The sequence below is a fragment of the Variovorax paradoxus genome, from assembly GCF_022009635.1.
Lineage (GTDB): Bacteria > Pseudomonadota > Gammaproteobacteria > Burkholderiales > Burkholderiaceae_C > Variovorax.
In genome coordinates, this window is the sequence record NZ_CP091716.1 from 2,019,547 (window position 1) to 2,131,073 (window position 111,527).

Here is a 111,527-nt window from a genome sequence, read left to right on the forward strand (position 1 = left end):
CCGTCCGCTTCGGGCGATGCCGATGCATCCGCCCGATCGGCCGCATCGTCTGCGGCCGGTGGCGGCGTGCGGGGCGATCGGCTGTAGAAAGCAGGCCTGCGCATCGGAGCACCTCCGGCAAAAATATCGCGTGAAGGAGTTCACAGTAGCACGCTTTCCGAGCCTGCGCATCCCTTCGGGCATCATGGCGCGATGGCTACCTTCATCGATACCCACTGCCACCTCGACGCGCACGAATTCGGTGCCGAGATGCCCGCCATACGCGCCCGCGCGGCCGGGCTGGGCGTGGCGATGTGCGTCATTCCGGCGGTGGGGGCCTTCAATTTCCAGACCGTGCGCGAGCTGGCCCACCGGCAGGGAGACGCCTACGCGCTGGGCATCCACCCGCTGTGCACCGGTGCGGCCGCCGACGCCGATCTCGAGGCGCTCGACGCCGAACTGAGCGCGCGGCGCGACGATCCCCGGCTGGTGGCGGTTGGCGAGATCGGGCTCGACTATTTCGTCGAAGGCCTCGATGCCGACCGGCAGGAGCGCTTCTTTCACACTCAGTTGCAACTGGCACGCAAGCACGGGTTACCCATACTCATCCACGTGCGGCGCTCGGTCGACAAGGTGCTCAAGCATCTGCGGCAAACCGCGGGCGGCAAGCCGTGGCTGGGCATTGCCCATGCGTTCAACGGCAGCGAGCAGCAGGCCGGCGCGTGCATCGCGCTCGGGCTGAAGCTGGGCTTCGGCGGCGCGGTGACCTTCGAGCGTGCGCTGCAGCTGCGGCGGCTGGCGGCGAGCCTGCCGATCGAATCGATCGTGATGGAGACGGATGCACCCGACATCCAGCCGCACTGGCTCTACCGCACCCAGGCCCAGCGCGACGCCGGCCAGCCGCAGGGCCGCAACGAGCCCGGCGAACTGCCGCGCATTGCCGAAGTGGTGGCCGGCCTGCGGGGCATCGGCATCGAGGAACTGGCCTTGGCCACCACGCGGAATGCGCTCGAAGTGCTGCCGCGGCTACAAAGTCTGATGGCCTTGTCGGAACGCGCGCCGCACCTCGCGTAGGCCAATGTCCCGACCTGCATTCGTGTGTGCAGAGGTTGCAGATTTGCTGTCATCCTCGGGGTTCGCTAGCTCGTTGCTAGACCAGTGGCAAGCAAGTCACTGCTAAAACTTCATCCAACAAGGAGCCTTTCATGACCACGTCTTTCATTCGCACCATGCCCGTCGTCCTCGCGCTGGCGCTCGCCTCCATCGGCGTGTCGGCCGTGGCTCAGACCGCGGCCCCGGCGACCGCCGAGCCGAGCACCACCGAAAAGGTGAAGGAAGCCGGCAAGGACGCCGTGAACGCCACCGAGCGCGGCGCGGAGAAGGCCTACGATGCCACCAAGCGCACGACCAAGAAGGCCGTGAACGCCACCGAAAACGGCACGAAGAAGGCATGGAACGCCACCAAGCGCACCACCAAGAAGGCCACCAACGCCACCAAGAATGCAGCCGCCAAGACCGGCGATGCCGTCGAGAACGCCGGCCACAAGACGGCCGACGGCATGCGTTCCACCGGCAAGGCCATCGGCGAGAAGATCCCCGGCACGGCCGAGAACGAAGCCGCCAAGAAGTAAGTACCGGCAAGTACCGGGCCTTCGGGCTCCGGCCCTCGCGAAAGAACCCGCTTCGGCGGGTTTTTTCATGGCCGCTCGCCGGCGGGGCGGTGGTGTGCTGGCAGTCAGGTGACGGCGCTATGTTGTCGAAGTCTGCTTCTCGTCGAAAAGGATGGAGAAGGATATGGCTCACTCCAGCGCCTCGCAAGTCGTACGGCAAATTCTCGAGGGGCCGGTCACTCGGCCGGCACTGCTGCGCTGGCGCCGCCAGCAGTTCTTTTCCGAGGCGGGTTTCGGCAACTACTTCGGCGTGTTCGCGGACTTTGCGCAGGCGCGCGACTGGCTGCCCGCCAGCCCGGAATTCGACCACGCGGCCCTGGCGGCCGAGTACGTGGATGTGCGCACGAAGCGCGTGTTTGCCTACGACTACCCGGTGATGTGGTGGCTGGAGCGCGCATTCAGGGACGGCGCCACCAAGGTGCTCGACCTCGGCGGCTCGGTGGGCGTGCACTTCTATGCCTATCGCCGCTATTTCCAGATGCCTCATGGCTTGTCATGGCGCGTCGTCGACGTGCCGGCCATCGCCGCCATCGGGCGGGACATGGCCGGCCAGGTCGGGTCCGATGCCGCGGCACTGAGTTTTTCCGACGACATGGAGCAGGCCCTGGGCGGTGGCGACGACATCTGGATCGCCGCAGGCTCGCTGCAGTACTTCGAAATTTCGCGTCCCGGCGACCTGCTGCGGCGAAGCCGGGTGCGGCCACGGCATATCCTGCTGAACAAGCTCCCGATCCATGACGGCGAGGACTACGTCACGGCGCAGAACATCGGCGCCGGCTGCTTCGCGCCGGTGCAGGTCTACAACCGGCAGCGCTTCGTGAAAGAGGTCGAGGCACTGGGCTACGCCTTGCGCGACCAGTGGCAGGTTCTCGAGCGCTCCTTGCACTTGCCGGGCTTTCCCGAGCGCTGCGTTCCGACCTTCAGCGGCATGTACTTCTCGCGCTGAGAAATCCCCTCGCATGCGGGCGGTGGCACGATACCGCCCATGAAGCTTTCCGTCGCACCCGATGCCGCCGACAGCGCCGTGCTCACCGGCCTGCAGCCCATCGTTTCGCCAAAGACCGTCGTACTCATCCTCGGCAGCTTCCCCGGGGTCAAGTCGCTCGAGCGGCAGCAGTACTATGCACACCCTCAAAACCAGTTCTGGAAGATCCTGCAAGCCGTGTGGCCCGACATTCCCCTTCCCTCGGGCGCCGACAGCTACGGGTCGCGCTGCCGGTGGCTGCTCGATCGCGGCCTGGGCGTGTGGGACGTGTATGCCTCTTGCGAGCGCGAAGGCAGTCTCGACTCCGCCATCCGCGCGCCGGTGGCGAACGACATCGCCGGACTGCATCTGCCCAAGCTCGCGGCCATCGCCCATAACGGCGGCGAGAGCTTCAAGCATGCACGCCACACGCGCACGCTCGGCGTGCCGGTCTACCAGCTGCCTTCCACCAGTCCCGCCAACGCGTCGTGGAGCTTCGAGCGCAAGCTCGCTGCCTGGCGCGAGGTCCTGGCCGCCCACAATCTAGTCGTCTGATGGCATCGAGCAAAACCCCCGTCTCTCTTCCCGAAGTCAATTTCTCCGACTGGGGCGATATCCGTTATCTGCACCTGGGCACCGAATGGGTCCAGGGCTCCATGAAGATCGACGCGCCCTTCGAGATCGAGCTCGAGTACGTGCAGCGCATGATGGCCTGGCTGCTGTTCGCCGACGGCAAGACCGTGGCCAGCCGCCACGCGATGCAACTGGGCCTCGGCGCGGCCACGCTCACCAAGTTCAGCCGCAAGATCCTGCGCATGCGCACCACCGCGATCGAGCTCAACCCGCAGGTGGTGTCGGCCTGCCGCGGCTGGTTCAAGCTGCCGGCCGACGACCCGAAGCTGCGCGTGGTGATCGCCGATGCCGCGGCCGAAATCCGCAAGCCCGAATGGCACGGCACGGTCGACGCGCTGCAGGTCGACCTGTACGACCACGAGGCCGCGGCGCCCGTGCTCGACAGCGAAGACTTCTATGCCGACTGCCGCGCGCTGCTCACCGATGACGGTTGCATGACCGTCAACCTTTTCGGCCGCTCGTCGAGCTACGAGCGCAGCCTCGAGAAGATCGCGAATGCCTTCGGCGAGGATGCCGTGTGGGCCTTCAAGCCGACGCGCGAAGGCAACACGGTGGTGCTTGCGCAGCGCACACCGAGCCGCCCGAAGCGCGAGGTGCTTGCCGAGCGCGCCCAAACGATCCAGACTCGATGGGGCTTGCCCGCGCCCAAATGGTTGCGGGTGTTCAAACCCCAGAACTCGACACTCACCCGAACCACCGGCTCATGAGCGCTGTACCCGCTGCTTCCGCCCCCGCCTCGCTGGCCGCGCGCCACGAAGGCCCGCTCGATCTGCGGCGCCTGATCGAATGGCTCGCCAGCGACGGCATGATCTCTCCGGTCGAAGCCAAGCGCACCATTGCGCGCTGCGCCCAGGCCGAGAGCCGGCAGGCACCGCTGGTGCGCCTGGCCAACGTGGCGATGACCCGCGAGAGCGACGGCAAGCCGCTCGACCTGGAAATGCTCACGCAGTGGCTCGCGGGCCGCGCGGGGCTCACTTACCTGCGCATCGATCCGCTCAAGGTCGACGTGGGCAAGGTGGCCGACACCATGAGCGCGGCTTACGCCGAGCGCCACAAGGTGCTGCCGGTGCAGGTGCTGCCCAACGAAGTGGTGGTGGCCACGGCCGAGCCCTTTCTCACCGACTGGATCGCCGAGGTCGAACGGCAGGCGCGCCGTTCGGTGCGGCGCGTGGTCGCCAACCCGGCCGACATCCAGCGCTACACGGCCGAGTTCTTCGCGCTCGCGAAGTCGGTGCGCGCCGCGCAGAAGGCCGGCGGCAATACCGGCGGCGCGAGCTTCGAACAACTGGTCGAGCTGGGCAAGAGCAACAAGCAGCTCGACGCCAACGACCAGAGCGTGGTGCAGGTGGTCGACTGGCTGTGGCAATACGCCTTCGACCAGCGCGCGAGCGACATCCACCTGGAGCCGCGCCGCGAGCAGGGCGTGATCCGCTTTCGCATCGACGGCATCCTGCATCCGGCCTACCAGATGCCGATGGGCGTGATGAACGCGATGGTCGCGCGCATCAAGCTGCTCGGCCGCATGGACGTGGTCGAGAAGCGCCGTCCGCTCGACGGCCGCATCAAGACCCGCAACATGCGCGGCGACGAAGTCGAAATGCGCCTGTCGACCCTGCCGACTGCCTTCGGCGAAAAGATGGTCATGCGGATCTTCGACCCCGACACCGCGGTGAAGGACCTCGACGCGCTGGGCTTCGCGCAGCATGACGCGCAGCGCTGGGAACAGCTCGTCACGCGGCCCAACGGCATCATCCTGGTGACCGGGCCCACGGGCTCGGGCAAGACCACCACGCTGTACTCCACGCTCAAGCGCGTGGCGACCGAAGAGGTCAACGTGAGCACGGTCGAAGACCCGATCGAAATGATCGAGCCGTCGTTCAACCAGACGCAGGTGCAGCCGCAGCTCGACTTCGGCTTCACCGAAGGGCTGCGCGCATTGATGCGGCAGGACCCGGACATCATCATGGTCGGCGAAATCCGCGACCTTGCCACCGCCGAGATGGCGGTGCAGGCCGCGCTCACCGGCCACCTGGTGTTCAGCACGCTGCACACCAACGACGCGCCGAGCGCCATCACGCGGCTGATGGAGCTGGGCGTGCCGTCGTACCTCATCAACGCGGTGATGCTGGGCGTGCTGGCGCAGCGGCTGGTGCGCACGCTGTGCCCGCACTGCAAGCAGCCCGACGACACCGTCACGCGCGAGAGCCTGGAAACCATCGTCAAGCCGTGGCAGATCACGGGCTCGGTGCGCGCTTACAAGCCGGTGGGCTGTGTCGACTGCCGCATGACCGGCTACATGGGCCGCATGGGGCTCTATGAACTGCTGAGCATCAGCGAGTCGTTCAAGACGCAGGTGACGAAGGAGCCCAACCTGGCGGGCCTGCGACGCCAGGCGGTGATCGACGGCATGCGTCCGCTGCGGCTGGCCGGCGCGCTGCGCGTGGCCGAAGGCGTGACCACCATCGAGGAAGTGCTGAGCGCCACGCCGCCGCTCGAATAAGCTATAGGGCCGCCCCCAAAGGACGGTCAAGGACCTTGAGGCCTTTCGGGTTATCCCTAGTCCTCCGGTTAGTGGAACCCACATCAGCCTGACCAGAGGCTGACTCCACAATCGCCTCCATCGAAAATGTTCGAGGAGATCGGTTGTGAAAATCAAAAGTCAGAAAGACTTTTTCTCGGGTCTGATGTTCACGGTTGTGGGTGTGGCGTTCGCATGGGGCGCCACCACTTACAGCGTGGGCAGCGGCGCCCGCATGGGTCCGGGTTATTTCCCGTTGATGCTGGGCATCCTCATGGCCCTCATCGGCCTGGGGATCATGTTCAGCGGGCTCACCGTTGAAACCAACGACGGCGAAAAGATCGGCAAGTGGGCCTGGAAGCAGGTGGTGTTCATCCTGGGCGCCAACCTCGCATTCGGCATCCTGCTCGGCGGCCTGCCGAGCATCGGCGTGCCGGCCATGGGCATGATCATCGCCATCTACGCGCTGGTGCTCATCTCGAGTCTCGCGGGCAACGAGTTCGACCTGAAGAAGGTGCTCGCTCTCGCGACTGTCCTGGCCGTGGGCAGCTACGTTGCATTCATCTGGGCGCTGAAGCTCCAGATCCAGGTCTGGCCGACCTTCATCACCGGCTGAGAAGAAAGCTGCTCACATCATGGAATTGGTTGAACACCTCTCGATGGGTTTTGGCGTTGCCTTTACCTTCACCAACCTGCTGTACTGCCTGGTCGGCTGTATTCTGGGCACGCTGATCGGCGTGCTCCCCGGCATCGGCCCGGTCGCGACCATCGCGATGCTGCTGCCCGCCACCTACGCGCTGCCGCCCGTGTCGGCACTGATCATGCTGGCCGGCATCTACTACGGCGCGCAGTACGGCGGCTCCACCACCGCGATTCTGGTGAACCTGCCTGGCGAATCCTCGTCGGTGGTGACCGTGATCGACGGCTACCAGATGGCGCGCAAGGGCCGTGCGGGCCCGGCACTCGCGGCAGCGGGCCTGGGCTCGTTCTTCGCGGGTTGCGTGGGTACGCTGATCCTGGCTGCTTTCGCACCGCCGCTCACCGAGCTGGCCTTCAAGTTCGGCCCGGCCGAGTACTTCTCGCTGATGATCCTGGGCCTGATCGGCGCCGTGGTGCTGGCTTCGGGCTCGCTGCTCAAGGCCATCGCGATGATCGTGCTGGGCCTGCTGCTCGGCCTGGTCGGCACCGACGTGAACTCGGGCGTGGCGCGCTACAGCTTCGACATTCCGGAGCTGACCGACGGCATCGGCTTCGTGGCCATCGCCATGGGCGTGTTCGGCTACGGTGAAATCATCGCCAACCTCTCGCGTCCGGACGACGAGCGCGAAGTGTTCACCGCCAAGGTCTCGGGCCTGTTCCCGACCAAGGAAGACTTCAAGCGCATGACGCCCGCCGTGCTGCGTGGCACCGCGCTGGGTTCGGCACTGGGCATCCTGCCCGGCGGCGGCGCACTGCTGGCGGCCTTCGCGGCCTACACCATCGAGAAGAAGACCAAGCTGAAGCCGGGCGAAGTGCCCTTCGGCAAGGGCAACATCCGCGGCGTGGCGGCTCCCGAGTCGGCCAACAACGCCGGTGCGCAGACCTCCTTCATCCCGCTGCTGACGCTGGGCATTCCGCCCAACGCCGTGATGGCGCTGATGGTGGGTGCGATGACCATCCACAACATCCAGCCCGGCCCGCAGGTGATGACCAGCAACCCGGAACTGTTCTGGGGCCTGATCGCCTCGATGTGGATCGGCAACGCGATGCTGATCATCCTGAACCTGCCGCTGATCGGCATGTGGATCAAGCTGCTGTCGGTGCCCTACAAGTACCTGTTCCCGGCCATCGTGCTGTTCTGCGCGATCGGCGTGTACTCGACCAACAACAACACCTTCGACGTGTGGATGGTGGGCATCTTCGGTCTGGTGGGCTACATGTTCTTCAAGCTCGGATGCGAACCCGCGCCGCTGCTGCTGGGCTTCATCCTGGGCCCGATGATGGAAGAGAACCTGCGCCGCTCGCTGCTGCTGTCGCGTGGCGACTGGAGCGTGTTCGTCACGCGTCCGCTGTCGGCGGGCCTGCTGGCCGCCGCCGCGCTGCTGCTGATCATCGTGCTGCTGCCCGCAGTCAAATCAAAGCGTGAAGAAGCCTTCGTCGAGGACTGATCCAGTCTCCGCGCTTCATTGAAATCGACGGCACCTTCGGGTGCCGTTTTTCATTGGCGGGCCGGTTCAGGCCTTCGCCGCCCGCGGCGGTTTCATGTGCTGCCGCGCCATCGCCAGGAAAGCCATCGCCGCCGGGCTCAGCGGATGCTTGGCCAGCCGTATGGCGACCACCGGGTATTCGAGCGTGGGCCGCGTCACGGCCACGGCGCGCAGGTTGGCCGGCATCAGCACTTCCACATAGCGCGGCGCCAGCGCCACGCCCGCGCCCGCCTGGATCAGTCCGAACGCGGTCGACAGCATCGACACGTGGTGCACCACATGGGGATAGACGTTGGCCGCGCTCGCGAGCTGGCGGCTCACGGCGCGCCAGACGTTGGCGTCGGGGTTGACGTGGATGAAGGGCAGCCCCTCCAGGTGGCGGGCCTCGACCGTGGCGTGTTGCGCCAGCGGATGGTCGTCGCGCACGAACAGCGCCATGCGTTCGGAGAACAGCGGCTCGGTCGCGAGTTCGGAATGCTTCTGACCGATGTCCGAGCCGAAGCCCAGGTCGGCCTCCTGCGAGAGGATGCGCGAGATCATCTGCTCGGCCGTGCTGTCGAGCAGGGTGGTCGCGAGCGTCGGGTGCTTCTGCGAGAAGCGGCCGAGCAGCGGCGGCAGCAGGGCACCGGCCGTGAGATGGCCCACCGCCAGCACGATGCGGCCTTCGCGCAGCTGCGACTGCGAGCGGCAGGCGCCCACGGATTCGTCGATCAGCCGCAGCGCGCGCACGGCGGTGTCGACCATCATCTGGCCCGCGTTGGTCATGCGGATGCGGCGCCCGCGCACCACCAGCGGCTGCGCCAGTTCTTCCTCCAGCCGCTTGATCAGGTGGCTGATGGCCGGCTGGGTGAGCTGAAGCGCCTCGGCCGCCAGGGTGAAGCTGCCTGTTTCGGCCACGGCCGTCAGCGCCCGCAACTGCTGCAGCGAAATCTCTTCAGCGGCGCCTCTTGTCATAAGCGTTACTCATAGTTGAATAAGCGAAATTATCTGGCTTGATGCACCGCTGCTGCATAGCATCCTTTTTTCTTCCACAGGCACAGAATTCCGCACATGAAACGCCTCCGCTTCCTCCAGGTGCTTGCCGTTGCGCTCGGCATGGCCGCGTCTTCCGCCGCCCTGGCCCAGGGCTATCCGAACAAGCCGATCCGCCTGATCGTGCCGTTCCCGGCGGCCGGTGCCACCGACCTGTTCGCGCGCACGCTGGGACAGAAGATGAGCGAGAAGCTCGGCACCACCCTGGTGGTCGACAACAAGCCCGGCGCCGGCGGCGCCATCGGCTCCGACCAGGCCGCCAAGGCCGCGCCCGACGGCTACACCATCCTGCTGGCCACCACCAGCACGCACTCCATCGGCCCGGCCATCAACAAGCTGCCCTACGACACGGTGCGCGACTTCACGCCCATCGCCCACGTGGGCGACGCGGCCAGCATCATGCTGGTGCCGGTGAACTCCCCGGCCAAGACGGTGCGCGAGTGGATCGACTACGCCAAGAAGAACCCCGGCAAGCTCAACTACGCATCGAGCGGCAACGGCACCATCGTGCAGCTCACGGCGGAACTGTTCAAGGCGCAGGCCGGCGTGTTCGTCACGCACATTCCCTACAAGGGCACGGCGCTGGCCATTCCCGACCTGATCAGCGGCAAGGTCGACGTGCTGTTCGACTCGCTGCCCACCGGCATGCCGCACGTGCGCGACGGCCGCCTGCGCGCGCTGGGTGTGACCTCGCTCAAGCGCAGCCCGCTGGCGCCCGAGCTGCCGCCCATTGCCGACACGCTGCCGGGCTACGAGTCGAACACCTGGTTCGGCTTCTACGGTCCGAAGAACCTGCCGGCGGACATCGTTGCGAAGATCAACAAGGCCGCGAACGACTCGCTGGCCGACCCCGAAGTGAAGGAAAAGCTCGCGCGCCTGGGCATCGAGCCCGCCGCGCCGGGCACGCCCGATCAGTTCGCAAAAATGGTGGCCATTGATGCCGCCAAGTGGAAAAAGATCGTCGTGGATCGCAAGATCACCAACGAATAAAGAAGAGAAAGAAGAGCACGCTCAAATGAACTTCGACTTCAACAACCCCTACCTCTCGACCCGCATCCCGATCTTCGCGCGCAACGTGGTGTCGACCTCGCACCCGCTGGCTTCGCAGGCCGGGCTGCGCATCCTGCAGCAGGGCGGCAATGCGGTCGACGCGGCCATCGCCACCGCGGCGGTGATGACGCTGGTCGAGCCTGTGAGCAACGGCCTGGGCAGCGACGCCTTCTGCATCCTGTGGGACGGCAAGGAGCTGCACGGCCTCAACGCCTCGGGCCCGGCGCCCAAGGCCTGGACGCCCGAATACTTCAAGGCCAAGTACGGCGCCGACGCCGCCACGCCGCCCATGCGCGGCATCGACTCGGTCACCGTGCCGGGCGCGGTGCGCGGCTGGGTGGCGCTGAGCGAGCGCTTCGGCAAGCTGCCCTTCGCCGACCTGCTGGCACCGGCCATCGACATCGCCGAGCGCGGCTACCTCGTGCCGCCGGTGGTCCAGGGCAAGTGGGCCGCCGCCACGCCGGTGCTGCAGTCGCAGCCGGGCTTCGCGCAGACCTTCCTGCCCTGGGGCCGTGCGCCCGAGGTGGGCGAGCTGTTCCGCTTCACGGCCGCCGCGCGCGCGCTCAAGGCCATCGCCCGCACCAAGGGCGAGGCCTACTACAGCGGGGAGATCGCCGAGGCGCTGGCCAAGTTCTCGGCCGAGCAGGGCGGCGCGCTCACGGTGGCCGATCTCTCGGCCTACCAGCCCGAGTGGGTCAAGCCCATCTCGCGCGACTATCGCGGCCACACGCTGCACGAGATTCCGCCGAACGGCCAGGGCATCGCCGCGCTGATCGCGCTGGGCATTCTCGAGAAGTTCGACATCGCCTCGCTGCCGGTCGATTCGGTGCAGTCGCAGCATCTGCAGATCGAGGCCATGAAGCTGGCCTTCGCCGACGTGTACCGCTACGTGTCGGAGCGCAAGACGATGGAAGTCACGACCGAGCAGATGCTCGACGACGCCTACCTCGCTTCTCGCGCGCGCCTCATCGACCCGAAGAAGGCGCAGGACTTCAAGGCCGGCAACCCGGTGAAGGGCGGCACCATCTACCTCACGGCCGCCGACGAGAGCGGCATGATGGTGAGCTTCATCCAGAGCAACTACATGGGCTTCGGCTCGGGCTGCGTGGAGCCGGAGTTCGGCATCAGCCTGCAGAACCGCGGCCACGGCTTCAGCCTGAAAGCCGAGAGCCCGAACGTGGTGGCGCCGGGCAAGCGCCCGTTCCACACCATCATCCCGGCCTTCCTCACCAAGGACGGCCAGCCGGTCATGAGCTTCGGCGTGATGGGCGGCAACATGCAACCGCAGGGCCACATGCAGACGCTGGTGCGCATGCTCGACTACAAGCAGGGCCCGCAGGTCGCCTGCGACGCGCCGCGCTGGCGCTTCAACGCGGGGCTGGAGATCAACGTCGAGGCCGCGATGAACGCCAACACCGTGCAGGGCCTGCGCGACCTGGGCCATCACCTGGACGTGATCAACGACTCGTACCAGGACTTCGGCGCCGGCCAGTTCATCTGGCGCGCGGGCGAGCCCTCGGTGGAAGGCTACGTGGCCGCGAGCGATCCGCGCCGCGACGGCGTGGCTGCCGGCTATTGAGCAAAAGCCAAGGGTTTGAGCTTGCCGCGATGATCGGGGGATGAACAAGACAGCCGCGACGGCCGGCATCCCCTCTCGACCCTCCCATGACGCCGCCAGGAAGGGCGTCGCAACCGGCCTGATCCTTGCCACGCTGGGCGCCATCGCGTTCAGCGGCAAGGCCATCATCGTCAAGCTCGCGTACCGCTACGGCGTGGACGCGGTGACGCTCATCATGCTGCGCATGCTGTTCGCGCTGCCGCTGTTCGCGGTCATGGCATGGTGGGCCGGGCGCGGCAAGCCGCCGCTCACCACGCGCGACTGGTTCGGCGTCGTCGGGCTCGGCTTCTCGGGCTACTACCTCGCGAGCTTTCTCGACTTCGCGGGGCTGGCGTACATCTCGGCCAGCTTCGAGCGGCTCATTCTTTATCTCAACCCGACGCTGGTGCTGTTCTTCGGCTGGCTGATGTACCGGCGCCGCCCGACGCGGCCGCAGGTGCTCGGCATGGTCGTGAGCTATGCCGGCGTGCTGCTGGTGTTCGGCCACGAACTGTGGAGCGGCGCCGGCGGCAAGGGTGGCGGCGCGGCGGCCTGGGGCGCGTTCCTGGTGTTCCTGAGCGCCGTGAGCTATGCGGGCTACCTCGTCTACAGCGGCGAGTTCGTCAAGCGGCTGGGTTCGCTGCGGCTCGTGGGCTTGGCGACCACCGTGGCCTGCGTGCTGTGCATCCTGCAGTTCGTGCTGACGCGGCCGATGAGCACGGCCTTCGCGCTCGCGCCCGAGGTCATCTGGCTGTCGGTGCTCAACGCCACGCTGTGCACCGCGGTGCCCGTCCTCATGGTGATGATGGCCATCGAGCGCATCGGGCCCGCCACGGCCGCGCAAACCGGCATGATCGGGCCGCTGTCGACCATCCTCATGGGGGTGGTGATACTCGGCGAGCCGTTCACGCCGTGGATCGCGGCCGGCACCGTGCTCGTCATCGCGGGCATTTTCGTTTTCACGCGCAAGGGGCGCTGAGCCCCTTGCCGGACTCACTGGAGAAACAAGACATGGATCTGGGTATTGCTGGAAAGACCGCGCTGGTGTGCGGCGCGAGCAAGGGGCTGGGCTACGGCTGCGCAGAGGCGCTGGTGCGCGAGGGCGTGAACGTGGTGATCGTGGCGCGCGGCGCCGAGGCGCTCGAAGCCGCCGCGAAGAAGCTGGCCGAGGCCGCTGGTGCTTCCGGCCCCTTCGTGAAGCACGTGGCCGCCGACATCACCACCGAAGCCGGTCGCGCCGCCGTGTTCGCGCTGGGCCATGACTTCGACATCGTCGTCACCAACGCCGGCGGCCCGCCGCCCGGCGACTTCCGCAACTGGGACCGCGAGGCCTGGATCAAGGCGGTGGATGCCAACATGCTCACGCCCATCGAGCTCATCAAGGCCACGGTGGACGGCATGGCCAAGCGCGGCTTCGGGCGCATCGTGAACATCACGTCGAGCTCGGTGAAGTCGCCGATCGACATCCTGGGCCTGTCCAACGGCGCGCGCAGCGGCCTGACCGGCTTCGTGGCCGGCGTGGCGCGCACGCCCATCGCGGCGCAGGGCGTGACCATCAACAACCTGCTGCCCGGCTCGTTCGACACCGATCGCCTCAAGGGCACGATGGCCGGCGCCGCGCAGAAGACGGGCCAGGACTTCGACGCCGTGTGGGAAGCCCGCAAGAAGAACATTCCGGCCAAGCGTTTCGGCACCCCGGCCGAGTTCGGCGCCATCTGCGCCTTCCTGTGCAGCATGCAGGCGGGCTACATGACGGGCCAGAACGTTCTCGCCGACGGCGGCGCCTATCCGGGAACCTATTGAGCAGGGGCGGCGCTTTCAGCGCCGCGACGACACCACGATCCCGCCCACGATCAGCACGAATGCCGCGCCGTGGTACCAGTGCGGCAGCTCGCGCAGGAACGCGGCCGAGAGCACGGCCGCGAACAGCGGCGTGAGGTTCATGAAGATGCTCGCGGCCTGCGGGCCCGCGCGCTGCACGCCGGTGCCCCAGCAGCGGTAGGCCAGCACCGCGGGGCCGATGCCGATGAACAGCATGGCGGCAAGGAGCGGCCAGCCCAGGTCGATGTGCGCGTCGGTCAGCGTCCATTCGCCGGCCGCCAGCGCGCCCGACCATCCGATGCCGAACACCAGCTGCGCCATCAGGAAGGCCGACCAGTCCTGCCGCACGTCCTTGGGCTCGTGCGTGCGCGCCAGCATCCAGCTGTAGAAGGCCCATGCGATGGAGCCGAGGATCATGTAGAGGTCGCCCGGCACCAGCCGCAGCGCCATCAGCTGCCGCCATTCGCCGCGGCTGAGCACCAGCAGCACGCCCGCCATCGACAGCAGCGCGCCGCCCACCTCCCGCGCGCTGATGCGTGCACCAAAGAACAGCGCGCCGGTCGCCAGCATCCACAGCGGCACGCTGGAGCCCACCAGCGTGACGTTGATCGGCGTGGAGGTCTGCAGCGCGAGGTACTGGAATGCGTTGTAGAGGCCGATGCCGAGCAGGCCCAGCAGCGCATAGCGCCGCCAGTGCGGCCACAGCGGGCTGCCGCGGCGCAGCACCGGCGCGGCCAGCGGCAGCACGATCAGGAACGCGATGACCCAGCGCACGAAGTTCAGCGTGAGCGGCGACACCAGCTCGCGCACCAGGCGCCCGACCACGGCGTTGCCGGCCCAGAGCAGCGGCGGCACCACGAGCAGGAAAACGGTCAGGGGCGTGAGGCGCTGCGGCTGTGTCTGCATGGGCGTCGACTCTAACGGCCGGCAATGCCCCGTGCTGTCGCGGAAAAGGCAAACATGGCAGGATGCGCCTCTTCTTTTTCCCAGCGCCTGGAGACAGCCATCATGAAGAGCAAAGCCGTTCGTATCGACCGCCCCGGCGGCCCTGAAGAACTGAAGATCGTCGAAGTCGATGTCGGCGAACCCGGCCCCGGCGAGATCCGCATCCGCCACAAGGCGGTGGGCCTGAACTTCATCGACACCTACCAGCGCAGCGGGCTCTACCCCTTCGCGATGCCGCTGCAACTCGGCATGGAAGCCTCGGGCATCGTCGAGGCGGTGGGCGAGGGCGTGACGCACCTGAAGGCGGGCGACCGCGCCGCCTACGCGAGCCCGCCGCCCGGCGCTTACTGCGAGCTGCGCGTGATGCCGGCCAAGTGCGTGTGCAAGCTGCCCGACGACATCTCCTTCGAGACCGGCGCGGCCATGATGCTCAAGGGCCTCACCACGCAGTACCTGCTGAAGAAGACGCTGCCGGCCGAAGGCCTGCAGGCCGGCGACTTCATCCTGTTCCACGCGGCCGCGGGCGGCGTGGGCCTCATTGCCTGCCAGTGGGCCAAGGCGCTGGGCCTGCAGCTCATCGGCACCGCCGGCAGCGACGCCAAGTGCAAGCTGGCGCTGGCGCATGGCGCGGCGCACGCCATCAACTACAGCACCGAGAACTTCGCGGCGCGGGTGAAGGAAATCACCGGCGGCAAGGGCGTGAAGGTGGTGTACGACTCGGTGGGCAAGGACACCTTCGAAGGCTCGATCGACTGCCTGCGGCCCTTCGGCCTGCTGGCGGTGTTCGGCAACGGCTCGGGCCCGGTGCCGCCGGTGAACCTGGGCACGCTCGCGTCGAAGGGTTCGCTGTACGTGACGCGTCCCACGCTCTTTACCCACATGTCCACGCGCGAGAGCACGCAGGCCATGGCCGACGACCTGTTCGCGGTGGTGCAGAGCGGCGCGGTGAAGATCCCGATCGACCAGCGCTATGCCCTGGACGACGTGCAGCAGGCGCACCGTGATCTGGAAGCGCGCAAGACCACCGGCTGCACGATCCTCACGCTCTGACGCGGCAAACAAAAAGGGAGGGCAAGGCCAGCCTTGTCCTACCCGCGCAGGGGTGTCATGCCTTCGACTTGTGACTGGCGCACTTTGTAGCCTTGGCTCAAAGCTCAGAGGCAAAGCCGTCATGCACACCGTTCGCACCTACATCGTCGAAGACAACCCCACCATCCGAGAGAACCTGGTGGGCACACTGCGCGAGGTCGCGCGGGTAGACCCCATCGGCCAAGCCGAATCGGAGGCCGAGGGCATGCACTGGCTCACGCGCAACCCATCGCAGTGGGACTTGGCCATCATTGACCTGTTCCTGAAGGACGGCACCGGCTTCCGCGTGCTGGAAGCCTGCCGCGACCGGCATCCGATGCAGAAGATGGTGGTGCTGAGCAACTACGCCACGCCCGAGATGCGCCGAAAGTGCGCATTGCTGGGCGCCGACGCGGTGTTCGACAAGGCCACCGAGGTCGAAGACCTGATCGACTTCTGCGTGCGCCAGCGGCAGGCGCGCTTCAATCAGCCGGCTTCGTCGCCGGGGCGGGCGCCGCTGACGCACTGAGCGCGGCGGTTTCTCGCACGATGCCCCACACCCGCTCCGCGAGCGGCGACAGCGCCCGGTTGCGCCGGCGAATCAGCATGATCGCGCGCTGAACACGCGGCGCCAGGGGGCGCACCACCAGTTGCGGCAAGCCCTCAGGCGGCAGCGAAAGCTCCGGCATCACGCTGATGCCGATGCCCGCCTCGACCATGCGGAACACGGTGGTGGGGTGGCCGAGTTGTTGCTTCACTTCGCAATGCGCGCCGTGGCGCTCCAGCGCCTGGTCGATCAGCCGGCGGCTGCCCGAGGCGTGGTCGAGCAGCACCAGCGATTCGCCGTCGAGCGCAGCCCAGCGCACCGACGCCTTCCGCGCGAGCCGGTGCGCGGGGGGCACCACCAGCACGAAGGGGTCGTCGAGGATCGCCTCGCAATGCAGGTCGTCGGCTTCCGAGGGCTCGATCACCACGCCGAAGTCCACCTCGCCGCTGCGCACGCTGTCCAGCACGTCCTGCTGGATGCGGTCGAGCAGCAGAAACTGGATGCCCGGGGCCTGCACCGCGCAACTGGCAATGCAGCCGGGCATCAGGTTGGCCGAGAGCGTGGGGCTGCTCGCCACCCGCACCTTGCCGCCGCGCGCGCTGGCAAGGCCGGCCACGTCCTGCAGGGTCTGGTCGAGGTCGTCGAGCACGCGGTCGAGCCGGGCCGCGAGCGACTGGCCGGCTTCCGTCAACACCACCTCGCGGGTGGTGCGGTCGAGCAGCTTCAGGCCGAGCTGCGACTCCAGTTCCGAAATCGAACGGCTGACGGCCGGCTGGCTCAGGCCGACCTGGTCGCCGGCACGGCTGAAATTGCGCCCCTCGGCCACCGAGCGGAAGACGCGGAGCTGACGAAGCGTGATATTCATGCGCTCGAATCATATATCCATCAGATAAATCCATTTCTCTTTTGAATCGCATCGGCGTCCAATGCGTTCCATGGCCCGTTCACGCTTCCTCCCCGACAACTTCACGCTCGCGCTCGTCACGGTCGTGACCATCGCCAGCCTGCTGCCCGCCAGCGGGCGCGTCGCCCATTTCTTCGAAGGCCTGACCACGGTCGCCATCGGACTGCTGTTCTTCCTGCACGGCGCCAAGCTGTCGCGCGAGGCGATCATGGCGGGCATCACCCATTGGCGGCTGCACCTGCTGGTGTTCGCGAGCACCTTCGTCCTGTTCCCGGTGCTGGGCCTGGCGCTCAAGCCGGTGCTGTCGCCGCTGGTCACGCCCGATCTCTACATCGGCGTGCTGTTCCTGTGCGTGTTGCCCGCCACGGTGCAGTCGGCCATCGCCTTCACCGCGATGGCCCGGGGCAACATGCCGGCCGCCATCTGCAGCGCCTCGGCTTCCACGCTGCTGGGGGTGTTCGTCACGCCGGTGCTGGTGAATCTGGTGGTGCTGCCGCACAACGGCGGCGCGACTTCGTCCTTCGATTCGATCGGCCGCATCCTGCTGCAGCTGATGGTGCCGTTCCTGGCCGGCCACCTGCTGCGCCCGGTCATCGGCAAGTGGGTGCAGAAGCGCGCGGCGGTCCTCAAGTTCGTGGACCAGGGTTCGATCCTGCTGGTGGTCTACACCGCGTTCAGCGCGGCGGTGATCGAGGGGCTCTGGAAGCAGATTCCCATGAGCGCGCTGCTGGGCCTGCTGCTGGTGTGCGCAGTGCTGCTGGCCCTGGCGCTCACGCTCACGACGCTGATTGCGCGAAAGCTCGGCTTCGACACGGCCGACGAGATCACCATCGTCTTCTGCGGTTCCAAGAAGAGCCTCGCGAGCGGCATCCCGATGGCGAAGGTGCTGTTCGCATCGCACGCCGTGGGAGCCATCGTGCTGCCGCTGATGCTGTTCCACCAGATGCAGCTGATGGTGTGCGCGGTGCTGGCGCAGCGCTATGCGCGGCGCGGGCAGGACGCGGCCCCGGCATTGAAGGCCGCCGCGCAGAAGTAGTCTTTTCTCCCGGCGGAGGCCGTCAGCTCTCCGCCTGGCTTAGCTGGGGTTCCTTCAACCGGCTGGGCGCCAGCGCCCCGGCCGATTCCAGGATCGGATACGCGATCGAGCAGATGTGCGAGTTGATCCGCTTCAGGTCGCTGATCAGGTCGATGTGCAGCGAGCTGGTCTCGATGCTCAGCGTGGTCCGGTCGGACAGGCGGTCCAGGTGGGTGGTGGCGTAGGCGCGCTCCAGGTCTCGGAAGCGCACTTTTTCTTCCAGCAGCTTCTGCGCGTCCCGCACGTTGCCGTTCAGGAACACGCTCATGCTCAGCCGCAGGTTGGCGATCAGCCGCCCGTGCAGCTCCACGATCTCGGCCATGCCGGCTTCCGAGAAGTTGCGCTGCGGCTTGATCTTCTTGTCCTCGATGTCGATGATCACGCGCTCGATGATGTCGCCGATCTGCTCCATGTTGATCGTGAAGCTGATGATGTCGGTCCAGCGCCGGCTTTCTTCTTCGCCCAGCGCCTCGCGCGAGATGCGCGTCATGTAGTACTTGATGGCCGAGTACAGCTCGTCCACCGTGTCGTCGAGCTGTCGCAGCTCCTGCGCCAGCCGCAGGTCGTTGTGGCGGATCACGTCGAGCGTGCCGATCAGCATGGTCTCCACGATGTCGGCCTGGTGCAGCGCCTCGCGCGCCGCGTTCGAGATGGCCAACGAAGGCGTGGAAAGCGCAGACGGATCGAGGTGATGCAGCCGCGTGGTGCCGGCCGGCTGCTGCGGCACCGGCAGCAGCCGCGTCACCAGCTTGGCCACCCATTGGGTGAGGCCGATGAAGCCCACGCTGATGACGATGTTGAAGGCCAGGTGGAAGAGCACCACGCCGTGCGCCTGGTTCGGCAGCTCGGGCTGCACGTAGCGGATCCACAGTCCGATGAAGGGCGCCACGATGGCCACGCCCAGCGCCTTGAACAGCAGGTTGCCGATCGTCACCTGCCGCACCGACACGGCCGACTTGGCCGTGGTCAGCACCGCCAGCAGGCCGCTGCCGAGGTTGGCGCCCAGCACCAGGCCCAGCGCCACGTCGAGCGGCACCACGTTCGAGGTGGCCATGGCCGCGACCAGCAGCACCACCGCGAGGCTCGAATAGGCAACGATGGCCAGCACCGCGCCGATGGTGATCTCGAGCAGCACGTCGCTGTTGAGCGAGGCCAGCAGCGCGCGCACGGCGGGCGAGGAGAACAGCGGCTCGGTGGCCTCCACCACCAGCTGCAGCGCCAGCAGCATGAGCCCCAGGCCGATCAGCACCCGCCCCACGCGCCCCGCCACCGAGGCCGAGCGCGTGATGAACAGCACCACGCCCACGAAGATGAACATCGGCGACAGCCACGACAGGTCGGCCGAGAACAGCACGGAAATCAGCGCGGTGCCCACGTCGGCGCCGCGCATCACCGCCAGCGCCGCCGGCAGCGTGACCAGGCCCTGCCCGACGAAGGACGAGGTCATGAGGGAGGTGGCCGTGCTCGATTGCACCAGGGCGGTCACGCCGATGCCCGAGAGGGCGGCGGTGAAGCGGTTGCGCATGCTCTGCACGAGGATCTTGCGCAGGTTGGCGCCGAATACGCGCAGCACGCCGGTACGGACAAGGTGCGTACCCCACACCAGCAATGCGACTGCCGCCAGCAGGTTCAATAGATGCTTCATGGGTGTCGGGTTCTATCCTTTTCGTTTTGGTTCGTTTTGACCCCATTTTCCACAAGATAGCGAATCAGTCGATAAGCGCCCCGTTGTCGTGGAAAGGATAAGGGCCTTCGAAGCTACCCGAGGCCGCCAGATGCGTCACCAGCCGGCGGTTGCGCGGCAGCCACGCATGCACCCGGAAGGCCGGCGGTTCCAGCGTCCAGGCCGAGGGCGCGTCGGGCGCGAGGTCGAGGCAGACCTGGTGGGCCTGCGCGGGCGAGGTCGAGGCGATGGTGCCGCCGAAACGCACGTCGATGGCGCGGTGCAGGTGACCGCAGATGATGCGCTCGACGTTGGGGTAGCGCGCGACCAGCGCCTCGAGCGCTTCCGAGCCCTGGAGCAGGCCGATTTCGTCCATGTGGCCGATCAGCGTCTCGAAGGGCGGGTGGTGCATGGCGATCACCACGGGCTCGCCCTGGCAGGCGTCGAGCTGGGCTTCGAGCCATGCCAGGCGCTTCTCGCACAGCGAGCCGTGGCTCGCGCCGGGCACGCAGGTGTCGAGCGTGAGCAGGCGCAGCGGGCCGACGCGCACCGAGTACTGGATGAAGCCGTCGGTGTCGGCGCCCGTGCCCAGGTAGGCGTGGCTGGGGAAGCTGCGGCGCAGCTGGTCGCGATCGTCGTGGTTGCCGGGCATCAGGTACACCGGCATGTTTAGCGGGGCCAGCAGGCGCGCGAGGTGCTCGTATTCGGCGGCGCGGCCAAAGTCGGTCAGGTCGCCGGTGACGACCACCGCGTCGGGCGGCTGGCGCAGCGCCAGCACCGACTGCACGGCGCGCTCCAGGTACGGCGCGGTGTCGATGCGGCCATAGGCCAGCCGGCCCGGCTCGCGGATGTGCAGGTCGGTCAGCTGGACCAGGAAGGTGGTGTCTTGGGGTGTGGTGGATGTCGTCATGCGTTGGAGGTCTCCTGCGACGTCATCAGGCGGTCGGGGTGGATGCGAAAGCCCACCGTGTCGCCTGGCTGGAAAGGATGGTCGCGCCCCACGTCGGCCACCAGCAACGGCTGGTCTTGCGCGAGCAGATGCAACTGCACGCGGTCGCCGAGGAAGGTGCGGCGCTCGACGATGCCGGCGGCCCAGTCGAGCTGGGGCGTGCCGACCTCGATGTCTTCGGGCCGCACCAGAAGCGTCGCATGGTCGCGCCAGGCGGGCGGGCAGGGCAGGGTCGTTCCGCCGAGCCGGACAACGCCCTGCGCGATGGCGTCGGCCTTGCGCTCCAGCCGGTTGACCCGGCCCAGGAACTCGGCCACGAAGGGGTGGGAGGGCGCGCGATACAGGTCTTCGCCGCGGCCCACCTGCACGATGCGGCCGGCGCGCATCACCGCGAGGCGGTCGGCAATGGCCAGCGCTTCCTGCTGGTCGTGCGTGACGTGGATGGCCGTGATGTGCAGCCGGCGCAGCAGCTCCGCCAGCTCGTCGCGCAGCGATTCCTTGAGCTTGGCGTCGAGCGCGGCCAGCGGCTCGTCGAGCAGCAGCACGCGCGGACGCACCGCCACGGCGCGCGCCAGCGCCACCCGCTGGCGCTGGCCGCCCGAAAGCTCGGCGGGACGCTTGTTCTCCAGGCCGCCCAGGCGCACCAGGTCGACCAGTTCGCCCACGCTGCGCTTCTCCTCTTCGGGCGATACGCCGCGAATGCGCAGGCCATAGCCGATGTTGGCCGCCACCGTCATCTGCGGAAAGAGGGCGTAGCTCTGGAACACCATGCCCACGCCGCGGTGCTCGACCGGGCGCTGCGTCACGTCCTGGTCGCCGAACACGATGCGGCTGCCCGCATCGGGCGATTCCAGCCCGGCGATCAGCCGCAGCAGCGTGGTCTTGCCGCAGCCCGAAGGCCCGAGCAGCGCCAGCACTTCGCCGGCTTCCACGCGCAGGTCGGTGGGCTGCAGGCCGCGCGTGCCGTCGGCATAGGTTTTTGCGCAGTTGGCGATGTCGATGGGGATGCGTTCAAGTTCCATGGCGTTTCTGCATCAGGTTGGCAAGGTACTGCAGGGCCCACAGCACCGGAAGGATCACGGCGAAGAAGACCAGCGTGTAGGCCGATCCGATCTCGATGCGCATCGAGGCATAGCTGTCGGCCAGCCCCACCGGCAGCGTGCGCGTGAGCGGCGTGTGCAGCATCCAGGTGAGGTTGAATTCGCCGACCGAGAGCGTGAACACCATCAGGCTACCGGCCACGATGGCGGGGAACACGGCCGGCACCAGGATGCCCATGAAGCGCTGGCGGAAATTCGCGCCCAGCGAGCGAGCGGCTTCCTCGAGCGCGAGCAGGTCGTCGCGCTCGAAGGCCGAGCTGACGGTGCGCACCATGAAAGGCAGCGTGAAGACGATGTGGCCCACGAGGATGAACGCGAAGCTCTGGCGGAAGGCGGTGAGCTGGCCGTAGGCGAGGATCAGCGCGAGCGCCGTGGCCAGGCCCGGCACCGCGACGGGCAGCGTCAGCAGCTCCTCGAAGATGCGCGCGGCGCGCGAGCGGCTGCGCGCGAGCGCATAGGCGCAGGGCACGCCGATGAGCACCGTGCCGATCACGCAGGCCACGGCCAGTGCCAGCGACCAGCCGACGGTGCCGCCATAGTTTTCCCACACCTCGCCGAGCCAGCGCAGCGTGAAGCCGCTCTTGAGCCCGACGCTGTAGTTGTTGACTAGGCCCGCCATGACCGACAGCAGCATCGGCGCGATCATGAAGAGGCTCACGATCAGCGTGACCGCGAGCAGGAAGGGCGCCTTGGCCTGGGTGTTTTTTCTTTGCATGGTGGCTGTGCCTGTGCCTCAGCGCGCGACGGGGTTCGCGCCGAAGCGGCGCGCCACGAACAGCACCAGCCAGGTCACGAGGCCCAGCGAGATCGACAGCGACGCGGCGAGCGCGAAGTTGGCGTAGTTGGTGAACTCGTTGTAGATGGTGATGGGAATGACCTCGAACTTGCTGGCCAGCGTGAAGGCGGTGCCGAAGGCGCCCATGGACGTGGCGAACAGGATCGCGCCGCAGGCCAGCGTGGTAGGCGCCAGTTCGGGCATCCACACGTCGCGCGCCACGCGCAGCCGCGAGGCGCCGAGCGAACGCGCGGCTTCCTCGAGCTGCGTGTTCATCGACTCGGCCGCCGCGGTGTAGGTGGCAATGGCGCGCGGCAGCGAGAAATAGAGGTACGCCAGGAACAGCCCGAGCAGGCCGTAGGCGAAGGTGATGCGCTGGCCGAACAGGCTGTCGCTCAGGTCCGCGACCACGCCTTGCCGCCCGCCCAGCAGGATCACGAAGAAGCCGATGATCACGCCCGGAAACGACAGCGGCAGCGTGAGCAGCGACAGCAGCACGCGCTTGCCGACGAAGGCATGGCGCGCCAGGTAGATGCCCACCGCAGCGCCCAGCACCAGCGTGGCGAGCGTGACTGCGATGGAGAGCACGACCGTGTTGGCCATGCTCGCGAGGTAGCGCGAATCGGTGAGCACGGCGAAATAGGTGGCCCAGCCCTTGTCCGCCGGCAGTGTCAGCAGGCGCACCACCGGCAACAGCCAGAAGGCCGCGAAGAACGCGACCGCGGGCGCGACGCAGGCCAGCAGGCGCCAGCGTGGGTTCCAGGCGTTGGAGGTGGTGGCTTGCGTCATCTCATGCAGTGCGGGTCAGCGCACTTCCTTCAGGTACTCGTCGGAGAAGGCCTTCTGCGCGGCGGCCATGCGGCCGTAGTCCACGCTCTTGGCGCGGGCGTATTCGCTGGCGGGCAGGAACTGGGCTTCGATTTCCTTGGGCATCGCGCTGGCGCGCACCGGCCGCAGATAAGCCTTGGCCCAGATGGCCTGGCCTTCGTCGGACAGCGTGAAGTCGAGCACCTTCTTGGCGTCCGCCGCGTGCGGGGCCTTGGCCACAAGGCTCATCACGTAGGGCACGGCCAGCGTGCCTTCGCTCGGGATCACGAACGCGACGTTGGCCTTGTCCTTGTACTTGGCGCGGTAGGCGTTGAAGTCGTAGTCGAGCAGGATCGCGATTTCGCCCGACAGCACGCGCGCGTACGAGGTCTGCTTCGGCACGATCGGCTCGTTCTTCTGCAGCGCCTTGAAGTAGTCGATGGCCGGCTTGAAGTTGTCGAGCGTGCCGCCGCGCGCTTCATTCACCGCGACCGCGCCGACGTAGCCGACGAAGGCCGAGGCCGGGTCGAGATAGCCGATCAGGCCCTTGTATTCGGGCTTGAGCAGGTCGGCCCACGACTTGGGAACCGGCTTGCCCTTGAGCGCGTCGACGTTGACCATGAAGCCGAGCGTGCCCGAATGGATGGTGAACCAGTTGCCGGCCGGGTCCTTCAGGCCGTCGGGAATGTCTTTCCAGGCGGCGGGCTTGTAGGGCTCGACCAGGCCGTCCTTGGCGGCCTGCACCGCGAAGGTCACGCCCAGGTAGGTGACGTCGGCCACGGGGCTGGCTTTTTCGGCCGCCATCTGCGCGAGAGACTGGCCCGAGTTCTTGTTGTCCGGCGGCACGGTGACGCCGGTCTTGGCCTTGATGGCCTTCAGCTGGGTGCCCCAGTCTGCCCATTCGGTCGGGCAGTTGTAGCAGATGGCGGTCTGGGCCATGGCGCTGCCGGCGGCGAGCGTGGCGGCGAGCAGGCCCAGGCGGGCCAGGCGATGGAAGCGAGAGGACATGCGGGAACTCCTTGAAGGATGAGTCGGAGAACGAGGGTTGAGGTCAGTAAGTCGCGGCGTTGTTGTCTTCGCGCGCCGAAGCGCACGACTCGCCGTCTCGGAAGGCATGGGGAAGCAGCAGGCTCGAATCGGCCTGCAGCGTGGTGCCGCCGGCAATGGCCTGGATCAGCAGCTCGACGCTTTGGCGGCCGATGTCGCTGTTGGGCTGCGCGATGGTGGTGAGCGCGGGCGTGAGGTCTTCGCCGAGCGCGATGCCATCGAAGCCGACGACGCTGAGGTCGTCGGGCACCGACAGGCCGCTGAGGTGCGCGGCGCGGATGCTGCGGATGGCCAGCAGGTCGTTCGAGCAGATCAGCGCGGTAGGGCGTTGGCGCACCCGCAGTTGGGCGGAGAGCGCGTCGATGGCGGTCTCGACGAAGGGCACTTCGATCAACGGCAGCACGTCGAGCCCGGTGTCGGCCATGCCCTTGAGGTAGCCGCGGTAGCGCTGCTGCGCGCGGTCGGACGCGGCCAGCGTGCCGCTGACCATGGCGATGCGCCGGTGCCCCAGCAGCACCAGCCGCGTGACCGCATCGGCCACCGCGCCTTCGCTGTCGACAGACACGCAGGGATGCTCCGCATGGCGGTTGTAGGCCAGCACATAGGGCACGCCGGCGGCCTGGAGCCGGGGCAGCGTGGCCGAGGTGGAGGGGTTGGACACCACGAGGATCAGTCCGTCGACGTTGCCCGCCAGGAGCAGGTGGACAGCGCGCTCTTCTTCGTCGAGTCGGTAGCCCGTGGTGACGGGAATGATCGCGTAGCCGCCCGCGACGGCGGCGCGCGCGATGCCCTGCAGGCATTCGGCGAAGGTCGGGTTCAGCAGCGTGGGCAGCACGATGCCGAGCACGCGGCTGCGTTGCGTGCGCAGGGTGCGCGCGCTGGCGTTCGGCAGGTAGTTGAGCTCCCGCGCCACGCGCTCCACCAGCTCGCGGGTGGCGGGCGTGACCTTGTCGGGAAAGTTGAATGCGCGCGAGACGGTGGCCACGGAGACCCCGGCTTTGGCTGCAACGGCTTGAATGCTCATCGTGCGGTGTTCATGTAATCGATTACATTGGAGCGCCGCAGTATGACTTTGTTATGACATTGCTCGAAAGCGGGGAGAAACCCGAAGGGCTTTGGCGAGGGTGGACGGACCCAAAGAAGAAGGGGCCCCGCGGGGCCCCTGAGAAAACCTACTTGCCCCGGCGAACCCGCCGGATCTCGTCCAGGATCAGGCAGATGGCCCCGAGAGTGATCGCGCTGTCCGCGGCATTGAACGCCGGGAAGTACCAGTTGCCGGCGTGGAAGCTCAGGAAGTCGACCACGTAGCCGTGCATCATCCGGTCGACCACGTTGCCCACGGCGCCGCCCAGGATGCAGGCCATGGAGAACGAAAACAGCTTCTGCCCCGCGTGCGACTTCAGCATCCACACGATGAACACCGCCGCTCCCACGCCGATGGCGGTGAACAGCCAGCGCTGCCAGCCCGAGTGGTCCGCGAGGAACGAGAACGCCGCCCCCGTGTTGTGCGCGCGCACGACGTTGAAGAAGCTCGTCACGTAGGTCGCGTCGCCGAGCTTGTAGTAGCCCAGGATCAGTGTCTTGGTGAACTGGTCGATGATCACGATGATCACCGCCAGCCCGAGCCAAGGCCAGATGCTGCCGCCGCGCGAGCGCGAGGCCGACATGGAGCGGGCGGCGGCCATCAGGCAAAGCTCCGCGATTCGCCGGCGCCGAACAGGTTGCTCGTGCAACGACCGCAGATCGTCGGATGGGCTGCGTCGTGGCCCACGTCGTCACGGTAGTGCCAGCAGCGTTCGCACTTCTGCGCGGCGCTCGGCGTCACCACCGTCGACAACGCCTCGCCTGCGGCCAGCGCGATGGCCGAGGTGATGAAGACGAACTTCAGGTCCTCGCCCAGCGAGCCCAGCAGCGCGAAGTCGTCGGCGGGGGCCGTCAGCTGCAGGTTGGCTTGCAGCGACGAGCCGACCTTGCCTTCGGCGCGCACGGCCTCGATGTCCTTGTTCACCACGTCGCGGATCTCGCGGATGCGGTTCCACTTGGCGAGCAGGGCCTCGTCGGGCGCGTCGAACTTGCTGTAGGTCTGCGTGAAGATCGATTCGCCCGGCTTGCCGGTGCCCACGAACTTCCAGGCCTCTTCGGCCGTGAAGCTCAGGAACGGCGCCATCCAGCGCAGCATGGCTTGCGAGATGTGCCACAGCGCCGTCTGCGCGCTGCGCCGTGCCAGCGAGCCCGGGGCCGTCGTGTAGAGGCGGTCTTTCAGGATGTCGAGGTAGAAGCCGCCCAGGTCTTCCGAGCAGTAGATCTGCAGCTTGGCAACCACCGGGTGGAATTCGTACACCTTGTAGTGCGCGAGGATCTCGGCCTGGAACTGCGCGGCGCGCGACAGCGCATAGCGGTCGATCTCGAACAGCTGGTCGAGCGGCACGCCGTCTTTCTCGATGTCGAAGTCGCTGGTGTTCGCGAGCAGGAAGCGCAGCGTGTTGCGGATGCGGCGGTAGGCGTCGACCACGCGGGCGAGGATCTTGTCGTCGCCGGCGATGTCGCCTGAATAGTCGCTCGCGGCCACCCACAGGCGGATGATTTCCGAGCCCAGCTTGTTGCTGATTTCCTGCGGGTCGATGCCGTTCTTGAGCGACTTGCTCATCTTGATGCCCTTGGCATCCACCGTGAAGCCGTGCGTCAGCAGGCCGCGGTAGGGCGCGCGGTCTTCCAGCGCGCAGGCGATGAGCAGCGACGAGTGGAACCAGCCGCGGTGCTGGTCGTGGCCTTCGAGGTACAGGTCGGCTTCGGGCCCTGTGTCGTGGTGGACCGTGGGGTGCGTGCCGCGCAGCACGTGGGAGAAGGTCGAGCCGGAGTCGAACCAGACCTCGAGGATGTCGGTGCTCTTGGTGTAGTGCGGTGCGTCTTCGGCGCCGAGGATTTCCTCGACCGTGACGCGGCTCCAGGCCTCGATGCCGCCTTTTTCGACGATGTCGGCGGCCTGGTCGAGGATTTCCATGGTGCGCGGATGCAGCTCGCCCGAATCCTTGTGCAGGAAGAACGGGATCGGCACGCCCCAGCTGCGCTGGCGGCTGATGCACCAGTCGGGGCGGCCGGCGATCATGTCGTGCAGGCGCGCCTTGCCGTTCTCGGGGTAGAAGCTGGTCTGCTCGATGGCGTCGAGCGCGGTCTGGCGCAGCGTCTTGGGCGCCTTGTCCTTGGTGAACACGCCTTCGCCCTCGTCCATGCGCACGAACCACTGCGCCGCGGCGCGGTAGATCACCGGCGTCTTGTGGCGCCAGCAGTGCGGGTAGCTGTGGGTGATGGTCTCGGTGGTCAGCAGGCGGTTGGCGTCGCGCAGCGCGGCGACGATGACCGGCACGGCCTTCCAGATGTTCTGGCCGCCGAACAGCGGGAAGTCGGGCGCATAGCTGCCGTTGCCCTGCACCGGGTTCAGGATGTCGTCGTACGCCACGCCGTGGGCGATGCAGGAGTTGAAGTCGTCCACGCCGTAGGCGGGCGAGGAGTGCACCAGGCCCGTGCCGTCGGTGGCGGTGGCGTAGTCGGCCAGGTAGATGGGCGACAGGCGCTTGTAGCCGGCGTCCACGTCGTAAAGCGGATGCTCGAATTCGAGGCCGCCGAGCTTCTCGCCCTTGACCGTGGCCAGCACCTTGCCGTCGAGCGCATAGCGCGTCATGCACATCTCGACCAGCGAGTTGGCCAGGATCAGCAGGCCGCGCTCGGTGTCAACCAGCGAGTACTCGAGCTCGGGGTTGAGGTTGATCGCCTGGTTGGCGGGGATGGTCCAGGCGGTGGTGGTCCAGATCACCGCGAAGATGTCGCCCAGGATCGTGTGGTCGGTGCCGAAGGCCTTGAGCACCTTCTCGCGCTCGTGCGCCTTGAAGGCGACGTCGATGGTCTGGCTCTTCTTGTCGGCGTATTCGATCTCGAATTCGGCCAGCGAGGAGCCGCAGTCGAAGCACCAGTACACGGGCTTGAGGCCGCGGTAGACGAAGCCGCGCTCGATCACGCGCTTGAACGCGCGCAGCTCGCCGGCCTCATTGGCGAAGTCCATGGTCTTGTAGGGATGGTCCCATTCGCCCAGCACGCCCAGGCGCTGGAAGTCGGCCATCTGCTGGGCGATCTGCCCGGTGGCGAAGGCGCGGCTCTTGGCCTGCATCTCGTCGCGGCTCAGGTTGCGGCCGAACTGCTTTTCGATGGCGTTCTCGATCGGCAGGCCGTGGCAGTCCCAGCCGGGCACGTAGAGCGCGTCGTAGCCTTCGAGCTGGCGCGCCTTGGTGATCATGTCCTTGAGGATCTTGTTCACCGCGTGGCCCATGTGGATCTGGCCGTTGGCGTACGGCGGGCCGTCGTGCAGGATGAACTTGGGCGCGCCGTGGCGGGCGTCGCGCAGGCGGTGGTAGCGGCCTTCGTCGTTCCATTCCTTCACCCAGCCCGGTTCGCGCTTGGGCAGGTCGCCGCGCATCGGGAAGGGGGTGTCGGGCAGGTTCAGCGTGGAACGGTAATCTTTGGTGGAAGCGGCGTCAGACATGTTGGGGTGCGAAGCGGAAGGCTTCTAGGGGGCTTCGACAGGCTCAGCCCGAACTGCATGAAGCGTGTCGGTGCGGAAGATATAGCCGTTCGCCCTGAGCTTGTCGAAGGGCGGCAGCACGGGGCGTGCAGGGCTAAATTCGGTCGCGCGTGGTCTGGCGGTGGGTTTCGGCGTGGGTGGACGCAAAGAACGCGCGCGCGTCGCGCCCATCCTTCGCGATGCCCGCTGTGAGGGCCTCGAGGCTGGTGTAGCGCAATTCGTCGTGCAGTTTGTGCAGGAGTTCCACGCGGACGATTTTACCGTAGGCCCCTTCGGTTCCCAGATGCGAGGGCCACTCCAGGCAATGGGTTTCCAGCAGGACCCGCCCGCCGTTGACGTCGTTGGCGTCCAGCGAGGGGCGCACGCCCAGGTTCGCCACGCCCGGCAGCGGCTGGTCGGCCAGCCCGTGGACCAACACCGCGAAGATGCCGCTGGCGGCCGGCTTCCAGTGCTTGAAGCGCAGGTTGAGGGTGCGAAAGCCGTCGTCCAGCCCCGGCGCCGAGGCGCCCAGCGCGCGGCCGAGCTTGCGGCCGTGGACCACGTGGCCGGAGATCGTGTAGGGCCGCCCGAGCAGCGTCTGGGCGTCGGCCATGCGGCCCTCGGCCAGCGCCTCGCGCACGGCGGAGCTGGAAACCCGCAGGCCGTGCACTTCGTAGCTGTTCATGCGCGCCACGTCGAAGCCGCGGGCGTCGCCGGCCGCGTCGAGCATGGCGTAGTCGCCGGCCCGCTTGGCGCCGAAGCGGAAATCGTCGCCCACCAGCACGTAGCGCGCGCCCAGACCGTCGACCAGCACGTTCTGGATGAATTCTTCCGGCGTCTGCGAGGCCAGCCGGTTGTCGAAGGGCAGCACGATGGTCTGCGCCACGCCGCAGGCGGCCAGCTCGCTGAGCTTGTCGCGCAGCGTGCCGATGCGCGCCGGCGCCAAGTCAGGTTTCTTGGTGAGCGCGGCGAAATAATCGCGCGGATGGGGCTCGAAGGTGAGCACGCAGCTCGGCAGCCCGCGCTGGCGGGCCTCGGTCTGCAAAAGCGCGAGCATGGCCTGGTGGCCACGGTGCACGCCGTCGAAATTGCCAATGGTGAGGGCGCAGGCGGGGGCTACGCCCGGGTGCCGGAAGCCGCGAAAAACCTGCATCGGTGAGTATCTTTTTGATAGCGCCTTTCGCCCGTCAAATGGGCGAATCAGGCCGATTTGTCACAAAGCCGGTATATTGTGACGCAGTGCGTTGATTGGCGTGGGTCTCCAACGCGCTCCGTGTCCCTGGTCTTTCCGTGTTCTCTCCCTTTTCGAGGAGGCGTGTGTGAAGGTCTTGAAGCTGTCGGCCCAAGGGCTGCCCCAGTCATGGATTTCGCTGGAACAGGCGGTGATCCACTATGCGGCGGACGAAGTTCGCTGGGAGGTGGGCGCGCAGGTGGCCGTGTTCCGTGGCGGCCACAACGCCATCACGGGCGAGCAATCGCAGATCGCGATCAACAGCATCATCGGCACCAAGGGCGTGCCGCGCATCAATCCCTTCACGCAGCGGCCGGGGCTGACCAACAGCAAGCTGTTCTCGCGCGACCGCAATGTCTGCGCTTATTGCGGCGGTCATTTCCATGAAGACGAGCTCACGCGGGAGCACATCATTCCCTTTGCCCAGAAGGGCATCGACACCTGGATGAACGTGGTCACGGCCTGTAAGCCGTGCAACCACCGCAAGAGCAGCCGCACGCCCGAGCAGGCCAACATGCCGCTGCTTTACGCACCGTACGTGCCCAGCCTCTGGGAAGACTTCATCCTGCGCAACAGGCGCATCCTGGCCGACCAGATGGAGTTCCTGATGGCGCACCTGCCGCAAAGCTCGCGGCTGCACGACACCTAGCTTGATCGCTTCCAGGAAGGCGGCCGCTTCTCGATGAAGGCCTGAACGCCTTCCAGCGCGCTTTCGTCCATCATGTTGCAGGCCATGGTCTGGCTGGCGTCGGCCAGCGCGGCTTCGATGCCGGTTTCGAGCTGGCGGTAGAAGAGAGCCTTGCCCAGCGCCAGTGCCTTGCGGGGCTTGGCGACGATGCTGGCCACCAGCGCCTCGACGGCGGCGTCGAGTTCGGCGGGTGCTGCCACACGGTTGACCAGCCCCTTTTCACGCGCTTCCTCCGCGCCGATGAATTCCCCGGTCACGAGCATCTCGAAGGCTTCCTTGCGCCCGAGATTGCGCGAGAGCGTGACGCTCGGCGTGGCGCAGAACAGCCCCACGTTGACGCCGCTGACAGCGAAGCGGGCCTCGCTCGACGCCACCGCCAGGTCGCATATGGCGACCAGCTGGCAGCCCGCCGCGGTCGCGATGCCGTGCACGCGGGCGATCACCGGCACCTCGAGCTTCTGGATCGACAGCATCATCGCGCCGCAGCGCTCGAACAGCTGCTGGTAGTAGCCGAGCGAGGGTTCGGCGCGCATTTCCTTCAGGTCATGGCCGGCGCAGAAGGCCTTGCCCGCCGCCGCGATGACGACGGCGCGCACGCTTTCGTCGGCCGCTATGTCGCCGAGCGCCTGTTCCAGCGCGCCCAGCATGCCTTCCGAGAGGGCGTTGAACGAGGCCGGGCGGTTCAGCGTCAGCGTGACCACGCCGCGCGCGTCGCGCGAGTGCAGCACGAAGGGGGCGGCGGTGTCGGTCATGGCGAATGCCTCCTCAGTTGGTCAGCTCGAGCACGGTCACGTGCTCCTGCGCGGCGGGCCACGTCAGGCCGGTGATGCGCTCGCCGTTGAACTCGCCGGTCACCGCGCGCGGCGCGCCGCCGCCTTCCAGGCGCAGCCGGGACGTGGCGACACCCGCGCCCTTGGGCGGCACGCCCGGCGGCGGGCTCTTGCCGTCGAAGCGCATGGTGTCCCGCTGGGCGTCGAAGTAGCCGCGCGGGCGCGTGAAGACGACGACCGAGCTCGCGCCGTTGTCGGCCGGCATGATGCGCTCCGGTCGCAGGTGCACGAAGCTGCCGCTGCGCGGGAACGGGCTGCGATAGATGTGCGTGGTGCCGTAGCCCGGTGCGCTCAGGACGAATTCATAGGCGGTGTCGCCGCGTGCGTTGAACGGGCCCCAGCGGCCGTCTGCTCCGACCGTCTTGGTGTGCACGGCCTCGCCGCGCCGTACGCCGGTTGCCGGGTCCACGGCATGGACCGTTACCTGCGCGCCGTTCAGTGCGAGGTTTTCGGCGCCGAGCGCACGGCCGTCGAGCACAACCTTCGTGTCCGGCGCCACGGCGGTGGTGCGCGGCGCTTCTCCGGTCAGGAATTGCCATGTCGCCGCGAATGCCGCAGGCGAGAAAGAAGTCTCGCGGTGGTCCACGCGCGGCAGCACGACATTGGTCGCGCCCTTGAGCGCGGGGCCGTCGAAGCCGATGTTGGTCGGCTTGCCGGGAGCGCCGATCCATGTGCCGTCGGGCTGCGCGTACTTGTCGTTGTTGTCGGAGCGCAGGGTCATCCACTTCACGCCCGGCGTGACTTCCTCTCCGTTCGGCCCCTTCGGCGCATTGAGCTGCCGCATGAAGCCCGAGAGACCCGAGAACTCGTTGTTCTCCCGGAAGCCCTTCACCGCCCAGATGCCGTGCGCGGGGTTGCCGCCCAGCACCACATGGCTCACCACGGCCGCGCCGCCGCCGTTCTGCACGTAGTTGCGAATGGTGTTGCCGCCGCGCGAATTGCCGATCAGCACCACCTTGGCGGCGCCCGTGTCCTTCAGCACCTTGTCGACCTGGGCCTTGAGGAACGCCGCCGACTCGGCCGTCGAACTGCGTCCGGGCTGGGCCACGGCGTCGTCGTCGCGCGCGAGCGGGTTCGGCTGGTCGAAGGCGAAGAGCCGGTCGGCCGGCCAGCCGTTCGACTCGAAACGCCAGATCGTCGTCTGCCAGAGCGCGGCCGAGTCGCCGTTGCCGTGCACGAACACGATCGGCGGCCGCTCCGCATACGACGGCGAGGTGGGTGAAGAGGTGGCGCAGGCGGTCAGCATGGCGGTGGCGGCTGTCCCGATGACGGCCATGGCTAGAAGGGTGCGGCGGGATTGCATGTTTCGGTCCTGGGGCTGGAGTGCACGTGAAAACGCCCGCCGGCGCAAGAGCGGGCGGGCGTTGCCGGATGCTAGCGGAACACTGTGAAACCGGCTTTGCCGGGCCGCGGGTGCCGCCGCTGTTGTCGTTATGCGAAGACGCCGGCGGTGTCCTGCATGCGGGCCGACACTTCGCCCAGGTGGTGCAAGGTGTCGCCGAAGGTCAGCTCGAGCTGCGTGAGCTTGCGGAAGTAGTGGCTGCCGATGTATTCGTCGGTCACCCCGATGCCGCCGTGCAGCTGCACCGAGTTGGCGGCCACGTAGCGCATCGACGTACCCAGCTGGTACTTGGCGCGCGCCAGCGCCTGGCGGCGTTCTTCCGCCGGGGCGTTGAGCTTGAGCGTCGCGTAGTAGCTCATCGAGCGCGCGAGTTCGAGCTGCATCTTCATGTCGGCGACGCGATGGCGCAGCGCCTGGAAGCTGGAGATGACCACGCCGAACTGCTTGCGCTGGTTCAGGTATTCCACGGTGAGGGCCACGGTCTTGTCCATCACGCCCACTGCCTCGGCGCAGGTGGCGGCAATGCCGACATCCACCGCGTATTCGAGCGCTGCCAGGCCGTCGAGCGTGACCAGCGTGGCGTCGGCCTTGTCGAACACGACTTCGGCGGCACGGGAGCCGTCCTGCGTGCCGTAGCCGCGCGCTTCGACGCCGCTGGCGCTGCGCTCGACCAGGAAGAGGGCGATCTTGCCGTCGACCTTGGCGGGCACCAGGTAGGCATCGGCTTCGTCGCCCACCGGCACCACGCTCTTGGCGCCGTTCAACGACCAGCCGTTGCCGTTCTTCGCGGCATGGGCGTCGCACACGTCCAGGCGGTAGCGCGCCTTGCGCTCCTGGTACGCCAGCACCACGATGGCCTGGCCACCGGCGATGCGCGGCAGCCAGCCGTTCTGGATATCGGTGCCGGCGTAGCCGTTGAGCACCGCACCGGCGATCAGCGTCTGCGCGAAGGGCTCCAGCACGATGCCGCGGCCCAGCTCTTCCATGACGACCATGCCGGCCACCGGGCCCATGCCCAGGCCGCCGTTGTCCTCGCTGATGTACAGGCCGCCCAGGCCGAGTTCGGCCAGCTCGTCCCAGGCTTCGCGCGAGAAGCCGCCCTTGGCTTCGATGCCGCGGCGGCGCTCGAAGTCATAGCCCTTGTCGACCCACTTGCGAACGGCGTCGCGCAGTTGTTCCTGGTCGTCGGAAAAATTGAAATCCATGTTCGTGTCTCCTCAGCCCAGAACCGTCTGCGCGACGATGTTGCGTTGCACTTCGTTCGAGCCACCGTAGATGGTGGTCTTGCGCATGTTGAAGAAGGTCGACGTCAGCGGCGCGAGCGCCGGGTTGCCGCCCGGGAAGTTGCCTTGCCAGCCGGCTTCCATCGCCTCGCGGATCAGTGGCAGCGAGTAGGCGCCGCCGGCCAGCATCATCAGTTCGCTGTAGCGCTGCTGGATCTCGCTGCCGCGGATCTTCAGCAGGCCCGCCACGTCCAGCGAGTTCTTGCCCGAGGTGGCGGCCGACAGCACGCGCAGCACCATCATCTCCAGGGCGACGATGTCGACTTCGAGCTTGGCGATCTCGTCGCGGAAGCGCTGGTCTTCGTACACGCCTTCGCTCTTGGCGATGCGCTTGAGGCGCTCGAGTTCGCGTTTGGCGCGGTTCACGTCGGCGATGTTGGTGCGCTCGTGCGAGAGCAGGTGCTTGGCGTAGGTCCAGCCCTTGTTCTCTTCGCCGATCAGGTTCTCGGCGGGCACTTCGACGTTGTCGAAGAACACCTCGTTCACTTCATGGCCGCCGTCGAGCAGCTTGATCGGGCGCACGGTGACGCCAGGCGACTTCATGTCGAGCAGCAGGAAGCTGATGCCAGTCTGGGGCTTGCCTTCGTTGCTGGTGCGCACGAGGTTGAACATCCAGTCGCCGTACTGGCCGAGCGTGGTCCAGGTCTTCTGGCCGTTGACGATGTATTTGTCGCCTTTGCGCTCTGCCTTGGTCTTGACCGAAGCGAGGTCGGAACCCGAGCCCGGTTCGCTGTAGCCCTGGCTCCACCAGACTTCGCCGCTGGCGATGCCCGGGAGGAAGCGCTTCTGCTGCTCGGCGTTGCCGAAGGCCATGATCACCGGTGCGACCATCACGGGGCCGAACGGCACGATGCGCGGCGCGCCGGCCAGCGCGGTTTCTTCCTCGAACAGGTGGCGCTGCACGGCGGTCCAGCCGGGGCCGCCGAATTCCTTGGGCCAGCCGTAACCCAGCCAGCCCTTCTTGCCGAGGATCTTGGCCCAGCCTTGCAAATCGTCGCGCGTCAGCTCGAGCGCGTTGTGCACCTTGTGTGAAATCTCTTGGGGAAGGTTTTCTTTGACCCAGGCGCGAACCTCTTCGCGGAACTTCTGTTCTTCGGGTGTGAAGCTCAAATCCATGCGTGCCTCGCTGTGTTGATCGGTTCACCGCAGACGCGGTGTGTCTCCGGAGTCGTGAGTTTTAGCACGGTCGTGCTGTGAATCGGTGTCCGCGTTGCGACAAGTGCCGCGCGGATAATCCCGCCTCCCATGAAGAACATCGTGATCCTGATCTCCGGCGGCGGCTCCAACATGGCGGCCATCGTGCGCGCCGCCGAGCGCGACCGCTGGGCCGAGCGCTTCGGCGCCCGCATTGCCGCGGTCGTCAGCAACAAGGCCGATGCCGGCGGGCTGGCCATCGCCCGGTCGCACGGCATCGACACCGCCGTGGTTCCGCACAAGGAATTCGCGACCCGCGAGGCTTTCGACGAGGCCCTGGCGACAGTGGTGGACGCGCACTCGCCCGCACTGGTGGTGCTGGCCGGGTTCATGCGCATCCTGACGCCGGGCTTCGTCGGGCGCTATGCCGGACGGCTGGTGAACATCCACCCCTCGCTGCTGCCCGCGTTTCCGGGGCTCCACACGCACCAGCGCGCCATCGAGGCTGGCTGCAAGGTGGCCGGCGTGACCGTGCACCAGGTAACGACCGAACTCGACCATGGCCCGATCCTGGCGCAGGCCGTGGTGCCCGTGCTGCCGGGCGATACGGCAGCCTCCCTGGCCGGCCGGGTGCTGGCGCAGGAGCACTTGTTGTATCCACGAGCGATCGCCGAATGGCTGGCTGATACATCGCGTCACAACCCTTAAAGTTGTTTTATATTCGCGGGTTTTGGGGAGTTCGAAGTGAAAACCAAATCGCTGCTGCTGACCGTTGCCGGCGCCGTTGCTCTGCTCGCAGGCTGCGCCGCCCCGGCCCCCGCGCCCGCCCCGGCACCCGCCGCGCCGGTGCCCCCGCCGGAACCGGTCTACCAGTGCAATGCCGATGGCGCGCGCTTCGCGGTCGGCCAGCCGCTGACGCCGCAGCTGGAAGCCGCTGCCCGCGTGCGCGCCGGCGCCGGCGTGGTGCGGGTGCTGAAGCCCGGCGAGGCAGCGACGATGGAACTCAACGGCGGACGCCTGAACCTCGATGTCGACGCGCGCAACCGCGTGACCGAGGTCCGCTGCGGCTGACGCGCTTCGTCAGCGGCGGCCCAGGGCGGGCCGGCTCTGACTAGATCGGAGTGAATCTCTGCCGCGTGACGCCGTCGATCTCGACGGTTTCGCCGAACATGGCGGCAGGGCGAACCCAGAGACCGTGGGCTCCGTACAAGGCGCGGTACAGCGTCATCGGTTCCAGGGTCTCGCTGTGGCGAACGGTGCCGAGCACCTCGTATTCGCCGCCCTTGTAGTGGCGGTAGCGACCGAGAGGTGTTTCGATCAGGGGAGGCAGGTTGTCTTCGTTGTTCAACGGGGCTTCTTTCTTCAAAAACTGTCGTGGCTTGATTTGACGGGAGTCGGATGGATCGCGCTGATTTTGTTCACCTGGTTCGACTGAGCGAGCATGCCAGCGCGGACGACAGTGCGCGCTATCGACGCAGCGTGGCGGCTTTTGCCGCGCTCGGCTACCTGTGGGTGCTCGGCTGCCTGGCGCTCGCGGTGGGCCTCATCGCCTGGGTGCTGCTGCCGATCCGGGAAGAGCGCTTCACCTTCACGCGCGGCTGGCTGCTGCTGTTTGCGGGCGGCCTGCTCTGGGCCACGATGCGCGCGCTGTGGGTGCGCTTCGACGAGCCCGAGGGCGTGGAACTGCAGCGCGACGACGCGCCCGCGCTCTTCGAGGCGCTCGACCGCATCCGCGCCAGGATCAAGGGGCCGCCGGTCCATCACGTTTACCTAGACGACGAATTCAACGCCAGCATCCGCCAGGTGCCCCGTTTCGGGCTGTTCGGCGGTGCGGTCAATTCGCTGAACATCGGCCTGCCGCTCCTGATGATGCTGGACCGGCGGCGCCTGCTGTCGGTGCTGGCGCACGAATACGGCCACCTGCGCGGCAACCACGGCAAGCTGAGCGCCTGGATCTATCGCACGCGGCTGTCGTGGCTCAAGCTCGATGCCAGCCTGCAGCGCGACGAGGGCGTGATGGCGCTGGTCTCGCAAGCCTTCTTTCGCTGGTACTTTCCGCGCTTCGCGGCCAAGACCTTCGCGCTCGCCCGACAGGACGAATACGAGGCCGACCGCATCTCCGGCCGGCTGCTGGGCACTTCGGTGGCGGCCGCAGCGCTGACCGAGATCGCGATCAAGGGCAGCTGGTACGCCAACGAATTCTGGCCGTGGCACTGGGCGCGCGCCGAGCACGAGCCGCAGCCGCCCGGTCCGTTCGCTGCCCTGCGCAAGCGGGTGCGCACGCCGCCGGCCGACGACTTCGCGCGCCAGGCGCTGCGCGAGGCGATGCGCCGCGTCAGCGATCTGGAGGACACCCACCCGGTCCTGCGCGACCGGCTCGAAGCCCTCGACCAGAAGGCGGCCTTGCCCGAATGGTCGGTGCGCCCGGCGCTGGAGTTGCTGGCCGACCGGAAGAAATGGATCGAGTATTTCGACAACCGCTGGTGCCGTGCCCACGCCGCCGACTGGAAGCAGCACCATGCGCACCGCTCGCGTATCCGCGAACGTATCGGGGTGCTGGCCGCGCGCGGTGAGCGCAACACGCCGGACGAAATGGTCGAATGGGCCGATTCCGAGCGCCGGCTCAACCCGTCCGCGCCGGTGCGAACCCGCTACGAGAGCGCGCTGCGGATCGCGCCCGAGCACCCCGGCGCACTGCGCGGGCTGGTCCAGATGCTGCCGGCGACCGACCGCGCGGCACGGCTGGTGGTGCTCGAGCGGCTGCATGGCTCCGGCGCGGCCAGCCGCTGGTGGGCTGCCAAAAGCGCCGTGGCCTCGCTCGAAGATCCCGATGCCGGGCCGCACGACGAGGTGGCGCTGAAGCTGTGGCGCGGCCGGCTCAAGGAGGCGGAGGAGGCCGAGACGCGCGCCTGGGAGGAAATCACGGGAACGCCGTTTTTCAGCCAGATCTCGCGGCACGACCTGAACGACTACGAACTGGGCGAACTTCGCGCCGACCTCGTGCGCTGCCTTCCCGCCTCGCGGGCCTGGCTGGTGCGCAAGAACCTGCGCGAGTTTCCGTGGCGCCGTGCGTACGTCGTGTTCGTCGAGCTGCCAGGACTGGACGACGAGGACCGCTGGCACATGTGCCGCCAGCTGGAGCAGACGCTCACTTTGCCGGGTGCCGCGCTGGTGCTGTGGGCGGGCCATTCGCCGACGCTGGAAGACATCGAGCGCGAGGCTTTCGGGGCGGTCTGGGCACGCACCGCATAGCCCTTCGGACCGCCGGGCCGGCTGGCTGAGACAATCGGGGGATGCATCCCAAAGCCCTGTTGGAGGCCACCGCCGATCTGGTCGGCCTTGTCCTGAAATTCGATCACCCGGCCGACCAGGTCGTTTCGCGGTTTTTCCGCGACCACCGCGAGTTCGGCCCGCGCGAGCGCGCGGCGCTCGCCGAGACCGTCTACACCGTGCTTCGCAAGAAGCTGCTGTTCGACCATCTTTCGCCTTCGGGCACCGGTTCCAAGGAGCGCCGCATGGCGATCCTCGGTTTCTATGGCCCGCGCGATTTCCTGAAGAGCGCGCTCAACGACACCGAAAAGCGCTGGCTCGACAACTGCGACGCGGTGAAGCCCGACGACCTGCTCGAGCGCCATCGCCACAACCTGCCCGAGTGGCTGGTCGCGCCGCTCAAGGCGCAGCTGGGCGACGGTTTCTGGCCGCTGGTCGAGAGCCTGCAGCAGCCGGCACCGCTTGATTTGCGCGTCAATGCGCTGACCGACAAGCGCGCCGATGTGAAGGTCGAGCTTGCGAAGGCGGCCATCAAATCGGAAGTCACGCCGTTCTCGCCCTGGGGCTTGCGCATCGAGGGCAAGCCGGCGCTGACCAAGCTGGACGCCTTTGCCCGCGGCGCCATCGAGGTGCAGGACGAAGGCTCGCAATTGCTGGCGCTGTTGCTGGACGCCAAACGCGGCGAAATGGTGGTCGATTTCTGCGCCGGCGCCGGCGGCAAGACGCTGGCCATCGGCGCGACCATGCGTAACACCGGCCGGCTCTACGCCTTCGACACCTCGGCCCACCGGCTCGACGCGCTCAAGCCGCGGCTGGCGCGCAGCAAGCTGTCGAACGTGCATCCGGCCGCGATCGCCCATGAGCGCGACGACCGGATCAAGCGTCTGGCGGGCAAGATCGACCGCGTGCTGGTCGATGCGCCGTGCTCGGGACTGGGTACGCTGCGGCGCAATCCGGACCTGAAATGGCGCCAATCGGCCAAGGCGGTCGAGGAATTGACGGTCAAGCAGACAGCCATCCTGCAAAGCGCGGCGCGGCTGGTGAAATCGGGCGGACGTCTGGTTTACGCCACGTGCAGCGTGCTGCCGGAGGAAAACGAGGCCATTGCGGAGGCTTTTGGCGCCGCGAACCCCGATTTCGTGCCCGTGGACGCCGCGGAACTGCTGCAGGGCCTCAAAGTCGAGGGTTTCGAGGCCCTGTGCGCTGGCGGGGAGGGTGGTCGGCGCTATCTGCGGCTCTGGCCGCACCGCCATGCGACCGACGGTTTCTTCGCCGCCGTGTGGAACCGCAAATAGGGATTGCACTCCAAACTAGGGTTAATCTGCGCATTTCTTGAAGGTTTAAAGGGCTTGTTCTAGGCCCTCCCCTTTAAAATCGCGGGTTATCTGAAGGCTGCACCTTCGTGTGGCCATGGAGTACCTGACTCAATGTTGCTTCCTGACTCCGCCGTTCTGAATGCGGCCATCGAATGGCTCGGACACGGCCTGTGGGACATCGCATGGTGGCAAGTCGTGCTGTACACGCTCGTCACCACGCACATCACGATTGCCGCGGTCACCATCTTCCTGCACCGGACGCAAACGCACCGGGCCATGGACCTGGGCCCGATTCCCTCGCATTTCTTCCGTTTCTGGCTCTGGATCGGCACCGGCATGGTGACGAAGGAATGGGTTGCCATTCACCGCAAGCACCACGCCAAGTGCGAAACTCAGGACGACCCGCACAGCCCGCAGGTCAAGGGTATCGACGAAGTGCTCTGGCGCGGCGCCGAACTCTATCGCGCCGAATCCAAGAACAAGGAAACGATGGAGCGCTACGGTCACGGCACGCCCGATGACTGGATCGAGCGCAACCTGTATTCGCGCTACAGCTGGCAAGGCGTGGGCCTCATGCTGATCCTGAACCTGGCGCTGTTCGGCACGCTCGGCATGGCCGTGTGGGCTGTCCAGATGCTGTGGATCCCCATCACCGCCGCCGGCATCATCAACGGCATCGGCCACTACTGGGGCTACCGCAACTTCGAGGCGCCCGACGCCAGCCGCAACATCATGCCCTGGGGCCTGATCATCGGTGGCGAAGAGTTGCACAACAACCATCACACCTACCCGACCTCGGCCAAGTTCTCGGTCAAGAAGTACGAGTTCGACATCGGCTGGATCTACATCCAGGCGCTGCAGAAGCTGGGCTGGGCCAAGGTCAAGAAGGTGCCGCCGAAGATGCTGATGGGCGATATCCAGCCCGTGGCCAACGAAAAGACGCTCGAGGCGGTAATCGCCAATCGTTACGAAGTCATGGCCGGTTATGCGCGCGAAATGCGCCGTGCCACCAGCCAGGAACTGGAAACGCTGAAGACCAAGGGCGCCGATCTGTCGGTGCTCAAGGCCGCCAAGCGCTGGCTGCACCGCGACGACGACAAAGTGCCTGCATCGGCCCGCACGCACGTCTCGCAGGCTCGTGCCGCTCACCCGGTGCTGGACAAGATGGTCACGATGCGCGAAGAGCTGCGCCAGCTTTGGTTGAACACCTCGCAGTCGCGCGAGCAGCTGGCGGCCGATCTGGCGGCCTGGTGCCATCGGGCAGAGGCCAGCGGTATCGCCGGCCTGCGTGATTTCTCTACGCGCCTGCGCGCAGCACGCGCTTAATAGCTTCCGTGCTCAAATCAAAAAGCCGGCCTCAGGGTCGGCTTTTTTGTGTCCGTCGTTTTTTGCCGGTGGTGGTCTTGCGCCATCGCATCGCAAATCGACAGGCAACAAAAAACCCGCTGGGTAAGCAGCGGGTTTTTGTTTTGGAAAACCAGGGCTGAATTACTTCAGCTTGATTTCCTTGTATTCGACATGCTTGCGCGCCTTGGGGTCGAACTTCATGATCGACATCTTTTCAGGCATCGTCTTCTTGTTCTTGCTGGTCGTGTAAAAGTGGCCGGTACCCGCGGTGGATTCCAGCTTGATCTTTTCGCGTCCGCCTTTGCTCGTTGCCATGATTCAGCTCCTTAAGCTTGGCCGCGTGCGCGCAGGTCTGCGAGCACGGAGTCGATACCGTTCTTGTCGATCAGGCGCAGCGCGGCGCTCGAAACGCGCAGGCGAACCCAGCGGTTTTCAGTCTCGACCCAGAAACGGCGGTATTGCAGGTTCGGCAGGAACCGGCGCTTGGTTTTGTTGTTGGCGTGGGAAACGTTGTTTCCGACCATCGGGCCTTTGCCCGTTACGTCGCATACGCGTGCCATGTGGACACTCTTTCTTGAACAGCTGGCACCGGCGCAATCGTGGCGATTGCAGGTGTTTTGCAGCTTGACCTCGCCAGAAACGGGTGGCGGTACCCCGACTTTGCCGCGACTCGTAAGAGAGCCTTGTTTCGGCAAAGCCTCGGATTATAGCCCTTTTGGGCGACCGACCGCTTAAAGCGTGCCGTCCTGCTCCAGGAAGCGCTGTGCGTCGAGTGCGGCCATGCAGCCGGTGCCCGCGCTCGTGATGGCTTGGCGGTACACGTTGTCCTGCACGTCGCCGGCGGCGAAGACGCCCGGAATGCTGGTCATCGTGGCGAAGCCCTGCAGGCCGGAGCGGGTCAGGATGTAGTTGTCCTTCATTTCCAGCTGGCCCTGGAAGATGTCGGTGTTCGGGTGGTGCCCGATGGCGATGAAGCAGCCCTTCAGGTCGATCTGCTCGGTGGCGCCGGTCTGCGTGTTCTTGATGCGGATGCCCGTCACGCCGGTGTCGTCGCCCAGCACCTGGTCGAGTTCGCTGTGCAGCTTCAGCACGATCTTGCCTTCGGCGACCTTCTCCTTGACCTTGTCGATCAGGATGGGTTCGGCGCGGAACTTGTCGCGGCGATGCACCAGCGTCACCTTGTTGGCGATGTTGGCGAGGTAGAGCGCTTCCTCGACCGCGGTGTTGCCGCCGCCGATCACGCAGACTTCCTGCTCGCGGTAGAAGAAGCCGTCGCAGGTGGCGCAGGCGGAGACGCCGCGGCCCATGAACTTCTGCTCCGAGTCGAGGCCCAGGTACTTCGCCGAGGCACCCGTGGCGATGATCAGCGAGTCGCAGGTGTAGGTGCTGCTGTCGCCCGTCAGCGTGAACGGGCGCTTGCTCAGGTCGACCTTGTTGATGTGGTCGAACACGATCTGCGTCTTGAATCGCTCCGCATGTTCCAGAAAGCGCTGCATGAGGTCCGGGCCCTGCACGCCGTGGACGTCGGCCGGCCAGTTGTCGACCTCGGTGGTGGTCATCAGTTGCCCGCCCTGGGCGATGCCCGTGATGAGCAGCGGCTGCAGGTTTGCGCGGGCTGCATAAACGGCGGCGGTGTAGCCGGCGGGGCCGGAGCCGAGAATCAAAACCTTGGCGTGTTGGGGAGCGGACATGAGTAGAAAACCTAGGATATACGCTGATTCAGCGTGTACATTTTCAGGGTGGTAGCGATATATATGGAGTATCACCGCCCGGTTCAACTCCGGGTGAACGGTGTTTTCAATGCGCGCGATTGTAGTAATCCATTGGCTTGCCTTTTGGACCGCTCCGTGCGCTGTAGCAGGGATTGATAAATGTCGATGCTGTCCAACCTCGAATTGCTTCGGCGCGTTCCATTGTTCGCGTCGCTGACGGCCACGCAGTCCGCCAGCATCGCGGACGCGATCATCAAGAAGCGCTTCAAGCGCGCGGAAGTCGTCGTGGAGCAGGGCAAGAAGTCCGATGCGCTCTACATCATCCTGACCGGGCGTGCCCGCGTCACCAGCGCCGACAGCCGCGGCCGCGAGGTCATCCTGGCCACGCTGCACCCCGGCGACTATCTCGGCGAGATGAGCCTGATCGACGACGAGCCGCATTCGGCCACCGTGCGCACCGAAATCCAGTGCGACGTGCTCATGCTGGGCCGCGACGCCTTCGCGCGCTGCCTGCCCGAGAATTCCTCGATGGCCTACAACATCATGCGCGGCCTGGTGCAGCGCCTGCGCCACGCCGACCGCAAGATCGAATCGCTGGCGCTCATGGACGTGTATGGTCGCGTGGCGCGCTCGCTGCTCGAGTTCGCCATCGAGGACGGCGCGGGCAATCTCAAGGTCCGCGACAAGATCTCCCGCCAGGACCTGGCAAAGATGGTCGGTGCCTCGCGCGAAATGGTGAGCCGCGTCATGAAGGATCTCGAGGAGCGCGGCTTCGTGCAGACCCAGGACGACGGGTCGATGATCGTCAAGGAACGGCTCCTGTCCCTGGCTTGAGCCCCCAGGTCGGGCCCGTTACGAGCGGCATCGGCCTTTTGTTGTAGTGTTCGTGCGTCCGGCCCCTGCTTTTCTGGACCGGGTGCCGTGTTTTTCATGACCTATTCGCTCAATACGCTTCAATCTTCCTCTGCCGCCGATGGGCAACCCGTGCGCACGCGCGCCATGCGCTTCGCCCACGAAATCACGCTGATCGCAGGATTCGCAGCGCTGTTGTTCTGGCTGCTCGCAATGCTGAGCTTCACGCTGTCCGATGCCGCCTGGTCGACGTCGGGCACCGGAGGCGAAATCAAGAACTGGGGTGGCCGTGTCGGTGCCTGGCTGGCCGATGGCAGCTACTTTGTCGCGGGCTATTCCGTGTGGTGGTGCCTGGCCGCCGGGCTGCGCGCCTGGCTGTCGTCGCTGGCCAGTTGGCTGCGCGGCGGTGAGCCGGCTTCGACTGCCGAGCAACAGCCTCCGCGCGGCCGCTTCAACCGCAGCCGTCTTGCATTCTGGCTCGGCCTCGTGCTGCTGCTGTGCGCGAGCGCCATGCTCGAATGGTCGCGCCTGTACCGTCTCGAAGGCCATCTGCCGGGTGGTGCTGGTGGCGGTGCAATCGGTGCCCTGGTCGGGCCTTCCAGCGTGCGCTGGCTGGGGTTCACCGGCTCGGCGCTGGTGGCCATTGCCGGCGGCGTGATCGGTTCCGCGCTGGTGTTCCGTTTCTCGTGGAGCCTGATCGCCGAGCGCATCGGCGCGCGTGCCTATTCGCTCTTCGAGTCGCGCCGCGAAAAGCGCGAAATGGCCGCCGACATCGCGATGGGCAAGCAGGCCGCCCGCGAACGCGCCGAGGCCGACGAGCCGGCGTTCACGCGCGGCGGCGAAGCCTCGGGCCGGGGCGGCGAGCCTTCCATGTCCTCCGCGCCGTCGGCCTTCGAGGACGATGACGAAATCCGCATCGAGCCGCGTGCCAAGCGCCGCCCACCGTCTCCGCCGGTGCAGATCGAGCCGGCAATGACCGAGGTGCCCAAGAGCGATCGCGTCGTCAAGGAGCGCCAGAAGCCGCTCTTCAAGGAACTGCCCGACAGCAAGCTGCCGCAGGTCGATCTGCTCGACGCCGCGCAGGCGCGCCAGGAAACCGTATCTTCCGACACGCTCGAGATGACCTCGCGCATGATCGAGAAGAAGCTCAAGGACTTCGGCGTCGAGGTGCGCGTGGTGCTCGCTTCGCCGGGCCCTGTCATCACGCGCTATGAAATCGAGCCCGCCACCGGCGTCAAGGGCTCGCAGATCGTCAACCTTGCCAAGGACCTCGCGCGTTCGCTCTCGCTGGTGTCGATCCGCGTGGTCGAGACCATCCCGGGCAAGAACTACATGGCGCTCGAGTTGCCGAACGCCAAGCGCCAGTCGATCAAGCTCAGCGAAATCCTGGGCTCGCAGATCTACAACGAAGGCAAGTCGATGCTCACCATGGGCCTCGGCAAGGACATCATCGGCAACCCCGTGGTGGCCGACCTCGCGAAGATGCCGCACGTGCTGGTGGCCGGTACCACCGGCTCGGGCAAGTCGGTGGGTATCAACGCGATGATCCTTTCGCTGCTCTACAAGGCCGAGGCGCGCGACGTTCGCCTGCTCATGATCGACCCGAAGATGCTCGAAATGTCGGTCTACGAAGGCATCCCGCACCTGCTGGCGCCCGTGGTCACCGACATGCGCCAGGCGGCTCACGGCCTGAACTGGTGCGTGGCCGAGATGGAGCGCCGCTACAAGCTCATGAGCAAGCTCGGCGTGCGCAACCTGGCGGGCTACAACACCAAGATCGACGAAGCCAAGGCGCGCGAGGAGTTCATCTACAACCCCTTCAGCCTCACGCCGGACGATCCGGAACCGCTCAAGCGCGAACCGCACATCGTCGTGGTGATCGACGAGCTGGCCGACCTGATGATGGTGGTCGGCAAGAAGATCGAAGAGCTGATCGCCCGCCTCGCGCAGAAGGCGCGGGCCGCCGGCATTCACCTGATCCTGGCCACGCAGCGCCCCAGCGTCGACGTGATCACCGGCCTCATCAAGGCCAACATCCCGACCCGCATCGCGTTCCAGGTGTCGAGCAAGATCGACAGCCGCACCATCCTCGACCAGATGGGCGCCGAAGCGCTGCTCGGCATGGGCGACATGCTCTACATGCCCAGCGGCACCGGCCTGCCTGTGCGCGTGCACGGCGCCTTCGTGAGCGACGAGGAGGTGCATCGCGTGGTGGCCTACCTCAAGAGCCAGGGCGAGCCCGACTACATCGAGGGCGTGCTCGAAGGCGGCACGGTCGATGGCGATGGTGACGGCGACATGCTGGGTGGCGGCGGCGATGCCGAAAAAGACCCGATGTACGACCAGGCCGTCGAGGTCGTGCTCAAGAACCGCAAGGCCAGCATCTCGCTGGTGCAGCGCCACCTGAAGATCGGCTACAACCGCGCCGCTCGCCTGGTCGAGGACATGGAAAAAGCCGGCCTCGTCAGCGCCATGAGCGGCAGCGGCCAGCGCGAAATTCTGGTGCCGGCGCGCGCGGCCGAATAATTCGCGGGGCTGGACCGGTATTTCTGGTTACGGGTTGAAAGGAAATTTGCAAAAAGCCATTCGGCATTGCAAATCTTCATCAAGACCTACACCTGTCGCAATTGGCGGCAGGTAGGGTCTGAACCCGGTGTCACGGCCCCGTGCCACAGCCTTACAGCTATTGCGAGGAATTCAAATTGAAATTGCGTCATTGGCTATTGATTGGCCTCGTGTGTTCCGCCAACGCCTGGGCGGGCGGCCTCGAAAGCCTCGAAACCTTCGTGAAGACGGTCAAGTCCGGCCGCGCCGATTTCACCCAGACCGTGACCGCGCCGTCGCGCGAAGGCCAGCCGGGCCGCACCAAGACATCGACCGGCACCTTCGAGTTTCAGCGTCCGGGCAAATTCAAGTTCGACTACCAGAAGCCCTTTGCGCAGAGCATCGTGGCCGACGGCAGGACGCTCTGGCTCTACGACGCCGACCTGAACCAGGTCACGCAGCGCGCGCAGGCACAGGCGCTGGGCTCCACGCCCGCCGCGCTGATTGCCGCCGCGCCCGACCTGAAGGCGCTACAGGCCGACTTCACGCTCGAGGCTTCGCCCGACCGCGACGGCCTGCAATGGGTCAAGGCGACGCCGAAGAACAAGGACGGCCAGCTGCAGAGCGTGCAGGTGGGCTTCCAGGGCGACGCGCTCGCGGCGCTCGAAATCCTCGACAGCTTCGGCCAGCGTTCGGTGCTCAAGTTCAGCAAGGTCGAAGTGAACCCTTCGCTGCCGGCCAGCGTGTTCGACTTCAAGGCGCCCGCCGGCGCCGACGTCGTCAAGCAATAAGCCGCCAAGCGTAGAACCGGTTTGGCCACCAGCGCGCATCAACCTCTTGCCGAGCGCCTGCGTCCGCGCACGCTCGGCGAAGTGATCGGCCAGCAGCACCTGCTGGGGCCGGGCATGTCGCTGCGCATCGCGTTCGAATCGGGCCAGCCGCATTCGTGCATCCTCTGGGGCCCGCCCGGCACCGGCAAGACCACCATCGCGCGGCTCATGGCCGACGCCTTCGACGCGCAGTTCCTGAGCATCAGCGCGGTGCTCGGAGGCGTGAAGGACATCCGCGAAGCCGTGGACCTTGCCACCGCCGCGCGCGACGGGCTCACGCAGCAGCGCACCATCGTCTTCGTCGACGAAGTGCACCGCTTCAACAAGAGCCAGCAGGACGCCTTCCTGCCGCATGTGGAGTCGGGGCTCTTCACCTTCATCGGCGCGACCACCGAGAACCCGTCGTTCGAGGTCAACTCCGCGTTGCTCTCGCGTGCCGCCGTGTACGTGCTGCAGTCGCTCAACGAAGACGACCTCAAGCAGATCGTGACGCGCGCGCAGGACATCCAGGCCGTGCCCGCCATCGACACCGCGGCGGTCGACCGCCTCGTGGCGTATGCCGACGGCGACGCACGCCGTCTGCTCAACACGCTCGAGACGCTCGCTGTCGCGGCGCGCGCCGAGAAGCTCTCGAACATCTCCGACGAATGGCTGCTGCGTGTGCTCGGCGAGCGCATGCGGCGCTACGACAAGGGCGGCGAGCAGTTCTACGACACCATCAGCGCGCTGCATAAATCGGTGCGCGGCAGCGACCCCGACGCCGCGCTCTATTGGTTCGTGCGCATGCTCGACGGCGGCGCCGATCCGCGCTACATGGCGCGACGACTCGTACGCATGGCGAGCGAAGACATCGGCCTGGCCGACCCGCGCGCGTTGCGCCTTGCACTCGACGCGGCCGAGGTCTACGAACGGCTGGGTACCCCGGAAGGCGAACTGGCGCTGGCCGAGTGCGTGGTCTACCTTGCCATCGCGCCCAAGTCGAACGCCGTCTACAAGGCCTACAACGCGGTGCGCGCCCTCGTGAAGAAGGACAGCACGCGCCCGGTGCCCATGCACCTGCGCAATGCACCCACCAAGCTCATGAAAGAGCTCGACTACGGTAAGGGTTACCGCTATGCGCACGACGAGGAGGGCGGTTTCGCCGCCGGCGAGCGCTACCTTCCCGACGGCCTGGAAGGCCAGGTTTTCTATGAGCCCGTCGACCGCGGGCTCGAAATCCGCATCGGCGAAAAGCTTCGCGAACTGCGCCGCCTGAACGCTGAAGGCAACGACTGATACGGTCTTGCAACATGCGCGCAAGCCGTGCATGACCCCACGCACATACAGCATGAGGTGAGCGGGTAAACCCCGGTCAACACGCACCAAATCAGCGCTGGTGCGTGACTACAATCCCGCCCACAAATCCGCCGGCGACACATGTTGGCTGGTTTTTTGCTTATCAAGCTGGGGGCGCCAAACCGGTGCCCCAGTGGGTGAATGGCACCCCGCAACGGTGCAACACATAGGGAACGAGATATGGACATTTTGCTGCAGCAGATCATCAACGGTCTGGTTCTCGGCAGCATGTATGCCTTGATAGCCTTGGGCTACACCATGGTGTACGGCATCATCAATCTGATCAACTTTGCGCACGGAGAAGTATTGATGGTGGGGGCTCTGACGAGCTGGACCATCATCGGGCTCATGAAGGACGGCATGCCCAACACACCGGGCTGGTTGATCCTCCTCATTGCCCTGGTCATTGCCTGCATCGTCGCGGCAACCCTCAATTTCGTGATCGAGAAAGTGGCTTACCGGCCGCTGCGCAACAGCCCCAAGCTCGCGCCGCTGATCACCGCCATCGGCATGTCGATCCTGCTGCAGACGCTGGCGATGATCATCTGGAAGCCGACCAACAAGGCCTATCCCAACCTGCTGCCCACCGACCCCATCCACGTGGCCGGCGCGGTGATCTCTCCCACCCAGGTCATGATCCTCAGCGTCACGGCGTTCTCGCTCGTGGTGCTCATGTGGCTGGTCAACTACACCAAGCTCGGCCGCGCGATGCGCGCCACCGCGGAGAACCCGCGCGTTGCCGCCCTCATGGGCATTCGCCCCGACATGGTCATCTCGGCCACCTTCATCATCGGTGCCGTGCTCGCGGCCATCGCCGGCGTGATGTACGCATCGAACTACGGCATCGCGCAACACGCGATGGGCTTCCTGCCCGGCCTGAAGGCCTTCACCGCCGCGGTGTTCGGCGGCATCGGCAACCTCGCGGGCGCGGTGGTCGGGGGCATCCTGCTGGGGCTCATCGAAGCCATCGGCTCGGGCTACATCGGCACCATCACGGGTGGCGTGCTGGGCAGCAACTACAGCGACATCTTCGCGTTCATCGTGCTGATCGTCATGCTCACCCTGCGTCCGTCCGGCCTGCTCGGCGAACGCGTGGCGGACCGTGCCTAAGGAGCGAGACATGAAGAACAGCAAGAACCTCGCGCTCTACATCGTCGGCGCCATCGCCGTGCTCGCACTGCCCCTGCTGCTGCAGATGCAAGGCAACGCCTGGGTGCGCATCGCCGACATCGCACTGCTCTACGTGCTGCTGGCACTGGGCCTGAACATCGTGGTCGGCTATGCTGGCCTGCTCGACCTGGGCTATGTGGCCTTCTTCGCGGTGGGGGCCTACCTCTTCGCGCTCATGGGCTCGTCGCATCTGACCGAGACCTTCCCGTGGTTCGCGCAGATGTTCCCGAACGGCATGCACACCTCGCTGCTGATCGTGATACCGCTGGCGCTGGTGGTGGCCGGCTGCCTCGGCGTGCTGCTGGGGGCGCCCACGCTCAAGCTGCGCGGCGACTACCTGGCCATCGTCACGCTGGGCTTCGGCGAAATCATCCGCGTGTTCCTGAACAACCTGGACCAGCCCGTCAACATCACCAACGGTCCGAAGGGCATCACCGCCATCGACTCCATCAAGTTCTGGGGCCTGGACCTCGGCAAGGCATGGAAGTTCGACGGCTTCACGATCTCTTCGGTGTCGCTTTACTACTACCTGTTCCTGGCGCTCGTGGTCGCGACCGTGATCATTTCGCACCGCCTGCAGACCTCGCGCATCGGCCGCGCCTGGATGGCCATCCGCGAAGACGAGATCGCCGCCAAGGCCATGGGCATCAACACCCGCAACATGAAGCTGCTGGCCTTCGGCATGGGCGCGAGCTTCGGCGGTGTGTCGGGCGCGATGTTCGCCGCCTTCCAGGGCTTCGTGTCGCCCGAGTCCTTCAGCCTGATGGAGTCGGTGATGATCGTGGCGATGGTGGTGCTCGGCGGCATCGGCCACCTGCCCGGCGTGATTTTGGGCGCCGTGCTGCTGGCGGCCTTGCCCGAAGTGCTGCGCTACGTGGCCGGCCCGCTGCAGGCGGCCACCGACGGTCGCCTCGACGCATCGATCCTGCGCCAGCTGTTCATCGCGCTGGCCATGATCGTCATCATGCTGCTGCGCCCGCGCGGCCTGTGGCCTTCGCCGGAGCACGGCAAGACGCTGGCCAGGAAGGGCGGCGTGCCCGTCGACCCGGCCCATGCGGCCGTGGCCCCGGGTTCGCTGCAGACACACGCGCCGGGCATCGATACGCCCGCCGACGAATTGCCGGGTGCGGCCTCGCGTCCCATGTCGATCAATCCCTGAACGCCGAAGGAGAAATCAACATGACGACGACATCGGACACCATCCTCGACGTGCGCGGCATCTCCAAGCGCTTCGGCGGCTTGCAGGCCCTCTCCGACGTGGGCATCACCATCAAGCGCGGCCAGGTCTACGGCCTGATCGGCCCCAACGGCGCTGGCAAGACCACGTTCTTCAACGTGATCACCGGCCTGTACACGCCCGACAGCGGCACCTTCGAGCTCGCTGGCAAGCCCTACCAGCCCACGGCCGTGCACGAAGTGGCCAAGGCCGGCATTGCGCGCACCTTCCAGAACATCCGCCTCTTCGCCGAAATGACGGCGCTGGAGAACGTGATGGTCGGGCGCCACATCCGCACCAACTCCGGCGTGTTCGGCGCCATGCTGCGCACCGGCAGCTTCAAGGCCGAAGAGGCTGCCATCGCCAAGCGCGCGCATGAGCTGCTCGACTACGTGGGCATCGGCAAGTTCGCCGACTACAAGGCGCGCACGCTGAGCTACGGCGACCAGCGGCGCCTGGAGATCGCACGCGCGCTGGCTACCGACCCGCAGCTCATCGCGCTGGACGAGCCGGCCGCCGGCATGAACCTGACCGAGAAGGTCGCGCTGCGCGAGCTGATCGACCGCATCCGCCGCGACAACCGCACCATCCTGATCATCGAACACGACGTCAAGCTCATCATGGGCCTGTGCGACCGCGTCACCGTGCTGGACTACGGCAAGCAGATTGCCGAAGGAACGCCGGTGGACGTGCAGAAGAACGAGAAGGTGATCGAGGCCTACCTCGGCACCGGAGGCCACTGAAATGACGACAGCAACGATGAGCGAACAAGCAACCATGGACGGCGCCGCGCAAGCCAAGGCAGCCGGCAAGACGCTGCTGAAGGTCAATGGACTGAAGGTGGGCTACGGCGGCATCCAGGCCGTCAAGGGCGTGGATTTCGAGGTGCGCGAGGGCGAGCTGGTCTCGCTGATCGGCTCCAACGGCGCCGGCAAGACCACCACCATGAAGGCCATCACCGGCACGCTGCCGGCCGGAGCCGGCAACATCGAGTTCCTGGGCCGCAGCATCAAGGGCCGCGGCGCCTGGGACTTGGTGTCGGAAGGCCTGGTGATGGTGCCGGAAGGTCGCGGCGTGTTCACGCGCATGACCATCACCGAGAACCTGCAGATCGGCGCCTACATCCGCAAGGACAAGGCCGAGATCGCGAAGGACATGGAGCGCGTGTTCGTCACCTTCCCGCGCCTGCGCGAGCGCAAGGACCAGCTGGCCGGCACCATGTCGGGCGGCGAACAGCAGATGCTGGCCATGGGCCGCGCGCTGATGGCGCGCCCCAAGGTGCTGCTGCTGGACGAACCCACCATGGGCCTGTCGCCGATCATGTGCGACAAGATCTTCGAGGTGGTGCAGACCGTGGCCTCGCAGGGCGTGACCATCCTGCTGGTGGAGCAGAACGCCAACCGCGCGCTGCAACTGGCCGATCGGGGCTACGTGATGGAGTCGGGCCTGATCACCATGAGCGGCGAGGCCAAGGCCCTGCTGAGCGACCCGCGCGTGCGGGCCGCGTACCTGGGCGAATGATCAGTCGACCTTCGCGCCGGTCGCTTTCACGACCGCTTCGTACTTCGCCAGTTCGCTCTTCATGAACGAACCGAACTGCTCCGGCGAGCTGGCAACCGGCTCCGCCAGCAGTCCGGCGAAGCGCGTCTTCGTTTCCGGCGCATTGAGCGCGGCCACGAACGCCTGATTCAGTTTCACGATCACGTCGTGCGGCGTGCCGGCCGGCGCGATCAGTCCCCACCAGGTGTCGATGGAAAAGCCCTTGAGCGTGTCGGCAATCGGCGGCACTTCGGGCAGCGAGCTGCTGCGCTGCAGCGTCGTTACCGCAATCGCCTTCAGCTTGCCCGAGCGGATGTTCGGCGCGGCGGTGGCGAGGTTGTCGAAGTTGAAGTCGACCTGCCCGGAAATCAGCGCTAGCTGCGCCGGGCTGCCGCCGTTGTACGGAATGTGCACGGCGAAGATGCCGGCTTCCTTCTTGAACAGCTCGCCCGCCAGGTGCCCGGCGCTGCCGTTGCCGCCGCTGCCGTAGTTGAGCTTGGCCGGGTTGGCCTTGGCGTAGCGGATCAGGTCGGCCACGCTGTTGATGTTCAGGCGCTTGGCGGTGTCGGCGTTCATGACCAGCACGTTGGGCACGCGGACCATCTGCGTGATGGGCGCGAAGTCGGTCGCGGCGTTGAACGGGATCTTGTTGTAGAGCCACGGGTTCACCGCGTTCGTGGCGGTGGCCGCGATGCCGATGGTCAGGCCGTCCGGCGGTGCCTTCGCCACGATGTCGGCGCCGATGTTGCCGCCCGCGCCGGGTTTGTTGTCGATGATGACCGGGCCCAGCGTGTCCTTGACGCGCTCGGCCAGGATGCGCGCCGTGTTGTCGATCGGGCCGCCGGCCGCGTAGGGCACGACGAGGCGGATGGGGCGCTGTTGCTGCTGCGCCATGGCCGTGCCGGTGCCCATCAGGGCGGTGGCGCTTGCGAGGAGGGTGAGAAGGAGGTGTCTCGTCTTCATCTTTGTTGTGTTTTATTTATTCAGGGAATCAGGGAATGGCCTTGTCGGCCTCGGTGGTGAACGCGTCTGCAAAGAACTCTTCTTCGGGCAGCCCGGCCAACGCCACGTAGTCGCGCTTGGCCGAGTCGACCACGATGGGTGCCCCGCAGGCATAGACCTGGTGGCCCGACAGGTCGGCGAAGTCTTCCAGCACGGCCTGGTGGACGAAGCCGGTGCGGCCGGTCCAGTTGTCCTGCGGCGTCGCGTTGGAGATGACGGGCACGTAGCGCAGCTGGGGCATCTGCGCCATCTGCTCACGTACCCAGGCGTCCATGTACAGGTCTTCGGGGCGGCGGCCGCCCCAGTAGAGCGACACGGGCCGCGTGATGCCCTTGAACTGCATGTGCTCCAGCAGCGCCTTGATGGGCGCGAAGCCCGTGCCCGAGGCCAGCAGCACCATGGGCTTGTCGGAGTCCTCGCGCAGGAAGAAGCTGCCGAACGGGCCTTCGATGCGCAGGATTTCCTTTTCCTTCATCGTGCCGAACACATGGTCCGTGAACTTGCCGCCCGGCAGGTGCCGCAGATGCAGTTCGATGCCCGTGCCCGGCACGCCGACGGTATGCGGCGCGTTGGCCATCGAATAACTGCGGCGGGCGCCGTCGCGAAGGATGAATTCCACGTACTGGCCCGCGTAGAACTGCAGAGGCTCGCCGGCCGGCAGCTGCAGGCGCACCAGCATCACGTCGTGCGACTGGCGCGTGAGCGCCATCACCCGCACCGGCATCTTGCGGATCGGCAGCGCGCCGGCCTCCGTGACCTGGCGCGATTCCAGCACCACGTCGCTGGTGGCGTGGGCGCAGCAGGTCAGCACGAAGCCGGCCAGCTGTTCTTCGGCGCTCAGGGCCTTGCTCTGGTGGGGGCCGAGGGTGACCTCGCCCGAGAGCTTCTTGCACTTGCAGGAGCCGCAGGCGCCGTCCTTGCAGCCGTAGGGCAGGCCGATGCCTTGCCGGATGCCGGCCGCGAGGATGGTTTCGTCGCCCTGCGCCACGAAATGGCGCCCGCTCGGCTCGACGGTGATGGAAAAGCCCGCCTCATGCGGCGCTGTAGCAGTCATCGGTATTCTTCGGGGGGTAATCTCTTTGGCGCTGCGAACAGCCCGGGAGCAACTGAATTGGGACAGGAACAGGATTTTGCCTTCAATCAATAGCCCCTCCGGCGCCTTGCCGGCGCGCTTCCGGCGCGAGCGCCTCCTGATCGTCGGCTGCGGCGACGTCGGCCAGCGCGTGGCGCGCGATCTTTCCGGCCGCATGCAACTGGTGGCGCTCACGTCTTCGGCGGACCGGGTGGCAGCCTTGCGGGCTGCCGGCGTGCGTCCGCTGGTGGGCAATCTGGACGAGTCGGCCACGCTGCGCAGGCTGGCGGGCATCGCGACCCGGGTGCTGCACCTGGCGCCGCCCGCCCGCGACGGCGGCGCCGCCTGGTGGCGCGACCAGCGCACCACCGCGCTGGCGCGCGCGCTGCGGCTGCGCTCGGTGCCCTCGACCTTCGTCTACGGCTCGACCAGCGGCGTCTATGGCGACTGCGGCGGCGCCCGGGTGAACGAAACGCGCAGCGTGCGGCCCGACACCCCCCGGTCGCACCGCCGAGTGGACGCCGAGCGCGCCGTGCGCTGGCTGGGCCGCAGCGCCGGCATCCGGGCCAGCATCCTGCGGATTCCCGGCATCTATGCGCCGGACCGCGAGAACGGCACGCCGCGCGGCCGCCTGCAGCGCGGTACCCCCGTGCTGCGGCGCGAGGACGACGTCTATACCAACCATATCCACGCCGACGACCTCGCGCGAGCCTGCGAGGCCGCGCTGTTCCGCGGCAAGCCGCAGCGCGTCGTGCATGCGTCGGACGACACCGAACTGCGGATGGGCGACTACATGGACCTGGCCGCCGACCTGTACGGCATGCCCCGCCCGCCGCGCGTGGCTCGTGGCGAGGCCGAGCGGCAGTTGCCGCTGCAATTGTTGAGCTTCATGGGGGAGTCGCGTCGGCTGGACAACACGCGGTTGAAGCGTGAGTTGCGGGTGCGGCTGGCGCATCCGACGGTGCATACGGGGTTGCGGGAAAGCGCCTGAGTGCCCTCGGCGGTCGGCTCAGCCGCCGGTTTTTCTTGCTACCACCAGCAGGGTGCCGCCAAAAGGAAGCGGCACGCCCATGCGGATCAAGGCTTCGTCGAAGCGCATGAAGAGATCGAGGAACCAATTGAGAACGGGTGGAAACTTGACCCGCTTCGCCAGAGCCGTCTCGTCCGACTGGGATTTGTCACGCCGGTTGTCGAGCAGACGCGAAACCAGCATCAATGGAAACAGCGTGAAGACGAAAGAAGTGGCGTAGCTGACCGAAAAGCCGTTGGCCTTCAGCTTGTCGACGAGTTCCTTGCGCGAGTACCTCCGCTTGTGCTTGACGATTTCGTCCAAGGCACTCCAGAGGAACATGTGCTGCGGCACCGAAATGATGGCCACGCCATCCTTGCGGAGCATGTGGGCAATGTTGGCGATGGCCGTCGTGTCGTCGTCGATGTGCTCGATCACATCGAAGGCCGTGATCATGTCGAACTGTTCGCCGATGCGACCCTTGGTCACGTCGAACTGGATGAAATCGACGTCGGGTTGGTTCTTTTTTGCATAGACCAGGCCCTTGAGATAGACCTCCGAGCCGGTGATTTCGAGCTGCTCGTCGCCGGAAATATGCCGGATGAAGTCACCGGTGCCGCAGCCGATTTCCAGGAATTTCGTCTTGCCCGTGGGCGCGCGATTCCTTTGAACCAGGCCCTTGAAAAGCCGATTTCTCGACGTGACCCAGAAACTGCTGTCTGCGTTCTTGTCGGTCAGATCGAAGCCGCCGTCGGGATAGTCTTCGTAGCTGCTGGCCACTTCCGGGCTAAAGCACTTGATGCCGTCGACGACCTTGAATTGCAGGATGTCGCTCATGGAAACTTGTCTCTCCGACGGGATGCTCCCCCGGAAGCGCTGTTGGCCGGGGGCGACGCGTGCGTTACAGCACGGGAGACCGCTATGACATGGATAGCGATGTAGATATGGTGCCCGGGGCCGGAATCGAACCGGCACACCTTTCGGTGGGGGATTTTGAGTCCCCTGCGTCTACCAATTTCACCACCCGGGCAGGGTTCTGAACGAAGCCCAAAATTATGGCACAGTGGCCACCATGAATTATCCGACGATCGAAGATGCCATCGGCAAGACCCCACTGGTCGCCCTGCAACGCATCCATGCCGCAGAAAATGCCAAGCGTGGCAACGTGATTCTCGGCAAGCTGGAAGGCAACAACCCGGCAGGCTCGGTGAAAGACCGGCCGGCCCTCTCGATGATCAAGCGCGCCGAGGAGCGCGGCGAAATCAAGCCCGGCGACACGCTGATCGAAGCCACCTCGGGCAACACGGGCATCGCGCTGGCCATGGCCGCCGCCATCAAGGGCTACCGCATGGTGCTCATCATGCCGGAGGACCTCTCGGTGGAGCGCGCCCAGACCATGAAGGCCTTCGGTGCCGAGCTCGTGCTCACGCCCAAGAGCGGCGGCATGGAATACGCGCGCGACCTGGCCGAGCAGATGGTCGCGCAGGGCAAGGGCCTGGTGCTCGACCAGTTCGCCAACCCCGACAACCCGCGCATCCACTACGAGACCACCGGCCCCGAGATCTGGGCCGACACCAAGGGCAAGATCACTCACTTCGTGAGCGCGATGGGCACCACGGGCACCATCACCGGCGTCTCGCGCTTCCTGAAGGAAAAGAACCCCGCCATCCGCATCATCGGTGCGCAACCGGCCGAAGGCTCGCGCATTCCGGGCATCCGCAAGTGGCCGGCCGAGTACCTGCCGAAGATCTTCGATCCGAGCCGGGTCGACCAGGAAATCAGCGTGAGCCAGGACGACGCCGAAGAAATGTGCCGCCGCCTCGCGCGCGAAGAGGGCATCTTCGGCGGCATCTCTGCCGCCGGTGCGCTCTGGGCCGCGCTCGAGGTGTCCAAGACCGTCGAGAACGCGACCATCGTGTTCGTGGTCTGCGACCGCGGCGACCGCTACCTCTCCACCGGCGTTTTCCCGGCCTGATCGTCTTCAGCCAACCCGCGCCCGCCTTGCCCAAGGCGGCGCCATAAAAAGAAAAGAGACCCCATGCCCCATCCCAAGTTTTGCCAGGTCTGCGCCACGCCGCTCGAGTGGATCGCGCTGATGGAAGACGGCGGTCCCAAGGAGCGCTTGCGCTGCCCCAACTGCGGCCACACCCACTGGAACAACCCCACGCCCGTGCTCGCGGCCATCGTCGAGTACCGCGGCCAGGTGCTGCTGGCGCGCAATGCGGCATGGCCGGGCAAGATGTTCGCGCTGATCACCGGCTTCATGGAAGCCGGCGAGACGCCGGAGGAGGGCGTGGCGCGCGAGGTCAAGGAAGAAACCAACCTCGATGTGAGCGCCCTCAAGATCGTCGGTGCCTATGACTTCCAGCGCATGAACCAGGTCATCATCGCCTACCACGTGGTGGCCGATGGCGAGGTGAAACTCTCGCCCGAACTGGTCGACTACCGTCTCTACGACCTGCCAGACCTGAAGTGCTGGCCAGCCGGCACCGGCTATGCGCTGGCCGACTGGCTGCGTACGCGCGGCCACGAGCCGGTGTTCTTCACCGCCGCGGAAAACGAAGAGCGCCGCCGCGGTCTTAATCTGCCTCCGGAACCTGAGGAGCGTGGAAGTGCAAGTTGACCGCGAGCTCGACACCCGCGGGCTGAACTGCCCGCTGCCCATTCTCAAGGCGAAAAAGTCGCTCAACGAGATGGCGAGCGGGCAGCTGCTGAAGGTGGTGTCGACCGACCCAGGTTCGATCCGCGACTTCCAGGCCTTCGCGCGCCAGACGGGCAATGAACTGATGGAACAGGAAACCGTCGGCACCGACTTCATCCACGTGCTGAAGCGCCGCTGACGAACCGAGGAAGCCAAAGAAAAAGGGCCGCAGCAGCGGCCCTTTGCACAAGCGCGATGCGCGCGCTTACAGCTTCAGGCTCTTGAGGTACTCGCGGAACTCCGCGCCCACTTCGGGGTGGGCCAGCGCCAGTTCCACCGACGCCTGCAGGAAGCCTTCCTTGCTGCCGCAGTCGTAGCGGATGCCCTTGTACGAGTACGCGTAGACCGATTCCTTCTTCATCAGCGCCGCGATGCCGTCGGTCAGCTGGATCTCGCCGCCCGCGCCCTTGGGCTGGTTGCGGATCTCGTCGAAGACGCCCGGCGTCAGGATGTAGCGGCCCGCCACGCCCAGGCGCGAGGGCGCTTCTTCGGGCTTCGGCTTCTCGACCATCTTGCTGACCTTCACCAGGCCGTCCTCGATGGCGTCGCCGGCCACGATGCCGTAGCGCTTGACGTGCTCCAGCGGCACTTCCTGCACCGCCAGCAGCGAGCCGCCCAGGCGGGCGAAGGCCGAGGTCATCTGCGCCAGCACCGGCTCGCCGCCCTTGGGGCCGACCATCAGGTCATCCGCCAGGAGCACGGCGAAGGGCTCGTTGCCTACCAGGTGCTCGGCGCACAGCACGGCGTGGCCCAGGCCCAGCATGCGCGGCTGGCGCACGTAGGAGCAGGTCATGTCGTCGGGCATGACCGAGCGGGCGATGTTCAGCAGGGCGGTCTTGCCGCTGGCCTCGAGCTGGCTTTCGAGCTCGTAGGCGGTGTCGTAGTGGTCCTCGATGGCGCGCTTGTTGCGGCCGGTCACGAAGATCATGTCGCGGATGCCCGCGGCGTAGGCCTCTTCGACGGCGTACTGGATCAGCGGCTTGTCGACCACCGGCAGCATTTCCTTGGGCTGTGCCTTGGTGGCGGGCAGAAAGCGGGTGCCAAAGCCCGCAACGGGAAATACAGCCTTGCGGATACGTGTCGATGGTGTGGACATGGGCAGTTCGGCGTCGGTTCGTTGGAAGAAGAAAAAAAGAAACCCCGGGGAGTCGCTGGAGCGGCAAGCAAGTGCCGAACCAGCATCCTAAACGCCCGGTATTTTGTCCGTCTGTCAGCCGAGGCGCACAAGCTGGTCGCGCAGGCGCTCCAGCGTGGCGGTGAAATCGGCCAGGCGCTTGCGTTCCTGCTCGATCACCGCCGGCGGCGCCTTGGCCACGAAGGCCTCGTTGCCGAGCTTGCCGTGCACCTTGGCGATCTCGCCCTCGATGCGCGCGATTTCCTTGCCGATGCGCAGCTTCTCGGCCGCCTTGTCGATTTCCATGTGCAGGCACAGGCGCGCGGCGCCCACCACCGCCACCGGCGCAGCTTCCGCGGCCGCCTGCCACGAGGCCTCGTCGTCGAAGACCTTCACTTCCTTGAGCTTGGCCAGCGCCTGCAGCACGGGCGCCGCTTCGCGCAGGAAGGCCGCGCCCTCGGCGTCGTCGGCCACCGCGTACAGCGGCAGGCGCATCGCGGGCGAGACGTTCATCTCGCCGCGCAGCGTGCGGCACGCATCCACCAGCGCCTTGAGCCGCGCCACATAAGCCTCGGCCGCCTCGTCGATCTTCTCCGGCTGGCTCTGCGGATACGCCGCCACCATGATCGACTCGCCTTCGCGCCCCGCGACCTTCGACACCTTCTGCCAAAGCTCTTCCGTGATGAACGGAATCACCGGGTGCGCCAGGCGCAGCAGCGTCTCGAGCACGCGGATGAGCGTGCGGCGAGTGGCGCGCTTCTGCGCGTCGTCGCCGGTCTGGATCTGCACCTTGGCGATTTCCAGGTACCAGTCGCAGAACTCGTCCCAGGCGAACTGGTAGATCGTGTTGGCCACGTTGTCGAGGCGGTATTCGTCGAAGCCCTTGGTCACCTCGGCCTCGACGCGCTGCAGCTGCGACACGATCCAGTAGTCGGCGCGGCTGAACTTCAGGTAACCGTGGGCCGGGCCGCCCACCTTGCAGTCTTCCTTGGTGTGCTCCAGCAGGCCGCAGTCCTGGCCTTCGCAGTTCATCAGCACGAAGCGCGTGGCGTTCCACAGCTTGTTGCAGAAGTTGCGATAACCCTCGCAGCGCTTGGAGTCGAAGTTGATGCTGCGGCCCAGCGAGGCCAGCGAAGCGAAGGTGAAGCGCAGCGCATCGGCGCCGAAGGCCGGAATGCCCTCCGGAAACTCCTTCTGCGTGTTCTTGCGCACCGTGGGCGCGGTCTCGGGCTTGCGCAGGCCCTGGCTGCGCTTGTCCAGCAGCTCTGGCAGCGCGATGCCGTCGATCAGGTCGACCGGGTCGAGCACGTTGCCTTCGGACTTGCTCATCTTCTTGCCCTGCGCGTCGCGCACCAGGCCGTGGATGTAGACGTCCCTGAACGGCACCTTGCCGGTGAAGTGCTTGGTCATCATGATCATCCGGGCGACCCAGAAGAAGATGATGTCGTAGCCCGTGACCAGCACGGTGGAGGGCAGGTACAACTCCAGGTCCTTGGTCTTCTCGGGCCAGCCCAGCGAAGAGAAGGGCACCAGCGCCGACGAATACCAGGTGTCGAGCACGTCCTCGTCGCGGGTCAGCGTCTTGCCGGGCGCCTTGGCCTGCGCGGCGGCTTCGTCTTGCGCCACGTACACGTTGCCTTCCTCGTCGTACCAGGCGGGAATCTGGTGGCCCCACCAGAGCTGGCGCGAGATGGTCCAGTCCTGGATGTTCTCCATCCAGTGGTTGTAGGTGTTGACCCAGTTCTCGGGCACGAAGCGCACTTCGCCCGACTTCACCACGTCGATGGCCTTCTGCGCGATCGACTGGCCGTCGGCGCCGGGGCGCGTCATGGCCACGTACCACTGGTCGGTGAGCATCGGCTCGACGATGGCGCCCGAGCGCGCGCAGCGCGGCACCATCAGCTTGTGCTTCTTCACCTCGACCAGCAGCCCCAGCGCGTCGAGGTCGGCCACCACGGCCTTGCGCGCCACGAAGCGGTCCATGCCGCGGTATTTTTCGGGCGCGTTGTCGTTGATGGTGGCGTCCAGCGTCAGCACGCCGATCATCTCGAGCTTGTGGCGCTGGCCGACCGCGTAGTCGTTGTAGTCATGGGCCGGCGTGACCTTGACCACGCCGGTGCCGAATTCCTTGTCCACGTAGTCGTCGGCAATGATCGGAATCAGCCGGCCCACCAGCGGCAGCTTCACGCGCTGGCCGATCAGGTGCTTGTAGCGCTCGTCCTCGGGGTGGACCATCACGGCCGTGTCGCCCAGCATGGTCTCGGGCCGCGTGGTGGCCACGGTCAGCGCGCCGCTGCCGTTTTCCAGCGGGTACGACAGGTGCCACAGGAAGCCGTCTTCCTCCTCGCTCTCGACCTCGAGGTCGCTCACCGATGTCTTGAGCACCGGGTCCCAGTTGCCCAGGCGCTTGCCGCGGTAGATGAGGCCTTCTTCGTACAGCTTCACGAAGGTCTGCATCACGACCTTCGAGAGGTCGTCGTCCATCGTGAAGTACTCGCGGCTCCAGTCCACCGTGTCGCCCATGCGGCGCATCTGCTGGGTGATGGTGTTGCCCGACTTTTCCTTCCATTCCCACACGCGCGCCACGAAGTTCTTGCGGCCGAGTTCGTGGCGGCTGACCTTCTGCTCCTGCAGCTGGCGCTCCACCACGATCTGCGTCGCGATGCCCGCGTGGTCGGTGCCCGGCACCCACAGGGTGTTGGCGCCCTTCATGCGGTGGTAGCGGGTGAGGCTGTCCATGATCGTCTGGTTGAACGCATGGCCCATGTGCAGCGTGCCCGTCACGTTGGGCGGCGGCAGCTGGATCGCGAACGACTCGGCGCCTTCCTTGGGCTGCTGCGTGCCGCGGAAACCCGCCTTGGCGTAGCCGCGCTTTTCCCATTCCGGGCCCCAGTGCGCCTCGATGGCGGCGGGTTCGAACGATTTCGACAGACTGTCGAGGCCGGGTTGGGCGGGGGAGGTGGTGGGTTCGCTCATGGGGAATGCAAAACGGCACCCTCGGGTGCCGTCGTAACGAGGTGGGATTGCCGGGGATTTTACCGGCGCTGCCTCCGGTCACTTCGGCCACTGATAATTCCGGGATGCTGTTCCTGCTCTCCCCTGCGAAGTCGCTCGACTACGACACCCCGATCCCCGCCGAAATCCCCGCCACCCAACCCCATTTCGAGTCCCCGCGCGGCCCCTCGGTCGAACTCATCAAGCTGCTGCGCGAGAAGTCGCCGCTGCAGATTTCCGAGCTGATGCACCTGTCTGACAAGCTCTCGGCCCTGAACGTGGCCCGCTACGAGGCCTGGTCGAGCAGGAGCACCGCGAAGAACGCCCGCCAGGCGGCATTCGCCTTCGACGGCGACGTCTACGGCGGCCTGGACGCCCGGACCCTCACGACCGCGCAGCTGGCATGGGCGCAGGACCACGTCTGCATCCTCAGCGGCCTCTACGGCCTGCTGCGGCCGCTCGACCTGCTGCAGCCCTACCGGCTTGAAATGGGCACCGCGCTGGCCAACCGCCACGGCAAGGACCTGTACGCCTTCTGGGGCTCGCGCATCGCCGAGCACCTGAACGAACGTCTCGCGGCCGACCGCACGCCGGTGGTCGTCAACGTGGCCTCGCAGGAGTACTTCAAGTCGGTCGACAGGAAAGTGCTCAAGGCCCGTGTGGTCGAATGCGTGTTCGAGGAATGGAAGGGCGACAAGTACAAGATCGTGAGCTTCTTCGCCAAGCGCGCCCGCGGCCTGCTGGCCCGCTGGGCGGTACAGCACAAGGCGGCCACGCCCAAGGCACTGGAAAAGTTCGACCTCGAAGGTTATGGTTTCGACGCTCAAGTGTCGACAGCCGAAAGGCTGGTGTTCAGGAGAAAAGTCTGATGTCTCAAGCGATCAGTCCGGAACTGCGCGAATGGCTGGTGGCCCAGCTCGCGGCCGGGCACTCGGTGCCGGCGCTGCGCGCGTCGATGCGCGCGGCCGGCTGGCATGACGCCGCCACCGACACGGCGCTGGCCCAGCTCGAGGCCGGTTTTCCCAACATCGAGGTGGCGCTGCCGCCCGCGCGCACCGAAATGCCCGGTCCCGACCTCGACGGCGCGCCGCTGTACCTGGACGCCGGCGACCGCCGCGTGCAGGTGCTGCAGACCATGCGGCATCCGCGCGTGGTGGTGTTCGGCAACCTGCTGTCGGGCGAGGAGTGCGAAGGCCTGATCGCCGCCGCGCGCGTGCGCCTGGCGCGCTCGCTCACCGTGGAAACGCGCACCGGCGGCGAAGTGCTGAACGTCGACCGCACCAGCGACGGCATGTTCTTCGAGCGCGGCGAAAACGAGATCGTCGCGCGCCTGGAGCAGCGCATCGCCATGCTGCTGCGCTGGCCGCTGGCGTTCGGCGAGGGCTTGCAGATCCTGCGCTACGCCCCCGGCGCGCAGTACCGCCCGCACTACGACTACTTCGACCCGAACGAGCCGGGCACGCCCACCATCCTCAAGCGCGGTGGCCAGCGCGTGGCCACGCTGGTCATGTATCTGCAGGAGCCTGAGGGCGGCGGTGCCACCACCTTCCCCGACGTGGGCCTCGAAGTGGCCCCGGTGCGCGGCACCGGCGTGTTCTTCAGCTACGACCGGCCCGATCCCGCCACCCGCACGCTGCACGGCGGCGCGCCGGTGCTGGCCGGAGAAAAATGGGTCGCCACCAAGTGGCTGCGCGAGCGCGAGTTCAAGTAAGGAAGCGATGAAAGTCACCGCCAACGGGCTGCAGATCGAAGTCGACGACACCGGAGGCGAAGGGCGTCCCGTCATCCTGCTCATCATGGGCCTGGGCATGCAGCTGGTCGCGTGGCCGAACGGCTTCGTGCGGCAGCTGGTGGACGCGGGCTTTCGCGTGGTGCGCCACGACAACCGCGACATCGGCCTGAGCCAGGGTTTCGACCACGCGGGCACAGGCAACGTGGTGTGGCAGACCATTCGCCACCGGCTGGGCCTGAAGGTGCGCTCGGCCTACACGCTGCAGGACATGGCGCTCGATTCGCTCGGCGTGCTCGACGCGCTGGGCATTGCCCGGGCGCACATCGTCGGCGCCTCGATGGGCGGCATGATCGCCCAGCGCATCGCCGCCTTCGCGCCACAGCGCAGCACCAGCCTCGTGAGCATCATGAGTTCCAGCGGCGCGCGCGGCCTGCCGGGGCCGCGCCGCGAGGTGACGGCCATGCTCATGCGCCGGCCGCTGGGCAAGAGCGAGGCCGAGCTGGTCGCGCACAGCATCCGGCTGCTGCGCCTGATCCAGAGCCCCGCCTATCCGCAGACCGACGAAGAGCTTGCCGAGCGCCTGACCTTCAGCATGCGGCGGTCGTACCACCCGGCCGGCCTGATGCGGCAGATGCTCGCCATCGGCGCCGACGACGAACGCCCGCAGGTGTTGCCGCGCATCCAGTGCCCGACGCTGGTGTTGCACGGCAATGCCGACGCGCTCGTGCCCATGGCCTGCGGCGAAGACACCGCCCGCCGCATTCCGGGCTCGACCTTCATTCCGATCCCCGGCATGGGCCACGACCTGCCGCCCGAGGTGTGCGCCATCCTCGCCCAACACATCGCCGCGTTCGCGCACGCGGCCGAAGCCGGAGATTCCAAGCCATGAGCAACGACCACAACCCCAACACCCCCGAGCAATCGCAACTGGGCCGCGCCTCGGCCTACGCCGACCATTACGACCCGTCGCTGCTGTTTCCCATTGCGCGCGCCACGCAGCGCGAAGCCATGGGCATCCAGTCCGGTGCCTTGCCCTTCTTCGGCGCCGACCTGTGGACCGCGTTCGAAGTGAGCTGGCTCAATGCGCGCGGCAAGCCGCAGCTGGCCATCGCGCACTTCACCATTCCGTGCGAAACGCCCAACATCATCGAGAGCAAGAGCTTCAAGCTCTATCTCAACAGCTTCAACAACAGCCAGTTCGCGAGCATCGACGTCGTGCGCGAACACCTGCGCACCGACCTCGCCGAGGCCGCCTGGCGCGGCAGCGACCAGTCGGGCGGCATCGGCGTGAAGCTGCTCACGCCCGAGCTGTTCGACCGCGAGCCGGTACATGAAATCGACGGCCTCGATCTCGATAGGCTCGACATCGAGTGCACCCGCTACCAGCCCGCTCCTGAGTTGCTGAGCGCTGACACCACGCAGGTGCACGTGAACGAAACCCTCACCAGCCGCCTGCTCAAGAGCAACTGCCTCGTCACCGGCCAGCCCGACTGGGGCAGCGTGCAGATCCGCTACAGCGGCCCGCCCATCGACCAGGCGGGGCTGCTTGCGTACATCGTGAGCTTTCGCAACCACAACGAATTCCACGAGCCCTGCGCCGAGCGCATGTTCACGGACATCTGGAGCCGCTGCAAGCCGACCAAGCTCGCGGTGTATGCGCGCTACACGCGGCGCGGCGGGCTGGACATCAACCCGTTCCGCACCAGTTGGCCGCAGGCGCTGCCGGCGAACATCCGCACGGCGCGGCAGTAGGCCGCGCCAGGGACTCTGCCGAAGCCCCTCTTCGGAAACCCGAAACCCGCTCCCGTCCTGCCTGTGGCATTCTGGATTTCGACCGCGAACCCGCGGCCGAAGGAACATCCGGAGCGCAGACAAACATGGTTGAAGGAAAAGTGGTCGTCGTCACCGGCGCGGGCGGCGGCATCGGGCGCGACATCGCGCTGGCGATGGCCGCGCATGGCGCGAAGGTGGTGGTCAACGACATCGGCGCGGCGCTCGACGGCGCACTCGACGCCGAAGGCGGCGGCCCAACCCGCGGTGCAGGCCCCGCGCAGCAGGTGGTCGACGAGATCCGCGCGGCCGGCGGGCAGGCCGCGCCCAACACCGACAACGTGGCCGACGCCGCCAGCGCCGCGCGCATCATTCAGTGCGCGCTCGACAGCTTCGGGCGCATCGACGCAGTGGTCAACAACGCCGGCATCCTGCGCGACCGCTTCTTCCACAAGATGTCGGTCGACGAGTGGGACTCGGTGCTCAAGGTGCACCTGTACGGCTCGTATTACGTGAGCCGCGCGGCCGCCACGCATTTCAAGGAACAGGCGTCGGGTGCGCTGGTACACATGACCTCGACCTCGGGCCTCATCGGCAACCTCGGGCAGGCGAACTACTCGGCGGCCAAGCTCGGCATCGTCGCGCTGTCGAAGTCGATCGCGCTGGACATGCAGAAATTCAACGTGCGCTCCAACTGCATCGCGCCCTTTGCCTGGAGCCGCATGATCGGCGCCATTCCCACCGACACCGACGAGCAGCGCGCCCGCGTCGACAAGATCAAGCAGATGACGCCCGCCAAGGTCGCGCCGCTCGCGGTGTACCTGGCGAGCGACGCGGCGGCCGCGGTCAACGGGCAGATCTTCTCGGTGCGCAACAACGAGATCTCGCTCATCAGCCAGCCGCGCCCGGTGCGCTCCATCCACCGCTCCGAGGGCTGGACGCCGCAGAGCATCGCCGAGCACGCCATGCCCGCGATGCGGGCCAGCTTCTTCCCGCTGGACCGCTCGGCCGACGTGTTCAGCTGGGACCCAGTCTGAGGACAAACCCGCAGGAGGCCGCGCGCGGCTTCGGCTTCATTCGCCGGACAATGCGCGTTCCCTTCCTCCTTGGTGCCCGCGTCCGGTGAATCTGCACTTCGACCTGTTCGACCTGAAACTGTTCGTCTACGTGGCGGACGCGCACAGCCTCACGCGCGGTGCGGAGAAAGCCTGCATCTCGCTGGCCGCCGCCTCCACCCGCATCAAGCAGATGGAAGAGGCCGTGGGCGGCAAGCTGCTGCATCGCAGCGCGCAGGGCGTGACGCTCACCGCGGCCGGGCAGGCGGTGCTTTATCACGCCAAGCGCGTGATGCAGCAGATGGAGCACCTGCGCTGCGACATGCAGGACTTCGGCAAGGGCATCAAGGGCCATGTGCGGGTGTTCGCCAACACCACCTCCATCACCGAATACCTGCCGCGGAAGCTGGCGGGCTTTCTCACGCAGCATCCGGCGGTGCAGGTGGACCTGCGCGAATACCTGAGCGAAGAAATCGTGCGCGCCGTGGCCGACGGCGAGGCCGACATCGGCATCCTCGCGGGCGACGTGCACACCGGCGACTTCGACGCGCGCCCCTTCGGCAGCAACCAGCTCGTGCTGGTGGTGCCGGCCACGCACCGCCTGGCGGGCGCGCCCTCGGTGGCCTTCGCCGACACGCTCGACGAGCAGCATGTGGGCCTGCACCACGGCAGCGCCATCCACCGCTTCCTGCAGCGCCGCGCGGAGCTGGCAGGCCGGGGCTTCAACCCGCGCATCCAGGTCAGCAGCTTCGAAGCCATCTGCCTGATGATCGAAGCGGGCGTGGGGGTGGGCGTGCTGCCGGCGTCTTCGGCGCAGCGCCTCTCGATGGCGATGCGCATCTCGACCGTGGCGCTCAGCGACGCATGGGCCGAGCGCGAGCTGAAGCTCATTGCGCGCAACCGCGAGCAGCTGCCGGCCTCGGCGCGAGAGCTGTTCGACCACCTCGTCGCGCACTGAGGGCGCCGCCGCCATGTCCGCCGACCTGAAGTCGCTGCGCCTGTTCGTGACCGTGGCCGACCACGGCAGCATCAGCGAAGGCGCCAAGCGCTGCCACATCGCGCTGGCCGCGGCCAGCAAGCGCATCTCCGATCTGGAGGCACGCGCCAGGCTGCCGCTGCTGGTGCGCCATGCGCGCGGCGTCACGCTCACTTCGGCGGGCCACGGGCTGCTGCTGCATGCGCGCGCCGTGCTCTCGGCCATGGACCGCCTCGGCGCCGAACTCGACGATTTCCAGAACGGCGTGGCGGGCGTGGTCAGCATCACGGCCAATGCGTCGACCATCGCGCAGTTCCTGCCGGCGCAGATCGGCTCTTTCCTGCGCCTGCACCCGGTGCTCAAGATCGACCTGCAGGAGCGCGCCAGCACCGAGGTGGTGAAGGCCGTGCAGGCGGGCCTGGCCGACATCGGCGTGATCGAGAGCCACACGCCGGCCGACGGCCTCGAATGCCTGCCTTACCGCAACGACGAACTGGCCGTGGTGATCGCGCGCGACCATCCGCTCGCGCGGCGCAAGCGCATCGGCGTGGAAGAGGTCTTGCGCCACGACCATATCGTGGTGCGCGAAGGCACGGCGCTGCACCGCGTGCTGCTGGCCGCCGCGCTGGAGGCGCAGGTGCCGCTGAAAGTGCGCATGCAGGTGGGCAGCTTCGACATGGTCTGCCGCATGGTGGAGCAGGGCGTGGGCATCGGCGTGCTGCCCTATGCGGCCATCCTGCCGCAGCTGCAGATACTGAAGCTGCGCTGCCTGAAGCTCGACGCGCCCTGGGCGCTGCGCCGCCACCTGCTGTGCGTGCGCAAGCAGCAGGAGCTGACCGTGGCCGCGCGCTCGGTGCTGGAGCACCTCGGCCGGCCCGACTGAACGGCGAGGGCACGCGAGCCTTCGCGCGGCGCGAAGCCTCGCGCTCGCCAAAAACGAATTGTTCTTCGGCGGCCCGCGCGCAAAGATCGCGCAAACCAAAGGAGACACCCTTGAAGATCGTTCGCGTCAGCGCCACGCCGCTGAACATTCCCGTCACCATCGACGTGGTCGGCATGAACAAGCAGACCTCGCTGTCCCTGTGCCTCACCGAAATCGAGACCGACACCGGCCTCGTCGGCCACGGCATGACCGCCATCACCGAGGAAGAGATCATTGCTGCCGCCGTGCGCGAGGTGGCCGGCCCCGCGCTGATCGGCGAAGACCCGATGGCCACCGAGCGTCTGTGGGAAAAGCTCTACTGGCTGCTCTCGCCGCGCGGCCAGACCGGCTATGCCAGCCACACCATCGCCGCGCTCGACATCGCGCTGTGGGACATCAAGGCCAAGGCGCTCGGCCAGCCGCTGTGGCGCCTGCTCGGCGGCGCGCGCGCCAAGGTGCCGGTGTACGCCACCTTCGGCTTCGGCTTCTTCGAGCGCGACCAGCTCGCGGCCGCCGCCAAGCTGTGGGTGTCGCAAGGCTTCCAGCGCCTGAAGATGACGGTCGGCAACCATGCGCTCGCGCGCCGCGACGAACCGCGCCCGCTCGACGAAGTCATCGCCGAGGACGTGCGCCGCGTCGCGGCCGTGCGCGAGGCCGTGGGCCCCGACGTCAAGCTGTACGTCGACGCCAACTGCGGCCTCGACCTGTTCCATGCCACCGAATTGGCGCACCGCATCGAGCCCTACGGCATCAGCTTCTTCGAGGAGCCGCTCACGCAGAACGACGTGCGCCAGATGGCCCAGTTGCGTGCGCGCACCCGCATTCCGCTGGCCTGCGGCCAGAACGAAGGTCTGGCCTTCCGCTTCCGCGACCTGCTGGTGAACCAGGCGGCCGATGTGCTGCAGCCCAACGTGACCATCTCGGGCGGCTATTCGCAGGTGCTGAAGATCGCGGGCATGGCGCAGGCCTTCAATGTGCCCATCGACAACGGCGGCGCCTGGCCTTTCCACAACATGCACCTGCATGCGGGCGTGTCCAACGGCGGGCTGGTCGAGTACCACTACGTGGCGGTGCAGATGCTCAAGCAGATCTTCGACGGCCTGCCGGTGCCCGACCAGGGCTGGCTCACGCTGCCCGAGACGCCGGGCCTGGGTTTCGCGCCCAACGCCGACCGCGTGCGCGAGCTGGCGAAGCTGCCGACCTCGCACGGCAAGGGCAAGGCCTGACCGGCCGGCCGCTGCGTTCCAGCGACACTTTCCTTCACGACCGGGCCGCGACAGACGGCCGGCGATTCCGACCAAGACAACGGAGACATGATGAAAGACAGACAAGCGATTCGACCCGCGCGCCGCCATGCATTGCGCGCCATGATGGCCCTGGGACTCGCGGGTGCCCTCGCGGCGCCCGCGGCCTGGGCCCAGAAGTACCCGGACAAGCCGATCCGCCTCGTGGTCGGTTATTCGGCCGGCGGCGGTGTCGACGCGGTGGCCCGGCTGCTCGGCGTGCGCCTGTCGGCGGCGCTGGGGCAGCAGGTGCTGGTGGAAAACCGCACAGGCGCCACCGGGCTCATCGCGGCCGAATTCGTCGCCAAGGCGCCGCCCGACGGCTACACGCTGATGATGGGCGATAGCGCCTTGCTCATCGCCAAGCTGCTGCAGCCGAAGATCGGCATCGATCCGCTCACCAGCTTCAAGCCGGTGGCGGGCGCCTTCATCTCGCCGCTGATGATCGTCGCGGGCAACGACTTTCCCGCCAAGACGCCGGCCGAGCTGGTGAAGGAACTCAAGGCCAATGCCTCGCGCTATTCGTACGCCACTTCGGGCGTGGGCACGGTGCAGCACCTGGGCTTCGAGATGCTCAAGCAGTCCACCGGCAGTTCGGTGGTGCATGTGCCGTATCGCGGTGCCGCGCAGATCGTGCCCGACGTGATCGGCGGGCAGATTCCTCTTGGCGTGGTGAGCGCGACGGCCGGCATGGCGCAGGCGAAGGCCGGCAAGCTGCGTGCGGTGGCGCTGATGAACACGGCCAAGCTCGAAGGCGCGGAGAGCGTGCCGCCACTGGCCGATGCGCTGCCGGGGTTCGACGTGGCGCCGCGCATCTTCGTGCTGGCACCCGCGGGTACGCCCAATGACGTGGTCGAGAAGCTGTCGGCGGCGGTGAAGTCGGTGCTCGATACGCCGGAGGCCGGTTCCGCTGCCGCGGCGCAGGGCACGCTGCGTGCCTATGCGACGCCTGCGCAGCTTGGGAAGGACATGGCTGCGGAGACTTCGCGATGGAAGAAGATCATCGCGGATCAGCATATCGTGGCTGAGGGGAACTGATTTCTGCTGCTTCGGGGCGCGCTCACGCCGACGCCGTCGTGAGCGTTCAGAGCACCCGGTGGCCTGTGCACGCGCCCCGAAAGACCCGCAGACAAAACACGGAATACTGAAATGACAACACCCCACCTGGGTTTGATCGTCCCTCCCGCAGCCGGCGCGGTGCCGGTAGACGGGCCTCTGCTCTACGGCGATCGCATCCGCTTCACTGCCAAGGGCCTGGGCCTCGGAGAAATCTCCACGCGCGGCTATCTCGACGTCATCGATTCGGTGGTCGGTAAGGCCGTGGCGCTCAAGGAGGAAGGCGTGAGCGCTGTCTCGCTCATGGGCACCTCGCTGAGCTTCTTTCGCGGTGCGGCCTTCAATCGGCAACTCGAGCTCGAGATGACGCGCGCCACCGGATTGCCCTGCACCACCATGAGCAACGCCATCGTCGGTGCATTGCGTCACCTCGGTGTACGGCGCGTGGCGGTGGCCACCGCGTACATCGACGAAGTCAACGTGCATTTGCGCAAATACCTGGAGCAAAGCGACTTCGAGCCCCTGGCCGTCGAAGGCCTTTCCATTTCCGACGTGAAGGCCGTGGGCGAAGTGCCGACGCAGGTGCTGGTCGACCTGTGCATGAAAGTGTTCGATGCCCAGCCCGGTGCCGACGGCATCCTCATCTCCTGCGGCGGACTGGTCACCCTCGATGCGGTGCGCGAAGTCGAATCCCGCCTGCGGGTGCCCGTGGTGTCGAGCTCGCCCGCCGGCTTCTGGGACCTCGTCGGCACCGCGGGGCTCGATCCGCGCTCGCCCGGGCAGGGGCGCCTTTTCGGCTGAGTTTGCTCAGCCCAGCCAGCGGCCCACGCGCGGCGTATCCGCCAGCCGCCACACGCATTCGCACAGTGCCTTCGCCTCATCGGCGGTGGCGCCTTCTCCGTAGTGCGCGAGGCGCTGCATCTTGTCCTCGATCTCCGCGCGGTCCAGGCTGTTGCCCGGATCGCCCTTGGGCTCGTCCACGCGGCCCTGCAGCGTGCGCCCGTCGGTGGTGCGGACGCTGACCTTGCCGATCCAGCGCGCGGGGTAGGCGGCGTCGACTTCCTCGTCGAGCTGCATCGCCACCTTTTCGCGAAAGGCCGAGACCTCCGGCGCCAGAAAGTCGCGGTCGAACTCGCCCAGGCCCGCGCGGCCATACACGGCGATCAGGCCCAGCACCGTGCCCATCGAGAACTTGCCCTGGTGCACCGTGGCCGGCACATCGACGCGGCCCAGCACGTCGATGGCGCCCTGGTGCACATGCGTGGTCACGCGCGACACGTCGGCGGGCTTCAGTTCGTTCCGCCGCATCACCTGCAGCAGCGCATCTGCGGCGGGGTGGGTGTGACGGCAGGAGGCGTGGTACTTGAATGAGGTTTCGGCCAGCGTCCAGCGCGTGCCGAGACCGTCGGTGAGCTTGGCGGGGTCGGCGTCGCTCGACATGCCCACGCCCAGGCCCTGCGCGCCTTCGAGGATCTTCGCCGCGCCGGTGAAGCCGTCCTGCGCGAGGTAGGCCGACATCAATCCGCTCGTTGCCGCATGCGCGCAGTGCAACTGCTTGGAGTCCGCCGCGTCGCGCAGGAACTCCCACACGCCGGCCGACTGGGTGCCGGCCGAGCCGAAGGCGTGCAGCATCCGTTGGGGCGTGAGTTCCAGCAGGCGGCCCACGGCGGCGGCGGCTGCGAGCGTGCCCGCCGTCGCGGTCGTGTGGAAGGTCTTGTAGTGCGAGCGGCCGAGAAATTCGCCCACGCGAATGCCGACCTCGTAGCCTGCAACCACCGCCGTGAGCAGTTGTGCGCCGCTCGCGCCGATGCTCTGCGCCACGGCCAGCGCCGGCGCGATGACGACGGCGGCCGGGTGGAAGACCGAGCCGTTGTGCACGTCGTCCTGCTCGACGAAGTGCGAGGCCGCCGCGTTCACCATCGCGGCGAACAGCGGCGAGCTTGTCTGGCGCGAGGTCAGTATTTCGCTGGGGCCTTCCGCGGGGCCCATCATCCGTGCGAAGCGCTCGATGCTGCGGATGGGGCGCGCAGTGCGCGCGGCGAGCACCGAACCCAGCCAGTCGAGCATCAGGTCTTCGGTACGGCGCAGCACGGGGGCGGGAATGTCTCCGAACTTCAGTTCGGCGGCGAAGGCTGCGAGCGTTCTGCTCGGATGGTCGATGGAGTTCATGGGAAGTCCTTCAGAACGAACGGGGGAGGCCGAGCATGTGCTCCGCTACGTAGCTCAGGATCAGATTGGTGGAGATCGGCGCCACCTGATACAGCCGCGTTTCCCTGAACTTGCGCTCGATGTCGTATTCGCACGCAAAGCCGAAGCCGCCATGGAACTGCAGGCAGGCGTTGGCCGCCTCCCAGCTTGCCTTGGCCGCCAGGTACTTCGCCATGTTGGCCTGCGCGCCGCAGGGCTGGTGCGCGTCGAACAGGCGGCAGGCCTCGTAGCGCATCAGGTTCGCCGCTTCGACCTCGATGAAAGACTCGGCAATGGGAAACTGCACGCCCTGGTTCTGCCCGATGGGCCGGCCGAACACCACGCGCTCCTTCGTGTACTGGGTCACCCGGTCGATGAACCAGTAGCCGTCGCCGATGCACTCCGCTGCGATCAAGGTGCGCTCGGCATTCAGCCCGTCGAGGATGTACTTGAAGCCCTGTCCTTCCTCGCCGATCAGGTTCTCGGCCGGGATCTCGAGGTTCTCGAAGAACAGCTCGTTGGTCTCGTGGTTCACCATGTTCAGGATGGGCTGCACTGTCAGCCCCTTGCCGATGGCCTCGCGCAGGTCGACGATGAAGATCGACATGCCCTCGGACTTCTTCTTCACGTCCGCCAGCGGCGTGGTGCGCGCCAGCAGGATCATCAGGTCGGAGTGCTGGATGCGCGAGATCCACACCTTCTGGCCGTTGACCACGTAGCGGTCGCCCTTCTTCACGGCCGTGGTCTTGATCTTGGTGGTGTCGGTGCCGGTGGTGGGCTCGGTCACGCCCATCGACTGCAGGCGCAGCTCGCCGCTGGCGATCCTGGGCAGGTAGGCGCGCTTCTGCGTCTCGCTGCCGTGGCGCAGCAGCGTGCCCATGTTGTACATCTGGCCGTGGCAGGCGCCGGAGTTGCCGCCGCAGCGGTTGATCTCTTCCATGATGACCGAGGCCTCGGTCAGGCCCAGGCCGGAACCGCCGTACTCCTGCGGGATCAGCGCGGCCATCCAGCCGGCCTTGGTGAGCGCGTCGACGAATTCGGCGGGGTAGCCGCGCGCCTCGTCGATCTTGCGGAAGTAGGCGTCGGGAAATTGCGCGCACAGGTCGCGCACCGCGTCGCGGATGTCGGGGTAGTTCTTGTCGTTGGCGTTGTTCATTGCTTGCTGCTCTTCAGTCCTGGCGCGGCTCGCCGGCTTCCTTTTCCACGCGTTGCCAGATCTCCACCGCCATCGGGTCGTCGATCTCTTCCAGGATGTGGCCCACCAGCCCGATGGCGCGCGCCATCACGCCGAGGCCGCGGATGATCTTCCAGGGAAAGCCGAACTCCGCTGCAATCGCGCCGATGGCCCCCGTGGCGTTGATCGGCAGCGACTTGCCCGACACCCGCTCGGCTTCTTCCTGCACCGCCTGCATCAGCGCGACATAGTGGCCGGAGAGCCCGTTTTCCGCGGCGATCTGGAACAGGCGCGGCGTGCGCGGATCGACCGGCTTGTGCAGCGGATGGCCCAGGCCCGGCACGATCTGCTTGCGCGCGCGGTGGTCTGCGACGATGTCTTTCGCCATGTCGGCCAGCGGGCGCGTGGGTTTTTCCCCGAAAGGGATGGCTTCGTAGAGCATCTTCGCGGCGCCTTCGGTGCTGCCGACGAACACCGTGCCCAGCCCGCAGAGACCGGCCGCCACGGCCGCCTGCAGCGCCTCGGGAGCACCCGCATAGGTGAGCCGCGCGGCCAAGGCGCTGGGCGTGATGCCGTGCTCCACCAGCGTGACCACGATGGCATTGAAGGTCACCGACTCCTGCGGCGTCGGGATGCGCCCGGTCAGCTCCAGGAAGGCCATGTCGCCGAGGTTGAGGTGGCCGAGGATCTCGGAGGGCAGGTCGCGCCCGCGCACAGTGATCTTGTCGGGCGTGCTGTGGCCCAGTTCCGTGTGCAGGGATTTCTTGATCTTGGTGGTCATGCGCCGAATCTAGCCCCGCCTCGCGCGGGGCGTGTCTCTGATTGCGAAACCCTCCCTTCGGCAAATGCAAATGCTCGGCGGCCGGGTCTTCGGGCACGCTGCGGCGATGGACCTTGAATCACTTTCGGCGGTGCGCGAATCGGCGCTCGATTACTTCGTTCGCAGCCGCGCCATGCAGCGTCGGCGCCAACGCATGGAACAACCGGATGCCGACGAGGCCGCCGGCTGGCACGACATCGCCGCGCTGGGCTGGCCCGGCATGCTGGCGCCCGAATCGGCCGGCGGCCTCGCGCTGGGATTGGGCGGCGCCGCGGAGATCCTGCGCGCCGCCGGCGAGCACGCGGCGCCCGAGCCCCTGCTGGCGGTGGCCGGGCTCGGCGCGCTGCTGCTGTCGGAGCTGCACACACCGCGCGCCGATGCGCTGCTGGCCGAACTCGTCGCGGGTCGGAGCCTGCCGGCGCTGGCCTGGCAGGAGAGCGCGGGCGACCTCAGCGCGGTGCCGCTGGCCTGCGGCTGCGAAGCGCTGGCGGGCGATGCCGGCGGCGTGCTGCTGCAGGGCGAAAAGCTGATGGTGCTGCCCGGCGCGGCTGCCAGCGGCTGGCTGGTGTCGGCGCGCGGCGAAGACGACGCGGTGCTGCTGTGGGTGCCGCGCGGTACGGCGGGCGTGGGCGAAACGCCGGTGCCGCTGGTCGATGGCAGCCAGGCATCGAACCTGCGCTTCGAGCAGGTCGCGCTGCCTCCCGACGCGGTGCTGGCCGAAGGCCCGGCTGCGCAGGAGGCGCTGCGCCGAGCGCTCGCCGCCGGGCAGATCCTGCAGTCGGCCGAGCTGCTGGGCGCGGGGCAGGCCATGCTGGCGCAGACGCTGGCTTACCTGCGCACGCGTTCGCAGTTCGGCAAGCCCATCGGCAGCTTCCAGGCGCTGCAGCATCGCTGCGTCGATATGTTCATCCACCTCGAAGTGGCGCAGGCCACGCTGAACGAAGTGCTGGCATCGGCGGCGCAGGGGCTGCCCGCGGACCGGCTGGAGGCCGAGGCGAGCCGTGCCAATGCGCGCTGCACGGCGGCCGCATTGCAGGCATCGCGCAGCGCGGTGCAGCTTCATGGCGCCATCGGCTACACGCAGGAGTGCGACCTGAGCCTGTTCTACAAGCGGGTGCTGTGCCTGTCGGCATGGCTGGGCAATGCCAGCGCGCACCAGCGCCGGCATGCGTCGCTGTCGCGCGAAGCGGAGACCGTGGCGGCCATTGCGGAATGGCAAGGCGAGTTCCCGCGCACGGCCGACTGGGCGGCAATGCCCGAGGCCGACTTCCGCCGGATGGTGCGCGCCTTCCTGCAACAGCGCTATCCGCAGCGGCTGCGCTACCTGTCGCATCGTGCGCGCTGGAGCGAGATGCGCGAGTGGTATCTGACGCTCTCGGCGCAAGGCTGGATCGCGCCCGCATGGCCGCAGGCGCATGGCGGCATGGGGCTGCCGGCCGACAAGCTCATCGCGTGGATCGAGGAACTGGAGCAGCACGGCGTGGCGCGCGCGCCCGACCAAGGCATCGTGATGATCGGGCCGCTGCTCATCCAGCATGGCACGCCAGAGCAGCAACAGCGCTTTCTGCCGCGCATCCTGAGCGGCGAGCATGTGTGGTGCCAGGGCTACTCGGAACCCAACGCCGGCTCCGACCTCGCGGGCCTGCGCACCGAAGCCATGCCGGCGCGCGACGCACAGGGCGAGCACTTCGTGGTCAACGGCCAGAAGATCTGGACCACGCTCGCGCAGGACGCCAACCACATCTTCATGCTGGTGCGCACCGACAAGGACGCGCGCAAGCAGGAGGGCATCAGCTTCCTGCTGTGCGACCTGCGCACGCCGGGCATCACCATCCGGCCGATCCTTACGCTGGCCGGTGAGCCCGAGTTCTGCGAGGTGTTTTTCGACAACGTGCGCGTGCCCGCCGAGAACCTGGTCGGCAAGCTGCATGGCGGCTGGACCATCGCCAAGGCGCTGCTGGGCTTCGAGCGCATCTTCCTGGGCAGCCCCAAGCAGTCGCAATATGCGCTGGGACAACTCGCGCGGCTTGCGCAGGCGCGGCGGCTCTTCGCGGACCTGGTGTTCGCGCAGCGCTTCGCGGCGCTGCGGCTCGACGTGCTCGACCTGTCGGCGGCGTACACGGGCTTCGCGAACATCGTGCGGGCCGGCAAGCCGCTGCCCGCGTCGGTGTCGCTGCTGAAGATCTGGGCCAGCGAGACCTATCACCGCATCGGCGCGCTGCTGGTCGAGGCCGGGGAAGAGCAGGGCGCAGTGGCCGGCGACCAGGTGCTCGATGGCCAGACCTTCAACGTGCTCTCGCCGCTCATCGGCTCCACGGCCGCAATGATCTACGGCGGCACCAACGAGATACAGCGCAACATCCTCGCGCGGCAGGTCCTGGACCTGCCGGCGTGAGCGATGGGCGTCGAAGAAATTCAAAACAGGAGACAACGCTCATGACATCGAATCGCTTCTCTCGCCGCCAGCTCATGGCCGCGCTGGCCGGCGGCGCGGCACTCGGCGCACTGCCGCATCGTGCCTTCGCGCAGCAGCCGTTGCCGCCGCTCATCAAGCTGGTGGTCGGCTATTCCGCGGGCGGCCCTGTGGACGGCGCCGCGCGGCTGCTCGCACCCGCGCTGAGCCAGGCGCTGGGCACGCAGGTGATCGTGGACAACCGCCCCGGCGCCAGCGGCTCGCTCGGCGGCGACGCGGTGGCCAAGGCCGCGGCCGACGGCACGATGCTGTTCTTCGGCGCGAGCCCGACCATCACCATCAACCCCAACGTGCAGCGCCACATGGCCTTCGACCCGATGAAGGACCTCGTGGCCATCGCGCCGCTGGTGGACTACACCAACGTGCTGGTCGTCAACAACGACGTGCCGGTGCACAGCGTGGCCGAGCTGCTGGCCTATGCGAAGGCGCGGCCCGGCAAGGTGTTCTACGGGTCGGCGGGGGTGGGCGCGTCGAACCACCTGAGCGGCGCGCTGCTCGAGAAAATGACCGGCGTGCAGCTCACGCACGTGCCGTACAAGGGCAGCGCGCCCGCCCTGGCCGACGTGATGGCGGGCACCGTGACGATGATGTTCGACATCATCGCGACCTCCAAGCCCTTCATCCAGTCGGGCAAGGTGCGTGCGCTGGCCGTCACCTCGCGCCAGCGCAACCGCATGCTGCCCGAGGTGCCGACCATGATCGAGTCGGGCGTGGCCGGCTACGACGTGGGCGGCTGGTTCGGCCTCTACGGCCCGGCGCGCATGGACCCGGCGTTGGTCGCGCGCATGAACGCCGCCGCGCAGAAGATGCTGGCGCGCGAAGACATCGCGAGCCGCCTGCGCGAGCAGGGCTACGACGTGTGGTCCGGCGCGGCGGAGCTGCTCGCGGCCAAGGGCAAGTCGGACCGGCAGCTCTGGGCCACCGCGTCCAAGGGCATCGAGGCGGAATAGGCGATGCTGCATCACTCACGCATTCACGAACTGCTGGAGGCGCGCGCGGCGCGCACGCCGGAGGCTGTCTTTCTTTTCGAGCCCGGTGGCACCACCACTTATGCGGCGCTGCAGGCGATGACCGAGACCGCCGCGCAGGACCTGCTGGCCGCTGGCGTGCGCCCCACCGACCGCGTGGTGCTGGTGGCCGAGAACTGCGCCGCGCACATCGCGCTGCTGATGGCCTGCAGCCGCATCGGCGCGTGGTCTTGCGGCGTGAACGCGCGCATGTCGCCGGGCGAGATCGCGGCGATCGCCGAGCGCGCGGATGCGCGTCTTTGCTGCTTCACCACGGGCGCTTCGGAGGCGGCCGGGAAGCACGCGCAGCGCGCCGGCGCGGTGCCGTCGGCACTTGCCGGCGTGATGCGCTCGGCAACGCGCGACGAAGCGCGCATCGAACCCGGCCCGGCACTGGCTGACACCGCCGCCATCATCTTCACCTCCGGCACGTCGGGCACGCCGAAGGGCGTGATGGTCTCGCATCGCGGGCTGCTGCACTTCGGGCGGGTGTCGGCGGGCGTGCGCGCCCTGAGCGAGCGCGACAGGGCCTACGCCTTCCTGCCGATGACGCACATCTTCGGCATCGGCACCGTGCTGATGGCCGCGCTCACCGGCGGTGCGTCGCTGGTGCTGCGCGGCAGCTTCTCTCCGGCCGATATGCTGCAGGCGCTGGCGCACGAGGAGGTGTCGAACCTGCTCGGGCCGCCGACGATGTATGCGCGTCTGCTGGCCCACATCGACAGCGAGCGCATGGTGCCGCGCTTTCCGCATCTGCGCTACGTGTACACCGGCTCGGCGCCGCTCGATCCCGCGCTCAAGCAGCGCGTGGAAGGGCTCTTCGGCCAGCCGCTGCATTACGGCTACGGGCTGTCGGAGTACGCGGGCTCGGTGTTTCTCACGCGCACCGAGGCGCCGCGCTCGGACACGGCCGCCGGCCATGCGGTGGAGGGCGGCGAGGCCCGCATCGTGTCTCTGGAGGGGCATGACGCGGCGCCGGGCGATACGGGAGAGATATGGCTGCGCGGCCCCGGTCTCATGCTCGGGTACTTCCGCGACGCGGTCGCCACCGCGCAGGTGATGCGCCCGGGCGGCTGGTACGCAACCGGCGACCTCGGGCGCTTCGGCCCCGACGGCGCACTGTTCGTGGTCGGCCGGCTGAAGGAAATGATCATCCGCTCGGGTTTCAACGTGTATCCGGCGGAGGTCGAGGCGGTCATCGGCCGCTTCGGCGGCGTGCACCTGTGCGCGGTGGTCGGCGTGCCCGAGGCGGACGGCAACGAGCAGATCGTCGCCTTCGTGGAGCTGAAGCCCGGCGCGGTGCTCGACCACGCGGCGCTGCGCGCGCACCTCGCGGAGCATCTGTCGCCCTACAAGCGCCCGGCACGCATCGAGGTGATCGACACCATGCCGACCACCGCCAACGGCAAGCTGCTCAAGCGCGAGCTGCAGGCGCGTCTGCGCGCGGCGTAGGCAGGCTCGCCTGCAAGGGCCTCGGCGTTTTCCTGCAAGCGGGTGCGCCGAAGTCCTTCCGCCCGCCTCGGGTGCGCGCCGCATCTTGGAGCCTTCTGCAAAGGAAAGCACCATGGCCGATGACCTGAGCAAGCGCGGGCCGCAGGACGCCACCCGCATCAACGTGAACGAGGCGCACGAGGTGCGCTACTGGACCCAGACCCTGGGCGTGACCGAGGCGCAGCTGCGCTCGGCCATCGCCGCGGCGGGCGTCGAGGTGAAGGACGTGCGCACCTACCTCGGCAAGCCCTGAGCCTCGTAGGCTCGTTCCTACACCCGGCGGGGGAGCCCGGCACGATACTTGTTGCTCCCTCTCGTTTCAGGAAGTACCCGTGACCGTGCCGATGAACCCGACGCCGCTGGCAGCCGCGCAATGAAGTCTTCTCCCAGCGCGCGCAGCTGGATCGCCGCAGGCGTGCGCCACGAACTGCTCACCCGGGCCCTGCCAGCCCTCCGGCACGACATGGCGGCGCCGGTGTCGGTGATCCGCATGGCGCTGCTGATGCTCAAGCGTCAGGTCAGCGCTGCCACCGTCGATGCCGCTGCCTGCGAAGAGCGCGTGGCGCTGATCGACAACCAGGTGGCCGAGCTGGTCGACGCCATCCGTTCGCTGCGGGACTGGGAGCTGGCGACCGCCGACGACGGCATCACGCGCGGCGCGTTGGTGGCGCAATGCACGACGCTGATGCGCTCCGCCTTCGACCTGCATGGCGTGACGCTCGACATCGATCCCGCCCTCGAACCCCGCGAAGACGAAGCACGCTGGCCCGCCGCGGCGGCCCTGCGCTATCTGTTCCTGGGCGTTCTGGGCTACCTGCACGACAGCGCAGACGAGGCCGGTACGATCCGCGTCGAAGCGGACGGCGGCAATGCGCTGCGCCTTTCTGCGTTGCCGCGCGAAGCGGGCGGCAACGACGCGGTGCTCGACGCGCACCGCGCACCGCGTGCGCTGGCCATCGATGCCGTCGCGCTGCAGAACCTGGCCGAAGACCTGGGTTATGCCGTCGTGGTGGACGGCGACAGCGTGCGCTTCGCGCTCGCCACCGGAGGCTGAGCCTTCCTGCCGTTCCTGCGGCCATGGCCCGCCGCGGCGCGTGCCTGCCCCTGCCGGTGCGTGCGAAGAAAGGCCAGCAGCCGGCGTTCGGCCGCATAGAGCCCGCGTGAAGGCCGCGCCGTCTTTCGGCCCGCGATCTTCTCGAACAGCGCGGTGGCGGCGTCTTCGTCGTCGTCCGACAGGGCGCTGCCCAGCGCCAGCACGGCCGGATGCACATAGGCTTTCTTGCAGACAGCCGGCGTGTTGCCCAATTGCTTGGCGACGGCCGCGAGGATGTCCTTGGCGCTGTAGCGGGTGCCGTCGGCCGCGGTGCGCCCCGGCTCGCAGGCCAGCCGCGTGAGTTCCAGCGCCTGCACGGTGCCATGCCAGGTGCGGAAGTCCTTGGCGGTGAAGCGTTCGCCCGGCGCGGCTTCGGCAAGGTAGTCGTTCACATCGGTGGACGACACGCTGTGCAGCTCGCCGTCTTCGCCCGCGTACTGGAACAGCGCCTGCCCCGGCAGCTGCTGGCATTGCCGCACCACCTTGGCCACGCGCGGGTCGTCGAGCCTGGCCTCGTGCATCACGCCGCTCTTGCCCTTGAAGCGCAGCCGCAGCGCCGCGCCGTGCACGTCCGCATGGCGGTTGCGCAGCGTGGTGAGGCCGTAGGAGCCGTTGCTGCTCGCGTACTCCTCGTTGCCGATGCGCAGCAGGGTGGTGTCGAGCAGGCGCACCAGCGCCGCCAGCACCTGGCCGCGGCCAGGGGCCTGCTGCCCGTTGCCTTGTCCCTTTTCCGGCTGCAGGTCGCGCGCCACGCGGGCGCGGATGCGCGGCAGCGCCAGCGCGAAGGCCTCGAGCCGCTCGAACTTGGTCTCGTCCTTCATCACGCGCCAGTCGGCGTGGTAGCGGTACTGCTTGCGCCCGCGGGCGTCGATGCCCGTGGCCTGCAGGTGGCCGTTGGGCAGCGGGCAGATCCACACCTGGGTGTAGGCCGGCGGAATGGCCAGCATGCGGATGCGCGAGATTTCGTCCACGTCGCGCAGCCAGCGGCCCTTCGCGTCGCGGTAGCGAAAGCGCTCGCCGTGCCTGAGGCGGCGGATGCCGGGCATGTCGGGGTTCACGTAGACCAGCCCGTTGGCGATGGGCGTGGGCTTCGAGGGCGGCCGCGCGGACGGCCGCGATGCAGGGGAGGTGGAAGGAGCAGAGGGGGCCGGCATGGGGATTGCGTGGTGGTACGCACCGTTTTTGCCAGCGTCGACAATCACCGCCTGTAGGACGCCGCAAATGCGGCCCGTCTCTTCTTTCCCTTATCGAGCCTTCGAATGTCTTCTCGTCCCTCTTCGTCCTTCCGTAGCCGCTGGCTGCTGCTGCCGGCCGCCGTGCTGCTTGCCACGGGCTGCGCTTCCACTTCGTCCTCTTCCGTGCCGGCCTCGGCTTCGGCCTCGCCCGCACCGGTGAAGGTCAAGGTGTTCGTCGCCGCCATGTTCGAGATCGGCAAGAACACGGGCGACCGCGCCGGCGAGTTCCAGCACTGGTACGAGCGCTACTGGATGAACGCCAAGCCCATTGCCGTGCCCGGCGCGCTGCAGCCCGTGTACTGCAACGCCGACGGCGTGTGCGGCGCGGTGCTGGGCATGGGCAAGGTCAATTCGTCGTCGTCGATGCAGGCCATCCTGCTGAACCCGCAGCTCGACTTTTCGCAGGCCTACTACGTCATTTCCGGCGTGGCCGGCACGCCGCCCTCGCGCGGCACCATCGGCGAGGTGAACTGGGGCACCTGGCTGGTCGACTATGACCTGGGCCACCGCTGGGCCCCGGAAGAAAACAAGCCCGGCGAGCCGACCTTCATGCCGCGCAAGGGCTACGAGGAATACCGCCGCTTCCAGCTCAACCCCGACCTCGTGCGCTGGGCCATGAAGCTGTCGGCCGACACGCCCCTGAAAGACTCCGAATCGGCCCGCAAGTACCGACTGCGCTACCCCGACGCCGCGGCCCGCCGCGCGCCCTTCGTCGGCACCGGCACGCATATGACGGGCGACACCTTCTTCCACGGCCCCGGCATGTCGAAGCAGGCGCAGTACATCGCCAAGCTCTACGGCGCCGACGACTACGTCATCACCGAAATGGAAGCAGCCGCCATCACCCTGGTCATCAAGCGCACGCACGGCACCGACCGCGTGATGAGCCTGCGCGGCGCGGTCAACTTCGACCAGGGCAACCCGAAGGAGACCACGCTGCAGCACCTGGACCCGGCACCGGGCGAAACGGCCGGCGGCTTTGCCGAGACGGTGGAGAACGTCGAGCGCGTGGGCAGCCGCGTGGTCGACCACATCGTGGCCAACTGGCCGCAGTGGCAGGGCGGCGTGCCCAGGCCCTGAGCCGGCTCTGTCAGGGCCGCGCCGGCTGTAGGTGCCAGGTCACGGTGAAGTCGAAGGGCGTCCATCGGCTCACCGTGACGCCTGCCTGCCGCAAGCCTCGGCCTATCCACGTGTTGCAGGTCTCGAAGAGGTTGTAGGCGCCCTCGGCTTCGTAGAAGGCGTCCTGGTTGTCGTAGTGCGCGCCCGCGATGGGCTGTGCCGGCCCCGGCGGCAGGCTGGCGCGCACATGGGCGACGAGCCGCGCGTACTGGGCCTGCGACAGCGGAAGGTCGAAGGCGCCGCGGCCCAGTTGCCCGCGCCGCAGGTAGCTCACGTGCAGCAGCGAGCGGTTGCCGCCCGACAGCGCCCCGAAGGCGCGCGCCGCCGTCAGGTCGCCCCAGGTGGGCGTGTTCAGGTAGAACTCGCGGTCGCCCCAGCCGATGGCGACGAACTCGGCATCGGGCGGCGGGGCCCTGAAGTCTTTCAGCGGAAATACCTGCAGCCAGTCGATGGCGACGGAGCGGACCGGGAACACGTAGTCGGTGTGCACGCCGTTGCTCAGTACCCAGGCCTGCACTTCGGCGGGAGCGGCATTGCTTGCCGGCTTCGCGTCGTTGGCCGGCCAGAACACCAGCGCGCAGGCGACGGCGACGTACAGGCCGATCAGCGCGACCAGCCCCAGCAGTGTGAATGCTGTGCGCCGGAGCCAGCGTTTCAGCATGGTGGCGCCCGTCAGAAAAGAGAGGCCGTGGTCGCCACCGGCTCCGATGCCGCGCGCTGCGCGCCGGTGGGGGCCAGTGCTTCGGGGCTGCCGGCCTTGGCCAGCGCGCCCACGCGCACGCCCAGCAGCCGCAGCGGCCGCTCCAGCGGCACGCGCTTCAGGCACTGGCCGCCGGTCTGGCGGATGGTCCTGGCGTCGGCCGTGAAGTGGCCGATGGTCTGGTCGCGCGTGGCGATCTTGAAGTCGTCATAGCGCAGCTTGATGCCGATGGTCTTGCCCACGTAGCCCTTGCGCTGCAGGTCGGCCGCCACCTGCTCGCACAGCCGCGTGAAGATCGCGCCCAGCTCGGCGCGGTCGCGCACCGCGTGCAGGTCGCGGTCGAAAGTGGTCTCGCGGCTCATCGACACCGGCTCGCTTTCGGTCACCACCGGGCGGTTGTCGCGGCCCCAGGCCACTTCGTGCATCCACGCGCCTGTGGCCTTGCCGAAGTTGGCGACGAGCCAGTCGCGGTCGCGCGCCGCGAGCTGGCCCACGGTCTCGATGCCGAAGCGCTTGAGCTTTTCGTCGGCCTTGGGGCCGATGCCGTTCACCTTGCGGCAGGGCAGCGGCCAGATGAGCTTTTCGAGGTCGTCCTCGTAGACGATCGAGATACCGTTGGGCTTGTTGAACTCGCTCGCCATCTTGGCGATGAGCTTGTTGGGCGCCACGCCGATGGAGCAGGTCAGGCCGGTGGCGTCGAGGATGGCCTTCTGCAGCAGCCGCGCCAGCGAACGCCCGCCGTCGCGCTGGCCGCCGGGCACGTCGGTGAAGTCGATGTACACCTCGTCCACGCCGCGGTCTTCCATGAGCGGCGCGACCTCGAGGATGACTTGCTTGAACGCGCGCGAGAAGCGCCGGTATTCGTCGAAGTCCACCGGCAGGATGATGGCCTGCGGGCACAGCTTGGCGGCCTTCATGAGCCCCATGGCCGAGCCGACGCCGAACTGGCGCGCGGGGTAGGTGGCGGTGGTGATCACGCCGCGGCCGGTGTAGTCCTTGAGCAGGGGGAAGGACTCGACCGGAATGTCGGCGAGCGTGCCGCCTTCGGGCAGGTCGCGGATGGCCTCGTCCACGCGCCGCCGCCCGCCACCGATGACCACCGGCCGCCCCTTGAGCTGCGGATAGCGCAGCAACTCGACGGACGCGTAGAAGGCGTCCATGTCGAGGTGGGCGATGCGGCGGATCGGCGGGGCTGACGGGGACTGGGAGCTCACGGCAACAATTGTCTCGCGGGTCGGCGGCGTTCGCCTGCCCTGGGGCGATTCGTCAGCGAGTCTCGACGGTCCTGAGCAACGGCGACTCGAACATCGCCACCGGCGAGATCACCGGTTCGTCCATCGGCACCCTGTCGCCGTAGCGCTCGCGCATCTTGGCGCGCACCGCGGGGTCGGCCAGGTTGAATTCGCGGATCTTCTGCAGCTCGCCGATGCGCACGCCCAGTGCGCGCTGGTAGAGCTTCCAAACGAGTTCGGAGCAGTAGATGCGCTGGTCGGACCATTCGAAGGTCAGGTCGTAGGGGCGACCCTCGAAATCGGAGGTGCGTGCGCGCAGCTTCGCCACGGCTTCCGGTGTCAGCAGCCTGTCTGCATCGCGCAGGCGCTTGACCACGTAGTGGCCGCCGTTGCCGCGCGCGGTCCATTGCGCGAGCGGCGTGTAGCGCACCGTGGATACCGCCTCGAACACATGGGGTTTGCCGCCCCGCATCAGCACGATGCCCATGTGGCTGTAGCGCGAGCCGGTGGCGCGCTGCACCGCCAGGCTCTGCGCCGAGCGCGAGGTGTGGAAGATGATGTCGCCGTCTTTCAGCTCGGCTGCAGCGTGGCCGGCGCTGCAGAAAAGCAGGGGCAGGAGCAGCGCGAGCGCCGCGGGGAGCTTTTTCATGTTGCCGCGCATTGTCCGGCAGGCCGGCGCGTGCGGGCTTCGTCTTTGGCTTGCCTGACTCCCACCTGCGGCGCGGCGGGTCATTGCTTGCGCGGTGCAGCATGCCGGTGCCATCATGCGCGCCATGCAAACAGTCGCCTCCATTCTCTGGCGCAGGCTCGATGCGCCGGGCCATGACGCCTGCCGTCTCGAGCGCAACGCCACGGCCTTGCAACTCGATGACGCAGCCGTGTTCCGGCTGGAAGACGGCCGCATCGGCCAGTTGAACTATCGTGTGCGTTGCGATCTTCACTGGCACACCCAGTGGGGCACCGTGCGCGGCTGGCTCGGCGGCGCGCCGGTCGACCTGTCGATCTCGCGCGACGCACGCGGCCACTGGAAGCTCAACGACGAGCCGGTGACCGACCTGTCGCATTGCTTGGACCTCGACCTGGGCTTCACCCCCGCCACCAACCTGCTGCAACTGCGCCGCCTGGGCCTTGCCAAGGGCGAGGGCGCCGACGCCCCGGCCGCCTGGCTCGACCTGGACGGCGGCGGCGTGTTGAGCGAACTGGCGCAGCGCTACGAGCGCCACAGCGACACCGAATATGCCTACGAAGCCAAGCGCTTCGACTACGCGGCCACCTTGAGCGTGACCGAAGACGGCTTCGTGCGCGACTACCCGCGGCTCTGGAGCGCGGACTGACCGGCGCTTAGTCTGGCGTTCAGTCGAACTGCGAGCGGTCGCCCGCAACCAGTTCGCGGTTGCGCCGCCGGTCGATCGCGATCTCGTGCGCGAAAGCCTCGGTGCCGCCGCCAGCCGGCAGGTTGTAGGCCCCATGAAGCCGCGCGCGCACCGTGCCGCTCTCGAGCACGCGGTTGATCTCGGCGTTGAGCCGCTGCACCACCGCAGGCGGCGTGCGAGCCGGCGCGAAGATGCCGAAGAGCGAATCGCGGTTCGCCTTCTCGAAGCCCAGCTCCGCCAGTGTCGGCACGTCGGGCAGCGCTTCGATGCGCGCGGGCGCGCCTACCGCCAGCGGCTGGAAGCGGCCACTTTCGATGTACTGCAATTGCTGCGCCGCGACATTGGTCGACAGCACTTCGAACTGCCCGCTGAGCGCATCGTTGAGTTGCGGGCCGCCGCCCTGGTAGGGGATGTGCGTGATGTCGGTGCGGCTTTGCATGCGCACCTGCGCCAGCACCATGTGGCCGATGGTGGCCACGCCCGACGTGGCCCAGCGCACCGCGCCCGGCCGGCTGCGCGCCTGCGCGATCAGCGCGCCGAAGCCGCGTCCCTCGAAGGCCGGCGTGCCGACCACCAGCACCGGCGTGCGCATCACGCTGGCCACGGGCACGAAGGCGCGCTGCGGGTCGTAGGGCACGCGCGCCAGCAGCGGATGCAGCGTGAGCGGGCTGATGGCGGAGAAGGCCAGCGTGCAGCCGTCGGGCGCCGAACGCGCGAGTGCGTCCATGCCCAGGCTGCCGCCGGCGCCGGGACGGTTCTCGATCAGCACCGGCGTGCCGAGCGCCTGTGCGAGCGGCTCGGCCAGCACCCGCGCCATGCCGTCGCTGACCCCGCCGGGCGGATACACCACGATCAGCCGCACCGCGCGGTTGGGCCAGTTGGAAGGTGCCGCGCGCAAGAGGCCCGGTGCCGCGCAGGCGGCGGCGAAGAGGGCGCCTGCGCCCTGCGCGAAGCGGCGTCTCGCCCGCGTATTCATGGCGCCGCCGGGTCGGCTTTGGCGTGCGCGCTCGCGAGCTTGCGCAGCAGCGCCGCGAAATGCTGCGCGGGCAGGTTGTCTTCTTCGGCGCGCGACACCAGCGTGAGCGGCGCGTCGAGCTGGCCGCCGTCGGCCAGCCGCGTGTAGGCGATGGCGTGCGCGTGCACGCCGGTCATCGAGGCGGGCACCACCGACAGGCCGACGCCCGCGGCCACGAGGTTCAGGTTGGTCATCATGCGATCGACTTCGGCCACCACGCGCGGGCGCAGCCCCTTGGCGTGGCACAGCGCGAGCAGCTCGGCATAGAGGCCGGGCGCGCCCGGCCTCCGCACGAGGATGATGCCCTCCTCGCACAGCCTGGCAAGAGGCAGGGGCCGCGAAGCCTTGGTGCGGGCGAGGGCAAAGCGATGGTCGCTCGGCATGGCCACCAGCACGGGTTCGCGCAGCATCGTCTCGAACACCAGCCCTTCGGGCCGCGCCACCGGCACGCGCAGCAGGCCGCAGTGCAGCCGCCCCGCGGCCAGCGCGTCGGTGAGCTCGGCCGCGTTGTCCTCGCGCAGCTGCAGCTCCACCAGGGGGTAGGCGCGGCGGAATGCGCGCAGCGCCTCGGGCATGAAGCGATGCGCCGCCGCCGAGCTGGTGAAGCCGACCGCGAGCGTGTCGGCCTGCCCCTTGGCCACGCGCGCCATGCGCTGCTTCATCGACTCCATGTCCTGCAGCATGCGCAGCGCCTCGGCCTGGAACAGCCGGCCCGCGTCGGTGAGCGCCACGCCGCGCGGATGGCGGCGGAACAGCGGCATGCCCAGCTCGCGTTCGAGTGCCTTGATCTGCAGGCTCAGCGGTGGTTGCTGGATGCCGAGTTGCTCGGCCGCGCGTGTCATGTGGCCGGTGCCCGCGACGGCGACGAAGTAGCGCAGTGCCCTTATGTCCATATATTTTTGGTATTGAAAGTGCCTTGTTATTTTATTTGACCCTAGGTCACACCGAATCTATCGTCCGGCCGCCCATTCAAGAACAAGCGGCCCAACGAGGCCGCATGCCGGAGACAAACCCATGCGCACAACGCGCCCCGCTTCGATGATTCGTGCCGTCCTGTATGCGATCGGCCTTTCGCTGCTCTCGCTCATCCTTGCCGCCTGCGGTGGTGGCGGAGGTGGTGGAGGCGGCGGTGCCGTCGGCCTGCTGCCGACCACGCCGCCCGCCGGCGGCAACAACCCGCCCGCCGGCAATCCGGCCGCCAACGACCCGCCGGACAATCCGTCGCCCCCGCCCGTGCTGCCGGCCGTTGCCTGCGCCGACCTCAACGGCAAGAGCCTGCCGGCCTCGCTGATCAGCCTGCCCACGCAGGGCGCCACCGTCACCAGCGCCACGCCGGTGGCCGCGGGCGACACCGGCAACACGCTTGGCGACTACTGCCGCGTGCGCGGCACCATCCAGCCGGTCGACCCGAGCTCGCAGTCCATCAACTTCGCGGTGAACCTGCCCGAGAAGTGGAACCAGAAGACCATCCATTTCGGCGGCGGCGGCTTCGACGGCGTGCTGATCGACGGCACCGAGGTCATCCGCTTCGGCCCCGCCGGCAAGCCCGCGCCGCTGGCGCTGGGCTACGCCACCTACGGCGACGATTCGGGCCACCAGTCGAGCAGCATCACCGACGGCAAGTTCGCGGCCAACGACGAGCAGCTCGCCAATTACGGCGGCAACTCGCTCAAGAAGACGCGCGACGTGGCGCAGGCGCTGGTGTTCGCACGCTATGCCGTGAAGCCCAAGCACGCCTACTTCCTGGGCACCTCGACCGGCGGGCGCGACGCGCTCAGCTACATCCAGCGCTGGCCTGGGGACTACGACGGCGTGATCGCCAACGAGCCCGCGCTCAATTACACCGGCACGCGCCTGTCGAACGTGGCCGTGGGCCGCGCGCTCTACTACAACAACGGCACCGACGGCTGGATGGACCTGAGCGAGACGCTGATGGTTCAGAAGGCCGCGATGCAGGCTTGCGACAAGCTCGACGGCGCGGCCGACAACATCGTTAGCAATGTCGAGAGCTGCCGAATGCTCAACGCGCAGATCGTGGCTTCGCTGCGTTGCCCCGGTGGCACCAAGACGAGCAAAACCTGCCTGTCCGACGCGCAGATCGCCACCGTGCACGCCATCGAGTCGCCGCTGGACTTCACCACCTATTCGCTGGCCAACGGCGTGAAGCGCGCGGGCGGCTACAACCTGCTCGAAGGCGCGCTGGTGGCGGGGCCGTACACCACGCGCGACCTCGGCACGCGCAACGTGCCCGGCAATCCCGCCACGTCTTCCGACGCCAACATGTACGTTACCGGCGACCAGTGGGCGAAGTTTTTCGTCAAACGCGATGCCGGCTTCAACACACTGACCTTCGACCCATTGAACCCAGGCAGCGATGCCGCGCGCGTGACCGAGGTGTCGAACCTCACCGACGCGACCAACCCGAACCTCACGCCCTTCTTCGCGCACGGCGGGCGGCTCATCATGCTGCACGGCCTGGCCGACGAGGTGATCAGCCCGAACTCCACCATCGACTACTACAAGCAGCTCATCGCCACGGTGGGCCAGCCGGCGGTCGACCAGAGCGTGCGCTTCTACACCGTGCCCGGCATGGGCCACGGCACCGGCAGCTTCATTCCCAACTGGGATTCGCTGGCCGCGCTCGAAGGCTGGGTCGAGGCCGGCCTCGCGCCCGCCACCGGCGTGGCGGTGGACGCGGTGGCCGGCACTTACGGCCGCACACGCCCGCTGTGCCAGTTCCCGGCATGGCCCAAGTACCGCGGCAGCGGCAGCCTCGACGCGGCCGTCAACTACAGCTGCGTGACCGAAGTCGGCGACCCGCTGGCCTGCCCGAACCTGCCCGCCTCCGTGACCAGCTACAAGGGCGGCAACAGCTTCGGCGAGGAACTGCGCGTGCAGATCGATCCCGCCACCATGGCCTACACCGTGACCATCGATGCAAGCTTGCTGCGGACCGCCGGCACGCAGCGCACCGGCACGCTGGTGTCGCAGGGCAGCTGCAGCTACATCAGCGGCGAGAGCGGGGCGGTGTTCAGCTTCGGTGCAGGCGGCGTGCTGTCGGGCGGCGTGAACGCGCCCAGCGGCGGCGGCTTCTCGCCGCTGCTGGCGTTCCAGAACAGCTTCGCGGCCGCGCCGGTGTCGGGCGACTTCAAGTCGGTGGCCAATATCTTCAATGTGGTCGGCGTGCAGCAGGGCTCGGGCGGTGCCAGCGCATTTGCGTCTTCGGTGCGCCTGCGCCAAGCCGGTACCTTCCAGTATTGCCGTGACCCAGTGTCGGGCGGCTTCATGGTCTACGACCTCAGCTGCACGCAGACCGAGAAGGGCTACGTCGCCTACAACACCACGCGCGCTTCCTTCGACCTCTTCACGACCTCGCCCACCGGCAGCGCCGTGACCACCGGCGGCACGCTCACCGGCTCGATGGTGATCGGCCTGGTCAATGGCGTCGCGGTGCCGTTGCACCTGGTGCGCGAGTCGGCCGCCAGCATCGGCATGCGCGTGTACGGCCTGCAACAGAGCCTGGCCGCGGGCGCCGCGGATGGCAGCTATGCACTGGTCAGCGTCAAGGGCGAGAACCACGATGCCACGGTGGCCGGCAGCGGCCTTAACCTCGGCGGTGCGGCGGCGGGGCTGAGCTACGACACGCCGGTGCCCGGCGTGGCGCAGGCCGATGCGGGCCGTCCGGGCAATTTCATCTTCAACAGCGGCGTCCTCGGTTTCGTCTCCAGCCCGGGGACGAACGCGGCGCTCGAATTCGGAGTACGCCATTGAAAAAACGACTCTCCATCCTTGCGGCATTCGCACTGATCGGCGCCGCGCCGATGCTGTCCGCGCATGCGACGCCTGCCGGACCCAAGGCGGCCGCGTGCCCGTCGCCGGTACCGGAAGCCGCGCGCTGCTACACCGGTGAGGACGGCACCGGCGCCCTCTACTGGATAGCGATTCCGAAGGACTGGAACCGCGTGCTGGTGATGCACGCCCACGGCGGCCCGGAGACCGGCCCGCCCAAGCTCGAGCGCAGCGAGGAAGACCTCAAGCGCTGGGCCGTCACCGTGAAGGCCGGCTATGCCTGGGCCGGGTCCACCTACCGGCGCGGCGGCTACGGCGTGACCATGGCCGCGGAAGACACCGAGCGGCTGCGCCGGATCTTCGTGCGCCACTTCGGCCAGCCGCGCCGCACCTTGCTGCACGGGCAGAGCTACGGCGCGGGCGTGGCCGCTAAGGCGGCCGAACTGTACGCGCCCGCGGGCGGAGCGAAGAGCCCTTACGACGGCCTCATGCTCACCAGCGGCGTGCTCGGCGGCGGCAACAGCGCCTACGACTTCCGGCTCGACCTGCGCGTGGTGTACCAGTACGTCTGCCACAACCATCCGCGCCCCGACGAGCCGCAGTACCCGCTGTGGATGGGCCTGCCGCTCGAGTCGAAGCTCACGCGAGCCGACCTTGCCGCGCGCGTGAAGGAATGCACCGGCGTCGGCCTGCCCGCCGCGCAGCGCACGCCGGAGCAGGCGGCGCGGCTGAAGACCATCCTCTCGGTCGTGAAGATCCAGGAACGCTCGCTGGTGGGCCACCTCGGCTGGGCCACATGGCTCTTCCAGGACCTGGTGCAGAAGCGGCTCGGCGGGCGCAATCCCTTCGGCAACATCGGCGCGGTCTACAGCGGATCGGCCGACGACGCGGCGCTCAATGCCGGCGTGCTGCGCTATGCCGCCGACCCGCAGGCCAAGGGCGCGCTGGCGGCCGACAGCCAGCCCACAGGACGCACCGCGCTGCCGACCGTGGGCCTGCATGCGATCGACGACCCCACGGCCTTCGTAGAACTGGAGAACTCGTATCGCCGCATCCGCGACGCGGCCGGCACCGGCAACCTGCTGGTGCAGAGCTTCAGCAGCGAGCGCGAGCACAGCTACCTGAGCGATTCGGAGTACCCCGCGCTCTTCGCCGCGCTGCTCGACTGGATCGACAAGGGCGAGAAGCCCACGCCCGAAAGTCTCGCGCAGCGCTGCAAGGCATTGATGCCGCGCTACGACACCGACGGCAAGAACGGCTGCCACATCCAGCCGCAATGGCAGCCCGCCGCGCTCGAAAGCCGCGTGCCGCCGCGCGCGCCCTGAATTTCCCTTTTCCTCAATACAACGGAGACCTCATGAAAAAACTGTTCGCCCTCGCGGCGATCGCCATTGCTGTCGGCGCGCATGCGCAGGACTTTCCGGGCGGCAAGTCGATCACCATCGTCGTGCCTTTCGCGGCCGGCGGCCCGACCGACCGCGTCGCGCGCGACCTGGCCGAAGCGCTGCGCAAGCCGCTGGGCGGCGGCACGGTGATCATCGACAACGTGCCCGGCGCCGGCAGCTCCATCGGCGCGGCCAAGGTGGCGCGCGCCACGCCCGACGGCTACACACTGCTGCTGAACCACATCGCGATGGCCACCGTGCCCAGCCTGGTGCGCAACCTGCCGTTCAAGGTGGAGACCGATTTCGAATACCTGGGCATCGTCAACGACGTGCCGATGACGCTCATCTCCAAGCCGAGCATCCCGGCCACCAACTACAAGGAGCTGACGACCTGGATCGCGTCCAACAAGGGCAAGATCAACATCGGCAATGCCGGCGTGGGCTCGGCCTCGCACCTGTGCGGGCTGCTCTACCAGAGCGCCACCAAGACCGAGATGACGGCGGTGCCGTACAAGGGCACGGCACCGGCCATCACCGACCTGATCGGCGGGCAGATCGACCTGCTGTGCGACCAGACCACCAACACCACGCCGCAGATCCAGGCCGGCAAGGTCAAGGCCTTTGCCGTGACCACGCCCAAGCGGCTCGCGCTGCCGATGCTGAAAGACCTGCCCACGCTCGACGAGGCCGGCCTGAAGAACTTCCAGGTCACCATCTGGCACGGCCTGTATGCGCCCAAGGGCACGCCCGCGCCGGTGCTGAAGAAGCTCAACGACGCGCTGAAGACGGCGCTGAAAGACCCGGACTTCATCCACCGCGAGGAACTGCTGGGCGCCGTGGTGGCGACCGACGGGCGCATCGAGCCCGCCGGCCACAAGAAGTTCGTGGCCGACGAGATCGCGAAGTGGACGCCGATCATCAAGGCGGCCGGCGTCTACGCCGAGTGATCCTTCGCGCCGCTGCCTTCGCCTGACGCGGCGGCGGACCCGGCCTGCGCCGTGTCCCCGCCGCCCATTACCTTGTAGAGCGTGATGCGGTTGCTCTGCTCCGACAGCCGCAGGCCGATCAGCGTCTGCTGCGCGGTGTACAGCGAGCGCTGCGCATCCAGCACTTCGAGGAAGCTGTAGCTGCCATTGCGGTAGAGCGCCTCTGACAGCGTGTAGCTCTTCCGCGTGGCCTCGACCAGCGACTGCTGCGCCGCGAGCTGCTCGCCCAGCGAGCGGCGCACGGCCAGCGCGTCGGCCACTTCCCTGAAGGCGGTCTGCACCGTCTTCTCGTAGGTGGCGAGATCGATCTCGCGCTGCGCCTTCGCGGCGTCGAGGCTGGCGCGGTTGCTGCCGGCATTGAAGATCGGCAGGCTGATCGATGGCGCGAAACTCCAGGTGCTGTTGCCGCCCTTGAACAGGCCCGACAGCGCGGTGCTCGACGAACCCGCACTCGCCGTGAGCGAGATCGTCGGGAAGAAGGCCGCGCGCGCCGCGCCGATGTCGGCGTTGGAGCCCTGCAGTGTGTGCTCGGCGGCCCGCACGTCGGGGCGCTGCTGCAGGAGCGCCGACGGCAGGCCCGCGGGCACCTCGACCAGCGCGCTGGCGGTGGCCATGCCGGCGATGCCGGTGGCAGGCAGCAGCTCGTCGGGCACCGTGGCGCCGGCCAGCAGGTCGAGCGCATTGCGGTCCTGCGCCACTTGCGCGGTGTAGCCGGCCACGTCGACGCGCGCCGACTCCACCGTGGTCTGCGCCTGGGCCAGCGCCAGCGCCGAGCTCGCGCCCAGCTCGCGCATGCGGCCGGTCAGCTCGTACGAACGCTGCTGGCTCGCCAGCGTGTCCTGCGCGAGCTTGAGCCGTTCGTTGTCGGCCGCCAGCGTGAGCCAGGCCGAGGCGACTTCCGCCACCAGGCTGATCTGCGTGCTGCGCCGCGTGGCCTCGGTCGACAGGTAGCTCTGCAGGGCCGCTTCGTTGAGGTTGCGCACGCGGCCGAACAGGTCGAGCTCGTAGCTGCTGAAGCCCAGAGAAGCGCTGTACTGCGAGCCGATGGACGATTCGCCGCTGTTGCTCGTCGCGGCGGAAGTGCGCTGGCGCGTGCCGCCCGCCGTGGCCGAGACGCTGGGGAACAGCTCGGCGCGCTGCACGCCGTACTGGGCGCGCGCTTTCTCGATGTTCTGCACCGCCACGCGCAAATCGCGGTTGTTCGCCAGCGCCAGCGCGATGGTGCGGCGCAGCCGGTCGTCGGTGATGAACCCCTGCCAGCCGGTGGTGGCGGAGACGGCGCCTTCGGTCTTGGCGCCCGAGGTGGCGGGCCATTGCGAAGGCACTGGCGCGTCGGGCCGCGAGTACACGGGCGCCAGGTTGGCGCAGCCGGCCAGCAGCGCGGCGGCAAGCAGGGCGGAGAGGGTGGAGAGCCTGAAGCGAGTAGATGTCATGGCGTTCATGCCTCGGGCAGCGCGCTCAGCACGGGCGCTGCCGGGGCTTTCTTTCTTTGCGCGAAGAAGCGGCGGATGGCGACGAAGAACAGCGGCACGAAGAAGATGCCCAGCACGGTGGCCGTCGCGATGCCGCCGAGCACGCCCACGCCGATGGCGCGCCGGCTGCCCGAGCCCGCGCCGGTGCTCAGCGCTAGCGGCAGCACGCCGAACATGAAGGCCAGCGAGGTCATCAGGATGGGTCGCAGCCGCAGGCGCACCGCCTGCAGTGTGGCTTCGACCAGCGCCATGCCCTCGTCCTGCAGCTGCTTGGCGAACTCCACGATGAGAATCGCGTTCTTCGCCGACAGGCCCACCGTCGCCAGCAGCCCCACCTGGAAGTACACGTCGTTCGACAGGCCCGCCAGCTTCGTCGCCAGCACCGCGCCCAGCACGCCCAGCGGCACCACCAGCATCACCGAGAACGGTACCGACCAGCTCTCGTACAGCGCCGCCAGGCACAGGAACACGAACAGGATCGACACCGCGTAAAGCAGCGGCGCCTGCGAGCCCGACAGGCGCTCCTGGTAGGAGCTGCCCGCCCATTCGTAGCCGATGCCCTGCGGCAGCTGCTTCATGATGCGTTCCACCGCGTCCATGGCCGTGCCCGAACTCACGCCCGCGGCGGGGTCGCCGATCAGCTCGAAGGACGACATGCCGTTGTAGCGCGACAGCTGCGGAGAGCCGTAGGTCCAGCGGCTGCTGGCGAAGGCCGAGAACGGCACCATCTCGCTGTTCGCATTGCGCACGTGCCAGCGGTCCACGCTGTCCGGCTGCATGCGAAAGGGCGCGTCGGCCTGCACGTAGACCTTCTTCACGCGGCCGTTGTTGATGAAGTCGTTCACGTAGCTGCCGCCCATCGCGCTGGAGAGCGTGTCGTTGATGTCCGAGGTCGAGAGGTTCAGCGCGGCGGCCTTGCGGTCGTCGATGTCGATGGAGAACTGCGGCGTGTCGTCCAGGTTGTTGCTGCGCACCTGACTCAGTGCCGGGTCCTTGCGGGCCAGTGCGAGGAACTGCTCGCGTGCCTGCACCAGCGCCTCGTGGCCGATGCCGCCCAGGTCCTGCAGCTGCACGTCGAAACCCGCGTTGGAGCCCAGCCCGCGCACGGCCGGCGGCAGCATCACGAACACGTTGGCATTGCTGGCGCGGGTTGCCATGTCCATGGTGAAGCGGCGCGCGAGCGAGGCCGCGTCCTGCGCCTTGCCGCCGCGCTCGCGCCAGTCTTTCAGCGTGATGAAGGCATTGCCGGTGGCCTGGTCGCCGCTCAGGCCGGTCAGCGTGATGTAGTGGCTGACCTCCTTCTGCGACGAGAGGTACTGCTCGAAGCTCTTCATGGTCTGCTGCAGCTGCTCGTCGGTGGCGCTGGCAGGCAGCTTCACCTGCGCCATCAGCGTGCCCTGGTCTTCGTCGGGCAGGAAGGAGGTGGGCAGGCGCATGAAGGTCATGCCCAGCACGCCCACCAGCAGCGCATACACCAGCAGGCTGCGCTTGCCGCGATGCAGCAGGCCGCCCACGCCGGAGCGGTAGCGCTCGGCGTTGCGTTCGAAGGTGCGGTTGAACCAGCCGAAGAAGCCGCGCTTTTCTTCATGGTGGCCGGCCTGCACCGGCTTGAGCAGCGTGGCGCACAGCGCCGGCGACAGCGTGAGCGCCACCAGCACCGACAGCAGCATGGCCGCGACGATGGTCACCGAAAACTGCCGGTAGATCACGCCCGTCGAGCCGCCGAAGAAGGCCATGGGAATGAACACCGCCGACAGCACCAGCGCGATGCCCACCAGCGCGCCGGTGATCTCGCTCATCGACTTGCGCGTGGCCTCCTTCGGCGAGAGCCCTTCCTCGGTCATAAGCCGCTCGACGTTCTCCACCACCACGATGGCGTCGTCCACCAAGAGGCCGATGGCCAGCACCATGCCGAACATGGTGAGCGTGTTGATCGAATAGCCCAGCAGCGACAGCACGCCGAAGGTGCCCAGCAGCACCACCGGCACCGCGATGGCGGGCACCAGCGTGGCGCGCAGGTTCTGCAGGAAGAGGTACATGATCAGCACGACCAGCACCATCGCCTCGGCCAGCGTCTTGGCCACTTCCTCGATGGAGATGCGTACGAAGGGCGTGGTGTCGTAGCCGACCACCGCCTTCATCTGGTTGGGGAAGAAGGGCGACAGCTCCGCGAGCTTGGCCTTCACCGCGTTCGACACCGTGAGCGCGTTGGCGCCGGTCGCCAGCTTCACGCCCATGCCGGCCGAGGGGTGGCCGTCGAAGTGGGAGTTGATGGTGTAGCTCTCGCTGCCCAGCTCGATGCGCGCGACGTCGCCCAGCCGCACGATCGCGCCGCTGCTGCTGTCGGACTTGACGATCACCTCGCGGAACTGATCGGCCGTGCGCAGCTTGCTGCGCGCAGTGATGGTCGCGGTCAGGCGTTGGCCCGCGGTGGCAGGCAGGGCGCCGAGCTGGCCGGCCGAGACCTCGGTGTTCTGGCTGGTGAGCGCGCTGCTCACGTCGGAGGGCATCAGCGAGTACTTCTGCAGCTTCGCGGGGTCGAGCCAGATGCGCATGGCGTAGCCCGAGCCCAGCGTCTGCACGTCGCCCACGCCGTCGATGCGGCTGATCACGTCGAGCAGGCTGCTGGAGATGTAGTCGCCGATGTCGGTGGCCGTGGCGCTGCCGTCCTGCGAGATCAGCGAGACGATCATGAGGAAGTCGGTGCCCGACTTGGTGACCGTCACGCCCTGGCTCTGCACCGACTGCGGCAGCTGCGACTGGGCCTGCTGCAGCTTGTTCTGCACCTGCATCTGCGCCACGTCTGCGTTGGTGCCGGCCTCGAAGGTCAGCTCGATGCGCGCGGTGCCCGACGAAGTGCTGCTCGACGACATCGACACCAGCCGGTCGAGGCCCTTCATCTTCTGCTCGATCACCTGCGTGACCGAGTCCTCGATGGTCTTGGCCGAAGCGCCTGTGTAGGTCGCGTTGATGCTGACCTTGGTGGGCGCGATGTCCGGGTACTGCTCCAGCGGCAGCGTGCCGATGGACAGCGCCCCGGCCAGCATGATGACGATGGCGATGACCCACGCGAAGATGGGCCGGTCTATGAAAAAGCGTGCCATGTGCGGTGGCTCCTCAGCGCGCGGTGGTGGAGGCTTGCGCGCCGGCCACCGTGGTAGCTCCGGCCGCGTCCACCGCCTTCACCGTGTCGCCGGCCTTCACCTTGAGCGAGCCTTCGACGATCACGCGCTCGCCGGCTTTCAGCCCCTCGATCACCTGCCAGCGGTTGCCGACCGCGCGCGACACCTTCAGCGCGCGCTTCTCGACCTTGTTCTCGCTCGTGACCACCAGCGCCGACGCATCGCCGTTGGCTGTGCGCGTCACGCCCTGCTGCGGCACCAGTAGCGCGCCTTCGGCCACGCCCTGTTCGAGCACGGCGCGCATGTACATGCCGGGCAGCAGCGTGCGCTCCGGGTTGGGCACCAGGATGCGCAGCGTGACCGCGCCGGTGCCCTCGTTCACGGTGACGCTGGAGAACTGCAGGCGGCCTGCATGGGCGTAGGTGGTGCCGTCTTCCAGCAGCAGCTTCACCGAGGCTTCGGCCTTGTCGGCGCTGCCGTTCTTGAGCGTGCCCGCGGCCAGCTCGCGCTGCAGCTGCAGCAGTTCGGTGGTCGATTGCGTCACGTCGACGTAGACCGGGTCGAGCTGCTGCACCGTGGTCAGCGCCGTGGTCTGGCTGGCGGTGACCAGCGCGCCCGGCGTGACGGTGGAAGCCTCGATGCGCCCCGCGATCGGCGCGGTGATGCGCGTGAAGCCGAGGTTGATGCGCGCGGTCTCGAGCGCGGCGCGGGCCACGCCCAGGTCGGCTTCGGCCTGCTGCAGCGTGGCCTGGCTGTCTTCGCTGGTCTGCTTGCTGACCGCCTCGATCTTCGCGAGCTCGGCGTTGCGGCGCGCGGTGACCTTCGCGGCATTCACCGTGGCTTCCGACTTGGCGACGCTGGCCTGCGCGCTGGCATAGGCGGCCTTGTAGCTGGCCGGATCGAGCTGGTAGAGCACCTGGCCGGCCTTGACCAGCGCGCCTTCCTCGAACAGGCGCTGCTGCACGATGCCGCCCACCTGCGGGCGGATCTCGGCGCTCAGGCGCGAGCGGGTGCGCCCCGAAAGCTCGGTGGTGACCGGCTGGTTCTCCGGCTGCACAGTGACCACGCCGACCTGCGCTGCGGCCAGGCCTTGTGGTGCTCCAGGAAGGGCGGAAGAGGAAGACGAAGAGCCGGAGCACCCCGCGATAGCGCCCAACAGGCCGATGGCCAGGGCGCACGCGAGGCCGGTGCGGATGAAGCGGGAAGACATGTTCAGGATTCCAATCAGGTTGGAGTCCATGGTCCCGAGGGAATGTGGAGCGAATGTGGAGGCCCCCGCGGCACGCTCGGCCATGGGGCCGGGGTTTACCGCGAGGGCCGCATCTGGCTTATCTTGTGGGCCTTCATGAAGATCAGCATCACCACCAAGCTCTTTCTCGCCGTCCTGGCTACTGCCGTGCTGGCCGTGGTCGCGATGGGCGCCGCCTCGCGCTGGAACTTCGAGCGCGGCTTCGTCGGCTATCTCAACGAACAGGGCGTGGAACGGCTCGACGCCGTGCTCCCGAACGCCGTCGCGGCCTACCGGCAGAACGGCAGCTGGGACTTCCTGCGCGACAACCCTCGTCCCTGGTTCGAGATCATGCGGCCCGCGCCTTCCACGTCGGGCGAGCACTTCGAGCCGGGGCGCTCGCCGGCGCTGGTGTCCGACCTGACGGGGGCCGTGCTGCGCATCTCGCTGCTCGATGTCGACAGGCGGGTGATCATCGGCTTCAGGGACGTGCGCAAGGGCGCCGTCGAACGCGCCGTGGTGGTCGACGGCAAGACCGTGGGCTGGGTCGTCATGATGCCGTTCCAGAGCGTGAGCGAGGCCGGCGACCAGCGCTTCCAGAACAACCAGCTGCGCGCGAGCTGGATCATCGGCAGCCTGTGCGTGCTGCTGGCCGCGGGCATCGCATGGTGGATCGCGCGGGTGCTGCTGGCGCCCGTCAAGCGCGTGGCCGCCGCCACCCACCGGCTGGCGGCGGGCGACTACGCGAGCCGCGTGGCGGTGGCCTCGCACGACGAAGTGGGGCAGCTGGCGCGCGACTTCAACTCGCTCGCCAACACGCTGCAGCGCAACGAGCAGATGCGCCGCGAGTTCATGGCCGATGTGTCGCACGAACTGCGCACGCCGCTGGGCGTGCTGCACGGCGAGCTGGAGGCGATGGAAGACGGCGTGCGCCGCCTCGACGCGCAGGCGGTGCGCGCGCTGCAGCACGAGGTGGGCATGCTCAACCAGCTGGTGACCGACCTTTACGACCTGTCGATGGCGGACGTGGGCGCGCTCGCCTACCGCAAGGCCGACGTCGACGTGCGCGACCTGCTGGAGCCGAGCGTCGACGCCTTCGGCGAGCGGCTTGCCTCGGCGGGCCTGCGGCTGGAACTGGCGCTGCCGGTGCAGCCGCTGGTGGTGTTCGCCGACGAGCATCGCATGCAGCAGCTCTTCAGCAACCTCGTGCTCAACACCTGCCGCTATACCGATGCCGGCGGCGTGCTTCGCATCGAGGCGCGAGAGGAGGGCGGCGAGGTCGCGATCGATCTCATGGACTCGGCGCCGGGCATCGACGCGGCGCTGCTGCCGCGCCTGTTCGAGCGCTTCTTCCGCGGCGAGAGTTCGCGCAACCGCGCGAGCGGCGGCGCGGGGCTCGGGCTGGCCATCTGCCGCAGCATCGTGGAGGCGCATGGCGGCACCATCGAGGCCAAGGCCTCGCCGCTGGGCGGCTTGTGGATCGCCATTCGGCTGCCGAAGGCATGAGGAGGAGCGAAGAACGATGACGACGACAGCAACCGCAACGAGCGAAAAGCAACCGGTAGCCCACATCCTGATCGTCGAGGACGAGCCGCGCATGGCCGCGCTGCTGGCCGACTATCTGCAGGCCTCGGGCTACACCTCGCAATGGATCGCCAACGGGCTGGAGGCCGTGCCTTCGGTGAAGGCTCGCCGGCCCGACCTGGTGCTGCTCGACGTCATGCTGCCCGGCCAGGACGGCATGAGCGTGTGCCGCGAACTGCGGCAGTTCAGCGAGGTGCCGGTCATCATGCTCACGGCGAGAGTGGAAGAGGCCGACCGCCTGATGGGGCTGGAGCTGGGCGCCGACGACTACATCTGCAAGACGCCCTTCAGCCCGCGCGAGGTGGTGGCACGCGTGAAGGCGCTGCTGCGGCGCAGCGGCTACGCGGCGCGAGAACCGTCACCGCTGCAGATCGATGCGCAAGCCTATAAGGCGGCATGGCAGGGCGTGACGCTGGACTTGACGCCAGTGGAGTTCCGGCTGCTGAAGGCGCTGACCGAGGCAAGAGGCCGCGTGCTCTCGCGCGACAAGCTGCTCGACTTCGTGCATGCCGACCAGCGCGCGGTGACCGATCGCGCGGTCGACAGTCATGTCAAGAACCTGCGCCGGAAGCTGCATGCGGCGAGTGGGGGGCAGGAGTTGATTCGGTCGATTTATGGGGTTGGGTATAGGCTTGATTTGCCTTAGTTGGTGGCTCGTCCAGGAGTTGATTGCCGAGGGCGTGGCCCCTTGCTGAGAGATACGGCCCGAGGGCTTATTTCTGAGCCTCCGCAAGCTCCCCCCGAAACGCCTCCATCGGCGGCTTCACCAAAGCACTAGCCTGCTCCGCAAACTCTTTCACCGGCGCCCACTTGTGCCCCCGCCCATCCAGCGACAGGTCATAGGCCCGTTGCAGATGCGCCAGCAATTTCCTCGAAGCCGCCTGCGCCGCCAGCAGCGCGTCGATCGCACGCGGGGTTTCGAAGCGCAGATGGTCCACATTCGCCAGCGCCGACGTGATGCCTTCGACTTCGAGCGACAGATGAAGCAGGTCGAGCGCGCTTTCGTCGGGGTGCGACTTGACCTTCTCCGCGACCGCATAGACCGCGTTGATCAATTGCAGCGCCCCCTGGTGCATCGAAAGCCGGGCGGCCACCTTGCGTGCCTCGCGGCGTTGCATTTCCAGCGTGTGCTGCCGCTGCACGACCCACAGCCCCAGGCCGATGGCTGTGACGGAGCCGAAGGCCTGGGCCCATGCGGCCCAGTCGCCTGTGGCGGCCGGTGGATAGGCCGCGAACACGCCGATCAGCGCGCCGTAGACAAGCACGGCACCGCCGCACACTATGGCTGTTTCCAGCTTTGACTTCATGCCTCTTTCCTCTAGGAGGCGGAAGTATGTCCCTTCGCTTCGGGTCTGAATTGCCCGAACAAAGGGGTTTTGTACCCTCAGTGATCGTGATGCAGGTAGCTGGCCTGCCGCGGCAGGCGCAGGCTGACGACGAAGGCGAGCACCATCATCGCGCTCACGTACCAGAAGAAGGCCGACTCGTGGCCCAGCGACTTCAGGCCCAGCGCGACGTACTCCGCCGAGCCGCCAAAGATGGCGTTGGCCACCGCATAGGCCAGCCCGACGCCCAGCGCGCGCACTTCCGGCGGGAACATCTCGGCCTTCACGATGCCGCTGATGGAGGTGTAGAAGCTCACGATGGCCAGCGCCACGATGATGAGCACGAAGGCCAGCACGGGGCTGGTGGTGTGCTGCAGGGCCGTGAGAATGGGCACGGTGGTCAGTGCGCCCAGCGCGCCGAACAGCAGCATGTTGTTGCGCCGCCCGATGCGGTCCGACAGCGCGCCGAACACCGGCTGCATGCACATGTAGACGAACAGCGCGCCGGTCATGACGTAGCTGGCGGTCTTGATCGGCAGGTGCACGGTGTTCACCAGGTACTTCTGCATGTAGGTGGTGAAGGTGTAGAAGATCAGCGAGCCGCCGGCCGTGTAGCCCAGCACCGTGAGGAAGGCGGGCGTGTGGTGCTTGAAGAGGCCCGCGATGCTGCCGGCTTCCTTGTTCTCGCGGGCCTCGGCGCTCTGCGTCTCGTGCAGCGTGCGGCGCAGCAGCAGCGCGACCACGGCGGCGATGGCGCCAATGACGAACGGAATGCGCCAGCCCCAGGCCTTGAGTTCGGCTTCGGTCAGCAGCTGCTCGAGCGCCACGATGACCAGCACCGCCAGCAGTTGTCCGCCGATGAGCGTGACGTACTGGAACGACGAGAAGAAGCCGCGCTGGCCGCGCAGCGCGACCTCGCTCATGTAGGTGGCGGTGGTGCCGTATTCGCCGCCTACCGACAGACCCTGGAACAGGCGGCAGACGAGCAGCAGGAAGGGCGCCCAGGCGCCGATCTGCGCATAGGTGGGCAGCGCGGCGATGACCAGCGAGCCGCCGCACATCATGGTGACGGAGATCAGCATCGAGGTCTTGCGCCCGAGCCGGTCGGCCACGCGGCCGAACAGCCAGCCGCCGATGGGCCGCATGAGAAAGCCGGCCGCGAACACGCCGGCGGTGTTCAGCAACTGCGCGGTGGGGTCCGATTTGGGAAAGAAGGCCGGCGCGAAGTACAGCGCCGAGAAGGCATACACGTAGAAGTCGAACCACTCGACCAGGTTGCCCGAGGAGGCCGCCATGATCGCGAAGACGCGGTGGCGTTTTTCTTCAGCGCTGTAGTGCGGTGGTGACGATGAAGAGGAAGCCGTCTGGCCTCCATGGGTAGGCGTGACTGCGCTCATGGTGCCTTTGCCGCCGTGCGGGCGATGTTGTTGTTGCCAAAACATTCTGCGCCCGCACGTGGTGGTGCCGTGTCAGCCGGCACCGCATCGGCCTACCCCCGAAGTGGCCTTCGCACAGGCCCTAGAACGTGCCGGGCAGCAGGATGCTCGAATCGACGTCGTCGATGTTCGTGCGGCCGCAGAAGGCCATGGTGATGTCCATTTCCTTCTGGATGATCTGCAGCGCGCGGGTCACGCCGGCCTGGCCGTAGGCGCCCAGCCCGTACAGGAAGCTGCGGCCGATGAGCGTGCCGCGCGCGCCCAGGGCGCGGGCCTTGAGCACGTCCTGGCCGCTGCGGATGCCGCCGTCCATCCACACCTCGATCTCGCTGCCCACCGCTTCGGCGATGGCGGGCAGCGCCGCGACGGAAGAGGGCGCGCCGTCGAGTTGGCGGCCGCCGTGGTTCGACACGATGAGCGCGTCGGCGCCGCTGTTGGCGGCCAGGCGCGCGTCTTCCACGTCCATGATGCCCTTGAGGATCAGCTTGCCGCCCCAGAGCTTCTTGATCCACTCCACGTCGGCCCAGCTGAGCGCAGGGTCGAACTGCTCGGCAGTCCAGGACGACAGCGACGACAGGTCTTTCACGCCCTTGGCATGGCCGGCGATGTTGCCGAAGGTGCGGCGCTTGGTGCCCAGCATGCCCATGCACCAGCCCGGCTTGGTGGCCAGGTTGATCAGGTTCTTGATGGTCGGCTTGGGCGGCGCGGTGAGGCCGTTCTTGATGTCCTTGTGGCGCTGGCCCAGGATCTGCAGGTCGAGCGTGAGCTGCAGCGCGGTGACGTTGGCGGCCTTGGCGCGTTCGATCAGGCGCTCGATGAAGTCGCGGTCCTTCATCACATAGAGCTGGAACCAGAACGGATGGCGGCCGGTGTGTTCCGCAATGTCTTCCAGCGAGCAGATGCTCATGGTCGACAGCGTGAACGGAATGCCGAAGGCCTTGGCCGCGCGGGCGCCGAGGATCTCGCCGTCGGCGTGCTGCATGCCGGTGAGGCCGGTGGGCGCGATGGCCACGGGCATCGCGGTTTCCTGGCCGACCATGGTGGTGCGCAGTGACCGGCCTTCCATGTTCACCGCCACGCGCTGGCGCAGCTTGATCTTCTGGAAGTCGCTTTCGTTGGCGCGGTAGGTGCCCTCGGTCCAGGCGCCGGAGTCGGCGTAGTCGTAGAACATCTTCGGCACGCGCCGCTTGGCGATCACCCGCAGGTCTTCGATGCTGGTGATCTTGGAAAGGTCGGGCACGGTGCGTCTCCTGGATTTGTCTTGGCGGGTTGGCGGGGGCGAACCGGACATTATCTGCAGCCGGTGCGCCGGGCCATCTGAAAAATCCGGGGCTTGGGCTGAAAAGAATTCAGCCGCTCGACCGCTCAGTCCCGCAGCGCCTGCCGCAGCCATTCGACGAAGGTGGCGCATTCCCAGCGTTCCATGGTGCCCGGCCGCCAGCACAAAAAGTAGGCGTTGGGCGAGGGCACGCTGCGCGGCGACAGCCGCACCAGCCGGCCGTTGTCGAGCCAGGCACTGCCGAGCTTCAGGTGCATGAGCACCACGCCGAAGTCTTCGGCCGCCGCATCGAGCGCCAGCCCCAGGTCGGTGAACTGGTGGCCGGTGGCGGGCTCGGGCAGGCCGACGCCGCAGGCCTTGAACCAGGTGCGCCACGACTCCAGCGGCGTGCGCAGCAGTTGCGCGCGCGACACCTCGGCATCGGTGGCGAAGCCGCCTTCGAATGGGCCGTGGCGTTGCAGGTAGGCCGGGCTGCACGCCGGCGACACCTCGTCGGCCAGCAGCTGGCAGAACTCGCGGTCGTGAAAGGGGCCGGTGCCGAAGCGCAGTTCCAGGTCGGCTTCTTCGGGGGTGGCGTTGCGCATCGGCGCCGTCACCTGCAGCATCAGCTCGATGTTCGGATACGTGTCGCGAAAGCGCGCAAGCCTGGGCAGCAGCATCTGCCGCGAGAAGGTGGGCGTGACCGCCAGGCGCAGCCGCCGCACCTGCGACGCCGGCTCGCGGCCGGGCACTTGCTGCAGTGCCGCAATGGCTTCCCGCACGCGCGCCAGGTAGGCCATGCCGTCGGCGCTGAGGCTGAAATCACCGCCGGTGAAGAACTTGAGCTCCAGCAGCAGCTCGAGCTGGCGGATGCGGTGGCTCACCGCGCTGGGCGTCACGCTGAGCTCTTCGGCCGCCAGGTTCACGCTGCGCAGGCGCGCGACGGCCTCGAAGGCCTGCAGGCCCTGGGTCGAGGGGAGACGCGGTGAAACCATCTTCTTGTTGGCGAAAGCTGCGGGCTTCGATGGTATCGAAGCCTCCCGGCGCTCGATGATGGGCGTCAGCCGGCGATGAGCGAGGCCGTCAGCGCCTGGAGCAGCCGGCGCAGGTCATCGACCGCTTCTCGCGCCAGTGCCGCGTCGCCCATCTGCGCCTTGACGATGGCGCCGTCGACGCCCAGCGCCGCCGCTTGCGCAAGGGCCATGCGCTGCGGCACCTCGGGCAGCAGTCCGGCAATGACCTCGATCATTTCGCGCTTGTGCTCGCGCGCAATGCCGGTGGCGCCGGCCACGCTGGCACCGATTTCCACCACCGAGTTGATGAACGCGCAGCCGCGAAACACCGGGTCGGCGAACCACTCGGCCATGGCGTCGGCCAGCACTTCCAGCGCCTGCCCGCCCTCGATGCGCCGCTGCGCGCCGTGCCGGCCTAGCGCGTCGACGAACCACGCCATCCACAGGCCGTGGCGATGGTCGAGGAAGGCGCGCACCAGGTCGTCCTTCGACGGGAAGTGCCGGTAGAACGTGACCTTGGTGACCCCGGACGCCGCGATGACGCGGTCGATGCCGGTGGCGCGGATGCCGTCGACATAGAAGAGGTCGTGAGCGGTGAGCAGGATGCGCTCGCGCGCCGGCAGTGCGGAGATGTCCATGGCGCGATTGTAGGCATGTAGACAGGTCTGTCTACGTGTGGCACATTGCGGCGCATTCATCCTTCATTCACCGCCTCGCCGAAAGACCCTTATGGAATCCCGCCCGCCGCTGCCGCCCTTCACCCTCGAATCCGCGACGAAGAAAGTCCAGGCCGCCGAAGACGCCTGGAACTCGCGCGACCCCGTGCGCGTGAGCCTGGCCTACACGCCCGACACCGAATGGCGCAACCGCGCGGAGTTCATCAACGGCCGCGAGCAGGTAGTCGAGTTCCTGTCGCGCAAGTGGGCGCGCGAGCTCGACTACCGGCTGAAGAAGCAGCTCTGGGCCTTCATGGACAACCGCATCGCGGTGCGCTTCGAGTACGAGTGGCATGACGACGCGGGCCAGTGGTATCGCAGCCACGGCAACGAGAACTGGGAGTTCGCCGAGAACGGCCTGATGCAGCGCCGCTTCGCGAGCATCAACGACCAGCCCATCGTGGAAGCCGAGCGCAAGCTGCGCTGACCTCGGCACGGCTGTTGCTTGCTCGGGCCTGTTCAAACAGGAGACCGCATGAACCGCAACGACGTCACCGAGAAGATCATCACCGTCAAGGTGAGCAAGGGCATCCAGTGGGCCGACGTGGCCAAGAAGGTTGGCCTTTCGAAGGAGTGGACCACCGCCGCCTGCCTCGGCCAGATGACGCTCGACGACAAGCAGGCCAAGGTCGTCGGCAAGATCTTCGGCCTCACGCCGGAAGAGCAGAAGTGGCTGCAGGTGGTGCCCTACAAGGGCTCGCTGCCCACGCCGGTGCCGACCGACCCGCTCATCTACCGCTGGTACGAGGTGGTGAGCGTGTACGGCACGACCATCAAGGAACTGATCCATGAAGAGTTCGGCGACGGCATCATGAGCGCCATCGACTTCAGCATGGACATCCAGCGCCAGGCCGACCCGAAGGGCGACCGGGTCAACGTGGTGCTGTCGGGCAAGTTCCTGCCCTACAAGACCTACTGAGTCACTGCACGTACACGACGGGGTGCGGCTTCTGCCTGCCGCCGGGCGGGTGCATCGCCCCGGCGGTGATGCCGTAGCCCTCGATGGCGCCGGCGATGGAGCGGGCTACCGCGTCCACCGGCACCGCGATGCGCCGGTTGGTGCGCATGCGTTCGCGCGAGTAGCTGGCCGCGATGCGTTCGGCCAGCGGGTCGCCGGGTCCGTTCACGTCGGGGCTGATCACCGTCACATGCAGGCGGCCGGCGTGTTCCTGGCGCAGCCCCTCGGAGATCGCGTTCACCGCGTACTGCGTGCCGTGGTAGACGGCCGAGGCGGGCGACACGCCCTGCATCGCCACCGGCGCCACGTTGACGATGTGGCCCCAGCCCTGCTCCTGCATCGTCGGCAGCACCGCCGCGACGCCGAGCAGCACGCCGCGCAGGTTCACGTCGATCATGAGCTCCCACTCCTCGATCTTGCGGTTCCACAGCGGCGACATCGGCATCACGCCCGCCGCGTTCACCAGCACGTCGATGTGTTCGTGCGTCTCGAGCGCGAACTCGGCGAAGGCTTCCACGTCTGGCCGGTGCGTGACGTCGAGCCGCTGGAAGCTGGCGGTGCCGCCGGTGGCCTCGATCTCGGCCACCAGCGCCGCGAGCCGGTCGGTGCGCCGCGCACCGAGCACCACCTTGGCGCCGCGCCGCGCAAGCAGCCGCGCTGTGGCTTCACCGATACCGCTGCTCGCGCCGGTGACGAGAACTACTTTTTCCTGGATTGCGGTCATGGAGAACTCCTTGTGCTGGTCGGTTTGCCGCGGGGCGCATGCCGGGGATGGGCGTGCGTCGGGCATGGCAGGAAGTTTCGCGTGACAGGGGGTGCGAGCGGTATCCGAATCGACCGCGGTTTTTGCCTGATCCTGCAAAACGCGTGGCGCGGGGTCGCGGCCTTCGATCGGTGCGGCTTGGTACTTTCGCGGTAGGTCGGTACGGAAGCCTGTGTGGTGCAGCGATTCTTCAGGAAAGTGCGGCAAGGGTGGTAGCCGGTTCGTGCGAATTTCTTGCCCAATCCGCCAGGAATGCAATCGGCGGTCGGTTGCGTCCCGTCACGCGGCCGGGATTGAGCCCGGCTCTTAAATAGATGATGCTCGGTCGATGAACGAAGCCTCCGACATCGCGCCTCGCCCGCGCATCTATCTGGCCGGGCCGGATGTCTTTCGCGCCGATGCGAAGGCGCATTTCATCCGCGCGGCCGCCGCCTGCGACGCCGCTGGCTTCATTGCCCTGCCGCCGGCGGATGGCAGCGAAGACCCGTCGTCCGTTCCGCTCGAAAAGAAGATCTACGCGGCCAACATGCGGCTGCTGCGCAGCGCCGATGGCGTTGTCGCCAACCTCGAATGCTTCCGGGGCCTGGAGCCCGATTCCGGCACGGTGTTCGAGGTGGGGGCGGCGGTCGCGCTGGGCATTCCCGTCGCGGCCTATGGCGTGCCCGAGGGCAGCTACGCGCAGCGCGTGCAGGCCGCATTGCCGTGCGAGCCGGACCCGGACGGCATGCTGCGCGAGCACGGCACCGGCATGGCCGTCGAAGACTTCGGCCAGCCGCTGAACCTGATGCTGGCCTGCTCGATCCACATCGAGCCCACGCTGGACGACGCGTTGAAGAAGATGGCCGGGCTGCTCGCGTCACGCCGCGCGCCAGAAGCTGGAAAGCCCTGATCCCCGCCGCAGTCGCCACCGCCTAGGATGGTGTTCCCTTTTCCATGGAGCACCGCATGCCGAGCACAGAGACGCACTTCGACCTGACCTCCAACGACGGCGTCCCGATCGAGGCGCATCGCTGGCAGGGCCCGACGCAGCGCGCGGTGATTCAACTGGCGCACGGCATGGGCGAGCATTCGCTGCGCTACCGGCATCTGGCCAAGGCGCTGGTGGAGGCCGGCTACGTCGTCTACGGGAACGAGCACCGGGGCCACGGCAAGGGCGCCGCCGCGCGCGACGAACTCGGCGAATTCGGCCCGCGCGGATTCGGCGGCCTCGTGGACGACATGGCGCTCCTGAGCCGCCATGTGCGCGGCGTGCATCCGGGCCTGCCGCTGATCCTGCTGGGCCACAGCATGGGCTCGTTCGCCACCCAGTACTACCTTGTGAAGCACAGCGATCTGCTGTCGGGGGCGGTGCTCTCCGGCACGTCAGCGCTCGACCTGCTGGGCGGCGCCCTGCAGAGCGGCTTCAAGCTGGAAGACATGAACGCGGCGCTGCCCGATGTGCGCACGCCCTTCGACTGGCTCAGCCGCGACGCGGCGCAGGTCGATGCCTACATCGCAGATCCGCTGTGCGGCTTCACGGTCTCGGCCGAGGGCATGGGGTCGATGTTCGCGGGCCTGGCCGAGCTGGAACCCGCCGCGATGCAGTCGCGCATTCGCCCCGATCTGCCGCTTTATCTGTTCATCGGCGACCAGGACCCGGTCAGCAACAAGGCCGAGTGGTTCCATCCGCTGGTGCAGCGTTATCGCGAAGCGGGTCTGCGCGATGTGTCGAGCCACGTGTTCGGCGGCGCGCGTCACGAGACGCTGAACGAGGTCAATCGCGAAGAGGTCGTCGCCGTGCTGCTGGCGTGGATTGCGCGCGTGGTTACAGCGGCGAGCCCGAAGAAGCCCTGAATTCCTGCGGCGACATGCTGTAGGCCCTGCGGAAAGCCCGCGTGAAATCCGACGGGCTCTTGAACCCGACGCCATAGGCCACGTCCGTCACCATCAGGTGCGGGTAGCGCACGAGGTCGTCGGCCGCATGCCGCAGCCGCAGGTGGCGGATGTATGCGCCCAGGCCGCCTTCATGCTGGAACAGGCGGTAGAGGGTGGGGCGCGGAAGGTGCAGCGCCGCAAGCACGTTTTCGGGCGACAGGTCGGCGCGATGCAGGTTGGCCTGCACATAGCGGCGCACCTGCCCGAACATCGCCGCGCGGGCCGCGGCGCGCGCACCGCCGCTCAGGCGTGCCTGTTTGCCGAAGCTCGCGACCAGCAGCTGCACGGCATCGCGCACGGCGCCTTCGGCGGCCGGGGCGCTCAGCGTCGCGATCTCTCGGCCGAGCGCGGCCGCGTGGTCCAGGGCCAGTCGCGCGATGGGCGAGTCGGGCTGCATCGTGCGGGCGTGGACGGCCGCGGGGTCCGGAAAGACCTCCTGCAGCATCGTGCCC

General features: G+C 67.4%; 105 protein-coding genes and 1 tRNA gene (2 of these 106 only partly in view). 59 read left to right on the top strand and 47 right to left on the bottom strand.

Translation table 11 applies throughout. The features are described from left to right. On the bottom strand, positions 1–104 hold the start of the coding sequence (locus L3V85_RS09430; RefSeq protein WP_237679050.1) for a S1C family serine protease. 916 nt of this gene lie to the left of the window's left edge; the window shows 104 of its 1,020 coding nt (coding positions 1–104); its start codon is at positions 102–104; the stop codon falls past the left edge of the window. An 88-nt stretch (positions 105–192) separates the two neighbouring features. Between L3V85_RS09430 and L3V85_RS09435 the strand changes: the two genes are divergently transcribed. The 8 genes from L3V85_RS09435 to L3V85_RS09470 all read left to right on the top strand — a co-directional run bounded on the left by L3V85_RS09435 (position 193) and on the right by L3V85_RS09470 (position 7,911). After that, complete coding sequence (locus L3V85_RS09435; protein ID WP_237679051.1) at positions 193–1,053, top strand: TatD family hydrolase; 861 nt, start codon at positions 193–195, stop codon at positions 1,051–1,053. A gap of 131 nt (positions 1,054–1,184) precedes the next feature. Continuing rightward, positions 1,185–1,610: a hypothetical protein gene (locus L3V85_RS09440; RefSeq protein ID WP_237679052.1), complete on the top strand. Its 426-nt coding sequence runs from the start codon at positions 1,185–1,187 to the stop codon at positions 1,608–1,610. A 163-nt stretch (positions 1,611–1,773) separates the two neighbouring features. Further along, on the top strand, positions 1,774–2,595 hold the full coding sequence (locus L3V85_RS09445; protein WP_237679053.1) for a methyltransferase, TIGR04325 family: 822 nt from the start codon (positions 1,774–1,776) through the stop codon (positions 2,593–2,595). Positions 2,596–2,634: 39 nt separating this feature from the next. After that, positions 2,635–3,168 (top strand): DNA-deoxyinosine glycosylase, encoded by a 534-nt coding sequence (locus L3V85_RS09450; RefSeq protein WP_237679054.1) that lies wholly within the window; start codon positions 2,635–2,637, stop codon positions 3,166–3,168. Next, on the top strand, positions 3,168–3,953 hold the full coding sequence (locus L3V85_RS09455; protein WP_237679055.1) for a spermidine synthase: 786 nt from the start codon (positions 3,168–3,170) through the stop codon (positions 3,951–3,953). The genes L3V85_RS09450 and L3V85_RS09455 overlap by 1 nt, the downstream gene beginning before the upstream one ends. Beyond that, a complete protein-coding gene (locus L3V85_RS09460; protein WP_237679056.1) occupies positions 3,950–5,746 on the top strand; it encodes a GspE/PulE family protein in 1,797 nt (598 codons plus the stop codon). The genes L3V85_RS09455 and L3V85_RS09460 overlap by 4 nt, the downstream gene beginning before the upstream one ends. A 145-nt stretch (positions 5,747–5,891) precedes the next feature. After that, complete coding sequence (locus L3V85_RS09465; protein WP_237679057.1) at positions 5,892–6,380, top strand: tripartite tricarboxylate transporter TctB family protein; 489 nt, start codon at positions 5,892–5,894, stop codon at positions 6,378–6,380. A gap of 19 nt (positions 6,381–6,399) precedes the next feature. Continuing rightward, positions 6,400–7,911 carry a tripartite tricarboxylate transporter permease gene (locus L3V85_RS09470; RefSeq protein WP_237679058.1) on the top strand — a complete coding sequence of 504 codons (1,512 nt, stop codon included), beginning with the start codon at positions 6,400–6,402 and terminating at the stop codon, positions 7,909–7,911. 66 nt (positions 7,912–7,977) lie between these two features. Here the strand turns inward: L3V85_RS09470 and L3V85_RS09475 are convergent, their stop codons facing one another. After that, the gene (locus L3V85_RS09475; protein ID WP_237679059.1) at positions 7,978–8,904 is read right to left on the bottom strand and encodes a LysR family transcriptional regulator; all 927 of its coding nucleotides are present in this window, start codon (positions 8,902–8,904) and stop codon (positions 7,978–7,980) included. Positions 8,905–9,000: 96 nt separating this feature from the next. On the opposite strand from L3V85_RS09475, the gene L3V85_RS09480 reads away from it, so the two are divergent. The 4 genes from L3V85_RS09480 to L3V85_RS09495 are packed head-to-tail and all read left to right on the top strand — an operon-like array spanning position 9,001 to position 13,432. Further along, entirely contained in the window at positions 9,001–9,972 is a 972-nt protein-coding gene (locus tag L3V85_RS09480; RefSeq protein WP_237679060.1) for a Bug family tripartite tricarboxylate transporter substrate binding protein, read from the top strand. A 25-nt stretch (positions 9,973–9,997) separates the two neighbouring features. Beyond that, positions 9,998–11,611, top strand: a complete 1,614-nt coding sequence (locus L3V85_RS09485) for a gamma-glutamyltransferase family protein (protein ID WP_237679061.1) — start codon at positions 9,998–10,000, stop codon at positions 11,609–11,611. 40 nt (positions 11,612–11,651) lie between these two features. Continuing rightward, complete coding sequence (locus L3V85_RS09490; RefSeq protein ID WP_237679062.1) at positions 11,652–12,608, top strand: DMT family transporter; 957 nt, start codon at positions 11,652–11,654, stop codon at positions 12,606–12,608. Positions 12,609–12,640: 32 nt separating this feature from the next. Next, the gene (locus L3V85_RS09495; protein ID WP_237679063.1) at positions 12,641–13,432 is read left to right on the top strand and encodes an SDR family oxidoreductase; all 792 of its coding nucleotides are present in this window, start codon (positions 12,641–12,643) and stop codon (positions 13,430–13,432) included. A gap of 15 nt (positions 13,433–13,447) precedes the next feature. On the opposite strand, the gene L3V85_RS09500 is transcribed toward L3V85_RS09495, so the two are convergent. Then, positions 13,448–14,356 carry a DMT family transporter gene (locus L3V85_RS09500; protein ID WP_237679064.1) on the bottom strand — a complete coding sequence of 303 codons (909 nt, stop codon included), beginning with the start codon at positions 14,354–14,356 and terminating at the stop codon, positions 13,448–13,450. A gap of 102 nt (positions 14,357–14,458) precedes the next feature. On the opposite strand from L3V85_RS09500, the gene L3V85_RS09505 reads away from it, so the two are divergent. Beyond that, complete coding sequence (locus L3V85_RS09505) at positions 14,459–15,445, top strand: quinone oxidoreductase family protein (protein WP_237679065.1); 987 nt, start codon at positions 14,459–14,461, stop codon at positions 15,443–15,445. A 121-nt stretch (positions 15,446–15,566) separates the two neighbouring features. Then, positions 15,567–15,992 carry a response regulator gene (locus L3V85_RS09510; RefSeq protein WP_237679066.1) on the top strand — a complete coding sequence of 142 codons (426 nt, stop codon included), beginning with the start codon at positions 15,567–15,569 and terminating at the stop codon, positions 15,990–15,992. Here the strand turns inward: L3V85_RS09510 and L3V85_RS09515 are convergent. Next, positions 15,946–16,875 (bottom strand): LysR family transcriptional regulator, encoded by a 930-nt coding sequence (locus L3V85_RS09515; RefSeq protein WP_237679067.1) that lies wholly within the window; start codon positions 16,873–16,875, stop codon positions 15,946–15,948. The two genes, L3V85_RS09510 and L3V85_RS09515, sit on opposite strands and share 47 nt — an antisense overlap. A gap of 70 nt (positions 16,876–16,945) precedes the next feature. On the opposite strand from L3V85_RS09515, the gene L3V85_RS09520 reads away from it, so the two are divergent. Then, a complete protein-coding gene (locus L3V85_RS09520) occupies positions 16,946–17,950 on the top strand; it encodes a bile acid:sodium symporter family protein (RefSeq protein ID WP_237679068.1) in 1,005 nt (334 codons plus the stop codon). 22 nt (positions 17,951–17,972) lie between these two features. Here the strand turns inward: L3V85_RS09520 and L3V85_RS09525 are convergent, their stop codons facing one another. The 10 genes from L3V85_RS09525 to L3V85_RS09570 form a co-directional block, all read right to left on the bottom strand. Continuing rightward, positions 17,973–19,634, bottom strand: coding sequence for a Na/Pi cotransporter family protein (locus L3V85_RS09525; RefSeq protein WP_237679069.1), 1,662 nt, complete (start codon positions 19,632–19,634; stop codon positions 17,973–17,975). 64 nt (positions 19,635–19,698) lie between these two features. Beyond that, positions 19,699–20,562, bottom strand: a complete 864-nt coding sequence (locus L3V85_RS09530; RefSeq protein ID WP_237679070.1) for a phosphodiesterase — start codon at positions 20,560–20,562, stop codon at positions 19,699–19,701. Beyond that, entirely contained in the window at positions 20,559–21,623 is a 1,065-nt protein-coding gene (locus L3V85_RS09535) for an ABC transporter ATP-binding protein (protein WP_237679071.1), read from the bottom strand. The genes L3V85_RS09530 and L3V85_RS09535 overlap by 4 nt, the downstream gene beginning before the upstream one ends. Then, the gene (locus tag L3V85_RS09540) at positions 21,613–22,416 is read right to left on the bottom strand and encodes an ABC transporter permease (RefSeq protein ID WP_237679072.1); all 804 of its coding nucleotides are present in this window, start codon (positions 22,414–22,416) and stop codon (positions 21,613–21,615) included. The genes L3V85_RS09535 and L3V85_RS09540 overlap by 11 nt, the downstream gene beginning before the upstream one ends. Positions 22,417–22,434: 18 nt before the next feature. Further along, positions 22,435–23,265 (bottom strand): ABC transporter permease, encoded by an 831-nt coding sequence (locus L3V85_RS09545; protein ID WP_237679073.1) that lies wholly within the window; start codon positions 23,263–23,265, stop codon positions 22,435–22,437. A gap of 15 nt (positions 23,266–23,280) precedes the next feature. After that, entirely contained in the window at positions 23,281–24,291 is a 1,011-nt protein-coding gene (locus tag L3V85_RS09550) for an ABC transporter substrate-binding protein (RefSeq protein ID WP_237679074.1), read from the bottom strand. 43 nt (positions 24,292–24,334) lie between these two features. Then, a complete protein-coding gene (locus L3V85_RS09555) occupies positions 24,335–25,354 on the bottom strand; it encodes a LacI family DNA-binding transcriptional regulator (RefSeq protein ID WP_237679075.1) in 1,020 nt (339 codons plus the stop codon). 148 nt (positions 25,355–25,502) lie between these two features. Further along, the gene (lspA, locus tag L3V85_RS09560) at positions 25,503–26,015 is read right to left on the bottom strand and encodes a signal peptidase II (protein WP_237679076.1); all 513 of its coding nucleotides are present in this window, start codon (positions 26,013–26,015) and stop codon (positions 25,503–25,505) included. After that, positions 26,015–28,864: an isoleucine--tRNA ligase gene (gene ileS / locus L3V85_RS09565; RefSeq protein WP_237679077.1), complete on the bottom strand. Its 2,850-nt coding sequence runs from the start codon at positions 28,862–28,864 to the stop codon at positions 26,015–26,017. The genes lspA and ileS overlap by 1 nt, the downstream gene beginning before the upstream one ends. A gap of 133 nt (positions 28,865–28,997) precedes the next feature. Next, on the bottom strand, positions 28,998–30,035 hold the full coding sequence (locus L3V85_RS09570; protein ID WP_237679078.1) for a bifunctional riboflavin kinase/FAD synthetase: 1,038 nt from the start codon (positions 30,033–30,035) through the stop codon (positions 28,998–29,000). A gap of 166 nt (positions 30,036–30,201) precedes the next feature. Between L3V85_RS09570 and L3V85_RS09575 the strand changes: the two genes are divergently transcribed. Continuing rightward, positions 30,202–30,762 (top strand): HNH endonuclease, encoded by a 561-nt coding sequence (locus tag L3V85_RS09575; RefSeq protein WP_093245882.1) that lies wholly within the window; start codon positions 30,202–30,204, stop codon positions 30,760–30,762. Here L3V85_RS09575 and L3V85_RS09580 read toward each other — a convergent pair. From L3V85_RS09580 to L3V85_RS09595, 4 genes are all read right to left on the bottom strand, one after another. Next, the gene (locus L3V85_RS09580; protein ID WP_237679079.1) at positions 30,759–31,553 is read right to left on the bottom strand and encodes an enoyl-CoA hydratase; all 795 of its coding nucleotides are present in this window, start codon (positions 31,551–31,553) and stop codon (positions 30,759–30,761) included. The genes L3V85_RS09575 and L3V85_RS09580 overlap by 4 nt on opposite strands. Before the next feature lie 13 nt (positions 31,554–31,566). Further along, complete coding sequence (locus L3V85_RS09585) at positions 31,567–32,934, bottom strand: alpha/beta fold hydrolase (protein ID WP_237679080.1); 1,368 nt, start codon at positions 32,932–32,934, stop codon at positions 31,567–31,569. A gap of 128 nt (positions 32,935–33,062) precedes the next feature. Then, the gene (locus tag L3V85_RS09590) at positions 33,063–34,178 is read right to left on the bottom strand and encodes an acyl-CoA dehydrogenase family protein (protein ID WP_237679081.1); all 1,116 of its coding nucleotides are present in this window, start codon (positions 34,176–34,178) and stop codon (positions 33,063–33,065) included. A gap of 12 nt (positions 34,179–34,190) precedes the next feature. Beyond that, positions 34,191–35,372, bottom strand: a complete 1,182-nt coding sequence (locus L3V85_RS09595) for an acyl-CoA dehydrogenase family protein (protein WP_237679082.1) — start codon at positions 35,370–35,372, stop codon at positions 34,191–34,193. Between the two features lie 129 nt (positions 35,373–35,501). Here L3V85_RS09595 and purN point away from each other — a divergent pair, with 129 nt between their 5' ends. Both purN and L3V85_RS09605 read left to right on the top strand, forming a co-directional pair. Then, a complete protein-coding gene (gene purN, locus L3V85_RS09600) occupies positions 35,502–36,098 on the top strand; it encodes a phosphoribosylglycinamide formyltransferase (protein ID WP_237679083.1) in 597 nt (198 codons plus the stop codon). Between the two features lie 36 nt (positions 36,099–36,134). After that, complete coding sequence (locus tag L3V85_RS09605; RefSeq protein WP_237679084.1) at positions 36,135–36,461, top strand: I78 family peptidase inhibitor; 327 nt, start codon at positions 36,135–36,137, stop codon at positions 36,459–36,461. Between the two features lie 40 nt (positions 36,462–36,501). On the opposite strand, the gene L3V85_RS09610 is transcribed toward L3V85_RS09605, so the two are convergent. After that, the gene (locus L3V85_RS09610) at positions 36,502–36,738 is read right to left on the bottom strand and encodes a DUF1653 domain-containing protein (protein WP_237679085.1); all 237 of its coding nucleotides are present in this window, start codon (positions 36,736–36,738) and stop codon (positions 36,502–36,504) included. A 50-nt stretch (positions 36,739–36,788) separates the two neighbouring features. Here L3V85_RS09610 and L3V85_RS09615 point away from each other — a divergent pair, with 50 nt between their 5' ends. The 3 genes from L3V85_RS09615 to L3V85_RS09625 all read left to right on the top strand — a co-directional run bounded on the left by L3V85_RS09615 (position 36,789) and on the right by L3V85_RS09625 (position 41,302). After that, entirely contained in the window at positions 36,789–38,642 is a 1,854-nt protein-coding gene (locus L3V85_RS09615) for a M48 family metallopeptidase (RefSeq protein ID WP_237679086.1), read from the top strand. 41 nt (positions 38,643–38,683) lie between these two features. After that, positions 38,684–39,955: an RsmB/NOP family class I SAM-dependent RNA methyltransferase gene (locus tag L3V85_RS09620; RefSeq protein WP_237679087.1), complete on the top strand. Its 1,272-nt coding sequence runs from the start codon at positions 38,684–38,686 to the stop codon at positions 39,953–39,955. Between the two features lie 132 nt (positions 39,956–40,087). Next, positions 40,088–41,302, top strand: a complete 1,215-nt coding sequence (locus L3V85_RS09625) for a DesA family fatty acid desaturase (protein WP_237679088.1) — start codon at positions 40,088–40,090, stop codon at positions 41,300–41,302. A gap of 162 nt (positions 41,303–41,464) precedes the next feature. On the opposite strand, the gene rpmG is transcribed toward L3V85_RS09625, so the two are convergent. The 3 genes from rpmG to trxB all read right to left on the bottom strand — a co-directional run bounded on the left by rpmG (position 41,465) and on the right by trxB (position 43,014). Next, the gene (gene rpmG, locus L3V85_RS09630; protein ID WP_007830291.1) at positions 41,465–41,638 is read right to left on the bottom strand and encodes a 50S ribosomal protein L33; all 174 of its coding nucleotides are present in this window, start codon (positions 41,636–41,638) and stop codon (positions 41,465–41,467) included. An 11-nt stretch (positions 41,639–41,649) separates the two neighbouring features. Continuing rightward, positions 41,650–41,883: a 50S ribosomal protein L28 gene (gene rpmB / locus L3V85_RS09635; protein ID WP_081265743.1), complete on the bottom strand. Its 234-nt coding sequence runs from the start codon at positions 41,881–41,883 to the stop codon at positions 41,650–41,652. A gap of 171 nt (positions 41,884–42,054) precedes the next feature. Next, positions 42,055–43,014 carry a thioredoxin-disulfide reductase gene (gene trxB / locus L3V85_RS09640; protein WP_237679089.1) on the bottom strand — a complete coding sequence of 320 codons (960 nt, stop codon included), beginning with the start codon at positions 43,012–43,014 and terminating at the stop codon, positions 42,055–42,057. 180 nt (positions 43,015–43,194) lie between these two features. On the opposite strand from trxB, the gene L3V85_RS09645 reads away from it, so the two are divergent. The 8 genes from L3V85_RS09645 (at position 43,195) to L3V85_RS09680 (ending at position 52,503) form a co-directional block, all read left to right on the top strand. Beyond that, entirely contained in the window at positions 43,195–43,869 is a 675-nt protein-coding gene (locus L3V85_RS09645; protein ID WP_126023131.1) for a Crp/Fnr family transcriptional regulator, read from the top strand. 96 nt (positions 43,870–43,965) lie between these two features. Then, entirely contained in the window at positions 43,966–46,413 is a 2,448-nt protein-coding gene (locus L3V85_RS09650; protein WP_237679090.1) for a DNA translocase FtsK, read from the top strand. 176 nt (positions 46,414–46,589) lie between these two features. Next, positions 46,590–47,222 (top strand): outer membrane lipoprotein chaperone LolA, encoded by a 633-nt coding sequence (lolA, locus tag L3V85_RS09655; RefSeq protein ID WP_237679091.1) that lies wholly within the window; start codon positions 46,590–46,592, stop codon positions 47,220–47,222. Positions 47,223–47,243: 21 nt separating this feature from the next. Further along, a complete protein-coding gene (locus tag L3V85_RS09660; RefSeq protein ID WP_237679092.1) occupies positions 47,244–48,536 on the top strand; it encodes a replication-associated recombination protein A in 1,293 nt (430 codons plus the stop codon). A 240-nt stretch (positions 48,537–48,776) separates the two neighbouring features. Continuing rightward, positions 48,777–49,706, top strand: a complete 930-nt coding sequence (locus tag L3V85_RS09665) for a branched-chain amino acid ABC transporter permease (protein ID WP_237679093.1) — start codon at positions 48,777–48,779, stop codon at positions 49,704–49,706. Positions 49,707–49,716: 10 nt separating this feature from the next. Further along, positions 49,717–50,925, top strand: a complete 1,209-nt coding sequence (locus tag L3V85_RS09670; protein WP_237679094.1) for a branched-chain amino acid ABC transporter permease — start codon at positions 49,717–49,719, stop codon at positions 50,923–50,925. Between the two features lie 20 nt (positions 50,926–50,945). Next, positions 50,946–51,725 (top strand): ABC transporter ATP-binding protein, encoded by a 780-nt coding sequence (locus L3V85_RS09675; RefSeq protein ID WP_237679095.1) that lies wholly within the window; start codon positions 50,946–50,948, stop codon positions 51,723–51,725. A gap of 34 nt (positions 51,726–51,759) precedes the next feature. Further along, on the top strand, positions 51,760–52,503 hold the full coding sequence (locus L3V85_RS09680; protein ID WP_237680533.1) for an ABC transporter ATP-binding protein: 744 nt from the start codon (positions 51,760–51,762) through the stop codon (positions 52,501–52,503). Here the strand turns inward: L3V85_RS09680 and L3V85_RS09685 are convergent, their stop codons facing one another. Further along, complete coding sequence (locus tag L3V85_RS09685) at positions 52,504–53,484, bottom strand: Bug family tripartite tricarboxylate transporter substrate binding protein (RefSeq protein WP_237679096.1); 981 nt, start codon at positions 53,482–53,484, stop codon at positions 52,504–52,506. Between the two features lie 28 nt (positions 53,485–53,512). Continuing rightward, positions 53,513–54,577 (bottom strand): CDP-6-deoxy-delta-3,4-glucoseen reductase, encoded by a 1,065-nt coding sequence (locus L3V85_RS09690; protein WP_237679097.1) that lies wholly within the window; start codon positions 54,575–54,577, stop codon positions 53,513–53,515. 76 nt (positions 54,578–54,653) lie between these two features. On the opposite strand from L3V85_RS09690, the gene L3V85_RS09695 reads away from it, so the two are divergent. Next, positions 54,654–55,586, top strand: a complete 933-nt coding sequence (locus L3V85_RS09695; protein WP_237679098.1) for an SDR family oxidoreductase — start codon at positions 54,654–54,656, stop codon at positions 55,584–55,586. A gap of 18 nt (positions 55,587–55,604) precedes the next feature. Here the strand turns inward: L3V85_RS09695 and L3V85_RS09700 are convergent, their stop codons facing one another. Together L3V85_RS09700 and L3V85_RS09705 are read right to left on the bottom strand one after the other, a co-directional pair. Continuing rightward, a complete protein-coding gene (locus L3V85_RS09700) occupies positions 55,605–56,441 on the bottom strand; it encodes a class I SAM-dependent methyltransferase (RefSeq protein WP_237679099.1) in 837 nt (278 codons plus the stop codon). A 108-nt stretch (positions 56,442–56,549) separates the two neighbouring features. Continuing rightward, positions 56,550–56,634 (bottom strand) — tRNA-Leu (locus L3V85_RS09705). 42 nt (positions 56,635–56,676) lie between these two features. On the opposite strand from L3V85_RS09705, the gene cysM reads away from it, so the two are divergent. The 3 genes from cysM to L3V85_RS09720 all read left to right on the top strand — a co-directional run bounded on the left by cysM (position 56,677) and on the right by L3V85_RS09720 (position 58,444). Then, on the top strand, positions 56,677–57,579 hold the full coding sequence (gene cysM, locus L3V85_RS09710; protein ID WP_237679100.1) for a cysteine synthase CysM: 903 nt from the start codon (positions 56,677–56,679) through the stop codon (positions 57,577–57,579). Between the two features lie 63 nt (positions 57,580–57,642). Continuing rightward, positions 57,643–58,227, top strand: coding sequence for an NUDIX domain-containing protein (locus L3V85_RS09715; protein ID WP_237679101.1), 585 nt, complete (start codon positions 57,643–57,645; stop codon positions 58,225–58,227). Then, positions 58,217–58,444, top strand: coding sequence for a sulfurtransferase TusA family protein (locus L3V85_RS09720; protein ID WP_093205394.1), 228 nt, complete (start codon positions 58,217–58,219; stop codon positions 58,442–58,444). Before L3V85_RS09715 ends, L3V85_RS09720 begins: the two co-directional genes overlap by 11 nt. A gap of 66 nt (positions 58,445–58,510) precedes the next feature. Here L3V85_RS09720 and galU read toward each other — a convergent pair whose 3' ends face one another. Next, the gene (gene galU, locus L3V85_RS09725) at positions 58,511–59,401 is read right to left on the bottom strand and encodes a UTP--glucose-1-phosphate uridylyltransferase GalU (protein WP_237679102.1); all 891 of its coding nucleotides are present in this window, start codon (positions 59,399–59,401) and stop codon (positions 58,511–58,513) included. Positions 59,402–59,515: 114 nt separating this feature from the next. Next, positions 59,516–62,395, bottom strand: coding sequence for a valine--tRNA ligase (locus L3V85_RS09730; protein WP_237679103.1), 2,880 nt, complete (start codon positions 62,393–62,395; stop codon positions 59,516–59,518). A gap of 104 nt (positions 62,396–62,499) precedes the next feature. On the opposite strand from L3V85_RS09730, the gene yaaA reads away from it, so the two are divergent. From yaaA to L3V85_RS09780, 10 genes are all read left to right on the top strand, one after another. Further along, on the top strand, positions 62,500–63,282 hold the full coding sequence (yaaA, locus tag L3V85_RS09735; RefSeq protein WP_237679104.1) for a peroxide stress protein YaaA: 783 nt from the start codon (positions 62,500–62,502) through the stop codon (positions 63,280–63,282). After that, on the top strand, positions 63,282–64,124 hold the full coding sequence (locus tag L3V85_RS09740) for a 2OG-Fe(II) oxygenase (RefSeq protein WP_237679105.1): 843 nt from the start codon (positions 63,282–63,284) through the stop codon (positions 64,122–64,124). Before yaaA ends, L3V85_RS09740 begins: the two co-directional genes overlap by 1 nt. 7 nt (positions 64,125–64,131) lie before the next feature. Next, positions 64,132–65,034: an alpha/beta fold hydrolase gene (locus L3V85_RS09745; protein ID WP_237679106.1), complete on the top strand. Its 903-nt coding sequence runs from the start codon at positions 64,132–64,134 to the stop codon at positions 65,032–65,034. Continuing rightward, positions 65,031–65,897 carry an NADPH-dependent 7-cyano-7-deazaguanine reductase QueF gene (gene queF, locus L3V85_RS09750; RefSeq protein WP_237679107.1) on the top strand — a complete coding sequence of 289 codons (867 nt, stop codon included), beginning with the start codon at positions 65,031–65,033 and terminating at the stop codon, positions 65,895–65,897. The genes L3V85_RS09745 and queF overlap by 4 nt, the downstream gene beginning before the upstream one ends. A 125-nt stretch (positions 65,898–66,022) precedes the next feature. After that, positions 66,023–66,952: an SDR family NAD(P)-dependent oxidoreductase gene (locus L3V85_RS09755; protein ID WP_237679108.1), complete on the top strand. Its 930-nt coding sequence runs from the start codon at positions 66,023–66,025 to the stop codon at positions 66,950–66,952. 85 nt (positions 66,953–67,037) lie between these two features. After that, positions 67,038–67,928: a LysR substrate-binding domain-containing protein gene (locus L3V85_RS09760; protein ID WP_237679109.1), complete on the top strand. Its 891-nt coding sequence runs from the start codon at positions 67,038–67,040 to the stop codon at positions 67,926–67,928. A gap of 13 nt (positions 67,929–67,941) precedes the next feature. Beyond that, a complete protein-coding gene (locus L3V85_RS09765) occupies positions 67,942–68,829 on the top strand; it encodes a LysR family transcriptional regulator (RefSeq protein WP_237679110.1) in 888 nt (295 codons plus the stop codon). Positions 68,830–68,939: 110 nt separating this feature from the next. Further along, entirely contained in the window at positions 68,940–70,094 is a 1,155-nt protein-coding gene (locus tag L3V85_RS09770) for a mandelate racemase/muconate lactonizing enzyme family protein (protein WP_237679111.1), read from the top strand. A gap of 90 nt (positions 70,095–70,184) precedes the next feature. After that, positions 70,185–71,189, top strand: coding sequence for a Bug family tripartite tricarboxylate transporter substrate binding protein (locus L3V85_RS09775; RefSeq protein ID WP_237679112.1), 1,005 nt, complete (start codon positions 70,185–70,187; stop codon positions 71,187–71,189). A 111-nt stretch (positions 71,190–71,300) separates the two neighbouring features. Beyond that, on the top strand, positions 71,301–72,008 hold the full coding sequence (locus L3V85_RS09780; protein WP_237679113.1) for an aspartate/glutamate racemase family protein: 708 nt from the start codon (positions 71,301–71,303) through the stop codon (positions 72,006–72,008). A 6-nt stretch (positions 72,009–72,014) separates the two neighbouring features. On the opposite strand, the gene L3V85_RS09785 is transcribed toward L3V85_RS09780, so the two are convergent. The 3 genes from L3V85_RS09785 to L3V85_RS09795 are packed head-to-tail and all read right to left on the bottom strand — an operon-like array spanning position 72,015 to position 75,349. Next, positions 72,015–73,376: an MmgE/PrpD family protein gene (locus L3V85_RS09785; RefSeq protein WP_237679114.1), complete on the bottom strand. Its 1,362-nt coding sequence runs from the start codon at positions 73,374–73,376 to the stop codon at positions 72,015–72,017. 10 nt (positions 73,377–73,386) lie between these two features. Beyond that, positions 73,387–74,550 carry an acyl-CoA dehydrogenase family protein gene (locus L3V85_RS09790; protein WP_237679115.1) on the bottom strand — a complete coding sequence of 388 codons (1,164 nt, stop codon included), beginning with the start codon at positions 74,548–74,550 and terminating at the stop codon, positions 73,387–73,389. 13 nt (positions 74,551–74,563) lie between these two features. After that, positions 74,564–75,349 (bottom strand): citryl-CoA lyase, encoded by a 786-nt coding sequence (locus L3V85_RS09795; RefSeq protein WP_237679116.1) that lies wholly within the window; start codon positions 75,347–75,349, stop codon positions 74,564–74,566. Between the two features lie 106 nt (positions 75,350–75,455). Here L3V85_RS09795 and L3V85_RS09800 point away from each other — a divergent pair, with 106 nt between their 5' ends. The 5 genes from L3V85_RS09800 (at position 75,456) to L3V85_RS09820 (ending at position 81,413) form a co-directional block, all read left to right on the top strand. After that, positions 75,456–77,783: an acyl-CoA dehydrogenase gene (locus L3V85_RS09800; RefSeq protein WP_237679117.1), complete on the top strand. Its 2,328-nt coding sequence runs from the start codon at positions 75,456–75,458 to the stop codon at positions 77,781–77,783. Between the two features lie 41 nt (positions 77,784–77,824). Beyond that, complete coding sequence (locus L3V85_RS09805) at positions 77,825–78,811, top strand: Bug family tripartite tricarboxylate transporter substrate binding protein (RefSeq protein WP_237679118.1); 987 nt, start codon at positions 77,825–77,827, stop codon at positions 78,809–78,811. Positions 78,812–78,814: 3 nt separating this feature from the next. Further along, positions 78,815–80,320, top strand: a complete 1,506-nt coding sequence (locus L3V85_RS09810; protein WP_237679119.1) for a class I adenylate-forming enzyme family protein — start codon at positions 78,815–78,817, stop codon at positions 80,318–80,320. 112 nt (positions 80,321–80,432) lie between these two features. After that, positions 80,433–80,612, top strand: coding sequence for a DUF3606 domain-containing protein (locus tag L3V85_RS09815; protein ID WP_198085197.1), 180 nt, complete (start codon positions 80,433–80,435; stop codon positions 80,610–80,612). Between the two features lie 120 nt (positions 80,613–80,732). After that, positions 80,733–81,413 carry a hypothetical protein gene (locus tag L3V85_RS09820; RefSeq protein ID WP_237679120.1) on the top strand — a complete coding sequence of 227 codons (681 nt, stop codon included), beginning with the start codon at positions 80,733–80,735 and terminating at the stop codon, positions 81,411–81,413. Here L3V85_RS09820 and L3V85_RS09825 read toward each other — a convergent pair. Next, a complete protein-coding gene (locus L3V85_RS09825) occupies positions 81,356–82,606 on the bottom strand; it encodes a DNA topoisomerase IB (protein WP_237679121.1) in 1,251 nt (416 codons plus the stop codon). The two genes, L3V85_RS09820 and L3V85_RS09825, sit on opposite strands and share 58 nt — an antisense overlap. A 105-nt stretch (positions 82,607–82,711) precedes the next feature. Between L3V85_RS09825 and L3V85_RS09830 the strand changes: the two genes are divergently transcribed. Then, positions 82,712–83,767 carry a purine-nucleoside phosphorylase gene (locus tag L3V85_RS09830; protein WP_237679122.1) on the top strand — a complete coding sequence of 352 codons (1,056 nt, stop codon included), beginning with the start codon at positions 82,712–82,714 and terminating at the stop codon, positions 83,765–83,767. Between the two features lie 10 nt (positions 83,768–83,777). Here the strand turns inward: L3V85_RS09830 and L3V85_RS09835 are convergent, their stop codons facing one another. From L3V85_RS09835 to L3V85_RS09845, 3 genes are all read right to left on the bottom strand, one after another. Continuing rightward, positions 83,778–84,467, bottom strand: coding sequence for a TIGR02117 family protein (locus L3V85_RS09835; protein WP_237679123.1), 690 nt, complete (start codon positions 84,465–84,467; stop codon positions 83,778–83,780). An 11-nt stretch (positions 84,468–84,478) separates the two neighbouring features. Further along, positions 84,479–85,666, bottom strand: a complete 1,188-nt coding sequence (locus L3V85_RS09840; RefSeq protein ID WP_414080227.1) for a Y-family DNA polymerase — start codon at positions 85,664–85,666, stop codon at positions 84,479–84,481. A gap of 106 nt (positions 85,667–85,772) precedes the next feature. Next, complete coding sequence (locus L3V85_RS09845) at positions 85,773–86,387, bottom strand: YiiX family permuted papain-like enzyme (protein ID WP_237679125.1); 615 nt, start codon at positions 86,385–86,387, stop codon at positions 85,773–85,775. 124 nt (positions 86,388–86,511) lie between these two features. On the opposite strand from L3V85_RS09845, the gene L3V85_RS09850 reads away from it, so the two are divergent. Next, positions 86,512–87,072, top strand: coding sequence for a putative glycolipid-binding domain-containing protein (locus L3V85_RS09850; protein WP_237679126.1), 561 nt, complete (start codon positions 86,512–86,514; stop codon positions 87,070–87,072). Positions 87,073–87,091: 19 nt separating this feature from the next. On the opposite strand, the gene L3V85_RS09855 is transcribed toward L3V85_RS09850, so the two are convergent. Together L3V85_RS09855 and L3V85_RS09860 are read right to left on the bottom strand one after the other, a co-directional pair. Continuing rightward, complete coding sequence (locus L3V85_RS09855) at positions 87,092–88,087, bottom strand: Bug family tripartite tricarboxylate transporter substrate binding protein (RefSeq protein WP_237679127.1); 996 nt, start codon at positions 88,085–88,087, stop codon at positions 87,092–87,094. After that, positions 88,084–89,019 carry a LysR family transcriptional regulator gene (locus L3V85_RS09860; protein ID WP_237679128.1) on the bottom strand — a complete coding sequence of 312 codons (936 nt, stop codon included), beginning with the start codon at positions 89,017–89,019 and terminating at the stop codon, positions 88,084–88,086. Before L3V85_RS09860 ends, L3V85_RS09855 begins: the two co-directional genes overlap by 4 nt. Positions 89,020–89,140: 121 nt before the next feature. Here L3V85_RS09860 and L3V85_RS09865 point away from each other — a divergent pair, with 121 nt between their 5' ends. From L3V85_RS09865 to L3V85_RS09875, 3 genes are read left to right on the top strand one after another with little or no spacing between them, the layout of a single operon-like run. Beyond that, entirely contained in the window at positions 89,141–91,897 is a 2,757-nt protein-coding gene (locus L3V85_RS09865; protein ID WP_237679129.1) for a tannase/feruloyl esterase family alpha/beta hydrolase, read from the top strand. 50 nt (positions 91,898–91,947) lie between these two features. Then, positions 91,948–93,240, top strand: coding sequence for an alpha/beta hydrolase family protein (locus tag L3V85_RS09870; RefSeq protein WP_237680534.1), 1,293 nt, complete (start codon positions 91,948–91,950; stop codon positions 93,238–93,240). A gap of 32 nt (positions 93,241–93,272) precedes the next feature. Further along, positions 93,273–94,247, top strand: a complete 975-nt coding sequence (locus L3V85_RS09875; RefSeq protein WP_237679130.1) for a tripartite tricarboxylate transporter substrate-binding protein — start codon at positions 93,273–93,275, stop codon at positions 94,245–94,247. On the opposite strand, the gene adeC is transcribed toward L3V85_RS09875, so the two are convergent. From adeC to L3V85_RS09890, 3 genes are read right to left on the bottom strand one after another with little or no spacing between them, the layout of a single operon-like run. Further along, positions 94,235–95,719, bottom strand: coding sequence for an AdeC/AdeK/OprM family multidrug efflux complex outer membrane factor (adeC, locus tag L3V85_RS09880; RefSeq protein WP_237679131.1), 1,485 nt, complete (start codon positions 95,717–95,719; stop codon positions 94,235–94,237). The genes L3V85_RS09875 and adeC overlap by 13 nt on opposite strands. 5 nt (positions 95,720–95,724) lie before the next feature. After that, positions 95,725–98,862 (bottom strand): efflux RND transporter permease subunit, encoded by a 3,138-nt coding sequence (locus L3V85_RS09885; protein ID WP_237679132.1) that lies wholly within the window; start codon positions 98,860–98,862, stop codon positions 95,725–95,727. 13 nt (positions 98,863–98,875) lie between these two features. Then, positions 98,876–100,090: an efflux RND transporter periplasmic adaptor subunit gene (locus tag L3V85_RS09890; protein WP_237679133.1), complete on the bottom strand. Its 1,215-nt coding sequence runs from the start codon at positions 100,088–100,090 to the stop codon at positions 98,876–98,878. Between the two features lie 135 nt (positions 100,091–100,225). Here L3V85_RS09890 and baeS point away from each other — a divergent pair, with 135 nt between their 5' ends. Next, complete coding sequence (gene baeS / locus L3V85_RS09895) at positions 100,226–101,614, top strand: sensor histidine kinase efflux regulator BaeS (protein ID WP_237679134.1); 1,389 nt, start codon at positions 100,226–100,228, stop codon at positions 101,612–101,614. Between the two features lie 16 nt (positions 101,615–101,630). Next, entirely contained in the window at positions 101,631–102,338 is a 708-nt protein-coding gene (locus L3V85_RS09900; RefSeq protein WP_237679135.1) for a response regulator, read from the top strand. 67 nt (positions 102,339–102,405) lie between these two features. Here the strand turns inward: L3V85_RS09900 and L3V85_RS09905 are convergent, their stop codons facing one another. From L3V85_RS09905 to L3V85_RS09925, 5 genes are all read right to left on the bottom strand, one after another. Continuing rightward, positions 102,406–102,999, bottom strand: a complete 594-nt coding sequence (locus tag L3V85_RS09905) for a hypothetical protein (RefSeq protein WP_237679136.1) — start codon at positions 102,997–102,999, stop codon at positions 102,406–102,408. A 77-nt stretch (positions 103,000–103,076) separates the two neighbouring features. Further along, positions 103,077–104,414 (bottom strand): MFS family transporter, encoded by a 1,338-nt coding sequence (locus tag L3V85_RS09910; RefSeq protein WP_272934780.1) that lies wholly within the window; start codon positions 104,412–104,414, stop codon positions 103,077–103,079. A 121-nt stretch (positions 104,415–104,535) separates the two neighbouring features. Beyond that, on the bottom strand, positions 104,536–105,693 hold the full coding sequence (locus L3V85_RS09915) for an alpha-hydroxy acid oxidase (RefSeq protein WP_272934781.1): 1,158 nt from the start codon (positions 105,691–105,693) through the stop codon (positions 104,536–104,538). 125 nt (positions 105,694–105,818) lie between these two features. Then, positions 105,819–106,706: a LysR substrate-binding domain-containing protein gene (locus L3V85_RS09920; RefSeq protein WP_237679138.1), complete on the bottom strand. Its 888-nt coding sequence runs from the start codon at positions 106,704–106,706 to the stop codon at positions 105,819–105,821. 65 nt (positions 106,707–106,771) lie between these two features. Continuing rightward, positions 106,772–107,362, bottom strand: coding sequence for a TetR/AcrR family transcriptional regulator (locus L3V85_RS09925; protein ID WP_237679139.1), 591 nt, complete (start codon positions 107,360–107,362; stop codon positions 106,772–106,774). 91 nt (positions 107,363–107,453) lie between these two features. Between L3V85_RS09925 and L3V85_RS09930 the strand changes: the two genes are divergently transcribed. Together L3V85_RS09930 and cynS are read left to right on the top strand one after the other, a co-directional pair. Beyond that, positions 107,454–107,867, top strand: coding sequence for a DUF1348 family protein (locus L3V85_RS09930; RefSeq protein WP_237679140.1), 414 nt, complete (start codon positions 107,454–107,456; stop codon positions 107,865–107,867). A 48-nt stretch (positions 107,868–107,915) separates the two neighbouring features. Then, complete coding sequence (cynS, locus tag L3V85_RS09935) at positions 107,916–108,359, top strand: cyanase (RefSeq protein WP_237679141.1); 444 nt, start codon at positions 107,916–107,918, stop codon at positions 108,357–108,359. A gap of 1 nt (position 108,360) precedes the next feature. Here the strand turns inward: cynS and L3V85_RS09940 are convergent, their stop codons facing one another. Then, complete coding sequence (locus L3V85_RS09940) at positions 108,361–109,122, bottom strand: SDR family oxidoreductase (RefSeq protein ID WP_237679142.1); 762 nt, start codon at positions 109,120–109,122, stop codon at positions 108,361–108,363. A gap of 367 nt (positions 109,123–109,489) precedes the next feature. On the opposite strand from L3V85_RS09940, the gene L3V85_RS09945 reads away from it, so the two are divergent. Next, entirely contained in the window at positions 109,490–110,050 is a 561-nt protein-coding gene (locus L3V85_RS09945) for a nucleoside 2-deoxyribosyltransferase (protein ID WP_237679143.1), read from the top strand. 56 nt (positions 110,051–110,106) lie between these two features. Beyond that, positions 110,107–110,994, top strand: a complete 888-nt coding sequence (locus L3V85_RS09950; protein ID WP_237679144.1) for an alpha/beta fold hydrolase — start codon at positions 110,107–110,109, stop codon at positions 110,992–110,994. Here L3V85_RS09950 and L3V85_RS09955 read toward each other — a convergent pair. Further along, positions 110,966–111,527: the 3' portion of an AraC family transcriptional regulator gene (locus tag L3V85_RS09955; RefSeq protein WP_237679145.1), read on the bottom strand. It continues 377 nt past the right edge of the window; the window shows 562 of its 939 coding nt (coding positions 378–939); its start codon lies off the right edge, out of view — the gene reads right to left on this strand; the stop codon is at positions 110,966–110,968. The two genes, L3V85_RS09950 and L3V85_RS09955, sit on opposite strands and share 29 nt — an antisense overlap.

Coding starts and splice junctions, on each gene's coding strand:
- L3V85_RS09745 (WP_237679106.1), top strand. CDS start 64,132: ATGAAAGTCACCGCCAACGGGCTGCAGATCGAAGTCGACGACACCGGA.
- L3V85_RS09545 (WP_237679073.1), bottom strand. CDS start 23,265: ATGACGCAAGCCACCACCTCCAACGCCTGGAACCCACGCTGGCGCCTG.
- L3V85_RS09450 (WP_237679054.1), top strand. CDS start 2,635: ATGAAGCTTTCCGTCGCACCCGATGCCGCCGACAGCGCCGTGCTCACC.
- L3V85_RS09835 (WP_237679123.1), bottom strand. CDS start 84,467: ATGCTGAAACGCTGGCTCCGGCGCACAGCATTCACACTGCTGGGGCTG.
- cysM (WP_237679100.1), top strand. CDS start 56,677: ATGAATTATCCGACGATCGAAGATGCCATCGGCAAGACCCCACTGGTC.
- L3V85_RS09525 (WP_237679069.1), bottom strand. CDS start 19,634: ATGAAGCATCTATTGAACCTGCTGGCGGCAGTCGCATTGCTGGTGTGG.
- L3V85_RS09510 (WP_237679066.1), top strand. CDS start 15,567: ATGCACACCGTTCGCACCTACATCGTCGAAGACAACCCCACCATCCGA.
- L3V85_RS09645 (WP_126023131.1), top strand. CDS start 43,195: ATGTCGATGCTGTCCAACCTCGAATTGCTTCGGCGCGTTCCATTGTTC.
- L3V85_RS09765 (WP_237679110.1), top strand. CDS start 67,942: ATGTCCGCCGACCTGAAGTCGCTGCGCCTGTTCGTGACCGTGGCCGAC.
- L3V85_RS09870 (WP_237680534.1), top strand. CDS start 91,948: ATGCTGTCCGCGCATGCGACGCCTGCCGGACCCAAGGCGGCCGCGTGC.
- L3V85_RS09755 (WP_237679108.1), top strand. CDS start 66,023: ATGGTTGAAGGAAAAGTGGTCGTCGTCACCGGCGCGGGCGGCGGCATC.
- L3V85_RS09455 (WP_237679055.1), top strand. CDS start 3,168: ATGGCATCGAGCAAAACCCCCGTCTCTCTTCCCGAAGTCAATTTCTCC.
- L3V85_RS09790 (WP_237679115.1), bottom strand. CDS start 74,550: ATGAACAACGCCAACGACAAGAACTACCCCGACATCCGCGACGCGGTG.
- L3V85_RS09620 (WP_237679087.1), top strand. CDS start 38,684: ATGCATCCCAAAGCCCTGTTGGAGGCCACCGCCGATCTGGTCGGCCTT.
- L3V85_RS09625 (WP_237679088.1), top strand. CDS start 40,088: ATGTTGCTTCCTGACTCCGCCGTTCTGAATGCGGCCATCGAATGGCTC.
- L3V85_RS09535 (WP_237679071.1), bottom strand. CDS start 21,623: ATGGAACTTGAACGCATCCCCATCGACATCGCCAACTGCGCAAAAACC.
- L3V85_RS09920 (WP_237679138.1), bottom strand. CDS start 106,706: ATGGTTTCACCGCGTCTCCCCTCGACCCAGGGCCTGCAGGCCTTCGAG.
- L3V85_RS09950 (WP_237679144.1), top strand. CDS start 110,107: ATGCCGAGCACAGAGACGCACTTCGACCTGACCTCCAACGACGGCGTC.
- L3V85_RS09740 (WP_237679105.1), top strand. CDS start 63,282: ATGTCTCAAGCGATCAGTCCGGAACTGCGCGAATGGCTGGTGGCCCAG.
- L3V85_RS09495 (WP_237679063.1), top strand. CDS start 12,641: ATGGATCTGGGTATTGCTGGAAAGACCGCGCTGGTGTGCGGCGCGAGC.
- purN (WP_237679083.1), top strand. CDS start 35,502: ATGAAGAACATCGTGATCCTGATCTCCGGCGGCGGCTCCAACATGGCG.
- L3V85_RS09775 (WP_237679112.1), top strand. CDS start 70,185: ATGAAAGACAGACAAGCGATTCGACCCGCGCGCCGCCATGCATTGCGC.
- rpmG (WP_007830291.1), bottom strand. CDS start 41,638: ATGGCAACGAGCAAAGGCGGACGCGAAAAGATCAAGCTGGAATCCACC.
- L3V85_RS09515 (WP_237679067.1), bottom strand. CDS start 16,875: ATGAATATCACGCTTCGTCAGCTCCGCGTCTTCCGCTCGGTGGCCGAG.
- L3V85_RS09730 (WP_237679103.1), bottom strand. CDS start 62,395: ATGAGCGAACCCACCACCTCCCCCGCCCAACCCGGCCTCGACAGTCTG.
- L3V85_RS09780 (WP_237679113.1), top strand. CDS start 71,301: ATGACAACACCCCACCTGGGTTTGATCGTCCCTCCCGCAGCCGGCGCG.
- L3V85_RS09475 (WP_237679059.1), bottom strand. CDS start 8,904: ATGACAAGAGGCGCCGCTGAAGAGATTTCGCTGCAGCAGTTGCGGGCG.
- L3V85_RS09520 (WP_237679068.1), top strand. CDS start 16,946: ATGGCCCGTTCACGCTTCCTCCCCGACAACTTCACGCTCGCGCTCGTC.
- L3V85_RS09905 (WP_237679136.1), bottom strand. CDS start 102,999: ATGAAGTCAAAGCTGGAAACAGCCATAGTGTGCGGCGGTGCCGTGCTT.
- L3V85_RS09480 (WP_237679060.1), top strand. CDS start 9,001: ATGAAACGCCTCCGCTTCCTCCAGGTGCTTGCCGTTGCGCTCGGCATG.
- L3V85_RS09585 (WP_237679080.1), bottom strand. CDS start 32,934: ATGCAATCCCGCCGCACCCTTCTAGCCATGGCCGTCATCGGGACAGCC.
- L3V85_RS09650 (WP_237679090.1), top strand. CDS start 43,966: ATGACCTATTCGCTCAATACGCTTCAATCTTCCTCTGCCGCCGATGGG.
- L3V85_RS09675 (WP_237679095.1), top strand. CDS start 50,946: ATGACGACGACATCGGACACCATCCTCGACGTGCGCGGCATCTCCAAG.
- L3V85_RS09820 (WP_237679120.1), top strand. CDS start 80,733: ATGAAGTCTTCTCCCAGCGCGCGCAGCTGGATCGCCGCAGGCGTGCGC.
- L3V85_RS09595 (WP_237679082.1), bottom strand. CDS start 35,372: ATGGATTTGAGCTTCACACCCGAAGAACAGAAGTTCCGCGAAGAGGTT.
- L3V85_RS09665 (WP_237679093.1), top strand. CDS start 48,777: ATGGACATTTTGCTGCAGCAGATCATCAACGGTCTGGTTCTCGGCAGC.
- L3V85_RS09715 (WP_237679101.1), top strand. CDS start 57,643: ATGCCCCATCCCAAGTTTTGCCAGGTCTGCGCCACGCCGCTCGAGTGG.
- L3V85_RS09580 (WP_237679079.1), bottom strand. CDS start 31,553: ATGACCGACACCGCCGCCCCCTTCGTGCTGCACTCGCGCGACGCGCGC.
- L3V85_RS09900 (WP_237679135.1), top strand. CDS start 101,631: ATGACGACGACAGCAACCGCAACGAGCGAAAAGCAACCGGTAGCCCAC.
- L3V85_RS09875 (WP_237679130.1), top strand. CDS start 93,273: ATGAAAAAACTGTTCGCCCTCGCGGCGATCGCCATTGCTGTCGGCGCG.
- L3V85_RS09460 (WP_237679056.1), top strand. CDS start 3,950: ATGAGCGCTGTACCCGCTGCTTCCGCCCCCGCCTCGCTGGCCGCGCGC.
- L3V85_RS09890 (WP_237679133.1), bottom strand. CDS start 100,090: ATGTCTTCCCGCTTCATCCGCACCGGCCTCGCGTGCGCCCTGGCCATC.
- L3V85_RS09530 (WP_237679070.1), bottom strand. CDS start 20,562: ATGACGACATCCACCACACCCCAAGACACCACCTTCCTGGTCCAGCTG.
- L3V85_RS09815 (WP_198085197.1), top strand. CDS start 80,433: ATGGCCGATGACCTGAGCAAGCGCGGGCCGCAGGACGCCACCCGCATC.
- L3V85_RS09795 (WP_237679116.1), bottom strand. CDS start 75,349: ATGACCACCAAGATCAAGAAATCCCTGCACACGGAACTGGGCCACAGC.
- L3V85_RS09840 (WP_414080227.1), bottom strand. CDS start 85,666: ATGGACGCCTTCTACGCGTCCGTCGAGTTGCTGCGCTATCCGCAGCTC.
- L3V85_RS09885 (WP_237679132.1), bottom strand. CDS start 98,862: ATGGCACGCTTTTTCATAGACCGGCCCATCTTCGCGTGGGTCATCGCC.
- rpmB (WP_081265743.1), bottom strand. CDS start 41,883: ATGGCACGCGTATGCGACGTAACGGGCAAAGGCCCGATGGTCGGAAAC.
- L3V85_RS09925 (WP_237679139.1), bottom strand. CDS start 107,362: ATGGACATCTCCGCACTGCCGGCGCGCGAGCGCATCCTGCTCACCGCT.
- L3V85_RS09860 (WP_237679128.1), bottom strand. CDS start 89,019: ATGGACATAAGGGCACTGCGCTACTTCGTCGCCGTCGCGGGCACCGGC.
- L3V85_RS09850 (WP_237679126.1), top strand. CDS start 86,512: ATGCAAACAGTCGCCTCCATTCTCTGGCGCAGGCTCGATGCGCCGGGC.
- L3V85_RS09910 (WP_272934780.1), bottom strand. CDS start 104,414: ATGAGCGCAGTCACGCCTACCCATGGAGGCCAGACGGCTTCCTCTTCA.
- L3V85_RS09590 (WP_237679081.1), bottom strand. CDS start 34,178: ATGGATTTCAATTTTTCCGACGACCAGGAACAACTGCGCGACGCCGTT.
- L3V85_RS09550 (WP_237679074.1), bottom strand. CDS start 24,291: ATGTCCTCTCGCTTCCATCGCCTGGCCCGCCTGGGCCTGCTCGCCGCC.
- L3V85_RS09690 (WP_237679097.1), bottom strand. CDS start 54,577: ATGACTGCTACAGCGCCGCATGAGGCGGGCTTTTCCATCACCGTCGAG.
- yaaA (WP_237679104.1), top strand. CDS start 62,500: ATGCTGTTCCTGCTCTCCCCTGCGAAGTCGCTCGACTACGACACCCCG.
- L3V85_RS09485 (WP_237679061.1), top strand. CDS start 9,998: ATGAACTTCGACTTCAACAACCCCTACCTCTCGACCCGCATCCCGATC.
- L3V85_RS09685 (WP_237679096.1), bottom strand. CDS start 53,484: ATGAAGACGAGACACCTCCTTCTCACCCTCCTCGCAAGCGCCACCGCC.
- queF (WP_237679107.1), top strand. CDS start 65,031: ATGAGCAACGACCACAACCCCAACACCCCCGAGCAATCGCAACTGGGC.
- L3V85_RS09445 (WP_237679053.1), top strand. CDS start 1,774: ATGGCTCACTCCAGCGCCTCGCAAGTCGTACGGCAAATTCTCGAGGGG.
- L3V85_RS09540 (WP_237679072.1), bottom strand. CDS start 22,416: ATGCAAAGAAAAAACACCCAGGCCAAGGCGCCCTTCCTGCTCGCGGTC.
- adeC (WP_237679131.1), bottom strand. CDS start 95,719: ATGACATCTACTCGCTTCAGGCTCTCCACCCTCTCCGCCCTGCTTGCC.
- L3V85_RS09435 (WP_237679051.1), top strand. CDS start 193: ATGGCTACCTTCATCGATACCCACTGCCACCTCGACGCGCACGAATTC.
- L3V85_RS09505 (WP_237679065.1), top strand. CDS start 14,459: ATGAAGAGCAAAGCCGTTCGTATCGACCGCCCCGGCGGCCCTGAAGAA.
- L3V85_RS09845 (WP_237679125.1), bottom strand. CDS start 86,387: ATGAAAAAGCTCCCCGCGGCGCTCGCGCTGCTCCTGCCCCTGCTTTTC.
- L3V85_RS09700 (WP_237679099.1), bottom strand. CDS start 56,441: ATGAGCGACATCCTGCAATTCAAGGTCGTCGACGGCATCAAGTGCTTT.
- ileS (WP_237679077.1), bottom strand. CDS start 28,864: ATGTCTGACGCCGCTTCCACCAAAGATTACCGTTCCACGCTGAACCTG.
- L3V85_RS09785 (WP_237679114.1), bottom strand. CDS start 73,376: ATGAACTCCATCGACCATCCGAGCAGAACGCTCGCAGCCTTCGCCGCC.
- L3V85_RS09800 (WP_237679117.1), top strand. CDS start 75,456: ATGGACCTTGAATCACTTTCGGCGGTGCGCGAATCGGCGCTCGATTAC.
- L3V85_RS09830 (WP_237679122.1), top strand. CDS start 82,712: ATGTCTTCTCGTCCCTCTTCGTCCTTCCGTAGCCGCTGGCTGCTGCTG.
- L3V85_RS09570 (WP_237679078.1), bottom strand. CDS start 30,035: ATGCAGGTTTTTCGCGGCTTCCGGCACCCGGGCGTAGCCCCCGCCTGC.
- L3V85_RS09555 (WP_237679075.1), bottom strand. CDS start 25,354: ATGAGCATTCAAGCCGTTGCAGCCAAAGCCGGGGTCTCCGTGGCCACC.
- L3V85_RS09865 (WP_237679129.1), top strand. CDS start 89,141: ATGCGCACAACGCGCCCCGCTTCGATGATTCGTGCCGTCCTGTATGCG.
- L3V85_RS09810 (WP_237679119.1), top strand. CDS start 78,815: ATGCTGCATCACTCACGCATTCACGAACTGCTGGAGGCGCGCGCGGCG.
- L3V85_RS09930 (WP_237679140.1), top strand. CDS start 107,454: ATGGAATCCCGCCCGCCGCTGCCGCCCTTCACCCTCGAATCCGCGACG.
- L3V85_RS09490 (WP_237679062.1), top strand. CDS start 11,652: ATGAACAAGACAGCCGCGACGGCCGGCATCCCCTCTCGACCCTCCCAT.
- galU (WP_237679102.1), bottom strand. CDS start 59,401: ATGTCCACACCATCGACACGTATCCGCAAGGCTGTATTTCCCGTTGCG.
- L3V85_RS09440 (WP_237679052.1), top strand. CDS start 1,185: ATGACCACGTCTTTCATTCGCACCATGCCCGTCGTCCTCGCGCTGGCG.
- L3V85_RS09470 (WP_237679058.1), top strand. CDS start 6,400: ATGGAATTGGTTGAACACCTCTCGATGGGTTTTGGCGTTGCCTTTACC.
- L3V85_RS09945 (WP_237679143.1), top strand. CDS start 109,490: ATGAACGAAGCCTCCGACATCGCGCCTCGCCCGCGCATCTATCTGGCC.
- L3V85_RS09825 (WP_237679121.1), bottom strand. CDS start 82,606: ATGCCGGCCCCCTCTGCTCCTTCCACCTCCCCTGCATCGCGGCCGTCC.
- trxB (WP_237679089.1), bottom strand. CDS start 43,014: ATGTCCGCTCCCCAACACGCCAAGGTTTTGATTCTCGGCTCCGGCCCC.
- L3V85_RS09680 (WP_237680533.1), top strand. CDS start 51,760: ATGGACGGCGCCGCGCAAGCCAAGGCAGCCGGCAAGACGCTGCTGAAG.
- baeS (WP_237679134.1), top strand. CDS start 100,226: ATGAAGATCAGCATCACCACCAAGCTCTTTCTCGCCGTCCTGGCTACT.
- lspA (WP_237679076.1), bottom strand. CDS start 26,015: ATGGCCGCCGCCCGCTCCATGTCGGCCTCGCGCTCGCGCGGCGGCAGC.
- L3V85_RS09940 (WP_237679142.1), bottom strand. CDS start 109,122: ATGACCGCAATCCAGGAAAAAGTAGTTCTCGTCACCGGCGCGAGCAGC.
- cynS (WP_237679141.1), top strand. CDS start 107,916: ATGAACCGCAACGACGTCACCGAGAAGATCATCACCGTCAAGGTGAGC.
- L3V85_RS09615 (WP_237679086.1), top strand. CDS start 36,789: ATGGATCGCGCTGATTTTGTTCACCTGGTTCGACTGAGCGAGCATGCC.
- L3V85_RS09500 (WP_237679064.1), bottom strand. CDS start 14,356: ATGCAGACACAGCCGCAGCGCCTCACGCCCCTGACCGTTTTCCTGCTC.
- L3V85_RS09805 (WP_237679118.1), top strand. CDS start 77,825: ATGACATCGAATCGCTTCTCTCGCCGCCAGCTCATGGCCGCGCTGGCC.
- L3V85_RS09855 (WP_237679127.1), bottom strand. CDS start 88,087: ATGAATACGCGGGCGAGACGCCGCTTCGCGCAGGGCGCAGGCGCCCTC.
- L3V85_RS09670 (WP_237679094.1), top strand. CDS start 49,717: ATGAAGAACAGCAAGAACCTCGCGCTCTACATCGTCGGCGCCATCGCC.